We start from the raw sequence: 115,343 nt of genomic DNA on the forward strand, positions 1-115,343 counted from the left end.
AAGATCTGGAAGATGAATTGGGCATCGAACTGTTCGTCCGCAAGGGCAGACGGCTGCTCGGATTGACCGACCCCGGCAAGGAACTGGTGGAGATTGTCGAGCGGATTCTGCTTGACGCAAAAAACGTCAAGCGCTTGGCGGAACAATTCAGCAATAAGGATCAGGGACGTCTGACCATCGCGACCACGCATACACAAGCGCGGTATGCATTACCTTCCGTGGTAACGCGATTCAAGAAGGCATTTCCCAACGTTCATCTCATCCTGCATCAGTCCAGCCCCGGTGAGATTGTATCGATGCTGCTCGATGGCGTCGCCGATATCGGCATCGCCACCGAAGCACTGGAGAGCGTTGTGGAACTGGCGTCTTTTCCCTATTACTCCTGGCATCACGCAGTCATAGTGCCGCCCGGCCATCCGCTGGAATCAGCGCATCCACTCACACTCGAAGCGATCGCCGAATTCCCCGTCATTACCTATCATGAAGGTTTTACCGGGCGGTCAGGAATAGACGAGACCTTCGCGAAGGCGGGGATTGTACTCGATATCGCGATGTCGGCCCTGGACGCCGACGTTATCAAAACCTACGTTGAACTCGGACTGGGGGTGGGTCTCGTAGCCTCGATGGCGTTCAATCCGGTGCGGGATACGCAGCTCCACCTGCTCGACAGTTCGCACCTGTTCCAGAAAAATACCACGAATATTTCTGTCAGGCGCGGCCACTATCTGCGCGGGTATGCCTACCGCTTCATCGAGCTTTGCCTGCCATCGCTGACCGAGGCAGCAATCCGCTCAGGCGTCAAACCCGAGGTGGACGTGGAACTCGACGACTGAGTTCGCTCTTTGGCACGGGACAGGTGCGGCATTTGATCGAGTAGATTAAATATCCGAGCCTGGCGCTACACATCCTCCCCCAGGAATCCACCGCTTTGGTGACTCCAGAGGCGCGCATACAGACCGCTCGACGTGATGAGGCTTTGATGAGTCCCTTCCTCCACACTACGTCCCCTATCGATCACAATCAGACGATCCATCGCCGCAATGGTGGATAGCCGATGTGCGATGGCTATCACGGTCTTGCCTTCCATCAATCGGTACAAGCTGCACTGGATTGCCGACTCCACCTCGGAGTCCAATGCGCTGGTGGCTTCATCCAGTAAAAGTATTGGCGCATCTTTCAGCATCACACGCGCTATTGCAATCCGCTGGCGCTGACCACCCGAGAGCTTTATCCCGCGTTCCCCGACATGCGCATCATAGCCTTTGCGTCCCGCGGGATCGGTCAGACCCGCGATGAAATCATGCGCTTCGGCCCGTTTCGCGGCGGCGATCATATCCGCATCGGTGGCATCCGGCCGGCCATACAAAAGATTGTCCCGCACCGAGCGGTGCATGAGCGATGTGTCCTGGGTGACCATGCCGATATTGGCGCGCAAGCTGAGCTGGGTAACGTGCCTGATGTCCTGTTCGTCGATCAGTATGCCTCCCTGCTCAACGTCATAAAATCGGAGCAGCAGGTTCACAAGCGTGGATTTGCCCGCGCCTGAACGCCCAACCAGCCCGATTTTCTCGCCGCGTCGGATATGCAATGAAAAATGATTGATGACAGGCGTAGTTCCTCCGTAGCTGAAAACCACGTCCTCGAAGCGGATATCGGCTTTGTTAATCTGGAGAGGTTTTGCATCCGGACAGTCGGTCACCAGATGCGCTCGCGACAGCGTATTGATGCCGTCCCGCACCGTACCGACCTGTTCCAGCAACGATGCCATTTCCCACATGACCCAATGCGACATGCCGTTAAGTCTCAGCGTCATGGCACCGACGACCGCAACAGCGCCGACGCCGACCTGACCTTCTGTCCACAGCCATAAAGCGACTCCAACCGCGCTGATGATAAGACTCGCTCCCATGACCTGGTTCACCGTTTCAAAACCGGTGATCAATCGCATTTGCCCATGTACCGTTTTCAGGAACTCCTGCATGGCAGATCTTGCGTAACCCGCTTCCCTGCCGGCGTGGGAGAAGAGCTTGACGGTGGCAATGTTTGTATAGGCATCACTGATGCGCCCTGTCATGAGCGCCCGCGCGTCGGCCTGCAACTGGGAAACCCGGCTCATTCGCGGTACGAAATATCGCAATACAAGAATGTAGAGGACCAGCCACCCCATGAAGGGTATCAGCATCCACATATTGAAATTGCCCACCACGGCAATCAGCGTCAAAAAGTAAATCGTCACATAAACGAGTATGTCTCCCAGAATAAAGCAGACATCACGCAGCGCGAGTGCGGTTTGCATGACTTTGGCCGCTACCCGGCCGGCAAATTCGTCCTGATAAAAATTCATGCTTTGATTAAGCATCAGCCGGTGAAAATTCCAGCGCAGCCGCATCGGGAAATTTCCCCCCAGCACCTGGTGCTTAACGAGATTTTGCAATCCCACCAATACCGGACTGGCCACCAATATCGTTGCAAACAGCAGAAGCGTATACCGCTCCTGCTGCCACAAAAGAGAAGGCGGTATCTGGCCCAGCCAGTCGACGACTTTCCCCAGAATGGCGAACAATAGCGCTTCAAATGCGCCAATACTCGCGGTAAGCAGCGTCATCGCAACAAGATACCGCCGTATACCATCGGTGGCTTCCCAAATGAATGCCAAAAAACCCTTTGGTGGAATCCTGTCGGTGGTATCAGGATAGGGATAAATCACTTTCTCAAAATAATTAAACATTTGAAGCCTTAATCATTAATATGCTGAACGTAATGCCTGATCGCATTGCAAAGCCATCCAAATATAGTAATTCAGATGATTTTGGTGCAATATTCACCTGAGCGTGCTGTTTGATGGCAAGGAGAAGGGTGACGCTGAAGAGTATGGACCGCAAGTATGGGGCCACTTGCTTATCAGCTAAAAAAAAGAACCTGCCGAAAGGGCCGACAATTTGCTCTGTGACTACGCCGTCTTCCGCTCGAATTCTGCGCGAGATATTGGAGCAGCCAGGATATTCTTGCGCAAAAGCATGCAAGATACAAGGAAGAAGATCCAGGGCGACGCGGTCTGGGCAGGGCGACAACTGGAAAACAGCTCATGTATAAAATAATGGGACTATAATGCCAGGCGCCTATGCACACCTCACCTTGGTCAATCTGATCAGGGAACCGGCCAAGCTCGAGAGCCACGGCTTCACCTCCGAGGCAATCGTTTCAGTACTGGATTACTTCCGCTTTTGCGAACTTGGCGCGGTCAGCCCCGACTATCCTTACCTGGATATCGCCCATCCCGATGCCTGTCACTGGGCGGATCGCATGCACTACCAAAAAACCGGCGACATGGTCAAAGCGGGAATCGACCTGATCAGGAAGCTGAATGGTGTATCGCGGCAAAAAACGTTCTCCTGGTTGCTCGGATACACCAGCCATGTGGTAACCGATGTGACCATTCACCCTGTCGTTGAACTGAAGGTAGGTGAATATCAGAAGAACAAGGGGAAGCACAGGATCTGTGAAATGCATCAGGATGCCTATATTTTCCAGCGATTGAACATCGGAGAAGTAGGCTTGGCCGAGCATCTGGATTCGGGAATCTGGGGCTGCTGCGATACGCCCGGCAGCGGAAAGCTCGACCCGGCAATTGTAAGCATCTGGCAGAACATGCTTGAGAGCTGCTATTCCGATCCCTATCAAAGCGACCCTCCCATCATCGATAACTGGCACGGCGCATTCAAGTTCATTGTCGACAAGGCGGAAGAAGGCAATGTGCTCCCCCCCTTTGCCCGCCATGTCGCCGCCAATATCGGCTTGACCTATCCGGCTATTGCCGATCTCGACAAGCAATATTTGGTGGGCTTGGCGACGCCTATGGGTGTGATGAATTATGACCAGATATTCGACCGGGCGATGGAAAATGTACTGGCCGCCTGGTCGCATATTGCCGATGCTGTTTTTAAAAACGATGATGCCTACCAAATGGCGGCGGTTAACTGGAATCTGGACACCGGCAAAGACGATAATGGCGCCTATGTCTACTGGAAAGACAGGAGAGGCATGGCCTGATCATGATCAAAAGCACCGTTACCATTATACTTGTACTTTCTTTCCTGGCAGGTTGCGCGTCCAGCCAGAGGCGTGTTGATAGCGAGGAAATGTATATCAAGGCTTCCGCGCTGACCAAACTGGCGGCAGCGGTGGAATCGACGGTGCGATACAAGGATCCACCACCGGGATTGAGCGAACGCGAATTGCTCGCGCTGGCAACCCGGCACGACCCGATCCTGCTGGAGAATTTCAAGGGCTATAAGGTCAGGGTATTGCGTTACGAACGCCACTCGGTCGTGCTGGTATGCGATGCAACCGGCACGCATGCGTTACTGGAAGATGCGGGATGCAGCGGCCCCATGGACCGCAATCGCTGGATGGGAGAACCGGTGCCATGCGAATTCTCGATCGACACGAAAGCGGTTTGCGGGAAAGATTGACCGCCCTTGCACTTGCCTCTCCCAGGACCGTTACCTGTCTGCTCGCCGAATCGCTGATCCGGCGTCAGCTTTGAAAAGATCAGCCATCCATTTCCCTCTCAGAATAGATGCGCGATATTCAACCTATTTCGGCTAGATAATGCTTTCAATTTTAGCGCTAATTCTCAAGAAGACCATCACGCTCTTCGTGCTGGCGGGACCTGTTTCCATGATCCCGGTTTTTCTCGCCGCCACGGAGGGGCTTGATCTGCACGGCAAAGGCCGCTTTGCCAGGACCATTGGATTGAGCGTCACGGTAGCGTTGCTGGTGGCAACATTTCTCGGCATGCCCATTTTGGGATTACTCGGCGTATCACTCGGGGCGATGCAGGTTGGTGGAGGGGTTATTGTCTTGTTACTGGCAATAGCAATGGTTCTTGGGAAGGAATCAACCTTCAAGGGATCTCCCTCGGTCACTAGTGAACATGGGGTTCGGGAAGCGGCAATCGTTCCCCTGGCGGTGCCGCTGCTGGCCGGGCCGGCGGCATTCAGCTATGTCATGGGAAATAGCGCATGGCAAACCTCCGCAGATCTGGTCCACATCGTGGTGCCTATCTTTATCGTGGGTATCGTGTGCTGGATAACTTTCTATACGGCCTGCCAGGCGGAGAAGAAAATTCGGCAATCCACTCTGGATGTTATACAGCGCGTAGGAGGGCTTATCCTTGCCGCGATAGCCGTGGAGATGATGGCCGCCGGGTTACGTGGACTGTTTCCCATGCTTACTCCGGCCTAGCAGCCTGTCGGACTTGAAGAATCGAAGTACAGAAATGGCTCGGCGAGGACAGATTTTGACGATCTTGAGGCCGATAGTTGTTCTATTGGCCGAAAAAGCGGTGAAATATGGCGGGCCCGATACTTTTAAGTCCTGTTTTTGCAGCTGATTATTTCCTTCACATCCGATAGACTGCTAGTTCATTTTGAATATAGAGAGTGCGAGGCGGAAGTTCATATTTCCAGATAGCAGCGGTTGGACAGTCGAGCTTCTGCTTCAATGCCGCCGTTCATGCCCGGCAGCAACAAGCATGGTTATAAATTGCATACTCAGCGCCAGCGGCTATCACATTTGCAGGTACTATCTGAATTCGCCCACTCAAGATCTGTAATCTCCTAATGCAAAGAGAAATTGAAGAGAAATCCAGGTACGCCGTTGTAGCGGCCGTACAACTACCGGGCGTGAGCGATGACGAGTTTGAGGCGTCGCTGAGCGAGCTGCGCGAACTTGCAAAAACACTGGGGTATGAGGTCGTCCGCACGTTCGTGCAGAAGCGCTCAAGCTTCGACAGAACGGCATACCTGGGCGTCGGCAAACGGCAGGAAATACGCAGCTTCTTGAACAACGACCCCCCCGCGTTCGAGGAAATAGTCGCCAACCCTGATAGCCGGGATATCGATATTATCCTGGTCGACCATGAGATTTCGCCATCGCAGGCGCGCAACCTTGAAAAGGAGGCCGGCTGCGAGGTAATGGACCGCACTATGGTCATTCTCGAAATTTTTCATCGCAACGCCCGCTCTCGTGCTGCGCGCGCCCAGGTGGAGATCGCGCGCCTCGGGTACATGGCACCGCGCCTGCGCGAGGCGGCGAAGCTTGCGGGGCCGCAAGGGCGGCAGCGCAGCGGCGTCGGCGGCCGGGGAGGCGGCGAGTCGCACACTGAATTGGATCGACGCAAGATCCGTGACCGCATCGCCGAACTTCAACAGGAAATCGTCGCGATGGAAGTCGAGCGCAAGACGCAGCGTGCGCGGCGGCAAGAGCGCCAAGGGTTCGCTGGTGTGGCGCTGGTCGGTTATACGAACGCCGGCAAGTCCACCTTGATGCGGGCTCTCACGGGAAGCGAGGTGCTGGTCGCAAATAAACTCTTCGCTACGCTTGATACCACAGTGCGTGCCCTTAACCCGGAGAGTGTGCCACGCGTGCTCGTCAGTGACACGGTCGGTTTCATAAAGAATTTGCCACACGGGCTCGTCGCCTCGTTCAAGTCAACGCTAGACGAAGCGCTTGATGCATCCCTGCTGCTCCATATCATCGATGCAAGCGACCCCGGGGTTGAGCGCCAGCTTGAGGTCACTGATGAGGTGCTTGAGGAGATCGGTGCGGATGTCGTGCCGCGCATCCGCGTCTTCAACAAGATCGACCACGTCGGCGACGCAGCGGCGCAAGCTGAGCGAGAAGCGGCCTTGCGGGCACAGTACCCGAATTGCGTCGTGATGAGTGCACGCCGCCCTGACGAAGTCGCGAAGCTCCGCCAGGCGATCGTCGCGTTTTTCCAGCAGGACTTGGTGGAGGCCGAGCTTTTTCTTCCCTGGTCGGCACAGCAACTGCGCGGGGGAATCTACGCAAGCTGTCAGGTGCTGGAGGAGTACTCGGACAACGAAGGCGCCTTCTTTCGGGTTCGCGGCGAGCCCAACGCCGTGAAGAACCTGCGCGAGCAATTCAGCCAGGTGCGATAAATTCCGAATTGTTTACCGGCTGCCGACCAATCATGATGGAACCGATAGAAAGTAAAGAACGGTAAGCTGTTGGGATGCAATCGCCTGATCATTTTCAAACAGCACGGATAGTCAATATTCGACCGGCAGCAACACCAGATAGGTATAAAATGGCTTAAGCCAGACTTGAAAAACTACGGTCAATGGCGGCAAAAAGTAAAATGATCCAAGTAGGAACCGCTAGTTATCGAGTGGTTGCCTTTGTTACTATGTGAACATCATCAATGCAAGGAGAGCATCATGGCAAAAGGTCAGCAAAAGAAAACCAAAGAAGCAAAGAAACCTAAAAAGAAACCGACACCTGCTATCTGACTCGCTCTTGCGCTGAACAGGTCGAGTAACAGGGAAGGATGAAGGATATCGCCGATTTGCGATGTCTGGTTATCAAGATTAACTGCCAGTACTAGCCCGGCTTTGAAACGAAAAGTGCTTGAATCGCCGCAAGCCTTTATTTCAGACAAATCCTGAGCTTCCCCTCGACTGTCTCCTGCAAGAATTTCCTGACTAAGATAAGTCTGGGGAGGCTCCTGTTTTGGTAGCAATTACAGGAAGTTGAATTGATGGATCTCCAATTGAAGAACAAATCAGCTTTGGTTACCGCTTCATCGGGAGATGGCGGTGACTTTCAAATTAAGAAAAGCAAAGGTGGGTTGAGAATGTCGAAGAAGGTTGAAATCAAATGGTTGAGCGAACCAGAAGAGCACGACTATCAAGCAGCGCTATCGTACCTCTGCCTGCTCTACGACGAACAGACAGCCATCACTCATGCGGATAAATTGAAACGCGCATCGATATCGAAGTTCAAGGCAAAAGATATTTTCAGGGCGTCCAATCTATCATTGCTCGGGGTAAGCAACGCCCATGTCGAAAAAGACCAGCAGAAAATAAAATTGGGGGAGCAGTTATCGCCCCTCCTTCTGACAAGAGATCCGGTTAACGGAAAAGTGATCGTTGCGGATGGATATCATCGATTATGCGCGGTCTACACCTACGACGAAGATGCTGTCATTCCATGCAAGATCGCGTAATACCCTTACCTCAGTTCTGCCGTTGCAACACCGTATCCCGGGCCTCCGGCAACAGCTCCGGATAATCCCGGCTGTAGTGCAGGCCGCGGCTTTCATGGCGCAGCATGGCACTTTGCACGATCAAATCAGCGGTATCCACCAGGTTGCGCAGTTCCAGTAAATCGCTGCTGACACGGAAGTTGGCATAATACTCATTGATTTCCTCATGCAGCAGCTGGATACGATGCTGCGCGCGCTGCAGGCGCTTGGTGGTACGGACAATGCCAACATAGCTCCACATGAAACGGCGCAGTTCATCCCAATTGTGCGAGATGACGATTTCTTCGTCGGCATTGGTGACGCGGCTCTCATCCCACTGCGGCAATTCAACGCCAAGCTGAAAAGGCTGGCCGACGATGTCCTCGGCAGCCGCCTGACCGAATACCAGACATTCAAGCAGCGAATTGCTCGCCAGCCGATTGGCGCCATGCAGGCCGGTATGGGCGGTTTCGCCAATCGCATAAAGATTTTCCAGATCCGTCTTGCCATTCCAGCCGGTAACGATGCCGCCACAGGTATAGTGCGCGGCGGGTACAACGGGGATGGGCTGTCGAGTGATATCGATACCGAATTCCAGGCAGCGGCTATAAATATTGGGAAAGTGCCCTCTGAGGAAATCCGCTGGCTTGTGAGAAATATCAAGATAAACGCAATCGAGCCCGCGTTTCTTCATTTCGAAGTCGATCGCGCGGGCGACGATATCTCTCGGCGCAAGCTCCGCGCGCGAGTCATGCCCCGGCATGAAGCGCGAGCCATCAGGGAGTTTAAGCAAACCGCCCTCACCCCGCACCGCCTCGCTGATGAGAAACGATTTGGCGTGCGGATGATAAAGACAGGTGGGGTGGAACTGGATGAATTCCATATTGGCCACACGGCAGCCCGCGCGCCAGCCCATGGCAATGCCATCGCCGGTGGCGGTGTCGGGATTGGTGGTATAGAGATAAACCTTGCCAGCGCCACCTGTGGCCAGTACGGTGCTATTGGCGCCGATGGTATGGACCTTGCCCGCCGCGCTGTCCAGCACATAGGCACCATGGCAGCTGTTGCTGTTTTTCTTGGCGCGGCCCAGTTTTGCACTGGTAATAAGATCGATCGCGACATTGTGCTCAAGTACCATGATATTGGGATGTGTGCGCACCTTCTCGGTCAGGGTCCGTTGCACGGCCTGACCGGTCGCATCCGCCGCATGAATCACTCTTCGCACACTGTGGCCACCTTCCCGCGTCAGGTGATAGCCTGTTTCGTGACCCTCATCGCGGGTAAATGGCACCCCCTGTTCGATCAGCCACTGAATGGCGCGTGAGCCGTTTTCCACCACGTAACGGGTCACCTCCTCATTGCACAGACCCGCGCCCGCAGTCAACGTATCGCGAATATGGATCTCGGGCGAATCCTCTTCCGATAATACCGCGGCGATTCCCCCCTGGGCCCAGCCACTGGCGCCGTCCAGCAGCGCCCCTTTTGTGATAAGCCCCACCTTCTTGCTTTGCGCCAGATTCAGTGCAAGGGTGAGGCCCGCCAGGCCACTACCAATTATCAGCGTATCAAAATGAAGCCGGGGTGCCTGAGTTTGCATGAATGATCTTCCTGAGAGCGAGAAATCATAACAGACTCATTGCATACGTGGCGCTTTGTTGAACTGCTCGTTTCCATCTCATTGCTCCGCTAAGAGCCATGACCGGCAATATTCTTCCTCCGCTTGAACTTCATCTTTTCCGTAAATCCGCCACATTTAGGATAATAACCACGTTTTCAAGTGAACTAATTTATACAGCCCGTTGTCTCTTGCTACAGAACAGGAACGGCACGCCTTGTGTGTAATTCCCCCATGACCCTTGAACGGGTATACTTGGACAGCTATGTCATAAACGTAGCAATCCAATACCAATCATAATATTCAGGGATCAGGCGGGATGGGTGACCGGGAAATTGACCAGCAACTGGTGGAACGCGCGCAACGTGGCGACAAACAGGCGTTCGATCTGCTGGTGGTCAAATATCAGCGCAAGCTGGCGCGTTTACTGTCGCAATTTATTCGTGATGCGACCGAAGTGGAAGATGTGACCCAGGAAGCCTTTATCAAGGCTTATCGTGCGCTACCGTCATTCCGCGGCGACAGCGCGTTTTATACCTGGTTGTACAGGATTGGCATTAATACCGCAAAGAATTTTCTGGTGGCCCAGGGGCGCCGGGCACCGACCACCAGTAATGGATTTGATGCCGAAGATGCCGAAGGCTTCGAGGAAGCCAGCCAGCTTCGGGAAATGAATACGCCGGAAAGCGAACTTACCAGCAAGCAGATCGCTCAAACGGTTAATCAGACCTTGGAAGAATTACCTGAGGAATTGCGTACGGCAATTACATTGAGAGAAATTGAGGGGCTGAGTTATGAGGAAATCGCGGTTATCATGAACTGCCCCATCGGTACGGTGCGATCACGCATATTTCGTGCTCGCGAAGCGATAGCGGAAAAACTACGGCCCCTATTGGGGACCGGCAAAGATAAGAGGTGGTAGCATGAAGAGTCAGATATCGGCATTGATGGATGGTGAGCTGGATGAGGAAGATGCGGCCAGTATAATCACTCAACTCAAGAAAACAGAGGAATTACGCGATGAATGGGCAGTTTATCATCTGATTGGCGATGCCATGGGGCGGCCAGAGGCGAGATCCGCGCATATCGCACGACGCGTCAGCGCAAGGTTGGCTGTGGAACCGACCGTGCTGGCACCCCGCCCTCAGACGGCAAGGCACAAGTCTAAAGCCTATGCAGTCGCAGCTTCGGTAGCAGCGGTAGCCGCAGTCGGGTGGATAAGCCTGCAGACCGCAGACCGGTCGGCGGAAAATCTGGCGGCCAGCCAACCGGCTCCCGTAACCCTGGCGGCAAATGCGCCGATCTCTCACTCAACTGCTGCCGCTGCGCAAACAATCCCTGTCATTTCGGTTTCTGCGCCCGCTCCCGCCCAAATTAACCATTACCTGTTGGCACATGGTCAATTTTCGCCTAATACGGCGATGCATGGCGTAGCGCCTTATATGCGTACGGTCGCCGAACCGCGCGAAAACTCTGCCAGATGACACGGGTAGCGCTGGCTGCCCTGGTGGTGCTATCTGGCATCATGCAGCCCGTATTCGCCCAACATCCGTCTCGTTCGTCTCCCGAAGCGCTCGAATGGCTGCAAAAGATCGCTGCCGCGCCGCGCCAGCACAACTATATCGGCACTTTTGTCTACTCGTCCGGCAATCATATTGAAACATCCCGCATTATTCACTTGGTGGATGCGGAAGGCGAGCATGAGAAAAGCGAGGTGCTGGACGGCGCTCCGCAGGAAATCGTTCGAAATAACGATGAAATGAGATGCTACATGCCGGAGAGCAAGACTATCGTAACCGAAAAACGCTGGCTGCAGAAAGTTTTTCCCGCCTTGCTGCCCCAGCCGTTGAGCAGTCTCGACGATAGCTATATTGTCAAGCTAGGCGGACAAGAGCGTGTCAGCGATCATGCCTGCCAGATAATCGAACTGGAACCCAGGGACGATAAACGCTATGGCCACAAGTGGTGGGTGGATACTCGTAGCGGCGTGCTGCTGAAAGCCGCGGTGATGGATAAGGACCGGGTGGTGGAGCAATTTGTTTTCACGCAGTTGAAAATCGGCGTCGAAATCGATAAGGAATCGTTGAAGTCAAAATATATGGCGAAAGCCGCCGGATGGCGCACTATCAATCTGGTGTCGTCCACCTTGGGAAGCGGCAAGCTCGGCTGGCAGATCAAGGATCCGCCGCCTGGGTTTAAAAAGGTTATTGAAATGAAACGCAACCTTTCCGGAAAACCGATGCCGGTCGGCCATATCGCGTTATCGGACGGTCTTGCCGCCGTCTCGGTATTCATTGAACCGGTATCCGGCCAAGTAGCTCCGCCGGTTGAAGGGCTTTATCGCAGTCGTGGCGCTATCAATATTTACAGCCGTACCGTTGCGGACCATATTGTGACGGCGGTTGGCGAAGTGCCGCCAGCCACCGTGATGCAAATCGGCGACTCGGTAGTCAGCCACAGAGTGAAATGAGGCTTAAATGAGGCACGGATGCTTTGCATATCCCATATCGGGCCCCGGTTGCGGGGGCATCCGCTAAATTACAGCAATGCATATTGGTTTATTTGCCTAAAGCCGATATAAATCCATTTGGAATTTCCTTCCCAGCAAACTTGCATGATGGTTGTTCGGTATGATAGGTTGACAACGTTCAGTTGATCATCTCTTAACCGTTTCATATTGTTTATGGTGTCTTTATCAAAGGCGGAAAATGATAGCTAAATATATTCTGGTGGCGCTGTTCGGATTTTCTACCATAGTCTCTGCACAAACACAGGTATTGCCTGATTTCACCAGCATGGTCGAAAAAGAAGGAGCCTCCGTGGTGAATATCAGTACCGTCCAAGCCCCCAGCATGGCCGGTAACCGGGCTTATCCAGGCATGCCGAATATTCCGGAGGATGATCCTTTTTTTGAATTCTTTCGCCGCTACATGCCTCCTCATGGCGCTCCCAGAGATTTCGAATCAAAATCACTGGGTTCGGGCTTCATCATTACCTCGGATGGGTACATCCTGACCAACACACACCTCGTGGATACCGCCGAGGAAATTACCGTAAAACTTACCGACAAGCGCGAATTCCGCGCCAAGCTGATCGGTGCCGACCGCAAGACCGATATAGCGCTCCTTAAAATCGATGCCACCGGCTTGCCCAAGGTGACACAGGGCGATCCAAACAAACTCAAGGTAGGCGAATGGGTGGTGGCGATCGGCTCGCCTTTCGGATTTGAAAACAGCGTGACCGCCGGTATTGTCAGCGCTAAAGGGCGGTCGCTGGCGCAAGAGAATTTCGTGCCCTTTATTCAAACTGATGTAGCGATTAATCCCGGTAATTCCGGAGGCCCGCTATTCAACATGAAAGGTGAAGTAGTAGGCATCAATTCACAAATTTACAGCCGTACCGGCGGCTTCATGGGATTGTCGTTCGCCATTCCCATTGACGTGGCCACGGATATTTCCAACCAGTTGATTGCCCACGGGAAAGTGAGCCGCGGCAGAATAGGTGTGCTGATCCAGGAGGTAACCAAGGAACTCGCCGAATCCTTCGGATTGCCCAAACCGCATGGTGCACTGGTTGCATCGGTGCAAAAGGATGGGCCCGCGGATAAAGCGGGCATTGAAGCAAGAGATGTTATTCTGAAATTCGATGGTAAACCTGTAAATGCCTCGGGCGACCTGCCGCGCATCGTGGGTTCCACCAAACCGGGATCAAAGGTGCAGGTACAGGTATGGCGGAATGGCTCCACCAAAGAACTGACGGTCACAGTAGACGAAGTCGCACCGGAGGAAAGAGTTGCGGGCCGCGCCGGTAAACGGGGCAAGCCATCCGACGCAGCCAATCGCATCGGACTGAGTCTGAGCGAACTTACCGCCGAGCAAAAACAACAGTTGGATATAGAAAATGGCCTGCTGGTGGAGGATATGCTGCCAGGTATCGCCAGTCGTGCCGGGGTTCGCCCGGGTGATGTGATCCTCAGCATTAATAACCAGGATGTCAAAACCGTTGAGCAGTTCAATCAGTTGCTCAACAAAATCGAGAAGGGGCGCAACATCGCAATACTGGTAAGGCGCGGTGATACAGCGACTTTCATCACGATGAAACTCAATGGCGATAACAAGTAGCGTGCCTGCTCCCGATCCAGTGGAACTGACCGTGTACGGCCGGGAACATTGCCATCTCTGTCACGACATGATTGCTGCCCTGCAGAAATTGCAGGCGCGGCTTTCTTTCCACCTCAAAGTGGTGGATGTGGACAGCGACGCGGATCTCAAGTCACGTTATGGCGAACGCGTCCCTGTGTTGGTGTCGGGAGGGCAGGAAATTTGTCATTATCATTTTGATCCTGTGGCGCTGGCCCGGATCTTTCCTCAGATCACCGTATAATGGCCCCTGCGAAGGCTGGGTAAATATCCAGGTTAGCAGCTTGTCAAACTTAAGGAATCAAAGCGGGAAAGCGCTGGATGAGGAGAGATTTTGAAGACCAATCCTTGTTCTATCGACTAAAAAAGGCGGAATATAGACCGGCCAGACGCTTCTACAGCCGATTTCCTTTAGGTTCGATCGGTTGCCAGATGCTTATTTTGCCAAAATTCGCTAAAATGCATACTTCTTGATTAAAACAGGGACTGCCGGATATGGGCAGAACTTGCGGTGAATTGGCCATAAGTTTTAAAAAGGGCACAGCATGTGCCCTTTTTTAGTTATCACCGTGCCATCCGGCCAACACCTTCTTTGATTATCCCGCCTCTGATCGATGATCCTAAATCCCGCAGTTGACCGCTCATTTTTTCATTTAATGACTCGTAATGGCTTTTTTCTTCACTGGCTCTTTACTTTTATGGTGAGTTCACTACAGGACGGAGTGTGCGGTTTTTGCGGCACAGGGTTGCGTTGCAAATCCTTGGAATGGAATGATCCTTCCGCGCCGTTGCGCCTTGCCCTGAACCCTAAAAACCGCACATTCCACCCCGTCCAACTGCCGAACTTAGGATGATGCAGCACATTCGTAATTTTTCCATCATTGCCCATATCGACCATGGTAAATCCACCCTGGCGGACCGCATCATCCATTTATGCGGCGGCCTTTCAGATCGAGAAATGGAGGCGCAGGTATTGGATTCCATGGACCTGGAGCGCGAGCGTGGAATTACCATCAAAGCACAGACCGCCGCTCTGGAATATAAGGCGCGCGATGGCAACGTATACTTGCTGAACCTGATCGATACGCCGGGGCATGTGGATTTCTCTTACGAAGTGTCGCGTTCTCTCGCCGCGTGCGAAGGTGCGCTCCTGGTGGTGGATGCGTCACAAGGCGTGGAAGCGCAGACCGTCGCCAATTGCTATACCGCAATCGAGCAGGGTGTGGAAGTGGTGCCGGTGCTGAACAAGATCGATCTGCCCGCTGCCGAACCGGAACGCGTAATCAAGGAAATAGAAGACATCATTGGCATAGACGCTCAACATGCGGTGCATGCCAGCGCCAAAACCGGTGTGGGCGTGGAAGATATCCTGGATGCGGTCATCTCACGCATCCCCCCTCCGAAGGGAGACCCCTCGGCGCCCTTGAAGGCGCTGATTATCGATTCGTGGTTTGATAATTACGTAGGTGTAGTCATGCTGGTGCGGGTACTGGATGGGGTGCTCAGACCGAGGGACAGGATATTGCTCATGGCCAGCAAGGCCGTTCATCTGTGTGAGCAGGTTGGGGTATTCACGCCCAAATCAAAAAACCGGGAATCGCTGAGTGCCGGTGAAGTCGGCTTCATTATTTCCGGTATCAAGGAATTGAAATCCGCGAAAGTGGGCGATACCGTAACATTGGCGGATCGCCCCGCTGCCCAGCCGATGCTCGGTTTCAAGGAAATAAAACCCCAGGTATTCGCCGGACTTTATCCGGTGGAATCCAATCAGTACGATGCTTTGCGCGATGCGCTGGAGAAACTGAAGCTCAACGATTCATCCCTGCAGTATGAACCCGAGACGTCGCAGGCGTTGGGTTTTGGTTTCCGTTGCGGCTTCCTCGGTCTTCTGCATCTTGATATTGTCCAGGAGAGACTGGAACGCGAATACGGGATGGATCTCATCACCACCGCGCCTACGGTGATATATCAGATAGTGATGCGCGACGGAACGATCATGGAAATCGATAATCCATCGCGAATGCCCGATCTCTCCAAAATAGAAGAAATCCGCGAACCGATCATTACCGCCACCATACTTGTTCCACAGGAATACGTGGGATCGGTCATTACGCTATGCATCAGCAAGCGCGGAATACAGAAAAATATGCAATATATGGGCAGACAGGTGATGCTGACCTACGAGATGCCGCTCAATGAAGTTGTCATGGACTTTTTTGACAAGTTAAAATCCACTAGTCGCGGCTATGCCTCGCTGGATTATGAATTCAGGGAGTTTCGCGCCTCCGATCTGGTCAAGCTGGATATCCTCATCAATAGCGAAAAAGTGGATGCACTCTCGCTCATCGTGCATCGCGCCAATAGTCAGTACCGGGGGCGTGAACTCGCGCAGAAAATGCGCGAACTGATTCCGCGGCAAATGTTCGATATCGCGGTACAAGCCGCCATCGGCGCGCACATCATCGCCAGGGAAAGTATCAAGGCATTGCGAAAAAACGTGCTCGCCAAGTGTTACGGCGGGGACATTTCCCGTAAACGCAAGCTGCTGGAAAAACAGAAAGCGGGGAAAAAACGCATGAAGCAGGTGGGCAATGTTGAAATTCCGCAGGAAGCTTTTCTTGCAATTCTGCAGGTGGGCGACAAGTAGCGAATTAGTATGACACTGGGCACCATCTATATAAAGAAGAAGGAATAGGGAATGAATTTTCCTCTCATCATGCTGATACTGCTGGTAATCACCGGGGGTATTTCGTTGCTTGATCGCTTCGCGCTGAGGCGCCACCGTGCGCCGGAATCCCAGGGACCGTGGTGGGTGGAGTATCCTAAAAGTTTTTTCCCGGTTATCCTTATCGTGTTCTTCTTGCGTTCATTCCTGGTGGAACCTTTCAAGATTCCATCGGGCTCGATGATCCCCACGCTGCTGGTGGGAGATTTCATCCTCGTCAACAAATACACCTATGGCATTCGCCTGCCGGTCGCCAACGTTAAGATAATGCCCGTAAACGAACCCCGGCGAGGCGAAGTAATGGTGTTCCGTTACCCGGAGAATCCATCCATGGATTATATTAAACGCATCATCGGCGTGCCGGGGGACACGGTTACTTATCGTGATAAGCAGCTGACTATCAATAATATTCCGGTGAAAATGGCATCGGATGGCGAGTACACATATATAGAATCCGGTTTGAATTACGTTTACAGCCGGCGCTTTCATGAATCGATGGGTGAACAAAGCCACAGCATCCTTATCAACCCGGAAGTTCCCGATATGCATATTGCCGGAGTACGTCCGTTCCCGCACCGCGAAAACTGCTCCTACAATGACAGAGGATTTACCTGCAAGGTACCCGAGGGAAATTATTTCACAATGGGCGACAATCGCGATAGCAGCAGCGATAGCCGGTACTGGGGATTTGTGCCGGAACAAAATATTGTCGGTAAGGCATTCATGATCTGGTGGAACTTCAGTGACCTGACCCGTATCGGATTGTCCATTAAATAGCAGGAACAAAATATCCATTCAATCTTGTCTCATCGTTTCGTCGCTCTTCGGCCTGAATTCGCCAGTTGGAAGGGTCGGCGAACAGCCTGTCCGGCATATCGGACTTTGAGAATCTCCGTCACTCATTAACAGATGGCCAGCAACATACTTTGCCGGAAAATCGGCTATGCCTTTAATCATCCGAAGTTGCTACGTCAGGCACTTACCCATCGCAGCCATAGCCTGCCGCATAATGAGCGTCTTGAATTTCTTGGTGACAGCATACTCAACTGCGCAGTTGCTGGGTTGATATTCAGGCGGTTTCCCGACGTGACCGAGGGTGATTTATCGCGAATACGTGCCAATCTTGTCAATCAGCAGGCATTGGCCGAATTGGCGCAAACGCTCGAGTTGGGCGGATTGATCAGATTCGGTGAGGGGGAGCTCAAAAGCGGCGGAGATCGACGCCCCTCGATACTCGCCGATACGCTGGAAGCGGTTCTGGGAGCAATTTATCTTGATGGAGGTTTTCCGGAAGCCGAGAGAGTTGTCGTCAGTCTTTTCACTCCCCTGCTCCAGGGACTGGATCCGCAGATACTGAGCAAAGACCCCAAGACCCTCTTGCAGGAGTACCTGCAGAGCCGCAGACTGGCCCTCCCGCAATATATTGTTGTCGCCGCCACGGGCGAAGCCCACCAGCAACAATTTCAGGTGGAATGCGTGGTTCCGAAACCGTCCCTTCGCACTGCGGGAACAGGCGCCTCTCGCCGCAGCGCCGAGCAGGAAGCAGCCAGGCAAGCTTATGAACAGCTCCAAACACAAAATTAGGCGATTACGGATGAGGCGAATGATCCCTGCTGTATTTCTTGTGACGACCTCGTCATTTTCCACCGGTTGCTCCCAGCGATGACCACCGATCCTGATTATCGTAGCGGCTATGTCGCCATCGTAGGGCGCCCCAATGTCGGCAAATCCACCTTGCTCAATAATTTGGTTGGCCAGAAGGTCAGCATTACTTCAAAAAAATCGCAAACCACCCGCCATCGCATCCATGGCATTTTCACCGATGCGCAATCCCAGTTCATTTTTGTCGATACTCCCGGTTTCCAGACGCAATATACAAATCGTTTGCACAGCACCATGAACCGGGCGGTTATCCAGAGTATGCGGGATGTGGATGTGGTGATACTGGTGATCGAGGCATTGCGTTTCGATGATCGGGACAAGCTTGTGGTAAAGCTCTTGCCTGCCATGGATCGGCCGGACAAGCCGGTAATTCTTGTTGTCAACAAGGTGGATCGCCTTGCCGATAAATCGCGGTTGCTTCCATTCCTTGAAAAAATGGCAAAGGAATACGCATTCGCGGCGATCATACCGGTGAGCGCGGAGAAAGGAACGCAACTCGCGGATTTGATACGAACAGTCCGGTCGTATTTGCCGCAGAATCCGCCATTGTTCGACGAAGGTGAAGTCACCGACCGTAGTGAGCAGTTTATTGCCGCCGAACTGGTTCGAGAAAAGCTGTTTCGCCTGTTGGGAGAAGAAATCCCCTATTCCACCAGCGTCATCATCGATCAATTCACAATGGAGGGTGAATTACGTAAAATTCATGCCTCCATTATTGTGGACAAGACCAATCAAAAAGCGATCGTTATTGGCAAGGATGGAGAGAAACTCAAGCTGATTGCCACACAGGCGCGCAAGGACATGGAACAGAATTTCGGTGGCAAGGTATATCTCAAGGTTTGGGTAAAAGTGAAAAGCGGCTGGGCCGACGATGCGCGGGCATTGAAAAGCCTGGGATATGAGTAATCCCCCACTGCCACTAAAATAATGATTGCGGATACACAACGGCAAGATGCCCAGCCCGCGTTCGTGCTGCATGCTTATCCCTACCGCGAAACCAGCCTCGTGGTGGAAGCTTTCACTCGCGGCTTCGGCAGAGTGCCACTTGTGGCGAAAGGCGCCAAGCGCCCCGGATCCGCACTCAGGGGATTATTGCGGGCGTTTCAGCCTCTGCTGCTGACCTGGGGAGGCAAATCCGAATTACGCACGCTGCACAAGGCGGAATGGCAAGGCGGCCAGATGCCGTTGCAGGGGACGGCTCTGATCTGTGGTTTCTATCTCAACGAACTGCTTGTGCGGTTATTACATCGTCATGATCCCCATGAACAATTATTTGCCTACTATCAGGAAACGTTGGAGGCATTGAGTACCGAGAAGGATTACATTCCCATCCTGCGGCGCTTCGAGCAACGCATGTTGCAAGAATTGGGCTACGCCTTGACGCTCAATCATGACGTCGCATCCGGCAAGCCCACGACGCCGAATGAAGACTATTGTTATGAAATCGAGCGCGGACCGGTGGCCTGGGATGAGAACAATACCGGCCACGGCTTGCAGTTGCGTGGCAAAACCTTGCTGGACATGGAACAAGGGGATTATTCGAACCTTGTGACCCGGCAACAGAGCAAGGCACTGATGCGCTACATACTCAACCACTATCTCGGCGACCAGCCTTTGCACACTCGGCAATTGCTGATAGATCTCCAGCAATTATGACACTCAATGCCAACCTCGCCGACACCGGGCGCAGTACCACCCCGAACGCAACAGTGCAAAAGACCACGGCGGCGGCGAGGTCCACCATTGTCGTCGTCTATCTCACCCTTCCCAGTATTAGCCCAAGCCCGCAAGTCTGTGCTGGAAGCCTTTTTCAAGGCGCATAACCTACGTTCCGCCACGCTCATTGACGCGCGAATCGAAGCGATCAAAGCGTCAAAGCCGTTGACCCAGGACGTTGCCATTATCACGCCGCATCGTTTACTGGCGGCTGGTGCTGGTCAAGCAGATACGCATTACGTTGCAGGCCATTCATCGTTTTGACCAGGGTCTGCCGGACTATGTACTTTTCAATAATTTGCCCGGTGCCGGTCAAGTTCTGGCGCCACGCCTGCTTGCAGCCTTTGGTGAACAGCGTGAACGCTATGCAACTGCCGATGAATTGCAAATGTATTCGGGTATTGCGCCGGTCCTTGAAAGAAGCAGTCAAAAAAGCTGGGTACATTGGCGGTTGCGGTGTCCAAAGTTTGTACGGCAACGTTTGTTGAATGGGCTGCGCAAACCGTTAATAAATCTTTTTGGGCAGGCGCTTTTTACCAGCAGCAGCGGGGAAAAGGCAGCTCTCATCAAGCTGCCTTGCGCGCACTGGCATTCAAATGGATTCGGATCCTTTTCCGTTGCTGGAAAAATCGCACACCTTATGATGAATTCAAGTACCTGAATGCGCTGAAAAAACGCGGCTCACCGTTACTCGCAATACTCGGCGCAGAGAACCCGGAACCAAAATTGCAAAAGTGTAAAAGGGAGAATCCATGTACATTCACGCCTTGACGGATCAACTCTGTCACCCGCACAGAGGATGGAGGGCGTTATGAGGAGATTGGCGCGGAAGCTAGTAGGCTCAGAAAGTAGATTAAGGTGCGGCCTGCAAACTTTGCGGGTCAACACGCCATGACAGGCAAAAAGCGCACTGCAACGTAGTTGGCGGGGCCTGGAATGAGCGGCAAACGGGGAAGCGGAAGATTTATGAGCTGTCATTTACGATTAATATGAGCACATGACTTACTCGCTTCTGAAGCTTGCTCATGTGTTGGGTGCCATATTAATTGGAGGGGGTCTTATCGCTGTTTGGCTTTCGGATCTACGGTCGCGTCAGCTCCGCGAATTGCCTCAGTTCGCAGAAGCTGTTCGGAATATCGCTGTCTTTTATGACGGCGTCGTTGTGCCCGGCGCGATCCTTCTTCTTGTCTCAGGGACGTGGATGATTATCGAGTTTTTTGATGGATGGAGTTTCGTCAAAATACCGTGGTTGGCTGGAATGGTATTTCTCTTTGCCTTCGAGTTTATTGAGGGAAATACCATAACCAGGCTCTATTTCATGCGGTTACGTCGGCTAACGGGCGATGCGTTGAAAGCAGGCGTTTTCACACCGGCGCTTGAGCAAGCACGGGCGGAGAACTTGCCTACATTCACGCATTTCCTTGATCTCCCACTGCTATTTTTGATCGTAGCTCTCGGCGTCATAAAGCCGGATACATGGGCGCTATTTATCTCTGGATCTGTGATAGCCGTCTTGGCTGCAAGCATTCTTACGCTTTACATTCCGAGGCTCTACCGGAGTATGGAGGAGAGCAAAAGTGAGTGATGAAATCCCTATGGAGGTCAAGATGTGTTCCAGTGCCAGATCCAATCCACCGAGAGCGGTCTCGTGGCCACACCCCTTCCGCAAGATTGCCGTTCCAGGATCTGCGTAACGGAGCTAACGCCGGGGCTATCTCCATCAGGAGTAGCCCCTTGATGGACCAACGCAGGGCGCGAGTGCCCAGGCCGGCTGGTAGTAATGCTTGTCATTCGGTTCGACAATCGCAATCCTGAGCGATGATCGTTTGCGAAGAAGACTTGCTGTGACGTCAATACCCGCCGAACCCCCGCCCACCACGACGACATCGAAGGCGTCGCTCCAAATCGAACATCGGACTATGGGTGCTGCTTTTTGCCGCAATAAACGCTATATAGCGTCTGCATGATTTGAACTACTTCAACACTGACCAAACTATAGATAATGTATTTCCCCTTCCGCTCGGTGGTGACGAGCCCTTCATCCCGCAGCACCGTCAACTGCTGCGAAAGCGTTGGTTGCCGAATACCCAACTGCTCTTCCAATTCACCGACATTTCTGGCGCCTTGAATGAGCTGACATAAAATGAGCAGCCTGTCTTCGTTCGCCAATACCTTCAGCATCGCGCATGCCAGGAATGCGGATGCCCGCATGGCCGGGATACTCAGGAAATCTGATTCCAATTTCACCATTGACCTCTCTCAAACCCAGTCTTGCAATGCCACAACAATTAAAGCCCCATCCAGACCCAAGGAGTTACTTCTTAACATATCCCGCCTCATCATGACTTGGCGGACGGCCTGATACCGTGCTTGCAATATCATTATGCGGGTTCCGCATTCCAAAAAAACCGATAAACCGGTGTCTCTCCAGAATTTCAAAAATTCCCATTCCCAGCAGCATGGCGGCAACAAATACCATGCCTTTGACACTGCCGCTCCCAACGAGAACCAGGGCAGGACCCGGACATATCCCTGCCATGCCCCAGCCCATACCAAATGCGAGACTCCCCAGTACCAGCCTTTTATCGATTACGCGCGAAGTGGGCAGGTTGATGGGAAATCCCAGGTAACTGCGGTCACGCTTGCCGGCCATGGCGAACGCCACCGAACCGACGCCAATGGCCCCCGCCATCACCAGCGCGAGGGAGGGATCCCACGCTCCCGCGACATCGAGAAATGCCAGGACTTTGCCAGGGTTTGCCATTCCTGCAAGAATCAACCCCAACCCAAAAATCAGACCCGATACCCATGCCGTGATGTTGATCATTTTGACGTCCCTCCAGTTCTATATCTGAAAAACGTGCCGAATCACATACACCGTGGCAAAACCCGTTCCCATAAAAACCAGGGTTGCGATCATGGAGCGCGGCGACAAGCGCGATAACCCGCAGACGCCATGTCCACTGGTGCAACCGGAACCGTAACGCGTACCCAGCCCCACCACTAACCCGGCGATTCCCATCACCGCGTAGCTGCCGTCAATGCGGACGGCGGGCAGAGCAGCGAACAATTGCCAAACCAGCGGCGCGACGACGAGGCCTGAAATAAAAGCAACACGCCAACCCATGTCGTCCTTCTGCCCCTTGAGCACCCCCCCCACGATGCCGGAAATCCCCGCGATCCGTCCATTCATGAGTACCAGTAATGCTACCGCCATACCGATGACCGCGCCCCCTCCCAGCGCAGACCATGGCGTGAACTGACTCCAATTGATTAACATTCATGCCTCCTCTTGCGATCCGTTAAAAACCAATCCTTCATGGAATCTATCATTATATTGATACATAATATATCATTATACATACTATTGCCAACATGCAGGACATGGGGATAAGATGCGATTGATCAATCGCAAGTGAGAGAAACATCAGATGGAATCAAATCAAGGTTTTTTTGATCCCCGCGACATGGACAATGAGCTACATCGGGGCACACCCGGCGGCCAGATGCTTTTGCAGCCGATTTCCATTAAGTCTGGCTGACTGCTGGCTGTTGAGCCGTTTTGATCTACCCTATCACCAGCACATCGCAGCCTGCATCCTGTATCACGCGCGTTGTGACACCGCCAGGTAGCATCTCGTCCCGTTCGGAGCGGCCGTGCTTGCCAACGACGATCAGGTCGGGCGCAAGCGATTCTATTTTTCCCCGGATTACGGCATGAGCATGGCCGCGCTCTATAATGCCGGACACCAAACCACTCGACGCCCCCAGTTCCGCTATGAATTGCTGCATCTCTCCGTTCTTCCGGGTTTTAATTTCAGCCTCGTAAATTTGCATCAATTTATCGTCCACGCCAGCGGAATGCAGGCTGGCTTCGAATGGCACCTCAAACGCATGCAAAACAGTAATATGCGCATGTGGAGCAATGTTCATGGCAAACCTTGCCGCCTGCCGGGAAGATTCGGAGAAGTCCACCGCTACCAGTATATTCCTGTACATGACCTCGGGTTCGCGTTTCACAATCAACAGCGGCCGAGTCAGCTTGCGCAGTACTTTATCGACGGTGGAACCGATAAACAGATCACGTACGAAACCGCCACCGTGAGCCCCCAGCACAACCAGGCCGACACCCAGCAATTCAGCGTAATGAACAATCTCGGTATAAGCGCGCCCCACATTCAGTGTCGTTGTAATAACCTGAATCCCGTATTTATCAGAAAGCTTATGTTCGATTTCAGCCAACTGCGTGCGTGACGATTCCATCAATCGCTGCTCTGTATCCAGTGGAGTCGGGTCTAGATGACGCAGCGCTTCCAGCGCAAGATTATCGATGACATGTAGCAAGTGCAGTGATTCGCAGCGCAATTCCCGAGCCAGCAGGGCGGCCCGTGCTTCGGCGCGACTCGCAAACGGGGACATGTCCGTAGCGGCCACTATTCGCTTTATTGGAAACACAGCGAGTCTCCTTCTAGAAAGGTTTCAGGAATCGGATTAACTTACATGAAAATTCCGCATCATGCCCAAATCTTCATGCTCCAGATTATGACAGTGATAAAGAAACAGGCCGGTGTAATCTTCGAACGGCTTGATGATGTCGATTTCCTCGCCCGGCATGACTAATACCGTGTCTTTCCAGCCGTTGTTGATGAAACCTTCCCGGACTGTGGCATAACCGCCGGCATCCTGCTCCTTCAAGGTGCGCGAGATAACCCGGAACTGCTGACCATGCAGATGAATCGGGTGCGGCATGGGCATCATCATGCCCATGCCGCCCATTCTTTCGCCCCCCATCCCTCCCATCCCCATGCCACCCCCCATCGACCCCTGGACATTGGAAATACGAACCTTCTGGATGGTATTGACAGGTATTCTTTCGATATCCATCACATCATCCATCTCGAACGACCGGCCATTCAGTTGGGGCGACATATGGCCCATGCTGGCGGCAATCGGGACAGGCCGGTCTGGATTCGATACATCATGTTCCATCAACTTGCGCATCTTGACGAGACTCTGCGGAAGCCGGGGGGAGTCACTGACTTTCGCGGCGATATGGAAGCGGGCGATCGGAAAGGATTCACCCTGGGCCGGTCCGCCACGCACCATGCCGCCACGGCCCCTGCCTCTCATCCCGCCGCCCATACCACCCATGCCGCCCCCCATGCTCATGCCGCCCATACCACCCATACGTGGCAGGTCATATTCGAGGCTGCGCAGCATCAGATCGCTTCCCGCCTCGCGTCCACTGAAGTCGACCCACAATTCGACGCGTTCGGCCGGTGCAAGCATGATATATGGATAGGTTCCAGGCGATTCCAGCAATCCGCCATCGGTCCCGATGGCGATGAGTGGCGTGCCATCATCCCAGCCAAGCTTGTAAATCCTCGAATTCGATCCATTGAACACGCGCAAACGATAGGCACGGGTCTTCACTGGAATGACGCTGTTTGCCTGTCCGTTGACCAGAATGGTATCCCCCAGGAAACCGCTCATCCTCTCATGCATGCCGAATATGTATTGCAATTGATTACCGGCGGTAAAGCGCCGGTCCTGGATTACGATGGGAATATCGTGCTCGCCATCGGGCAGACCCAGCTTACGTTCCTGCTCGTCGGTAATCGTGATCAACCCGGCTTGGCCGCGATAAACTTGCGTTGCGGTCATTTCGTGAGTGTGGGCATGGTACCAGTTTGTTCCGGCGGGATTCTTCACTTCAAACTCGTACACGTATCGTTCGCCTGGTTCGATCGCATACATGGGATGTCCGTCCATTTTCTGCGGCACATGCATACCGTGCCAATGCATGATCGACGGCTCGGGCAGTTGATTGTAAAAAAATATCCGGACTTTCTGGCCCTGCGCCAGATTCAGCGTCGGCCCCAGGTAGCCCGGCAGGATTTTCAAGGCTGCTTTAGGGCCCTTCAATACTTTGCCATCGTATTTGAAGACGCTTGTATGGGCGCCGGGCAGAATCGGAACCTCGGCTATTCGCGCGAAAAACTCCACTTCCACATCGGATTTGAAGGCGGAGCTCGGCTTGGTATCAAGAATGCGGCCGGCTTCGCCTCGCGCGAAACCGGGCAATGCGGCCGCCACTGTGCCGGCCAGGGCATAGTGCAGGAATTGCCGCCTTTTATAATCGTGATGTGTCATTATTTTCCCTCGCTTTTTTCACGGTAAGTAATCCATGTGTCAAACCCCGCAATAGCGGGCTGTTACTGATGATGCATAGGTTGACGGGAATGTCCCGGAACGGCGTGATGCGCATGATCGCTCAACTGGGCGTCAAACCACCGGTGAATCGCATTAATCAACTTTTGCGAATCGGTGGAGTAATCGATCTGTGCACCGTCCGGAAGCTCTGTGTACTTTATTTGGACTGCTTCAAGCCTCCATTCGCTGTTTTAGAAAAGATGGATGTGGTTTTTTCAAGATCGAATGGCATGACATGCGCGCCACGGTGCGCGACTTCATCAAGCCGCTTCTCGTCCGCCTTTTCCACCGCATGAGCCGGTATTATCGTGAACAAGCGAATAATAACGGTATCGTGAGCAAATTCATTGTTACCCCTTTTCTTCATAAGATCCCCGCTGGGCATCGAATAGACAAACGCCCTTCACGCAAATAAGAGATATATCGACAACAAAATTCCCACCATGGCGACCGATAAAGATAGAAATGACGAGAGCCACGGTATGGGCAGTTTGGGAAGATCCTCGGCCGGGAGCGAAGATATGTAAACCCGATGATTACGCAGGGCGCCAAGGATTACCGCGGAGCCGGTAAGCACAAGAGCTATGCCGAGCACGGCGGAGGGCCAATGAGCAGGGTGTAATTCTGCCGGAGCCGCAACTGAGATCGCCATGAGACTTAAAAACAGACCGAACCTGGCAACCACAAAACCGAGGGCCATTATCGTAAGTCCTGTGCGCACCCATGCCAGAAGCGTGCGCTCTGCGGCAAAGAAAACGCGCGGGTCCGACATTCCTTTCCGCTCTCCCCATTTTTGCAGGTTTACCCTTCACCCTGTGGATGAATGTTTTCACCCTGAATCCCCACCGGACTTCTGAATCCCGGATTCAGCAGGTTATATATATAATAATTATAGTATAGTAGGTTTTTGGTTTCCAACTGAGCCAAAGCTCGCTCCAGCCTGTGTACGAATGTGCTTGGGCCGTGAATACAGGACGCGTCGCATCGCGCGGCCGCTGGAGCAGGATACCGATGTCCTACGGACTGGTTGCCATATCCGACCCTAACCGCCGCACGCGCGGCAATTATTAACAAAAAAATCATGATCGAACTGGGTGTCAATATTGATCACGTCGCCACACTGCGACAGGCGCGAGGCACAACTTATCCGAGCCCTGTAGAAGCGGCGATGGTCGCGGAATCGGCTGGGGCAGATGCAATTACGCTGCACCTGCGCGAAGACCGCCGCCATATCCAGGACGCGGATGTGGAGATTCTACGCAATGTACTTAAAACCCGCATGAATCTGGAGAGCGCGGTGACAGGCGAAATGATAGATTTTGCGCTACGCATCCGTCCTCAGGACGTTTGCCTCGTGCCCGAGCGCCGCGAAGAACTGACCACCGAAGGAGGGCTCGACGTAGTGCGGCATTTTGAACAGGTGAGGCAGGCGTGCGGCAGGCTAACCAACGCGGGCATTCGCGTGTCGCTATTCATTAATGCCGACGCCGCCCAGATCGATGCCGCGGCGCGGACCGGCGCGCCGGCAATCGAGATCCACACAGGCCAATATGCCGATGCGAGAACCGCGAGCGAGCAACAGAGTGAGCTGGAACGAATTCGCGTTGCGGTAAGGGAAGGTATGGGCCGGGGACTGAAAGTCAATGCCGGGCACGGATTACATTATCATAATGTCCAGCCCATCGCGGCGATACCCGGGATATCCGAGCTTAATATCGGCCATGCCATCGTTGCCCATGCCCTGTTTATCGGCCTTGAACAGGCGGTACGGGAAATGAGAAAACTGATGCTGGAAGCGCGTAAATGATTTATGGAATCGGAACCGATCTGGTGGAACCTTCGCGCATTGCGCGCTTGCTCGAAAAATATGGCGAACGCTTTGCCAGGCGATTGCTCACGGATGAGGAATGGCCCGAATATATCAAGAGCGGCCAGCCCGCCATGTTTCTTGCCAAACGCTTCGCCGCCAAGGAAGCCCTTTCCAAGGCAATCGGTACGGGTATGCGCTATCCAGTGAGTTTGAGCCATATCGGGGTAACCCATGACTCTCTGGGTAAGCCGTATTTCGCCTTTCACCCCGCATTGAGCGCGCTGGTCAAAAATGAAGGTATCATCCGCCACCATCTTTCCATCAGCGATGAATTGAACCTGGCATGTGCTTTTGTCATTCTGGAAAAATAATAGGCACTATAAGCCCGCATTTTCCTCGTGATGCTTGCGCTGCTCAATGAATTCTATCGCTTGCATATTCGAGCATATTGCTTGACCCGGAATCCAGTCCGAACTCACAATAGTGTGTCCTGAACGCCACTGGATATCGGCTTCCGCAGGTATGACGTTTGTACAGTTTGATTGCTGCATTAACAGAACTTTGCCTTCATAGGACATCCCATGTCGCTCGGACCCATCATGCTCGACATCGAAGGCGCGCAGCTTACCGCCAGCGACAAGACGAGACTCCTGCACCCGCTGGTGGGCGGGGTAATCCTGTTCACGCGCAATTACGCATCGCTTGAACAGCTCATAGAGCTCACCACCGGGATTCACGCGCTTCGTACCCCGCCGCTCCTTATCGCGGTGGATCATGAGGGTGGCAGAGTGCAGCGTTTTCGTACGGATTTCACGAGGCTGCCACCCATGCGCGAACTGGGCAAAATATGGGATGAACATCCGGGCAGGGCGCGGCATCTGGCGCAGCAGACGGGCTACGTGCTGTCGGCGGAACTGCGCGCCGCAGGGATAGACTTGAGCTTTACCCCAGTGCTGGACACGGATCACGGACAGAGCTGCGTCATCGGTGACCGCGCTTTTCACCACAAACCGCAAGGTATCGCCGAACTGGCTCACAGCCTGATGTCCGGACTGAAGCTGGGCGGCATGGCGGCGGTAGGAAAACATTTTCCGGGGCACGGTTATATTCAGGCGGATTCCCATGTTGAGGTGCCAGTGGACGAGCGCACTTATCCGGAAATCGAAAAAAGCGACCTGGTCCCGTTTCGCAAAATGATTGACTTCGGGCTCGCCGGCATCATGCCGGCGCATGTCATTTACCCCTTGGTCGATACGCGCCCTGCGGGGTTTTCGGAAATATGGTTGAAAAAGATCCTGCGCGGTGAACTGGACTTCGAAGGCTGCATTTTCAGCGATGACTTGAACATGGCAGGCGCGGCGGTCGCGGGTGATATATTGCAACGCGCGGAAAGCGCGCTGCATGCGGGTTGCGACATGATACTGGCATGCAATAACTCGAGAGCGGCGGATACATTGCTGGAGAAATTACAGTGGGACATTCCGGCCATCAGCGTTGTGCGCCTTGCGCGCATGCGCGGACGGCCCCATCCCGATTCGCTCGTAAAACTGCATGAGAACGCCAATTTTGTAAAAGCGGTGGAGAATATCGCCGGGATCGGACTCGGCAGCGGTGAATTGCCGCTGGGCTAACAGCCTTTCGGATGGGGAACTGATGTTGACGATTTTGAGGGCTAATAATTGTTCTATTGACTGAGAAAGCGATGAAATATGGACCGGCCCGATGCTTTAAGTCCGGCTTCTGCAGCCGATCTCCTTTAAGTCCGGCAGGCTGCCAGCGTCAAAAAATATCGGGAACGGTTGAAAAAACAGCAAGCGGACCTATATTGACTACTGAGTGCTGATTCCAGTCATTTCAGCATTGATGCTAACCATTTAATTCACATGGAGGTAATATGGCTATTGCTCGTTACGAACCCTGGAGTTTACTGAATCAATTACACAAAGAACTGGATCGTGTGCGCGAGGGTGGAGGGGGCGAGGGATCGGCTGCCACCGCCGAATGGGCGCCGGCGGTCGATATCAAGGAAGAAGCCGACAAGTTCGTCCTGCTGGCGGATCTTCCGGGGGTAAAACCTGAGGAGATCGATGTTAGCATGGAGGATGGCGTGCTGACGATCAGAGGCGAAAAGAGAACCGAGGCAAAAACCGAGAAAGAAGGTTATAAACGGGTTGAGCGTACCTACGGCTCTTTTTACCGGCGCTTCAGTTTACCGGATACGGCGAATTCAGACGCGATATCGGCAAAAACTAATCATGGTGTCCTGGAAATCGTCATCCCCAAACGTGAAGCCGTCCAGCCAAAGAAAATTAACGTAACTTCGGCCGAATAATGCCCGAGTAAGCGAGCGGAGCCAAACGAGATGCGCGGCTCCGTTTTTCTTGAGCGGACCAAAGAGGTGAACGACCCATACCACCTGCAACGCTTCGTGGATGCCCAGCAGCCCATCTTCAGAAAAGTATGCCGTGAATTAAAGGACGGCAGAAAGCAAAGTCACTGGATGTGGTTTATCTTCCCGCAGATTAGTGGCTTGGGTCAAAGCGAGATGGCGCACAAATTCGCCATTTCTTCTCGGGAAGAAGCCGAGGCATATCTGAAGCACCCCATTCTTGGAAGCCGGTTACTGGAGTGTAGCCGGATCGTCGCTGCTCTTGGCGGACGCTCTATCGAAGATATTTTTGAATACCCGGACACCATGAAGTTTCGGTCATCGATGACCTTATTTGCGCACGTTACGGCTGGCAATAAAGTGTTTAATGACTGCTTGCGCAAATATTTCAAAGGAGAGCCCGACCCTTTTACGCTAGCCCGTATATCTCACCGGATCGAGGAATGATGGCGAGCGGTTTGTGAGTCGATTGGCGTATCCTTCGCCCAGCCAATAGCCGAGCCTATTTGTCAATGCCGTTATGCATGATGCTTACGATAATTTCCGGATGACTCTGGTGCTCAGCACCTCGGCTATGCCGAGGTGCGCTTCCGAACCAGACAGGATTATTCTCGGCTTTGCAACGATGTCGGGAGTTGGACGATGTGAAGTGTGTGGTTTTTGGGGCAGGACAAGACGCAATGACGTGGAATGGTCACTCCATTCAAAGGAGTTGCAACACAGCCGTATGCCGAAAAAAACCGCGCAATCCACCCCGAACTCACTGGCCAAAAAGGTAAAGGTTGAGTTGCACAAAAAAATTTGGAGTACTAAATCAAAATTAAAAAATGAGCGGTCAACTGCTGGATTTAGAATTATTTCCGGATTCAGTATCCATCGCTCCAATTTAGCGGAAGCGATATCCACGACTCACACTCTATCCTCTCTCCCTGTGTTTGACTCTTACGCGGTAAGTGAGCGTGGTCCTGCCATCCGCGGGAACGGATACTTTCCATTCAGCAACATCGGAAGCCACCTTGGTATGAGGCTGCGATTCCGATATCATGGTCCAGTCATCCGGCACCGGCTCCCGCACAGTCACCGTAACCGCCTCCTTCTTGGCATTCTTTAATACGATCTGATAAGCGGTTTCAAATACGACGTTATGGCGCCCTTCCCCGCCCCGCCTCTGGAAATCCGTCTGTTTCTTGTCGGCTGTCACATCGAACGCGTCGCCCAGCTTCAAACGAACCACCTCGTTCCTGGGTGTATGATCAATCTGGTCTTCTCCCACAAACTGGGCATTCCCCTGCGTATCCTTCTTGTAAACGCGGACTATCCCCTTGGGCAGCGGTACACCTAGGCCTTCGCCTTTATTCTGAAATTCGACAAACACGCCCACTTTCAGCTTCTGGCCCATATCGCCGTACTGGCCGAAATAATAATAATTTGCACCCGTCATCAGAAATTCTTTCCTGACCGGCACAGTGGTCGCGGACAGCAGCGCCACCTGCTTGGTTTGGTTTTCCGCCAACGTCGTGGTGCGCTGCAGCATATAAAGATGATACTCAAACAGCGACTCCTGCTTCATTTCCTCGACCTCGGCCGTCTTTGCCGCCATGGCCACCATGTCGCGCGACATGGGGGACGGTTTGCGCACCCGGTTCAGATCCCCGGCCACCAGTTGCAATCTGGCATTCGTATAGGTGGTTCCACTTTGGTTGGTCAAAGTAACCCAGCCATTAAAATCAAGTTGATCGTCGCGTTCATTCAGTTCGGCCACATAGTCGGCGTGCCATGACAACCCGGAAGTCAGGTAGGAAAGTTCAAGATTCTGTTCTCCTGCGATGGCATTAACGAGTGAGATGACCAGGGTCGGTTTATCGCGCAGGTTCTGCGGCACGCCGGAGAATGCCAGACGCCCCGGAATACCGGTTTCGATGCGATCGGCAAATTTGAGCACGGTGCCGCCATGAGTGGCAAGCACTGCAGCCGTTTCTCTGGTTTCCGCACCCGTTGCCGGATGGGTGCGAATGACCGTCACCTCCTTGCCAAGATACTTCTCCAGCAGCTTCTCGGGCGTCAGCAGATCAAAATCGAAATTCTGCTCCTGCAAGCGAAACCCGGCGGGATGAGTCACATTGCGCAACTGCGCCGTTTCGGGACGCATCCGGGCGGAAACCTCCCGCCAGGCCAGTTTATTAAAATCCCGTTCGAGTTTCACCCTGCGCGCATCCTTCACCAGGGCCAGATCATCATTGTAGATCGTAACAGCCACTTCCTTTTGTTCCACGGCGGTGGTCACTTTCTCATCTTTCTGGTCTCCGGGCGCTGCAACGCCCTGAGGATGAAACATTATCAGGCTTGCAGCCATCATGTTGACCGTCAATGTCTTCAGCATTTTTCCTCCAGGCATGGTTGGTTCATTTGTCCCAGATACCCCTGCGCGATGCGGTAATAGACTTTGCGCAGCGGCTTACCTTCCCGGAAGATTGTTCGCTCAAGTATCGGGCCAGGTTGCGCCAGCATAGAACCAATCCCGTGGCCTTGCCGGTTGCGCTCCAGTTCCTTGGGCACCATACCCACCAGAATGATGGGCCGGCTCGTCGGCGGATCAGGCGGATACCAGAAATCATACATGGCAGCCTTGTCGCCGAACAGATTTCGGGAGCGTATATCCATCGGCTCGCCGTTCTCGCTCTTGTTGTAAAAAGTCAGCGAAGTTGCCACCGACCATCGGCTCATGCCCACCACAATGGGCTTCTGGCCGGTCTGGCGTTGAACCGTTGCCACAATCTGCTCGACTTCATGGGTTGCTTCGCGCCAGAAATAGTGTTCGCCAAAACCCACGTAGGGGACGCCGGGAATGCCGAGCACCACATAGTGCAGCGCAAATGCATAGAGGAACAGAAAAACCGCGATGGTAGGCTTCCAGGCCGCACGCACGCGGCTGGCGAGGGTGCTCAACTCCCCTTCCTGCCCCATCATCCACGCCATTGTCGGCAGCAATGCCAGCCACACGGGGCCGGTCCAATGAAATTTGGGCGCACCGAACAGACTCAGGCAAAAAAATACCGCCAGCGGTACGCCGGTGAATACCCTCACAAACAGGCGGCACCTCGCCGTACGGGAATCGAGGCGGTCATCCCCCCCTGGCCCCAGCGCCATGGCCGCAGCCACCAGTCCTACCGGCGTCAGCATCAGCAGCATGTGGAGAAACAGCCAATGCAAGGAGAACTTGTTGCCTATTCCGGTGGCCCGCTCCGACTGGAACAGAATCGAGACCCAATTATGTTCCATGTTCCAGATAATGACTGGCGAGAACATCACCAGGGCAAGCCCGGCGGCGAGGTATGGTTGCGGACAGCGCAGCCAGCGGCGCGAGGCGGGATCAAGGATCACGAATAGCAATGCCGCCGGACCCAGCAGGCCCAACGTATACTTGGACAGTATCCCCAAGCCGAAGGCAATGCCCAGGCCCAGCCAGGCCCGATTGCCATCCGGGCCCAGCAGCATTCGTTCCATATAGTACAATGTAGCGGCCCACGCGGCCATCAGGGGTGCATCCGCTGTCATTAACATGCCCGGAACAAAGCCGAATGGCAATATGGCCAACAGCAGCACCGCGCGCATACCGGTCGTTTTATCGTACAGGTTACGCGCCAACGCATATAAGTAGCCCATGGCGATCAGGCCGCAGATAAAGGCCCCGACCCTGACACCGAATTCGTTATCGCCAGCGATGGCGGTACCCAGCCAGATCAGCCACGCCACCATGGGCGGGTGATCCAGAAAACTCAATTCCATATGTTGGGCGTAATTCCAGTAATACGCCTCATCGGGAATCAGCTGTGTCTCCCCCAGGTAGATCAGGCGCAGCAAGACGGCAAAAACGACAATACCGAACGAAGCTACCCGCCAGCGTACATCTGCCGGGGGAGAATTCTGCCGGACGGGAAGTACATAGAAGGCAGTACCGAGATAGTTTACGGCGGCCGTAAGCGCAACAGCGGGAAAAATGGCCAGCGTGGCGGGCACATGCCAACCATGGACCAGCAATGCCAGGATGCCGCCGCGCATCAGCAAGGCGAATAGCCCCACCATCAGGAAACGGCCAAAACGATGCCACTGCGGATAACCTGCGTGGAGGGGCGGGAATGACCATTTCGAATTGAGCGGGTAAGTCACCGCGGCGGCGGCGAAGAAACTCACGCTATGCGCCAGCGCGAGGCCGACGCCACGGCTCATGAACCACTGGAACAACAGAATGTCGATCACCGCGCCAAACAGCCCCACCGCAGCAAACCGGCCGGTTGTGCCAAAGGAAACCGTGCCCCCGGCTAGCGTCATCAGGCGTTGCAGATAAATCCATTGATGATGAAGCGACACCTTGAAGGTGCCATGTGCGCGATTGTGAAAGCAAACAGGCACTTCCACGACTCGGAGTTTACCCCCGCCGGCCATGAGGAGTTCGAGGAGGATTTTGTTTCCGCGAGCGTGTTCGGCAATAGTGGCGGCCAGCTGCCGGCGGAAGGCAAGGAATCCCGAGGACGCGTCACTCACATCACAGATAGGGCGGGTAAACCAGCCACCCATGCGCGCCAACCATTGATGGTGTAACGGCCATCCCACTGTACTGCCGCCTAATACATAGCGGCTGCCAACAGCCACGTCATGGCTGCCGTCCAGCACTGGGGCAACCAGAGCCGGCAGCCGCTCGGGCGGATGGCTGAGATCGGCATTCATCACGACGATGACATCGCTCTGCGCCAGCGACACACCAGCCAGAATCGAGCCTGTCAGGTCCGGCTTCTCGCGCCGCTCAACCAGTCTCACGTTCAGGTGGCTCTCCCAGGCGCGCACCCGGTCGGGAGTTCCATCACACGAACCGTCATCGACAAAAATGACCTCAAAACTACCCGGCGCCAGGTTCAAGGCAAACAGGCGGGTTAATAACGGATCAATATTATCTGCTTCGTTAAGCGTGGGAACCACCACGGAAAACTGCGCGGTGCTGGTTATAGCTGTATCGGACAGGCTGGATGACGTTGACGAGGGAGGACGTAAAGATAGAAAATGAGTTGTATCCAGCAATTTGGTTAAAATGGATTCAGATAATTGTGACTTCCCGCAAGATCATTTCTTTTAACAACGACACCTATCGAGTGAAGCGTAGCATAATTCATCAATCGGAGTACGGCCGATATGTGAGCCGGATAAGCGACAAAGGTTCGCGCTTGACCGCAACTTATCCAGAACAGTTGCTTCGCATAATTTATCTGAACAGCCTGATGTCCCTGAGCATACATGGGCAAGCGCACAAAAATGGCATCAAGCGGGAATTTTGAATATTTGGAGGTGCCCATATTTTGCTATGGTGTGCTAGTATTAGCACGGATTTAATTTAATCTATTATAGGGAGGTTCCATGAAAAATATGTTGAAACCGGTGCTGGTGATATCCGCGTTATTCTTTTTCTCATCCCAGGCAGCAATGGCCGACAGTTACCCGGAGAAAGTGGGCGATAAACTTGCACACGGCATTGCCAATACAGTCACCGGTATCGGAGAGATTCCCAAAAACATTATCATAGACACCAATCGAAAAGGCCCTGCGTACGGAATCCCGGTTGGCTTCCTGACCGGCATTATACATGGGATCGGGCGCACCTTGACCGGAGCGGTAGATCTGATCACGTTTATTATTCCCACCAAGCCGATAATTTACCCCGACTATATCTGGAAAGATTTCGATAAGGAAACGCATTACCATCCTGACTGGAAATTGCAGTAACGCTATTGGGTGCGGACTTCTTGATTTCATATTAAGGGAGCCCTGTGGCTCCCTTTTTTTGCCTCCGCACCGTATCTTGTAAAGAGCATGGATTACCTATCCACCAGGGATTGGCCGTATTAACCATTCAGCAGACTGGAATCCTGCAGTGCCCACCGCAGCAATGAAACATAATATCCTTGCAAACCATCCCGATGGCCTAACTGATGGGTGGGCGCAACAGATAGTTAACAGTCACTATCCCAACGTAATGGTATCAAGCGTCGCCATTGTTTCTGTTCAGGTCGGCACCACCACGCGAATCCGTCTCTCAGTTAAACATAACGGACCGGAAAAGCTGCCTAGGCAGTGGTTTGTAAAGCTGCCATCACTGGCATGGCGCGCGCGACTGATCACGGCATTACCAAGGCTGTTGCATACCGAGGTACGTTTCTATAATGAGGCAGCCCAAGCAGTTCCCGTTGCCATGCCCGGAATCCTGGCGGCGCAGAGCAGCCTTGGCAGGGGCGCCATATTGGTGCTCACCGACGTTACGGAATCCGGCGGGGTTACCGGTAATCCAGCGGACGCTCTGACTGTGGAACAAGCTTTACTGGTTGTTCAGCAGCTCGCCCGCCTTCATGCCCACTTCTGGAATAAGGCAGATCTCGAGAAAACCTACTATTGGCTGAATGGACCCGTTCGCCGCCTTGAAGACCACCTGGGCACAGCGCTGGCGGTTCCATTGATGAAACGGGGGTTACGTCAAGCGGGTAAGCTTATATCACGGCCTCTCCATGCGTCGGCTATACATTATGCGCAGCATCGCCGCCGAGTGATGCATTATCTTTCGAATACACCCCAGACACTGGTCCATCATGATTGTCATCCCGGCAATTTATTCTGGAGCCGATCCAAACCTGGCCTCCTTGATTGGCAACTCGTCCGTGTTGGCGAGGGGGTCGGTGATGTTGCCTATTTCCTGGCAACCGCGCTTGACCCCAAAGTCAGACGGCTTCATGAAGCAAATCTGTTGTCAATTTATGGGAAGGAACTTCGGGATCACGGAATCGCCGGCATCGACACCGAAAATCTTATGCGGAGATATCGGGCACACCTTACATATCCTTTCGAAGCAATGGTTGTGTCCCTTGCGGTCGGTGGAATGATGGAGTTGGAAAGCAATCATGAGCTCATTCGCAGAACTGCTGCCGCGATCGAGGATCTCGATGCCTTTTCCGCTATTCCGATATGATGTATTCATCCCCGTTCAAGGACGACGTCAAGGACATGCGTCGATTCGAGCTAGTATCCTTGACCGCTCACGCCTGACCCTGGATTATTCATACCGGGGTTACCCATGCCGGGATTGCTGATTCCAGGGGACGAAGATTGACTGCTGAATTTTTCCCTTCCCGCAGCCGCTTCCGCATTGATCTTCTGTGATGCCTCACGATATCGCGCTTGTTGGGCATTTGCAGAGTTTGCGATAGTCGAGGTGTCGGCATTTGCCTCCTTGATCATGCATTCATCGTAAGACTGAACCTGCTTCTGCCACTCGTTCACCGCTGCGATGCTTCGATTAATAGTATCCACGCTGCTGGAATCGACAGCAGGCGCCTCGGATAGCGTACCGCATCCGCCTGGCGACCAGCTCCCGTTGTTTAAAGTACCGGCGTTCGCCCCAAGCGCGACGGCAATAAGGGCAGGAGAGGTCAGAAGGACAATTCGCTTCATGATGTATTTCCTCCATCAAGTTGTTGATTATGGAATAGCAACCCTGGGAACGTATTCCGCATCCGGCATTTTATGCTTGCTCTTTTGATGCCTTGGCAACCAGCAGCCTGTCGAACTTTAAAGAAATCAGTTGCAATCCAGCTGCAAAAGATCTGGCCGATTCATATTTCATCACTTTTCAACCGACAGAACGATTGTTGGCCTTCAAAATCTTCAAAAACCGGTACTCGGCCAGTCACTTTTCACCTTGATTCTTTAAGACGAAGAGACCACACGATTCTTTAAAGCGGTTGAACAGCGTACTACGTCCATGACCAGGTGTCGAGCCATTGATTGGCGATCTTCCAGGATTATATGGTGGACGCGGGTGTTGCGCGTTTTACCGAAAATTGCGCTACACTGTAACAATTCGCAATGGATCACTGCTTAACTCATGATCCCCGCCAGAGGTTGCTTCTGGAACAATAATGACAGATACGCTCAAGAGCAGGCTTGAAATAATTGACGTTGATTGCGAAAGCACAACGAGAATCGAACTCGATAAGCTCTATGACAACGCATATTATGACGGCATTAAATTCCACATTCCATCGCCACAGGCCGCGGAGGCCATTTGGCTCAGGCTTATCGCCAGAAAGGAACAAGAATTTATTCAGGAGCTGACTCCGGCTCTGAAATCGCGAGCCACCATCCTGAGCAAGAATGACGCATCCGCCATTGAGGGGATGGTGAATGAAATATTTGCGGACGACCGCTACCTGGAACGGATGCAGGATTTCTACCGGGAGGTGACGAAAAAAGCAATGGTTTATGAATCTTCTTTCGATATGGATGCCAAACGACTGGAACTTCTCGACTCCACATATCGCATGGGCGCCGCCAACGCGCTTCGCAAAGCGCGGCGCAATGTCCTCGCGGAATTGGAGCCGTACACGCAGCCCGGCGCGCCGGAGGATGCTGGATTTTTATCCCAATGGCGGCACTATTCCAATCTGAGCCCATTGAGATCCATTACCACGGTTGCTCTATTAAGTTTAACCTCGTACCTTATTGCAGCTATCATCACGAGCGAGACATTTCAAAGATTACTGGAACGTTTTGGCTGGTCCGGCGGTACCGGTCTGTAAAACCCGCCGCTAAGCTGACTTTGACGCAGCGGTGGCGCGCACGTTGGCAATGATTGTCGCGGTTTGGCGTTTACCAAAACAAACCCCCGCCACAAGAACGGGGGCATCGGAAGAATGGCAGATAATCAGGTTAGATGCTTTGTTTTGCCACGCCTGTGCGTGGCAATAAAGCCTATCAACCCAAGACCTGCCAATAGCATGGCATAAGTTTCCGGTTCCGGAACGACGCTCACGGTGGGCGTTTGTGTCAGCGTAAAGGTATACGTGTTTCCCGCGCCTGGATCGAACATTTTAAGATTAAATCCCGCATTTATGGCCTCTCCGGCAGCCAATCCTTCGGTGAAATTCAGATCACGCGGACCGGTGGGGTGAAAAGGGTCTGGTTGAGCCACAGAAGGCGAAGCAAGCAGAAAATTACCTAGCATAGATGATTTGAAGCTGGTAAACACCACACCGTTACCCTTTACATCGGCCGGCTCAGTAATACTCAAGTGGAAATCAGTAAATGGCAAGGTCGTATTGTTGGTGATCAATCCAGTCACGTCGTAGGCTCCTCCATTGCCCGTACCGTGCGCTACCGTAAACGTCAGCGTAATCGGGCCGGCACCGGAAAAGACGTTGGAAAAACCCAGCGTGTTGGGATTAGTGGAATTGCTGAGAACAGAAAATGACTCCAGCCCTGGTCCGCTGGCCGTCACACTGGTAATAACACCCGAGGCCGTTGCAGTGGAAACCATTCCCGCTAACGCTAAAGCCGCTATAACAGATTTTGACAAAATATTCATATCTCTCCTAATCGATCATGACTAAACTGCCGGGTAGATAATATTACCCCGTCGGAATACTCGTGAACCAAGTCCCAAAACCAGGAAGAAATCATGGGGCACATGATAAACCAAGCAATTATCATGCCAGAAAAATGAAGCCCTAAAAGCGGTAAAATGTAATAAAAGTGCCATAAGGGTCGCAGCGACAATCTCATTATGGCTCAATGGATATGCCATAGAAATTAATCTTTAATCCAAGTAACTGAATTGTAATTAATATTAACCAGAGCCTAAGTTCAATTGAGGCGCTAGTCTTTTACTTCTGTTTACAAATGGATTTGTCGAAAAATATTACGGTATGAATTCGATGGTGCCGACGCGGTATCGTGTGCATACGCTGAGTTATATCGAGGGTAAGAGCGCAATTACAATTATGGAGGCCATCCAGGAACTTCACGGACGAGAATTTCGGGACCCGTGGTTTATTTATATCGGGTGTTGGACTGGGATGAGGTGATGATTAGAGAGCACATCCGCCACCAGGGGGACGAAGTGGCCGCTATGATGGACTCAGGCTTGACACCGGTTTCTTGACCTCGAGTGACTGGCAAAAATAAGCCCCCGGCTCTACCGGAGGTCATTCAACCCTGCTACATGCCGTCGGTCAGCTGATTTTAAATCAACTGCCTCCCGTAATCCGCATGGTAGCTCACATCCCGTTCAAATCTTCAACTGCAGCGAGCACCATACCCGTTCCAGCGGCGATCAGAAGAACATCCGCCGCAACACGTACGTAACGGTATCCGGGACCGGGATATCCCAGTTGTCCAATCAAGTGCGGGGGCAAATCATAAAAGGTCACGCCCCGCGGCAGCGGATAACCTACTCTCCATTTTTTCGCCTGTCCCGGCGGCATGCAACCGTTGTACTTCTTTGCCAGCCCGGGTGGGCAACGTCCGCTCTGGAACCGGGGCCTGAAATAATCCGAAAGGATAGTGCGTTGACGATCGTCAAAATGACGAATTGCACGTCCGCCCCCACGATACTGATTTCCATCCTGGTAATTTTGATAATTTTTTTCGTGTTTGCGGCCTTTATGCTGACCTCGCTTACCCGCCTTGTGGTTCCCTGCTCCCATGGGCTTTTCAGCGGAAACAGGCATGGGGATGAAAGATAGTGACAGCGCAATGGTGGGAATAAGAAGATTCAGGAAAATTTTAAGCATGATAAGTGATTATGGATTCCGTAATTGGAAACCGTCGTCTCCACCGATTGGTTCTGCAACGGCCGACATAATGCCCTAACGCGCCGCCAAGCCGGACGTTTACATCATCTCTGCAATGGGCAGGAATCAGCCGGAAAAATGAATAGCATGATAACGTTATTTGCGTGGACTGCAATATCATAGAAAACGAGTCTCGTTGCCCGTAGCGATCGGAAATGGAAATGCTACCCCTTCAACCAATTATCCAGCTTCAGGCGCAATTCTTCCAACGGACGATAGCCGCCGGTGAGTACGCGGCAGCCCGTTGCATCCTGCATGATCACCGCAGGGAAGCCGTGCACGCCCCATTGACGCGCTTCTTGAAAATGGCCAAGGGTTTGGCTCCTTGCAATATCGGATTCAAACACTTGCAAAAAGTGGTGCGCGTCCAATCCAGTGTCCGCGGCTAACCGCGTCAGCACAACAGCAGTGGTTACATCCTGCTGTTCAATATAAAAAGCGGATTGCACCGCCTTGAAAAATGGAAAAACCGTGTCGGAATTGATGATGGACGCCGCGACTACACCACGGCTGGCAGGTTCGGTATCGTAGATGAATCCTGACGGCATTGCGCCTTCGAAGCGAAATGGCTGTCCCGTCAGACGATGCACCGCTTGCCAATGGCGCAATATTGCCTCGCGTTGCGTGGAAGGCATGGGCTCTTTCGTGCCCGGCCGCAAGCCCCCAAGCAACAATTCCATTTTCAGACGAACCCCATACTCGCAACGAATTGCCTCGATCACAGGCGAGAAACCCCAGCACCATGAACACATCGGGTCAGCGATATACCACAGGGTTTTTTCATTCATCACGAGCCGCTTTCGTCCATTCGATCAGTTTGACCAGCGGAAGAAAGTATAGCCACACATCCATCGTATGGATATCCACCCGTGGATGCAAATGAGCAGATCAAGACACTGACGGACTAATCCATCCGTCTGCTGAGTGAAATTACGCGGCAGCCCGCGAGGCTTTCTTGCGCTCGTGTTCCTGCAGGAAACGCTTGCGGACACGAATGGTCTTGGGCGTGATCTCCACCAGCTCATCGTCGGCGATGAATTCGATCGCCGACTCCAGCGTGAGCTGAATCGGTGGGGTCAGGGTCACGGCTTCGTCGGTTCCCGAAGCACGTACGTTGGTAAGCTGCTTCCCCTTGATGGGGTTGACAACCAGATCATTATCGCGGCTGTGAATACCGATTACCATGCCTTCATACAGGCGATCGCCGGGACTGACGAACATGCGCCCACGCTCTTGCAATTTCCACAACGCGTAGGCCACAGCCTCGCCCTGCTCGGCGGAAATCAGTACGCCGTTGCGGCGCGCAGCGATTTCCGGCCGCATGGGCGCATATTCATCGAACACGTGACTCATGAGCCCTGTGCCGCGCGTCATGGTCATGAAGTCGGATTGAAAGCCAATCAGTCCGCGCGCGGGAATACGGTAATCGAGCCGCACTCTTCCGCGTTCATCCGACACCATATCCTGCAAATCACCACGGCGCGCGCCCAGCGCCTCCATAACCGCCCCCTGATGGGATTCTTCCACATCCACGGTCAACATCTCGAACGGCTCGCATTTGACACCGTCTATTTCGCGGATCACCACATGGGGGCGCGACACCGCCAGCTCATAGCCTTCGCGCCGCATACTTTCGAGCAGAATAGTCAGGTGCAACTCACCTCGCCCGGAAACCAGAAACGAGTCGGTGTCGCCGGTATCCTCCAGCTTCATCGCAACATTGGTAAGCAGCTCTTTTTCAAGGCGCTCACGCAATTGCCGGCTGGTAACGAATTTGCCTTCCTTTCCGGCAAAAGGTGATGTATTCACTTGAAAATTCATTGTCAGCGTGGGCTCATCCACCATAGACATCGGCAACGCTTCGGGCTGATCGATATCAGCCAAGGTCGTACCGATACCAAGTTCCTCCACCCCATTGATCAAGACAATGTCGCCCGCCAGCGCCTCCTCCAACTGCACGCGTTCGATGCCACGAAAACCCAATACCTGATTGACCCTGGCTTTCTTCGGCGCACTATTTCCCGCCAGTACCATTACGTCCTGGCCAGGCTTGAGCCGGCCGCGGCTGATGCGGCCAATACCGATGCGCCCGACAAAACTGGAATAGTCCAGCGCGCTGATCTGCAGCTGCAGCGGTTCATCGGGATTGCCGACGGGTGCCGGAACGTGCCTGAGTATGGTGTCAAACAGCGGGCGCATATCGGTGTTGGCCTGTTTCAAATCCATCATGGCGTAGCCGTTGAGTGCCGAGGCATAGACCACAGGAAAATCCAGTTGCTCTTCATTCGCTCCCAGCTTGTCGAACAAATCGAAGGTGTGGTTCACCACCCAGTCCGGGCGCGCGCCGGGACGGTCGATCTTGTTGACCACTACGATGGGATGCAATCCGAGTGCCAGCGCTTTTTTGGTGACGAAACGAGTTTGCGGCATGGGACCCTCGACCGCGTCCACCAGCAGCAGCACGCCATCCACCATCGATAGCACGCGCTCCACCTCACCGCCAAAATCGGCATGGCCGGGCGTATCCACGATATTGATATGCACGCCTTCGTAGTCCACCGCACAGTTCTTGGCGAGTATGGTGATGCCGCGCTCGCGCTCAATATCGCTGGAATCCATCACCCGCTCGGCAATGTGCTGGTGCGCGGCGAAAGAACCCGCCTGATGCAATAGCTTATCCACCAATGTGGTCTTGCCGTGATCGACGTGGGCGATGATAGCGATATTGCGAATGGATCTTGACATGCGGAAATCCTTGGTTGGAACGGCAAAAGGGCAGAATTATAACAGGTAGCGGGGAAGTTCGCCCGTATCATGTACGGACCCTTGATGCTCGGTTGGTTCAATGGAAAGCAGCTGAGGGCCAGCTTATCAGAAGATGAACAAGCGGTTCATCCCCGCAAGCCCTGCACCAGCGGCAGGATAATCTTTATACTCGCCTACTGTTTCAATCGGATTACCGAATGGAAATAAACGAAAACCCCCGGATTACCCGGGGGTTTTGTCGCAAAAGCGGGAATTCGGCCAGAAATTTCCTGCTCCCGCCCATTTTTGCGGCTGATTTTCTTTCTGGCTTAACCTTCTCCTACTTGCCTGCAGGCTTGCTTTCGTTTCTGAGCACGGTGGGTCCGGTAAGCGTAATATCCCTGCGGAGCTGCTGCATATCCACAGTATGGCTGTTAACACCCTCAACCTTTTCGAGATCATCCGTCGACTTGAATGAGCCCGCCTTTGAACGATAGTCGATGATCGCCTTGGCTTTGGCGGCGGTGATGCCTTTGAGAGTCTGAAGCTCGGCCTGGGTAGCGGTATTGATGTTGACGGCCGCGTAAGCGCTACCGGTAAACGTTAGCAACGTGACAATGGTAATAAGCGACTTTTTCATGGGTACTCCTCGTGTTAAAAATAAATGGCATACAACGAAAAACTCTTATCGAATAAAAATATCTGGCAGACTCAGAACCTCCATCCGAGACCGACACCGAAGAGCATCGGATCAAGATCCATGGCTTATTTTCACGCCCGCATCATTCCCGGGTTACGCTCAGGGATAAATACAGTTGCATAGCGTGGTTTTTCGAGAGGGTGCCAGGTTCTCCTTCATTTTTGTCCGTGTTCCAGGATCGATATCTTTAGAAACCGATTCCAAGATAACCGCCGGCAGTCACGCCATCGATTTTGATGCCGTCATTTCTGCCACTGGTCAGGTGATAACGGGCATCAACGCCAACATACAAATCTTTCCAGATTCTGTAATCGGCACCGGCACCAAACATGACCCCGGGAATCAATACCGTAATGGACTCGGACGGAGGGCTGATCACATGGATACCCAAGCCCGCGGGGATAATCCAGGGTCTGAATCTGTAGCCCTCCAGAAATTTGATTTTCGGCGCTGCCGTCAGCGTAAATTGGCTGACATTTACGCCAGCTCCTGGAGCGGGAAGCGCGTTGCCTCGTACCTTGGAACCGTACTCCTTGTATTCGAACATCACTTCAGACATGACACTCGTTTTTGGCATCAAACCCCAGGCATCGTTTGTCAGGTTAAAGTCAAAACCCGCTCCGATATACCATGCATCTCTATCTGCCTGCCCTCCGGCGCCGCCAAGACCGCCGCTTTGTATGGATACACCGTTACGGAGCTCATTGCTGTGCGCAAAACCGCCGCGGAAAAACAGCATATGCGATTTGCTGTCCGGACGTTTCCCCACCGATGCCGCAACCTCTTCAATTCTCGTCACCTTCTGCGCTTCCAGGGTTTGCCGTTTCTCCATCGAAGTGGACCTTTCCTCCATTTTCATGAGCTTCTGCGTATCCCGGGCAGATTCGGATTTCAGCTGGTTCAGTTCACTCCGAATAGCTTGCATACTTGCTTCCAATTGTTTGAGGGAGCGTTCCAAAGCTTCGGTTTTTGCATCCTGAGCCGAAGCCTGCGGCGCAACCGTTGCCATGACAATGGCGAGCGAAGCGGCGGCAACACTGACGGACAGCCGCGTCTTGTCAAAGAACCGTTTCATTCAATTTTCCTCCATGGTTTATCGGATTTTATTGGTTACTGATTCAGCCATAGCATTGGCGGAAAGTGGCGGGGAAACTCCAGACAAGACGGCAAATTACGGTTTTTTCATGATGTGTCCGCCACTCGAGTGTTGCCATGCCATGCCATGCCATGCCCTGACCCAGGGCCAAGCGAGTCAATCCCCTCCGGCCTCGATGCGATTGACCGCCACCACCAGCGGCAAGCGAAAGTTCGGACGGGAGAAGTCACGGGATTCGGCTCATGCAAACTGCATTACGGTAAGGCAACTATGGATTCACGAATTAAAGATAATCGGATTCTCATATCCGATAGCGAATGATATGGCGCCTCAGGAAATAAGAACCTGACGGATGTCATCTTCTGTGTACTTTTTTGCGAAAAGAGTGAATACCAGCCAACCTTGCCTGTTTCACGAAGAGACAGGGCCTGGAGTTTGACCGGATCAGTACCCGGGGGAGAACGAGAGTGAGGTGGAACGAGAGGTTAGGACGCCTCTGAATAACGCTCTGAATTCGTCAATAGGCGTGAGACGGTGGCCGATAGCGGATTCCGAAGGACAGGATGCCCTATAGACAATAAGGAAAGGGGCGGCCAAAGCACGAATGGTCGACGCCCTTCGATCGGTGCCAAGATCGCCTGACAAGGCAGAACACTCGTAAAGCACCGTCCCGAGAGGGTCACGGCACGGAGTGCCCATTCAGAGCTCCGTTAATAGCTCCAGGCAATCCGTGCGCTTTTTCTCTTACTTGGCTACTGGTCGAATCAGGGTGGGACCGGTGATCGTAACATCCTTGCGTAGGTCTCGCATATCGATTGTGTCATCCACCTTTATCAAATCGTCCGTCGCCCTGAACGCACCCGCTTTTGTGCGATATTCAATGATCGCCTTGGCTCTGGCGGAAGAGATGCCTGGAAGAGTCTGAAGCTCGGCCTGGGTAGCGGTATTGATATTAACGACTGCGTGAGCAGCACCGGTAAACGCCAACATTGTGACAAGGGTAATAAGCAATTTTTTCACGAACTTTCCTTTAAATTAAAAAACAATGGGTAATATAAAATTCTTCATCACAGGACTATGAAAGACCTCATGGGGGAAAAAACAAACGAAGAAAACCCCTACGCAGAATAGCAGTAATTTGCAACTTTCCCTCCCCTAAATTTCTCTGAACGATACACATTAGCCCTGATGTTTCATAAATTCGCGTGATGATTACGCAGGATTTTGTTTCGTAGAGAGATTCCATGAAAAAGCGGCGTAGTTATTCATACGCCCGACTGAACAAGATTTCCATAAAAAAAACAAAAGACCAGCAAGGACGCGCGTCAATTTATGAGACATTCGAGTTAAGGGTTAGGAATAATCAGACTCATGTTCCCGGAATCACAGCGCATTCCGGCCATGCCAATGAGCATTTGCAACTATCACTTTTGCGGCCTTTCACTGGAAATGGCTGATTCCCAACCGCATAACTTCGGAAATAACGATAGACGAGCGCCGGGAACGGCATGCATCAACCGCACCGGAAAGAAAAACCCTTACCAGGACGTGCATAAAACCAGCGGAGATCATTAATCCGATGAAACCGGAATTTCTCTGTCCTGAGACAGGGGCATGAACTTGTGAGTCAGGCCTTGAGATCGGAACCCACGATGTTCCGCAAATCCCTGGAAGGCCTATGACAGGCGATCTGCTGCAAACGCTCCACATCGTTTAGCTTGATATGCCGGCACTCGCTGCTAACGAGCCCGTCATCCTGAAACCGTGCAAATATGCGGCACACGGTCTCCTCCGCGATTCCCAGGTAATCGCCAATATCACTGCGGGACATGCTCAGGTTAAATTCGGTAGCTGAACAATGGCGCTGCGCGAATTGCTGCGACAGGTTGAGTAAAAAAGCGGCAAGACGCTCATCGGCGTTGTGCTTGCCAAGCAGCAGCAGTAATTCCTGGCTGTGACGGATTTCCGCGCTCATGATCTTGAAAATTTCGTACTGGATGGCAGGATCTTCCCTGGCCAATTCCTCGAAACGATCTACCGAAACTTCGCAGACGGAAGTGACTCCCGTTGCCCGAGCCTCGCAGTTGTGTTGCCGATTTCCGATGGCGTTCAGGCCCAGCAATTCTCCCGCTATGTGAAAACCCATCACTTGAACCTGCCCGTCTTCAGTACTGACACAGGTTTTTACCGACCCGCCGCGAATGACGTAGATATACTCAAGAGATTGCCCCATGCGATATAGAACCTCGCCGCGTTTAAATACCTGCTTCTTTTTGACGACTCGCTCGAGTAACGAAGCATCGCCAGTTTTCAGCCATAAGGACATGCATAATTGATAAGCGCCGCAATTCCTGCAATCGATCGGCACACCTGCGGGTTCTGCGGTGAGGGGTAGCATTTTTAGCGCGCGCTCTGGCATGTCGGAACCTGTTGGCAATAAAATTCACAAACTACGTGGGGAGCTTCAGGTCTCCCAAAACCGCCCCGGGGAAATCCGTGAGTTGATATTTACCGCTTGCCACCATCTCGGCAAGCATTTCCAGCGTCTGATTTTGCAGCAGCTTCACGATCTCCTGCTTGATCGGCCACCATTTCGTATGCATCGGGCAGGCGGTTTTGTCGCTGCAAACCTTGAGTCCCAGCACGCAGCCTTCCGTGAATTCCGGGCCCTCGGTCAGCCTGACAATTTGCATCAGGTTGATTTTATCGCTCTTTTCCCGCAAGCAGAAGCCACCTTGCTTGCCACGAAAAGAATATAGCAGATTACCCCTGCACAATTCCTGCAAAATCTTGGCCAGATAAGTAGGCGGCGAGTTCAGGTGTTCGGCAATCGTACGATTCAATACCGCTACACCGGGCGGCTGCGTGGCCATGTATATCAGGGCCTGAATAGCATACTGGGTTGTACGGGACAGGATCACTGCGAAAGTATCGCGCAAGCATTGTAATTATTAGAGCAAATTCCGGACATAAAATTCCGTCATCCCTCACACGAGCCAATAGACGAAGATAAACAACCCCAGCCAGACCACATCCACAAAGTGCCAGTACCAGGCGACCCCTTCAAAGCCAAAGTGATTCTCGGGCGTGAAGTGGCCTGCCATGACGCGAAACCATATCACCAGCAGCATGATGGAACCCAGCGTCACATGGAAACCGTGAAAACCGGTCAGCATGTAAAACGACGCACCATAGGCGCCGGTCGTCAGCTTGAGGTTGAGATCGGAGTAGGCATGGCCATATTCATACGCCTGCAGGCCGACAAACAGGAATCCCAGCGCAAACGTCAGAAACAAACCCAGCTTCAGCTGTCCGCGCTTGTTCAGCTTGAGTGCCCAGTGCGCCCAGGTAACCGTCACCCCCGACGTCAGCAGTATCAGGGTGTTGATGGCAGGGAGACCCCACGGCCCCATGGGCATGAACTTCTCGCGGATTCCGGGGCCGGCCGTGGGCCAGTCGCCCGTAAAATCTGGCCACAGCACTTTGTGCTCCAGATCGGCAAGCCAGGGAACCGAATAGATCCGCATGTAGTACAGTGCCCCGAAGAAGGCGGCAAAAAACATGACTTCGGAAAAAATGAACCAGGTCATTCCCCAGCGGAAAGACTGGCCTACCTGCGCGCTGAACTTGCCGCTCTCGCTCTCCCGCGCCACCGTGCGGAACCAGACAAAGCACATGTAGAAGAGAATGGCAAAGCCAATCGTGAGCAGCCCATAACCTATGGGTAGCCTGTTGACTGAGAATGCCGCGCCGAAACCCATGAATAACAGCGCTATTGCCCCGGTCATCGGATAGGTTGATGGGGCCGGAACGTAGTAATGACCGTGACCTGCTTCTTGGCTCACTTCTTTCTCCCGCTTAAAATTTAATTAACTGCCAAATCCGATCAAGAACAGCATGCCTGCCACAAATAATGCGCCACCGGCAAGACCAGAGAGAAAGCCAGCAGAAACAATGCCGTTCTGATTGCTGCGTACCTTCTCTCCATCTCCATGTCATCAGGCATATCTACGTTTTCTGACATATCTACGTTTTTTGACATATCGCGCTCCTGTTTCTAGGGCTACTTCACCAACGGGGGTGTCTCGAAACTATGGTAGGGCGCCGGTGATGGCAGCGTCCACTCCAGCGTCTTTGCGCCTTCCCAGGGTTTTTCAGGTGCTTTTTCTCCGCCACGGATGCACTTCAACACGACGTAGAGGAACAGCAATTGAGTGGTGCCGAAGCCGAAGGCACCAATACTGGAAATCATGTTGAAATCGGCGAATTGCAGCGCATAGTCGGGAATACGGCGCGGCATGCCCGCCAGTCCCAGGAAGTGCTGCACAAAGAAGGTGACATTGAAAAAGACCATCGACAGCCAGAAATGCCATTTCCCTAGCGTCTCGTCATACATATGCCCGGTCCACTTCGGCAGCCAGTAGTAAGTCCCGGCAAAGATGGCGAAGAGCGAGCCCGATACCAGCACATAATGGAAGTGCGCGATTACATAGTAGGTATCCTGTACCTGGACATCTATCGGCACGATTGCGCAGACCACGCCGCTGAAACCGCCGATGACAAAAAGGAAAATGAAACCGATCGAGAACAGCATGGGCGTCTCGAAGGTCATGGAACCACGCCACATGGTGGCGGTCCAGTTGAACACTTTTACACCGGTCGGGATGGCGATCAGCATCGTGCCATACATGAAAAACAGCTGCCCGGTTACCGGCATGCCGGCGGTGAACATGTGATGCGCCCAGACGATGCAGGACAGGATGGCGATGGAAGCGGTCGCGTAAACCATCGAGGAGTAGCCGAACAACGGTTTGCGCGCAAATGTCGGGATGATTTCCGAGACAATGCCGAATGAGGGCAAGATCATGATGTAGACTTCCGGGTGCCCGAAGAACCAGAAAATATGCTGGAACATCACCGGGTCGCCCCCCCCCGCCGCGTTAAAGAAGTTGGTGCCGAAATGGCGGTCGGTCAGCAGCATGGTGACCACTCCCGCCAGCACCGGCATCACCAGTACCAGCAGATACGCGGTGATCAGCCAGGTCCAGACGAACAGCGGCATCTTCATCAGCGTCATGCCCGGCGCACGCATATTGAGAATGGTGGTGATGATATTGATCGATCCCATGATGGAAGAAGCGCCAAGGATGTGGACAGCAAAAATCATCATGTCCATGCCCACGCCCATTTGCACCGACAACGGCGGGTAGAATGTCCAGCCGCCCGCTGCCGCCCCGCCTGGCACAAAAAACGAGGTGATCAGCAGCAGGGCCGCCGGAGGCAGCAGCCAGAAGCTCCAGTTGTTCATGCGGGCGAAAGCCATGTCCGGCGCGCCAATCATCATCGGTACCTGCCAGTTGGCAAACCCGACAAACGCCGGCATGATGGCGCCGAACACCATCACCAGGCCATGCATGGTGGTCAACTGATTAAAGAACTCCGGCTGGACGATCTGTATCCCGGGCATAAACAGCTCGGCCCGGATGGTCAGCGCCATCACGCCCCCGGTGAGGAACATGATGAAACTGAACCAGAGATACATCGTGCCGATATCTTTGTGGTTGGTGGTGGTCAGCCAGCGCATCATGCCGCTGGGGTGATGGTCGTGCGCGTGTGCAATGTCGTGATCGTGTACTGCTGCCATAACTTTCTCCTTGATGCTATTTTTTGAAATATTGGTATTGAATAATAATTAGCTGGGGCATCAGGCCACTTGGTGGGTGGCCTGATGCCCCAGCGCAACGTCTGCGATGGAGTAAATCGCAATGTCGTGAGGGTGCCGCCATGGTTTGCTTTCCTGATGCTATTTTCTGAGTTCGTTGATTTCGGATGGCTGCACTACGTCGCCTGTGGTATTGCCCCAGGCATTGCGCTCGTAGGTGACCACCGCCGCGATTTGTACATCCGACAGGTGCTTGAAAGCCGCCATTGCCGTGCCGGTCTTTCCGTTCATTACTATGTTGATATGCTCGCCCTTGGGACCCGTGGCAATCTTCGATCCATCCAGCGCGGCAAACGTCCCCGGAACGCCCTTGCCATTAGCCTGGTGACAGGCAACACAGTTGCCGGCATAGACTTTCTCGCCTTCGGCTTTCAGCTCGTCCAGCGTGAAGGTCTTGTTGACGTCAACCGCCGCCACGGCGGATTTCTTCTTCTTTTCAGCCACCCACTGTGCGTATTTCTCCGGCTCCAGCGCTTCCACCACTATCGGCATGAAGCCGTGTTCCTTGCCGCAGAGTTCGGCGCACTGGCCGCGATAGGTGCCGGGCTTGTCCGCCGTGAACCAGGTGTCGCGTATGAAACCGGGAATGGCATCCTGCTTGACCCCCAGGGCCGGAACCCACCAGGCATGGATCACGTCGTTGGCCGTAAGCAGTATCCGTATCTTCTTGCCTGTCGGCACCACCAGGGGATTATCCACTTCCAGCAGGTAGTTCTCGCCCTTGGTTTCCTTGTTCTCCTGCTGCGCCCGGGGAGTGGACAATGCACTCAGGAAGCTGATGCCCTCCCCTTCGCCCGTAATATAGTCGTACCCCCATTTCCACTGGTAGCCGGTCGTCTTGATGGTGATATCCGGACTGGAGGTGTCTTTCATGGCGATGATGGTCTTGGTGGCCGGATAGGCCATGCCAACCAGGATGAAGAACGGGATGATGGTCCAGATGATCTCGACCGTGGTGCTGTGATGGAAATTCGCAGCTTTGTAACCCGCATCCTTGCGGTGCTTGAGCACCGAATAAAACATGGTGCCAAAAACGCCGATAAAGATCGCCAGGCATATCCATAAGGCCAGCGTATGCTGATCATATATCTGCCGGGCGATGATCGTCTGCGGCTCGGGCAAGTTCAACTGATGAGGATCCGCCGCCGCCATTGCCAGTCCGGAATACATGGCGAACGTCAGAACTCCTGCCAGCGCTGCTGTTACCTTGCTCATATTTTCCTCACTTGATCCGCGTTGTTCATTCAGTCGGATGAACATTGAAGATAATCAGATTTTCTTATCCGGTATCGAATCGTATGACGCGCCACGCGAGGAAACCTTGATAAAAGTCAACTTTTGTTTATTCTTTCCGAGGGAGATTTATTTTGCGGAGAGGGCAAGTTGGGCATGCCGCGATTGACTTGGCTGCTATACTGCCAGAATGACGGCAACACGCCCTGCTCTTGACGGGTGGCGACTGATACGGATAAGTGAATTGAACGCTATTGCTCGCGACTTACCCGTCGAGGAAATACCATGAATTTCGTTATTCCTGGTTTAATCCGGAATCCATGATGGACTTTCAACGAGCCGCTTCGAAGTCGCTGAATACGATGCGGGGCGATTAATCCCCTTCCATTCCCAACAGCTCTGAAATCGTATCGGTCCCGAAAGCGCCGGCCTTCTGTCCCAGCCGCCAGGGGTCCCCGGCACTATCGCGGCATACACCAAACCCCAGGGACGGCGGCAGCGAAGGAAGGGTAAAGCGCAGATCGAGAAACCACACGCACACTCCGCTACCCGTAGATTCAATTCGATCGAGAAAGGGGAACATCGCAAACTGACGGTAACGGGTGAAAATCTCCTGGCTCCAGGCCTCGCGCGCGAGCGCATCTTGAGATTCAATTTCGCCGAATCGTCCGTAGTGCCGCCATGTCGCCATTGAAGGCGGCTGATAACCGGAGGCGATCCTTCCCCATATGGCCGATATTCCGTTTGCGGTATCGGGTGGCTTCAGCACTTGAATATGCCGCAGATTAACCAATGCCTCGTAGTAGTTGTCCCCATGGATGACGATGATCTTCCAGTTGAACGGCGACAGCGGTTGGGGAATGGCGTGAATCCCGGTTCCTGTTCCTTCCAGCCGATGAGCAGCGGCATAAGCTTTCCCCACCTTGATGACCTGGGAATGGAGAACTCCCTGAAACCCGACGTAGCCCCCCAGAACCACAAGGGCAATGATGGCGGGATATCGCCCCTGGCGCCTGAGCATGGCCGCCGCCAGACCCATCACAATAATGGCGGTGAAATACGGGTCGATGATAAATGTGAAAGGAAGAGCGAAGCGGTGATAGGAAAAAGGCGCCAGCACCATGGTGCCGTACGCGGTGAACACATCGCCCGCGATATGGATGGCGATACCCAAGGCCGCGGTGCCGTATATCGCCCGCCAGGAATAGCATTGACGCGAGAACCGGGAAAATAGCCAGGCTAGCACCAGCGCCCATGCGGGAAGCATGATAATTGAGTGGGTGACGCCCCGGTGCAGGTCAAGATACGGAAGTGCACCAAACACGCGTAACACGATATCGCTATCGGGAAATGCGGCCGCCAGAAACCCTGCCGCCATGCGCGTACGCGGTGTCAACTCGCCGGGACGCGATATTGCCGGTGCGGTTGCACGCGCCAGCAACGCGCCACTCAACGCATGGGTCAGGGTATCCATGCCGCTTGAGGAATTACAGGTAGGAAAGGATGGTGAAAAACACCGGACTTGAAGACAGGCTCAAATACCCTGTGGCGATTTCTCGCTCCCGCTCTCCACGGTCCTACTCCGGCTGAATATCATGCGGTCCAGGTTTTCAGCCACGGACAGGCACCCCTCAAGAAAGCGGCTGGTTTTGCTCGAAGCGGGAGAGCTATCATTCATCCAGTGAAAAAATGCCGCCAGGTAAATCGTCGTGAGTCCGGTTTCTTCAAGCGCGCGCCGGATGTAGGTCGCATCCCGGTTAGCCGCTTCACGCATCCATTGTACGGTGCGGCTGACGCGCATCAGTCCGGGTACCTGGATATGGATATGTCCCGGTTCCAGCTTGCCGTAGATCATCTGCCGGGTTGTTTTGCGGTAGGGATGAAGTGCGCCAAGCCATGCCATGATCAAACGGTGCAAACGCTGACGCGGCCGCAGATAGAAAAAATCGGAAGCTTGTGCGGCTTTGAGCATGGCGCTATCGGCACGCTCAAACCAGGCATCAACGATGTCTTCTTTCTCGCGGAAATGCGCGCGTACATCATCCAGGGTAATCCCCAGTATGGCCGCCACGTCGTGCAAACGCACAGCCTCCCATGATTTCTGCTCGCCCAGCCCAACCGCGGCGTCAACAATCTGATCAATCGTTGCCATGTTTCCTCCGATGAATGATTGATTCGGAAGAAGGCAAGTCTTTCAACTTTGCCTTGATACAAAGTGTAAAGGACATCAGTCGCGTTATCAATACCGCTGGCTCGAATGAGCCGGCGTCCATGGACGCGAGGTAGTGTGGGTTGTGGCCAGGAAACGCCTGGAAGAAGCCATATGAAAAATTATTGCTTTCGCTTCCGCTCCAATTCCAGTTTGTTGATGTAGCGCTGGATCATGGACAGTACGCTCTCCTGCGGGTCGATATATACACACCGGGCGCGCTGGCCGTTCCCGTGAGGGATTTGGGAAACATGCTGTACCTGGAGATTGACCTTGGCAGTGCCAATCCCGGATAACGCGACTTGGCAGTCGCGATAGATGGCGCCCGGCTCAAACTTGATTCTGGATTGAGCGTCGATCACCGCCATGCCGCCACAGCTTATATCATGCAAAAGAACTTCAATGGTGGCTGGACTATCCTCCCCGGGCAAGGGTATAACACACTTGATGGGAATGGTCCTCGGAGTGTCAACGCGGTAAAACTCCCTTCTTTGTATACGCAGCAGCGTTTCCGGAATTCGGGTTAGGAAGGCGGGGTGTTCTTCAAACTGGATTTTTTCAATCCCCTCGCAAACGAACTGAATTTTCACATGGTCCGGAAATGCGACGGCATTCAGTTTATTGGCCTTCAGCGCCTGCTGGTTGACGACTTCATCGGCACCGTAATCCAGCACCATTTCACCCTGCTCCGCATCGACATCGATAACTGTTGTCAAAATATGACTGTCGCTGTGACCAAAATTACAGGTCACCAGGGAATTATTCCGCATCATGGACCGCAGGATAGAGAGAATCCCGGCCTCTGCATAAATACGATACTTCTCGTCGTCATCCTGTCCCAGCATGATCCATCCGCTCGTTTAATCGGGCTATATAGCTAACCCGGGCATCAATTATAGTGATGTTACGTATCTGGTTGCGTCCAAAGATCAAAAGAACAGTGAGGACAGATTCCGAGAATTTTTAAGCCTGTGCAAGAACTTTTTGTATAGATCCGCATCTAATTTCCGCGGACGCGAAGAAATTCTGTTCGCAGGTGATATTTTTCATACAGTAACGGAGATGTTTTTGGAGGGTTTGCTGACCGGACCGAGAGAAGTGCAACATTGGTAGATGGTCATCAAGTTGGTCATATTCTTGAGCATCTCGATCCTTAAAGGAGGTAATCATGGAATTGACAATTCTCGTAGTAGGTGTCGCTGCGGTCGCTCTTTGGTTTTTTCTGTCAAAGGATGGACGGCGGGAGTGAAACCGATCCAGCAACCTTGCGCAGGACCCGTGGCAAGGAATATCTTCTGACTACAGCATACAGAAGTCAGAACTGACGACTCAATTAGCCGATGCTCTTGCGACTCTGGCTTGTCCGGCGCATCGGCTTTTCTTTGGGGCATCGGGAGAGCGCGTCAGCGCCTTGAATAGACCTTTGAATGCCTCCCTCAGAGCTCGAAACAGCTTGATCTCAGTATCGCCCCTCAATACCTTGCAGCTATTTCCTCCGATTCGTGGCGGCGTACAGCTTAGGACGCACTTTCGCAAGCTCCCTACTCGGTTCTCCGTCCGGAAACGCGCCATGCTAATAATATAATATCAGGAAGCGGGGGCATGACAAATCAGCCCGACCGTTAGAAAATAACACTCAGTTCATGGCTGGCCCGGATTGCCTCCATAAAGCCAGCAGGCCCTTCATATCTCAGTCAAAGCGCATTGTATAAAGCACATCTATCGCGTTATCGATACCTGCCCTGGTGACAACCGTAAATTTTGGGGTCAGGCTGTAGGTGAGTTTGGTCACGCCCGCCACCGCCGTTAATGCCTGCTCATAGCTGATATAGGCCCGGTTCGAAAGGCGCTTGCTGACAGTGCCGATCTGTCCCGCCAGTACATCTCCCCCCATGGGCCGCGTCTGCCGTATGGATAGGTCATCCACACCGAGCGCCTGGGCGACTTTATCCGTGACGCCGCCGGATTGGCCGCCCAGAATGGCATTGGCCGCCGTCAGTAGCAGCGATGCGTCGGCCTTTCCCTCGGGCGCCCTGCCCAGCGTGATCCACGAAAGTTTTTCCAGGTCCGAAACGGCAGGCGTGGAAACCAGCCGTACCCGCGGGCGGCGCACGCTGCTGGTCACTTCGACGCCGGCTTCCACCGGCAATCCCATACGCATCGCGAGCACGTTCAGCCCGGGATCGTCGATTGCACCCTGAAAACTAACGATACCACGCTCCACCACCAGGCGCTGGCCATACGCTTCAAAATTCGCATTGCGAGCGGTGATCGTACCGGTAGCCCGCAATTGTTCCAGGTTGCCGGTAATGACGGCAGATATATGTGCCTCCGGCATTTCCGGCAATTCGACGCCCGCAATGCCAAATCCAGCGCGCCCGGCAAGTTCGGCCCGGGCTGCCAGATCGAAGGGTTTGATTCCATCTATTTCCCCCGATGCGGTCAATCCGCCCAATTCAAGACCTGCGCGCAGATTGGGCAACCGGTGCCTGCGGCCATCGCTTTCCAATTGCGCCGCCAACTCAGTTGCCTTGAAATCCGGTGTACCGCCTTCCTCATGCGTTAAGAGAAGCGTAGCGATCTCGAGCTCGCGCAAAGACAGTGCAAGAGGTAATTCCAGGCTTGCGGGCGGAGATCTTGGCTCGGCGGAAGGAGGTGCAACAATTTCCACCTCCGTGGCTCTCAGCGCCGTTATATCCAAACCTTCAACGCACGCGGTCCCCAGTTCAATTGCAAAGCGCATGGCACGCGCATTAAACGAACCGGATAATGCACCATCCAATCCTTCAAAAGACAAGGTGCCTGCGCTAAGATGCGATATAGCCGAGCCCAAAGCCCTGAGACCGGATGGGGTGGTTGATATCCAGACGCTGATACCTGACGATAGAATAACAAAGGTCGCGAGCAATAAAGCGGGCCGCCACCGCCCTTTTTTTACGGTAAACTTTTTAGCCCGATTTTCGTTTAGCAGGTTTGGCATACCAGCAGAATGTCAGTGCAACCGGAAGACAAGCCGCCATTTGCGCGGCATGCCGTGAGATTTCTTATGACCGTGGATTCGCAGGCATGAAACGATTCGGTACTATCCTCAGCAACGGCATAAAAGATTTTCACCCGGTCTATTTCGCGATGGTGATGGCTACCGGCATTGTGTCTATCGCTTTTGACGCGATGGCTTTCCCCCACATAGCGAAAATTCTTTTTCTGCTGAATCTGGTCTTTTATTCGATTTTATGCGTCATCGTAGCCGCACGCATGATGTTTTTCCGCTCAAATGTAATGGCGGATCTCAAAGTCCTTCCACAAGCATGGCTTTTCTTAACGTTTGTGGTGGGCACCAATACAATAGGAGCGCAGCTCGTCATATTTCAGCATGCCACCGGTCTGGCGAGTCTATTATGGCTTATCGCACTGATCAGCTGGATCATATGCATCTATTTCATCCTTTCCAATCTCATCCTTATGCGAAAGAGAACCGTGCGGGAAATGGTGAACGGTGCCACGCTGCTGATTATTGTCAGCACGGTATCCGTAGCCATGTTGGGGCTACGCCTGCTGGACGCGACAGCCATACATGACACTTATGCCTACTTTGCCGCATGGACGTTCTGGGCCTCCGGATTTGCTCTATACCTGTTCATCGTTCCATTGATAATTTATCGCCTGTTTTTTAAAACCCTTGAACCCGGAGATTGGGAGGCCCCTTATTGGATCTGCATGGGAGCACCGGCAATCATTACCTTGACGGGCTCGGAGTTTGTCATGCATATGCCCGCTGTCGCGGTGTGGGACGATATTCGGGAGATTACGCTGCGGATAACGATTTTTGCGTGGATCATTGGAACATCATGGATTCCCTATCAACTTTTCATGGATATCCGGCAACTCATCACCGTCAACGTCGCAGGTCCGGCACCTTTATGGATTAAAACCTTTCCATGGTCGAGGCTGGCATTTGGCAGGCAATATTATTTCTATGGTCCTTCCTCATGGAGCAGGGTTTTTCCCATAGGAATGTACACCGCATGCACACTCTCCCTGGCCAAAGCGACTGGCTCCGGATCACTGGGAATCATTCCCCAATATTGGGGCTGGTTTGCGCTGCTGATTTGGTCTCTTACATTGATCGGCACCGTGCGCTCCGTCATAGCGTTGCGATTCTCGTCGCGTTGAGCCTGCTTTGACCATGGGTGAGCGGCGCTCCCTGGTCCATGACGGCGTTTATACCTCATCAGAATGCCACGGCGATCGAAAAGTGCAGCTGCAGTTTCCCATCTCTGTGGCCTCGGGCGAGATCCAGCGCCAGCGGCCCAACCGGGCTACGCCACCGAATTCCGCCGCCATAACCAACGGCCAGATCCAAGCGATGCAGGTTATCGGCGGCGCCCCCGACATCGGTAAACACGGCGGCGCCCCATTCACGCGTAAGCCAGTGATTGTACTCGATGGTGTACCGGTAGCCATCGCCGTGCCGCCCACGATGGCCTGCCCCTCCCGCACGCCCAGGCTTTGAAATGCATAGCCTCGCACAGACTGAATGCCCCCCCGCACGAAACAGATACTCCTGAGGAATACCGAAACGGGAATCGGTGAAGGTATATCCCGCTTCGCCGCGCAAGAACAACACATCGCGTTTACCCACGGGGTGCCAGTACTGGTGCCGGAAGTGGTGCGCAGAAAACTCTGATCGGACAACAATTGCTTGCTGCCGCCACCGATACGCACTTCTATCACACTGCCATCGCGTGGAAACAACGCATCATCCACCGAGCGGTAGCGCAATTGTCCATCCAGTACCAGTGTTTCGTTGGTCTGGTGCAGTCCGCCTTTCGGGTCCCGGTCTTCCCGCCGCCAATTGATCCCGATCCGGGTCTCGGTCTTTCCTGCAATGTTATCGTGGGGGTGAAATAGCTTCAGTAGCGAGGAGTTCGCTTATCTCCTGCCGTGCCCGGCGCAGGAAAGTCGCACGGGCGATATCATCCACCATCGGCTCGAGCGGCAACAGGAAATGCGTCTTTAGCAAATTCCGCAACGATTCCGGAGCGAAAATGATGACTGGTGGCGAATTGTTTCTGGCTTCGAATCGCTGTGTCTCATGTGCCCTGACGGCACCACTCCCGAGCGTAAAAAGAATAAACGCCGGGAGAAGTGCTGAGATGCCTATTCGTACTGGATACGAAGTCGGATATTCAGCAGGAGACATGGCGAAGTGGAGTTCATGCCGTGGGAACATCGGTCCATAATTCCACGGAACGTTTCCCGGACACGGTCAAGCGGAATTTCCGCATAACGGCGCGGCAGTGATGCTAATTGGAATATCCGGGTAAAAATGAATAGGGCAGCCGCGGCTATACGGGCATGACCGGCGAGCGCTTCCACTGGATAATACCTAGCCGCGCCGGTCACCGCAACCCGGCCGAAACGAAAAAGATGGAAAGAAACTTTGCCCGGTGGAGTATTTTACGGAGGAATTATTCTAAACCGCCTCGCTCGATCTTCATCTTTCCGGCGAGTTTGCTACCTGCCCCTGTCGAATTCAGGATTATTCAGAGGTTCGCCAACTCTCGCCCGTCATAATGCCCTGGCCATAGCCTCACCGGAACGGCTCAAGGAAGCGGGCGCGGTATAAGCGGTACCGTTTGAGCTACGATCCGCGCTTCATGCTTCAGCGCGCCGGTGTGGCCGGAGGTTGATCATGCATTCCCGGATCTTCGTAGGCCTCGCGTGGCGGGTTGCCGTCATATATCAAGTGTTTGCGCTGCTGGAGGTAGGCGTCCCGCACAAACAGGTAAGGCTCCACCGCAGCTTCGTCGCGAATCCGCATGGGGCCGGATAACCGCGCCCGCTTGTCGACAACGCCAAGAATGGAAAGCGGCACCGTAACGGGGGCGCCAATCACATAAATTCCGACATAAAAGAGACCATTCGTAAATATGCTGACGGGAATGCCTGATACATCCCGGTTGCTGCTGGGTCCGAGCAAAGGGATAAACAAATAGGTTTTTGCGTCAACGCCCCACACGCCCAGTGTTTGCCCGAAGTCTTCGTCATGTTGCGGTAGACCCATGGGTCCCGCCATATCGAAGAATCCAGCCATGCCGATGGTCGAATTGACCGCAAAACGCAGCGTATCCTGGAATCCCTGACGTACCTTGCCTTGCAAGAAACTGTTCAGGATCACATTCGGATACGCCAGATTGTCATAGAAATTTCCGATAATACGCTGCATGCGGTTGGGCACGTAATCGATATATACATCAGCCACCGGCGCCACAATCTTCCGATCAATCACATCCGTAAAGGTATAGGACTTGCGGTTGATATTCTCATAAGGGTCGATCGGATCTGTATTCATGCTTTTGTCAGGCGGCTGCATGGTGGTACAACCAGCCGATAACATCGTGCATATCAGCATCAAAACAGCTGTTGAATGGTTATATTTCATGATCAGGTAATGAGTATAATTATGATAATGATCTATTTGCGCCTATCACAACAATTGGCGGTTCGTTGATTTCAGCCCCGGGTAGTCGCCGCCTTCAATGAAGCGCGCTGTACTTTCAGGAATCTTGTATTCCGACCGCAACACATAGAGTCGCATACTCCTTCCGGTCCGCCCTGTGTCCGCTCCAACATAGGTGTTGATCGTTATTTCGCCTCCATGCCAAAAATAACTTGAAGACTTGCACGATGGGCGATCACCTAATTTTGGCAAGCCACCCATCGAATCGTTGGGCGCATATCGAGAGTTCACACTCACACTTGATCACCGCTCGCATGGTCTGTGCAGCCGCCAACACGTCCAGCGGAGGCATTATAGTCTATATATTCATTGCATTCTCTTCACGACTGAAGTATGACGTATATTTTTGGATAGCTCGGCTGAATGGTCATGACTGAAGCTTTCATAAACCGCCCTTCATTGAGGGGGCTGAGGGGCATGGTTCTCTGTCTCGGAATATGGCTGCCAGCGACCGTGTTCGCCAGCTCACCATCACTTCGTTGTGAAATCAACCAGAATGGAGAGACTCACATTGCAGATTTTCCGCCCAATGCCAATCCATATACCGTCGAATCAAAAGATATCAACGGAAGATTCCGGCGGAGAAACGAGTTGCGGCTCAAGGCCATGAAGAAACCCCACAGGACCGGAATTTTAGTCTGATCCTGCCCTTTCCAATCAAGTCCATAAGCTAATAGGCATTATCCATTTTTATCCGCGGGACGCAGGTCGCGGCACGGCGTGAATCCAGTTCAACCAGATTCTTCGCTACTTCCGCGGCCGCACTCGAAACCGCGCGTTGCACGCCTTTAACCACGCCCTCGATACCCCCACTCACCACCTCTGAAATTACCGTATAACACACGGCGCCACGGCCATCGGTGGAACGCGTAATCGCCCAGTTAAACCTTGCCGTCACCTTATCACCCACTATGGCATCGAACTGGCTAAGCTCGATCGCAACGCGATAGACAGGCTGATCGGGAGTACGAGCCGCCCCGCGTGTTTCGTTTATCGCCCCGATTTGGCTGGCGATGCCGGCAGCAAACGCGTCACGCAATTCGTTATTGAAGTGCGATGACCAGCGATCCTGCTCAAGAATGAAAAGCTCTGTTTCCTGTCCTGCCTGAGAACGTACCACCAGTTGAGGGCGGGCAAGCCGTTCCGGCACATTGACTGGCATTATCTCGATAAAAATTGGTACGGACGAATGTATTGCATCCTTCGTCACCGATGATCCGGAAGGAACCGACAGCGTATAAAACCGTGTCTCCGGAGCAGATACGCAGCCTGCGACCGCTAATGCGCCCATCATGCCAAACATGTTACGTATCCATGATTTCATTGTTTATCCCTCCGTTTACCCCGAATTACCGATTCGGGATGGAGCTCGAAATAGTCTGTCAATATTCTCAATGAAGCCGCAGCACGCGATAATTCCTGCAGTGTCTGACGCAAATCCTGCTGTAGCGGAGCATCTTCAGATAACGTGCGTTCCGCGGCACTCAACGTTTTGCTTACATCCCTCATCGCCGTGGTGATTTCAGGTGCGACATCATTGTTCAATTTCTCCGCCAGTTGTGCGGTGCTGTTCAGCGTTCCCTTGAGTTCTTTCAACGATTGCTGCAACTCATCACCAATCTGATCAAAAGGTACCTTGCTTAACTTGAACGCTATCTCCGAAACCTGGGTTTCAAGCGCTTCCGCGCTGCTGGGAATGGTGGGCAGTTGCAATAACGGGTGGGGAACGTCCGCGCTGGCTGCTTTCCCGGCGCTTTTTTTTGCCGGGACGAGCTTGGGGAAAAAATCGAATGCGATATAAATCTGCCCGGTGAGCAAATTACCGGTTCTCAATTGCGCACCCAGCCCGCGGTCGATCATGAATTGCAAACGCTGTTGCGGCGTGTACTTTGATTGCCTGTGAGATTCGATAAATTTCCGCCCCAGGCGCTCCGGATAAACTTCCACCAGCACCGGCATGCTGAATTCCTGCCGCTTGGGATCGTATTCAATACCTACTGATTTAACATGTCCCAATGGCAGTCCACGAAAACTGACTTCGGCGCCGGGCACCAGGCCACGCACGGATTGCTTGAAATTAAGCACTATCATGGTTGCCTCGCCATCCTGTTCCCTTACTGCTTCAGCCTGGCTTTCCGCCAGAACATAGGCAGTATTCTCTTTGGCGGGAGGGCCGGGATTTTCATCCGGTGCTTGAAACGAAAGGCCGCCCAGCACAACGGTAGCCAGCGATTGCGTATTGAGTGTGAAGCCGCTGGCATTTATCTGCATGTCAAAGCCGCTGGCATGCCAGAAGCGCGTATTGATCCCGACAAATTTGTCATAAGGGGCATTAATGAATATACGGATGGTAATGCCTTTGCCATCCTCATCCAGATCGAACGCGGTGACCTGTCCTACCTTGATGCGGCGATAATAGACCGGCGAACCGATATCCAGTGAGCCGATATCGGTCGCGCGCAAAACATACTGCTTGCCGGAAGCGTCGCGCGTAATGATGGGCGGCACCTCCAGTCCGGTGAATTTATCCGTTTTCTCGGTTTCAATACCGGCGTCGGCGCCAACGTATGCGCCGAACAGCAGCGTGCCGAGCCCGGACACTCCGGAGGCGGCTACACGCGGACGCACGACCCAGAAGCGGCTGTCGGTTGCAGTAAAACTTTTGGCTTCCCGCTTCAATAACACAGTCACCAGAACCCGGGAACGATCCTCGCTCAGTGTGATGGACTCTACGGTACCGATATCAACTTCCTTATACTTGACCTTCGTCTTGCCCGCTTCCAGTCCCTCGGCGGAGTGAAATGAAATGATGATCTCGGGGCCACGCTGAATCCATGTCTGAACCGCAAGCGAAATACCGATAACCGCGGCCAGGATGGGAATCAGCCAGATCAGCGACGGAATCCAGTCCCGCTGCGGCGCCTTTACTGGCACCGGCATGGCCTCTTCTACCGAGCCATCCGGTTCTCCGGTTTTTATTTCACTCATACACGTTTCCTGGACTCCTGTCCGGCAATATCCCAGGTCAAACGAGGATCAAAGCTGACCGATGCAAACATGGTCAGCACCACCACGGCGGCGAACGAAGCGATGCCCGGTCCGGCATGTATCATGGCGAAGCCTTTGATCTGGACGAGGCCGGCCAGCAGCGTCACGACAAAAACATCCAACATCGACCAACGGCCGGTCAATTCAACAAGGCGATAAAGTTTAGCCCGTTGCAAAAGACGCCAGTTGCTGCGCCGCCGCGCCATGATCAATAAAAGAATCAATACCGCCAGCTTGAACAGCGGCACTAGAAAGCTGGCGACAAAAACAATGACCGCCAGTTCCCATGAGCCCGAAACCCAGAAATAGATGATACCGCTCATGATGGTGTCTTGCTTTTCCCCGAAGAAGGAAGCGGTAGTCATCACGGGCAATATATTTGCGGGAACATACATGATGCAGGCGGCAATCAGAAAAGCCCAGGTCCGGTTCAGGCTGTCGGGCTTGCGTTGGTGCAACCTTGCGCCACAACGCCCGCAATGGTCATCCGCTTTAACGTCTTTCCACAACGTAGCGCAATAATGACATGACACCATGCCCAGGCTCGCCGCCGTCTTTACAGGCGCTTCGTTCACGGATGAGTTGGCCCCCAAGGTATCGCTGGCCGAGCGAACGGCGCTATCCGTCGGCATTCTGTTTCTCTCCTTTTTTTGACGAAGCCATCTGCCAGACATAGCGAGGGTTGAATGAAAATACCGCCGCAAGAAGAATAGTGAGGGCGCCAAATGCCCACAGCGCAGCGCCCGGCAGCACCGTTGCCATGCCTGTCAATTTGACAAACGCGACAATGGTGCCAAGTAGAAATACTTCCACCATTGACCATGGCCTCAAGGTTTGAGCCAGACGCGCCAATAAATTGAATGCAGGGGGATATTCAGTTCTATTTATCGAGACAAGCAAATACACCAGAATCAGGAGCTGCATCAATGGAAACAGAACGGTTGTAACCAGCACCAGAAACGCCACCAGAGGCATTCCTTCGGCGCTCAAGGTAGAAACCGCGCCAATGAGCGTTGTCCGGCTGACAATGCCTTGAAGTTCCATCTCAACAATCGGGAAGATATTGGCTATGATGTACATGATCAAACCGGCGAGCGTTAGCGGCAGGGCACGCTTGCTATAAGAGCTCATGTCGCGTTCCAGCTCGGCGCCACAACGGCTGCAAAGCGCGGCTTCATTGTGACCCAGTGCCTGCCTGCGGTGAATCGCATCACATTCTTCACAGGCGATCAGGCCGGATACTTCCTGCATGGTTTTTAGCCCACGTAAGTCAATTATGTAGCGTTTCCCCGGATTTCATGATTCTATACCTGTTCTTGCGTGTGCCATGCTGAAACAAATCGCTTTCCGAACTGTCATTAACCGAAACACAACAAGGAAAAGCCGATGGACAAGAAGACCCAAATCAATGTCTGGTACTTGATCATCGCTGTACTCGGCGTTTTGCTGGTGCAAAATCTTTATCAGCAATATACAAAGGTTGAGCCAATCCCCTATAGCCGCTTTCATACATTGCTGGAGCAGGACAAGATCGCCGAAATTGCAATCACCGAAAACCACATTTACGGGTCGCTCAAAGAGAAAGGTGCCGACGGGTTAAAGGATTTTGTCACCACAAGGGTGGAACCCGAGCTGGCCGACAAGCTGGATAAGCATAATGTAACTTATACCGGAATAATCCAAAGTACCTGGGGCCGCGATCTGTTGTCCTGGCTGCTGCCGATGGCGGTCTTCATCGGGATCTGGCTATTTATCATCCGCCGCATGAGCCAGGGCGGCATCAGCGGCGGCGGACTGATGTCGATCGGAAAAAGCCGCGCCAAGGTGTTCGTGGAGAAAGAAACCAAAGTGACCTTTGCCGATGTGGCCGGCGTTGACGAGGCGAAGGAAGAACTGATCGAAATCGTCAACTTCCTGAAGGATACCGAAGGATATAGCCGCCTCGGCGGGCGCGCCCCCAAAGGAATCCTGCTGGTTGGTCCGCCCGGTACCGGCAAGACGCTATTGGCCCGCGCCGTTGCGGGCGAAGCGAGCGTTCCGTTCTTTTCGATTTCCGGCTCGGAGTTTGTCGAAATGTTTGTCGGTGTCGGCGCCGCGCGGGTACGCGATCTATTCGAGCAGGCGCGCCAAATGGCCCCGGCAATCATTTTTATCGATGAGCTGGATTCGCTCGGGCGGGCTCGTGGTGCCTATGGGCTCGGTGGACACGACGAAAAGGAACAAACGCTGAATCAGTTGCTGGCCGAACTTGATGGCTTCGATGTAAAAAGCGGGGTTGTATTGCTCGCTGCAACCAACCGGCCGGAGATCCTCGATCCCGCATTGCTGCGTGCGGGGCGATTCGACCGCCAAGTGCTGGTGGACAGGCCGGACAAGGTGGGGCGTGAACAAATTCTGGCCGTGCATCTAAAAAAAGTGAAACTCGATACCGATGTAAAGCCGGAGCAGATCGCAGCACTGACACCGGGCTTTACCGGCGCGGATCTCGCGAATCTGGTCAACGAGGCGGCGCTGCTCGCGACCCGGCGCATCGGCACCTCGGTAACCATGAATGACTTCAATAATGCCATTGAACGTATCGTCGCCGGGCTTGAGAAACGTAACCGCCTGCTTAACCCGGTCGAGCGCCGCGTCGTCGCATTCCATGAATTGGGGCATACCATGGTGGCACTGGCGCTGCCGGGCACCGACGAGGTACACAAGGTTTCAATCATCCCGCGCGGTGTCGGCGCCCTCGGCTATACCATCCAGCGTCCAACGGAAGACCGTTTCCTGATGAGACGTGTGGAACTGGAAAACAAGATGGCCGTGCTGCTGGGCGGACGCGCGGCGGAGCAGGTGGTTTTCAACGAGGTTTCGACAGGCGCATCGGATGATATTGCTCGCGCGACCGATCTCGCGCGCGCCATGGTACTGCGCTATGGGATGAGCGACGCTCTGGGCAATGTTGCCTATGATCGCGACCGCTCGGCCTACCTCCAAACCGGCATGCCCATACCACAGAACCGGGACTATAGTGAGGAAACCGCGAATGCTGTCGATAGCGCTGTGCGTAAGCTCGTGGATCATGCGTTGGAGCGCGCTATTGCCATACTGCGGCTTAATCGCGCTCTGCTTGACCGCACCGCGGATGAGTTGCTAAAGACCGAGACGCTGAACCAGCCTCAGATCGAGGCATTGAAGCGAGAAATTGTCAGCGGCCCCGCCGAACCTTTACCTACGCCGGCCGCATAGCGTTTGTATAAACGCGTATGGATATTCCGATCCGCGCTATGCCGCCGTTTCTATTTAAAAAATAATTTCTAAACAGACCCCGGTTCCTGTATACTCCGCGCTTCGATGAAAAGGCTCTTATGTTTCTTGCCTTTTTTTCGGTTCATCGTTCCTGACCTCTCTTCGATTTTCAAGTCTCCAACGGAAATTGTGCGGTACCGTGGTTAGCGGCGATGTTTTATGTGTGCGCCAGCGGTACTCTGCCCATTAATCTCCGGCAGGCATATTCTGTTCGCGCGCGTTAGGGCGCTTCTATAAATTCAAGGTTACAGGCCAGACAGGGCGCGAAGCGGTGGTAATTCGCCACGCGGATGTCTGTCAAGAAATTTCTGCAGGCTGCATATCAATAATGCAAGCGGCAAAAAATTTTGGGCAATACCAAGCTCATGCCTCAGGGACTTGAAACGTTAGGGGCGCACCATATTTTTTCACTTAATGGGAAAACAACGTGTCTTTTGAAAATCTTAACCTGCATCCGCTTATTCTTAAAGCTGTTATCGACTCCGGCTACACTACACCTACCCCCGTTCAGGCACAGGCCATTCCTGAATTGATCGCGGGTCACGATATCATGGCCTCTGCCCAGACCGGCACCGGCAAAACCGCCGCATTCATGTTGCCGGCACTGCATCGCCTTGCAACGCCTTCCAAAGTACATAGCCGCGGCCCGCGAGTACTCGTGCTAACCCCGACGCGGGAACTTGCGCTTCAGGTATCTGAAGCTGCTGCCAAATATGGCAAGCATCTGCCTCGCGTCAGAGTCGTGAGCATACTTGGCGGAATGCCGTATCCGCTTCAAAACAAGCTGCTTTCGCAACCGGTGGATATTCTTGTCGCAACGCCTGGCCGTTTGATTGATCACATTCAGCGCGGCCGCATCGATTTTTCACGCCTGGAAATGCTGGTACTGGATGAAGCCGATCGCATGCTCGACATGGGCTTCATCGATGACGTGGAGAGAATTGCCGCGGCCACCCCCGCAACCCGCCAAACCTTGCTGTTCTCCGCCACCCTGGATGGGGCGATAGACAAGGTTGCGGCACGTCTGCTGAAATCGCCCAAGCGTATTCAGATCGCAACGCAACAGGCACGGCTCGATAACATCGAACAACGGCTGCATTATGTCGACGACATTTCGCACAAGAACCGGCTGCTGGATCATCTGCTGCGCGACATCACGTTGAAACAAGCGATTGTTTTCACGGCCACCAAGCGCGACGCCGATATGCTGGCGGACAACCTTTCCGCTCAGGGGCATGAAGCCGCCGCATTGCACGGTGACATGAATCAGCGCGATCGTACCCGCACGCTGACCAAGCTCCGTCATGGCGGGCTGCGGGTGCTGGTGGCGACCGACGTCGCTGCACGAGGAATCGACGTGTCCGGCATTACCCATGTGATCAATTTCGATCTACCGAAATTTGCCGAAGACTATGTACATCGCATTGGCCGCACCGGCCGCGCGGGCGCATCGGGAATTGCGGTATCGTTCGCTTCAGGCAAGGATGGCGTCAATCTGAAAAAAATCGAACGCTTTACGGGCCAGCGTATCGATTCTCACGTGATACCCGGGCTGGAGCCGAGATTCAAACCGCGTCCCGCTACTGGCGGCGCCAGGGGCACGCCGAGCGTCGCCCACAAACGCAACCGGACCTGGGCAAATGATAACGGACAGGGCACTAACACTAATAATACCAATGGAAACTGGAATAATAGCCGTAGCCGCTCGTTCAGCGATAATCGGGGAAATACCGCAGGAAATACCCGAAGCCAACCATTTGGAAACAGCGGCGCTCCCAGTCCTTATTTCAGAAGCAAATAAGCATTTCTCTTAATGTAGCGGGCTCGGAAAATCCGAGCCAGTTGCGAAGGATGGGTGAGGCAAAGCGCAACCCATTACAATTGAAACGACGGGTACGGCGCTCGCCTCCATGCAAAACATCATTTTGAAAAATCGGAAAAAGACCCTGGGAAATCTTTGGGCCTCTTTTCTACTCAGGCTGGTTTCGCATGAAATCCGCTGTCTGATAAAACGCCATGCCAAGCTTTCTGCATAGCTCTTCATCCAGTCCGACATCCACCATCGCGCGGCCCATGCACGCCAACCATTGATCGCGTTCCGGAATGCCAATCGCGAAAGGCATATGGCGGGTACGCATGCGGGGCTCGCCATATTTCTCGGTATACAGGGATGGTCCGCCCGTAAAGCCGGATAGAAACATGAATAGCTTCTGCCGGGAATGAGTCAAATCCTGCGGATGAAGCTTGCGGACACCAAAGTAGTCCGGATCTTCATCCATCAGATCGTAAAAACGGTCCACCAGGCGGCGTATAACGGTTTCTCCGCCTATCCGTTCATATGACATTGCTATATGCATCAGACTCTCCTTGATTGTTCATCTCCGGTACTACAACACAATGACCAAGTGACGTAGAAACCGGATCACTCCATACTATGCGGCAATGGCCTGCGTTTTGTCAGCATACGCAATATCCAATAAATAGCCAGTGCGGCAACCACATGCTTCGCCGTATGACCGCTTATCACATGTCCCAGGTCATAAATCTGGCGGTCTCCGATCTCCGCCAATTTGGCAAGACCATACAACGCAAGTGCCATGTACACATCAGTTCCGCGGGTATATCGCGAGGGGAAAAAGATACCGAGCAGAATAACGGCCAGCAATGAATAGAACTGCACAACGATATAAAAGTTCAGATTACCGGCGCCACGCTGCTCGCTCCAGTTCCAGTGCATCACACTTCCGGCCCCCATCGCAATCAATACGGGCAACAGCGGCACCCCCACTCTTGGACCGATGCGCTCATTCAACGTCGCGGCGAGCAGCGCCATCACACCCATCGCTATTGGCAGTCGATCCCAAACCAGCCGGTTATTGTCCGGAGCAAGATGATAGTAGATTGAACCTATGCACGCCATCGTCACACTCGCGAACAGAACAAGATAAGGCCAGCGCTCGGATGGCTCGATAAATACTTTCGAAGCAATTGATCCGTGCACGTTCAGTAGAAACATCAGACCTGCTATCCCGACAAACAGAAAGATAATATTGGAAGCAACGTTAAAAAAATTCGAAATACCGAAATAAGTACGCTGGTCCGCAAACTGATGATATTCCACAGGCTGGGAAATCGGTGGAGCAATTGCGGCGACCAGCAACATACCTGCCGAAAGAATGCCTAGTATCCACAGCCTGCGCCTATTACCCATTTATTTATCATTCACTACTTATCTGTCACTTTAGCGCATGTTTGCAACGGCTTCTTCCACCCGCTCCACCACAATGATCTCCATGCCGGGAAGCATCTGTTTCGGCTTATTCGCCTTTGGAATAATGGCCTGCGTAAACCCCAGCTTGGCTGCTTCTTTCAACCGTTCCTGGCCGCGCTGGACGGGGCGCACTTCCCCCGCCAGCCCGATTTCACCAAACACCACCATTTTTTCGGGCAAGGGTTTGTTCTTGAGCGAGGAAACAATAGCGAGCAACACTGCCAGATCCGCGCCCGGCTCGGTAATCTTCACTCCACCCACCGCATTGACGAACACATCCTGATCAAAACATGCGATCCCGGCATGACGATGCAGTACAGCCAGCAGCATCGCCAACCGGTTTTGTTCCAGCCCGACGCTTAGCCGCCGGGGATTGGGCGCGTGCGCCTCATCCACCAAGGCCTGAATTTCCACCAGTAGCGGGCGTGTGCCTTCCTGGGTCACCATCACGCAGGAACCCGGTACCTGTCCGCCATGGTGAGAAAGAAACAGCGCTGAAGGATTGTTCACTTCGCGCAAGCCTTTTTCGCTCATGGCAAATACGCCCAGCTCGTTCACCGCGCCAAAGCGGTTCTTGAAAGCCCGGATCAGGCGAAAACTGGAATGCGTATCGCCTTCGAAATAGAGCACCGTATCCACCATGTGCTCCAGCACGCGCGGCCCGGCCAGCGCGCCTTCCTTGGTCACATGCCCTACGAGAATAATGCATGTGCCGCTGGCCTTGGCCAGCCGCGTCAATTGCGCGGCGCACTCGCGCACCTGCGCGACCGAACCGGGTGCGGATTGCAGCGCGTCGGAATATACTGTCTGGATCGAGTCGATGACCGCTATGTCGGGTTTGCGTGAAGCAAGCACCGCCTGGATTCTCTCCAGCCGGATTTCCGCCAGCAAATGCACAGACCTTGCATCCAGCGCCAGGCGTTTTGCCCGCAGGGCGACCTGCCGCGCCGATTCCTCGCCGCTCACATACAGCACATTGCGCGCGGCGGACATATGACACAACGCTTGCAGCAGCAGGGTGGATTTTCCGATGCCGGGATCGCCGCCCAGCAATACCACACCCCCATGCACCAGTCCACCGCCCAGCACCCGGTCGAACTCCGCCACCCCGGTGGAATAGCGTGGCTCATCGCCCGCCTCCACTTCGCTCAAATTCTGCACTTCGCCCGTTTCGGATACGGGAGTAAAGCGCGATACGGCTTTCTCGGCGATCGCCTCGACCAGTGTGTTCCATGCTTGGCAATGTGGGCATTGACCCTGCCATTTCGGAGTCTGGCCGCCGCACTCGGTGCAGGAATAAATGGATTTTGGTTTAGCCATTTTCAAGAAAATAAAACGTTATATTCCATATAGCTGTCAATCCCCCAGATAAATACATCATCCGTTTCTGCGGCAACGGCACGATAGTGCACGTCAACTCTGGCGAGCCAGGCTTTTCCAGCCTTTTTGAGCGGCAAGGATGGGTGGGAAGGATTCTGTTATAAAAGTGGGAAGCTCTTGTTTGCAAACTCACGGATCGCTGTAGGCAATTGTTGAGAGCAGCACTGGAAATAGGTGGATGTGAAATGCTTCAAGATATATAAAGCATAGCCGATTGTCCATCCCAGTGTTCAGCCAGTCCTTGCCAAGTTTTAATATGGATGAGTTCTTTTGGATTAAAAGTAATGGAAAATATAATTTCGTTTATGCTATAAACAATCATAAGCATGTCGTTGGCGAGTATGTGGATATATGCTCGCAATCTCTTTTCTAGCTACTTTAAGGCGAATGCGTGGAGAATAGAACTATGATTAATATTCTTAAAATTCTGACCGTGGGCGCAGTTTCCATCGCATTGCTGACAGGGTGCTCGACCACCCACAAAGCTACCCAGTCTGCAAGAACGCCCATCGAACAATTACTCATCAGCGAAGCTGCGATACGGAGTGCCTCACCTACGCCTGAGCGCCCCTTGCCTATTCCCAAGGGCGCGAACGTCATACTTACCACATCGGGATTGAACACGGATCAAGTTATCCTGCAGCAAGTTTTGACAGGCTGGTTGGGGCAACAGGGTTACCTGGTTGTTCAGAAGGACGATAAAAATGCGACACATCGCATTGATGTGATTATAGGATCGTTGGGCACCGAGTTATCCGGAACATTCATCGGCATGCCCCCGATCCAGAGTACACTCATTCCTTTTTCGTTACCGGAATTAGCGTTCTATAAATCTCAATACCAGACCGGGTACGCAAAATTCTATATGAATATTTTTGAAATGCCGTCGGGCAAATTTGTAGGGTCAACCTCTCCTTTTCTAGCCGACGCTTATTATAATGATTATACGATTTTTTTTATATTTGCATTTACCTCGACCGATCTCACCTCGCCGCCAGAACTGGGCTCTCTCTATCGCAAGCCGCTTAATCCGCCACCTTCTCAAAATGAATATGAAACGAAACCCAGGACCGTAAAATAACGGTATGAGACTGCTTCAGTCTAAGTTCGAGTTAAAAATGGGGGCAATTGTACAATCCGGGCCGTGGGGGCTCCCCCACAAGATAAGAATCAAATGATACAAAAATTTTCTAGAAATCATGGGCCTGGAGTGACAAATAAGCAATCAACTATGGGGATCTGGGCTTAAATCAATAAAGCCGGAAGACATGAACAGGCAGCTTAAAGGATGTCACCCTGATCCTGCTTTTCTTCCTGCTTCCCATTCCACCACTACGCCAGGTTCCCCTGCCACCGCCTGAAAACCGCAATCCACGCCGATTCCCGGCACACATGCTAGCTGTTCTCCGATGAAGATCAACGGCAGCACTTCACGTTCCCACGGTGGGAGCGACGCTTCCCGAAGAAGATTCTTGAGGCTGCGGCGCGGACGCTTAAAATCCGGACGCAGCCGTTCGCCTCCCCGGCGCATACGAACAGTAACAGGGCTTTCCATCAGCTTCTGAAGATTGATTCCAGCACCCTTGCAGCGCGTGAATTTGACGGTACCGCCCAGGCCAGCGAGGGTAAGCTGCTTTTCTCCGTTCCATGCCACCTGCCATTCCACGCCCAGAAACGAATCGACATTGCGCACGTGAACCATTCCCCTGAAACAGCGCACCTCCGTATTCCCAAAAATGATATGCAGTTTTGAATCCGCACTTGAGGACCGCAGCTGCCGCAAAATCTCCTCCAGTTTTGCTGTGCTGGGCAGTATGACGCCCTGCTGCGCCAAAGCGTAGCGCAGCAGATTTCTGGCGCGGGGAAAACTCAATTCCCGTAAATCCCCTACTTGAAGTTTTCCGGGGATGATACAGTTGTTGCTATCGGCTTCAGCCAGCTCATCGAGCAAATCCGCTGCTTCCGCCATATGCCGGCTTGCGCGCGAAAATGTCGCGCGATAGGAAGGAAAACGCTTTTCCAGCAGCGGAAAAAATTCATGGCGCAGGAAATTGCGATCGAAAGCAATGTTGTCGTTGCTTTCATCGATGATCCACCGCAATGCATTTCTCGTGGCGTAATCCTCGATTTCGCGCCGTGACACATCGAGTATTGGCCGCAATATCTGTGGCCCATAATCCGACATGCCAGCGCCGGTTCCTGACACTCGTTTCCCGGTTTTCGATGCGTTATGTTTTATTGCGCACGCGGAATTCCTTACTACCGGCATCGCCCCCAGCCCCTTCACACCGGCCCCTCGCAACAATTGCAGCAGCAGCGTTTCCGCCTGATCGTCCAGATGCTGGGCTAATACCACATAATTGGCCTTTTGTTTAGCGAATACCCGATAGCGCACATCGCGGGCAGCCGCCTCCAAGCTGACACCGGATTCCCAATTGACCTTTACCTTGGCGATTTTGAGAGGAATACCTCTGGATCGGCATAAGTCACGGCAGAATTTGCTCCACTTAAGCGCATTAGCACTGATGCCGTGGTTGACGTGGACGGCGGAGAGTGAAAACCGCAAGCTGACCGATAATGGAATGAGCAAATCCAGCAGCACAACCGAATCCACCCCGCCGCTCAACGCGGCAACGAGATGATCGCCACGCCGAATCTGCTCACGCAACACATTCTCGGCCTTGCTGGAGATGCTACTTGACCTTAGCTTCCTTGAACTTGCCATATCCCATCAGCCGCTCAAAGCGTTTCTCCAACAACTGCTCTGTCGTGTAGCCCTGAAAGTGGCGGAGCGATTCCTGCAACGATTTCCTCATGGATTGCATGATGGCGAGGTAATCGCGATGGGCTCCGCCAGGCGGCTCGCTGATAATCTTGTCGATCAGCCCCATGGTTTTGAGCCGATGGGCAGTAATACCCATGATCTCGGCGGCTTCCGGCGCCTTGTCCGCGCTTTTCCACAGGATGGAGGCGCAGCCTTCGGGGGAAATGACAGAATAGGTTGCGTATTGCAGCATCTGCACGACATCGCCCACCGCCACCGCCAGTGCCCCGCCGGAACCGCCCTCGCCGATGATGGTGCAGATCACCGGCACCTTAAGTTCCGCCAGCACATAGAGATTCCTGCCAATGGCTTCCGACTGGCCGCGTTCCTCAGCACCGATGCCAGGGTACGCACCTGGCGTGTCGATAAAGGTAAGCAGCGGCACAGAAAATTTTTCCGCTAGACGCATCAATCTCAGCGCCTTGCGATAGCCCTCGGGCCTCGGCATGCCGAAATTACGATGAATTTTTTCCTTGGTATCACGGCCCTTCTGGTGACCGATGATCATGACCGTCTCACCCATGAATCGTGCCAATCCGCCAATGATGGCCTGATCATCGGCGAAATTCCGGTCACCGTGAAGCTCCTCGAAATCAGTGAACAGATGCTGAATATAGTCGAGCGTGTAGGGGCGTTGCGGATGTCGCGCAACCTGCGAAATTTGCCATGGCGTGAGCTTGGCATAGATACCGTTGGTAAGCGACTGGCTCTTCTTCTGCAGCCGCAGGATTTCTGCCGAAATATCCACCGCTGAATCGTCCTGAGCAAAACGCAGCTCCTCGATTTTTGCTTCAAGCTCGGCGATGGGCTGCTCGAAATCCAGGAAGGTAATTTTCATCCTAAATCCGGCAATTTGACGGGAAAGTCTTGTAAATCATAGCAGCGAGCTTGAAAAATGAATGAAAAATGAGTGGTCAACTGTCGGATTCAGGACAACGGAACATGAGTGTAATTTTGAAACCGCAATGATACAGGATCACGGGCGACCCTAGGAATCTCTGAATATGTCCTCAATGGGGCACAATGCTGGCAACTCGGGAAGTTACGGAGCAACCGGCGGATCATAGTCAGTCCGCTCGTGGAGCGCTCCGGCAGTGAGTTGGAACGATGTTCGGAATTCACTGTAAAAACGTATAAAATAGGCAGTTTTTTTCCATCTTCTTTCAGGAAATACGCTTTGATCACCACCGCCAATATCACCATGCAGTTCGGGGCCAGGCCCCTGTTCGAAAATGTCTCCGTCAAATTCGGCGACGGCAACCGCTACGGCCTGATCGGAGCCAACGGCTCCGGCAAATCCACTTTCATGAAAATCCTCGGCGGCGATCTGGAGCCTACTTCCGGCAATGTCAGCGTTGATGCGGGCGAACGGGTGGGCAAATTGCGCCAGGATCAGTTTGCCTTCGAGAATTGCCCGGTGATTGATACCGTAATGATGGGACATGAGGAGTTGTGGCGCGTAAAGGAGGAGCGCGACGCGATTTATGCCAATCCTGACGCCAGCGAGGACGACTACATGCATGCCGCCGAACTTGAGGCACGCTTCGCCGAACTGGACGGCTATTCCGCCGAAGCGCGGGCAGGAGAATTGCTATTGGGCGTGGATATTCCGCTGACACAGCATGCGGGACTGATGAGCGCCATAGCGCCCGGCTTCAAGCTGCGTGTGCTGCTGGCGCAAGCGCTGTTTGCAAATCCCGAAATTCTGCTGCTGGATGAACCCACCAATAATCTGGACATCAACACCATCCGCTGGCTTGAAGATATCATCAACGCGAGCAGGAGCACTATAGTCATCATTTCACACGATCGCCACTTCCTGAACAGTGTCTGCACTCACATGGCGGATCTGGATTACGGCGAAATCCGTATTTATCCCGGCAATTACGACGACTACATGACTGCGTCCACCCAGGTACGGGAGCGCATGCTGGCTGATAACGCCAAGAAGAAAACCCAGATTGCAGAATTGCAGTCGTTTGTCAGCCGTTTTTCCGCGAATGCCTCCAAGGCGCGCCAGGCCACCAGCCGCGCACGCCAGATCGAGAAAATAAAACTGGAGGACGTAAAACCTTCCAGCCGCCAATATCCCTACATCCGCTTTGAAATGGACGAGCGCGAAAAACTGCATCGCTTGGCGGTATCGGTGCAAAGCATCAGCAAGCATTTCCCCGGCATGGAAAAACCGCTGCTGAAAAAATTCAGCCTCAATGTCGAAGCAGGCGAGAAAATTGCCATCATCGGTCCCAACGGCATCGGCAAAACCACGCTGCTGCGGTGCTTGGCCGGCGATCTGGCGCCCGATGCGGGAGAGGTAAAATGGGCAGAAAAAGCGCGCCCCGGTTATTTTGCCCAGGATCACGCCAGTGATTTTGAGGCGGACATGTCGCTCACCGACTGGATGACACAGTGGCGGCGCGAGCACGACGACGATCAGACCGTGCGCAGCGTTCTCGGCAGGCTGCTGTTCTCCGGCGATGAAGTAAAAAAGCCGGTTAAAGTCATCTCCGGCGGCGAGGAAGGACGCATGCTGTTCGGCAAGCTCATGCTGCAAAGGAACAATGTTCTACTCATGGACGAACCGACCAATCATCTCGATATGGAATCCATCGAATCCCTGAACAGTGCACTAGAGAAATATACGGGAACGCTGATTTTCGTTTCCCATGACCGGGAGTTTGTATCCTCCCTGGCCACCCACATCATTGAAATGAAGCCGGATGGGATCAGCGACTTCAAGGGGAGCTATGAAGACTATCTGTTGGGCCAAGGGGTGGTATGAGCAATTTCTCTAATTTATCCACCTTATCCACCGAGAAAATACCGTAAATTTCGTCATTCCCGGTCTGGCCCGGAATCCAGTCTAAACCGGCAATGACGTGCTTTGAACGCTACTGAATACCGGTTTCCGCCGGTATGACATTCTACTTTCCACCATTCCCGCGAAAGCGGGAACCCATCCGTTCGCTCTGTACCGTTTACTCATCGAATCAACAGCCGACGGCAGCCAGAGCGGCGCGATAGCGCTCCCAGTCAAAACAAGGCCCCGGATCAGTCTTGCGATCCGGCGAAATATCGGAGTGCCCGGCAATACCGGTGATGGGATAAGCCTTTTGCAACGCCAGCGTGAGCGCCACCAGTGCCATATATTGGCTACCGGTAAACGGCTTGATATCACTGCCTTCAAGCTCGATGCCGATTGAGAAATCGTTACAACGGACCCTACCCTGCCAGCAGGATGCTCCGGCATGCCACGCACGTTTTTCGCAGGGAACAAACTGGATGATCTCACCATCCCGGCGGATGAAGAAATGGGTCGACACCCTGAGATCACGTAGTCTCTGGTAGTAAGGATGGGCTTCGAGATTGAGCCTGTTGGTGAATAGCTCGATGACATCGTCACCGCCGAATTCGTCCGGCGGCAGGCTGATGTTATGGATCACCAGCAAATCGATCGCACACCCGGCCGGACGCTCGTCGCAATTGGATGAAGGAATGAAGCGTACGCCGTCCAGGCAGCCCGTTTCGTTAATTTGTAGGGGGGGCTGGCCTTCACACACTGCCGGGGTCCACATTGCCTGAGTTGCTGTAAATTCGGACGAGTTGAATTCTATTGCTGCAAATGCAAACGACGATGCTCGTCGCTACAGAAAAACTTGTCTTCGGAGAGAATGCTTTCGCTTTTCGGCAAATGCACACCACAGTGAGTGCAGCGCACCATATCTTCGCCTTCGATGGACGGAGACTTTTTCTGAACCTCTTCCTGCCGCTTCTTTAATCCGCGCCGATAGCTCCGTATTGCCCAGAAAACAAGCACGGCGATAAGGGCGAAGAACAGTAGTCTACCCAACGCGTCGTCTCCGTTGCCGCATCAAAATTGGTCGGGGTGAGAGGATTCGAACCTCCGACTCCTGCGTCCCGAACGCAGTACTCTACCAGGCTGAGCTACACCCCGAATTATGAATCAGCTACTACTTGTATATTGTTATCAGCACGTACTGTTCTCAACCGCCACATCCCACCAAGCGCGTGGGCGCAATTGTACGCAGGAAGGGGCATCCGGGCAATCCAAAATTATTCCGGAAGCCTCCTGCAGACTTTGAACTTCAGTCGCAAGCCCGATCGCCGGGCCCGGCGCTGAAAGCATCGTGCTAATAATTTCGCGCTACCGCAAAAGTGGTCAGTTGTAACAGACATTCCTTATAATCAGAATCCTGGATTGATGAAATCATTGCGGATGCGGTGTTGGATTCGGCTTGCGCCCGCTGTCGCGTGTAAGCCAGTGCGCCGGTTTGCTGGATAACTTCCAAAACCGGCCCGAAGCCACCCTCCCCGCCCTGTTCGATGGCATTGCGTATGATGGCCGCCTGTTCATCCGATCCTGTTCTCATTGCATAAATCAATGGTAGCGTAGGCTTGCCTTCGGACAGATCGTCACCCAGGTTTTTGCCTGTTTCCTGATAATCGCCGGAATAATCCAGCATGTCATCGGTCAATTGAAACGCTGTACCGAGATGCATGCCATAAACGGCCATCGCTTCTTCTTCCGCCGGCGTGGCATTGCCAAGGATCGCCCCGAGCCGGGTCGCCGCCTCAAACAGCTTGGCGGTCTTGTACCGAATCACCCGCAGGTAGTTCTCCTCATCGACGTTGGGATCGCGGCAATTGAGCAACTGCAGCACCTCGCCTTCGGCGATCGTATTGGTGGCATCGGCCAGCACCCGCATGACGCGCATGTTGTCCACTTCCACCATCATCTGGAACGCGCGGGAGTAGAGAAAATCGCCCACGAGCACGCTGGCGGCATTGCCGAACAAAGCATTGGCGGTGGCTTTGCTGCGCCGCAGCTCCGAGGCATCCACGACATCGTCGTGCAGCAGGGTCGCGGTATGAATAAACTCCACGACCGCCGCAAGATTGAAATGATACCTGCCGGAATAGCTGAATGCGCCCGCGGCAAGAATCACCAGTGCCGGCCGCAGGCGTTTCCCGCCACTGTTGATGATATATTCGCTTACCTGTCGAATGAGTCCCACATCGGAATAGAGTTTGGCGCGGATAACCGCGTCAACCGCATCCATGTCCCGGGCGATAAGATTTCTGATACGTTCAATAGACACAGGGGTTCCCGCAAAAAAGGTGCCATGGTAGAAACGTCACTGCCAACGTGTCAAGCTCGACAATTGGGCCAGCCGCATATTTTGACACAAAACTCATTCGCAACAGGCCTTTGACCTTGGAGGGGCCGGTATGTATAATGCGCGCTTACTTCTTTCGGAGCATCCTGAGAGAGCAACAACTGGAGTCGAACATGTACGCGATCATAAAAACCGGCGGAAAACAATACCGCGTTGAAGCCGGACTAAAACTTAAAATAGAACAGATACCCGCGGAGATTGGCAGTGAGCTGTCGATTGACCAGGTATTGATGATTTCCGATGGCGACAATGTCTCGATGGGCAAACCGCTGCTAAGCGGTGCCTCGGTTAAGGCGACGGTACTGAACCAAGGCAGACATGACAAGGTGCGTATTTTCAAGATGCGGCGGCGGAAGCATTATCAGAAACATCAGGGACATCGGCAGAATTATACTGAAATCCAGATCACCGGCATTTCGGCATAGGGAGAGTTTACCATGGCACATAAAAAAGCAGGTGGCAGTTCCAGAAACGGTCGTGATTCGAATTCCAAACGCTTGGGTGTCAAAAGCTACGGCGGTGAATTGATCCCGGCCGGGAGCATCATTATTCGTCAGCGCGGCACGCAGGTTCATGCGGGTGACAATGTCGGCATGGGCAAGGATCATACCCTGTTCGCCAAGATCACCGGTACGGTAAACTTCAGCACGAAGGGCGCGACGCAACGCAAAACAGTCAGCGTCATACCGATCTAGGCGTCACCCGTTACGCGAAAAAGCCCTGTCAGCCCGGCAGGGCTTTTTCGTTTTGAGCATGCGTATCTGACCGCAAAAATTATCTTATGAAATTCATAGACGAAGCAATAATCCAGGTGGTTGCCGGGAAAGGAGGCGATGGCGCCGCCAGTTTCCGCCGGGAGAAGTTCATTCCCAAGGGTGGCCCCTCGGGGGGCGACGGCGGACATGGCGGCAGTATTTACGCCATCGCCGACCGCAACATCAATACTCTGGTGGATTATCGCTTTGCACGTTTGCATCGTGCCAAAAAGGGAGAGAATGGTCGAGGCTCCGATTGCTACGGCAAGGGTGCCGATGACATCGTATTGCGCATGCCGGTGGGCACGGTTATCACCAATGCCGCCACCGGAGAGGCCGTCGCCGACCTGGAGCGCCATGAGCAAAAGGTGCTATTGGCCAAGGGTGGCGCGGGAGGGCTTGGCAATCTGCATTTCAAGTCCAGCACCAACCGTGCGCCCCGCCAGTTTACCTTCGGTGAACCCGGAGAGGAACTCGAGCTTAAACTGGAGCTTAAGGTACTGGCTGACGTAGGACTCCTGGGCATGCCCAACGCCGGCAAATCAACCCTGATCCGTGCAGTCTCCGCCGCCCGCCCCAAGGTTGCGGATTATCCCTTTACGACGATGCATCCCAACCTGGGCATGGTACGCGTCGATCAAAACCGCAGTTTCGTGATGGCGGATATTCCCGGTCTGATAGAGGGTGCGGCCGAAGGTGCCGGGCTGGGCCACCGCTTTCTCAAGCATCTCACGCGTACCCGCCTGTTGCTCCATATCGTGGACATGGCGCCGCTGGATGAAAACATCGATCCCGTGCGCGAAGCTAAAGCCATCGTCAAGGAGCTGGGGAAATACGATGAATCGCTCTATCAGAAACCACGCTGGCTGGTGCTGAATAAAGTCGATCTGCTACCAGAAAATGAGCGCGAAAAGATCTGCAAAAAATTTATCCGCAGCTTGGGCTGGAAGGGAAAAAGCTTTACCATTTCAGCGCTGTCCGGCGAAGGCTGCAAGGCCCTCACCTACGCCATCATGGAGCATCTGGAACAGGAATCAGGAATCGGAAACGAGGAGCAAATCACGTGACAAGGAAAGGGCTGATTTGCTACGTGATCTAAAGTCCATTGTCCAATTTCGCGTCGCATGATGCAAAACTCATTCTCGAAGCCTATACAGCGCGTCCTATGATGCCTGCTCAGGCAGTGAAATCCGTGTTTCATGGCAGGCCGAACGGGCTGCCCGCTTGCGATCCCGCCTGACCGGCACTCCGCTATTTATAAAGCGCCTGGCAAAGACTATACTACCTGCGCTTCGTTTTGGTTCTTCCACACAGTCCTATTGTCAGCTCAATATTTCATACCTTGAGCGGTCCGAGGAAGTCAAGTATCCAAGACCGCAAGAAATTCACATGCTCCTCGCGCGAAAACCAAACATGCAATCCATCGTAAAACAATCGCGGCGCATCGTTGTTAAGGTCGGCAGCAGCCTCGTCACCAATGAGGGACAGGGACTCGACCATGCCGCACTGGCGCGCTGGGCGGAGCAGATCGCCAGGCTCAAGGAAATGGGCAAGGAAGTCGTGCTGGTTTCTTCCGGCGCGATCGCGGAAGGCATGCAGCGTCTGAACTGGAAGAAACGCCCTCACGCGCTGCATGAGCTGCAGGCTGCCGCCGCCGTCGGACAAATGGGCCTGGTGCAGGCTTATGAATCCTGTTTTCGCGGGCACAACATACAGGCTGCGCAAGTGTTGCTCACGCATGAGGACTTATCGGACCGCAAGCGCTACCTGAACGCTCGTTCGACCCTGATTACCCTGCTAAGCTTGAACGTCATTCCCGTCATCAATGAAAACGATACGGTAGCGACGGATGAAATCCGCTTCGGGGATAACGATACACTTGCCGCACTGGTAACCAACCTGATCGAGGCCGACGTGCTGATAATTCTCACCGACCAGGGTGGATTATTCACCGCCGACCCGCGCAAGGATGCGAAAGCCACGCTGGTAAGGGAGGCCCGTGCCGGAGACCCGGCGATCGAATCAATGGCGGGCGGCGCCGGCAGCGCCATAGGCCGTGGTGGCATGCTGACCAAAGTGATGGCAGCAAAACGTGCGGCGCGCAGTGGTGCCCACACCGTCATCGCGTCGGGACACGAAAACGGCGTCCTGCTTCTTCTCGCTCAGGGAAAAGCCATTGGTACGCAACTGCTGGCGGAAACCATGACATTGGCGGCGCGCAAGCAATGGCTCGCCGATCATTTACAAATGCGCGGAAACGTCATACTGGACGAAGGAGCGGTAAAAGCGCTCACAGGGAGCGGCAAAAGTCTTTTATCGATAGGTGTGACGGGTGTCCTGGGTAATTTCGAGCGTGGCGAGGTGGTTGGTTGTTTTGATCCGGCGGGCAGGGAAATTGCCCGGGGGCTTGTTAACTATAACGCGGCTGAAACCCGGAGAATTCTGCGCCGGGCCAGTAACGAGATCGAAAGCATCCTGGGATACGTGGGCGAACCGGAACTTATTCATAGGGATAATCTGGTTCTGCTATAGTATGAACTAACATCATTCGAAAGGATGCCCATGAAACCGCTTACCAGACTTGACGCCAATTTTTCGGCCAGCCCGCAAATCGACGCGGAAGACCTGCCTGATATTAAGGCGGCGGGATTCAGAAGTGTCATCTGCAACCGGCCGGATAGCGAGGACGGAGGGACTCATGCGGATCATCATCTTCTTGAAGAGGCGGCGAAGAAACTGGGGCTGGAATTCGCCTACCTGCCTATAGTGCCCGGACAAATAAACGCTACCAATATTGCCAGTTTCAAGACGATAGTCGCCAATTTGCCTGCCCCAACCGTTGGCTATTGCCGACTGGGGATTCGTTCAAAAACCCTCTATGAGCGATCACGGTGATACAATTTCCTGATCCGCTTAGTAGTCTAGCCTCATGATATTCCGGCAGTTGTTCGAGCCCCTGTCCAGCACCTTCACATACCTCCTCGGCTGCGAGGAAACCGGGCAAGCCGTGCTGATCGATCCAGTGATTGTGTCCATGGATCGCGATTTGGCTGAGCTCAGCCGCCTCGGACTGAGGTTGGCCTATAGCGTTGATACGCATATTCATGCCGACCATATCACCGCCGCGCTCGAGCTGAAAAAGCAGGTGGGCAGCAAGATAGCCGCACCGGCTTTCGACCGGCTATCCTGTACAGAACTGGGTGTGGAAGAAGGCAAGCTGTTCCAGGTGGGAAGCATTGCCTTGCAGCCGCTGCATACGCCGGGGCATACCGACGGGCACTTCGCCTATCGATGCAATGACAGGGTCTTTACCGGCGACGCCCTCCTGATTGAAGGATGCGGGCGTACCGATTTTCAAAATGGTGATGCGGACGCGTTATATAAAAGCGTGAAGGAAAAACTGTTTTCGTTACCGGATGACTGTCTGGTATACCCGGCCCATGACTATAACGACCGGCGAGTCTCCTCCATTGCACAGGAAAAAAAACGCAACCCCCGGTTGGGAAACAACCGTACCCTGGAAGAATTCAGGGAAATCATGGCAAACCTCGGATTGCCATATCCGACGTTTATGGATTATGCCGTGCCCGGAAACCGGCAGTGTGGCGTCTGCCCCGATGACCTGCCGGAGAACCTGCAAAAATACTGCCGGCATATGACGGCTAGCCCCCAAGGATAGCGCGCGCGTTGTGACATTGATGTGAGCTGCCTGGCAGAGTTACTCAGTAACGCACGGCGCGCGGATGGACCCCTGCTTTCAATGCGTTGATGGCCTCCTCCGCATCTTTCACCATGTGGATTCCGAGGGGGCAGAAGTAATACCGGTAGAGCGCCCGCTGGGCGTAATTCTGGGCAATATTTTCAAGATCAGCCCATTTCGATAGCCTTGCCCGGCCCCAGGTATTATCGCTGCGGCCATAGGCATAGGTCCTTTTCTCCGCAGTCTGGCAGCGTATTCCCTCGTAACTCACATTCATCGCCCCTGACTGCGACTTGACCACAAGGCTATAGCGCACTACGCCATCCTCCCCTACCGCAATGGAGGGGGCATCGACGTAATGAAGGTTGTTGCTGGCCGGACCGGCATCGAATTGCAGCATATTTTCCGGCTTGGGATAACCCGGTAATTGTGTCTGGAGTTCGATCCAGGGTTTTTCATGATCAAACTCATACTCGAATTTATTTTGCTGGGCGTAAGCCGCAATCGGCAGAAAGCATAGCAACGTCAGGAATTTCTTCATCATGTCGTCAAGTCCGCAGTCAAATCATCGATTAAAGCGTCGCGCACCGTTCCTGTTACCAGTTTAGCCGGAACGTCATACGCGAGGTGGTCGATGCCCATGCTCAAAGTGGCATCCTGGCGCAATGCTCCTATCATGTCCTTGCTCAGCTCGAAACGCAAAAAATGCACCGAGGAGGTTTTTTCCGCATTCTCTCGCTCAAGATCCTCATCGGCGATGGCGTAAACCGGTTCATGATCACTCACCCGGACCCATACCCTGTCTTCTATGCCCGTCAATTCCGCCAGTCTGGCGGCGCGCTCGACCGGATCAGGATATTCAATCATCATAGTAGCTTTCCAGTTGCCGCCATCGGGTACCAGAGGAGCATACGCGTTCAGCTCATCCAGTATTCCCTCCTCCTCGAAAATCTTCTCCACCCGCAGCATTTCCTGGATTTGATACCGTATGGTCAGCTCATCCTCGAAAATGAGCGTCACGTTTTCGCCCAAATGAACCTTGCGGTTTTTCTTGTGGGCCATTACCCTGGCGCGGAATTCCTGCCGCGCTTTGGCATAGGCCTCCAGTGTCATCAGGCTGTCACGGGTGATCTGGGGCATGATTGATAGATAATTCCGGATTGGCGTAACAAGAATGATGGTTTTGGGTAAGCATGCCGCCCGGAGTTGGTCCCTTCAGAGGCCATAAGCAATCCGGATCAGCGTCAATGGGTGCTGTTTCTGCGCCCTGTTCTCCCCCATACCCTGCTGAATATGGCGTCCGGCGATGGCACAGTCCGAGCTGATGTAATCGGGGCCCGGTGCGGCCATCTGCTTAAACACCGGCTTGCCGATCTTCATGGAATCGGCAAAATGCTCGCTTTTGACTCCCCATGTACCGTCATGACCGGAGCAACGCTCCACGACGCTCACCTGGGTACCGGGAACCATTTGAAGTACGTCCCTGGTCTTCTGACCGACGTTCTGCACCCGCAAATGGCAGGGAATGTGATAGGAAACATTACCCAGCGGCTGCTTGAAATCGGTCTTCAGCAAACCGTCCCGATTACGCAGCATCAGATACTCGAATGGATCGAACATGGCTGCCGCTACCGCTCGCACGTCCTCATCCAGGGGAAACATGAGCGGCAATTCCTGCTTGTACATCAGTGTGCATGAAGGTACTGCGGTGAGTATCGCATAACCTTCATTCGCCAGTTTCGCCAGATAAGGGATATTCACTTTCTTGAGCTCATTCACCGCATTCAGATCACCCAGCTCCAGCTTGGGCATGCCGCAACAAGCCTCTTTCTCCACCAGGCATGCCGGAATCTCGTTATGGTCGAGTATTTTCAATAAATCATGTCCAATGCCGGGTTCATTGTAATTCACGTAGCAAGTAGCATAAATCGCCACCTTTCCCGATGTTTTGGCACCGTCGCGAACTTCATGGGAGGAATTGACCCGGGCATGCTTCCGGAATTTATGACTGTCGTATTCGGGCAGTATCCGCTCGGCGTGAATATCCAGCATGCTATCCATCAACTTGCGGACGGCAGGCGCCTTGTTAACGGCGTTCACCGTCTGGGCCACTACCGGAATGCTTGCCAGCTTGCCCATGAGATCGGTACTGGAAAGCAATTTGTCGCGGAAACCGGTTTCGCCCTTTTTGTACTTGACCGCTTTGGCTCGCAGCATCAAGTGCGGAAAATCAATATTCCATGGATGGGGAGGCACGTAGGGACACTTTGTCATGAAACACATATCGCAAAGATAACAGCGATCCACCACCTCCCAGAGATTCCGCTTCTCCACTCCATCCAGCTCGCCGGTAACCCCATCATCGATGAGATCGAATAATCGTGGAAAAGCCGTGCACAGATTGACGCAACGGCGGCAGCCATGACAGATGTCGAAGACACGCTCCATCTCCTGAAACAGCTTCGGCTCGTCATAAAAATCCGGATTTACCCAGTCGAGTGGATGCCGCTTTGGAGGTTCCAGACTGCCTTCGCGAGTGATCATGGCAACACGTGGAAAATAGATGAGGAATTAAAGCAGGACAAAATTGCAGAATAAAACAGACCGACCGGATCGAATGCCATCCGGTCTATCCGTTTTATGACTTTTGTTTAATCGGCCAGGTTATCCAGGGCCCTCTGGAAGCGGTTGGCATGCGAGCGCTCGGCCTTGGCCAGGGTCTCGAACCAATCGCCGATTTCATCAAACCCCTCATCCCGCGCGGACTTGGCCATACCCGGATACATGTCGGTGTATTCATGGGTTTCCCCGGCAATGGCCGTTTTAAGATTGTCGCGCGATGCACCAAAAGGCAGTCCTGTGGCCGGATCTCCACAGGTTTCCAGATATTCCAGATGACCATGGGCGTGCCCGGTTTCTCCCTCGGCAGTGGAGCGGAATACCGCCGCCACATCATTCTGACCTTCCACGTCCGCTTTGGCCGCAAAATAGAGATAACGGCGATTGGCCTGAGATTCCCCGGCAAAAGCCGCTTTCAGATTCTCTTCAGTTTTTGATCCTTTAAGTTCCATAACGCTCTCCTCTTATATAACAAATTGACAATCAAATTGATTAAGGATTCCAGCCTGCTCGCGGTGGTATACCGGATGAATTCCAGTGATTCCTGCCCTCCTGACACCAAGTTAACCAAACCGTAGGAGACTATCGGAGGGTTCTGAGCTTGTCAACTGGGCTTACCGGACGTTTATTGGACGAGCATCCAGTGCGTGAACAGTATTTAGGGCAGAGAAAGCAGGTGGGTTCCGTCCTTGGATCGCCCAATCAAACCCCTGCTCAGGTGACCAGATTCTGCGGCTTGCCGGCCACCCAGGCCTCGATATTCTCAATCAGTTGATTAGCCAGGGATTGCATGGCCTCGTCCGATGCCCAGGCAACATGCGGTGTCAGAATGAAGTTGGGGCGGCGCAGGTCGAGTAATGGATTGCCATCCTTTGGCGGCTCGACCGTCAGCACGTCAAAACCCGCTCCGGCGATCAGGCCTTCATCCAGCGCCTGAACCAGCGCGGCCTCATCCACCAGTCCACCGCGCGCGGTATTGATCAGCAGTGCGCTGCGCTTCATCTTGCGCAGTTCATTGATGCCGATAAGATCTCGCGTTGCGGGGGTTAGCGGACAGTGCAGCGAAAGTATATCCGCCTCGGCAAGTACCTGGTCGAGCGGCGTGAGCACCACCTCTTTTTTCTTGCGAGACGAGTGATAGGCAAACAACACATGCATGCCGAAGCCGCGTGCAATGGCAGCGGTGGCCTGCCCGATGGTACCCTCGCCGATAATCCCCATGGTGGAGCCGGACAACTCGGCGATAGGGTGCGTGAACAAGCAGAACTGTTCCGATTTCTGCCAGGCGCCCTGCTCGATCTCCTGCCGGTATGCCAGCAAATTCCGGCGTAACGCCAGCACCAGCGCGAATACGTGCTCCGGGACAGTGTGAATCGCATAATTGCGGATATTCGCCACCGCGATACCGCGGCTGCGGCACGCCGCAATATCGATGCCATCATATCCGGTCGCCGTTACCGCGATCATTTTCAGCCTGGGCAATTCCGCGAGGGTTTCATCGCTCAACGGTACTTTGTTGATGATTGCCACTGTCGCATTCCGCAGACGCGGCACGATCTGATCGTAAGCTGTGTGGGCGTATTCTTCGTAAGTATGCTCGAAACCCGGCTGGCGCACCTGCGCTTTGATCGAATCGCGTTCAAGAAAAACTACGTGGTGGCTCATATTCATCCTCCCTCGTTTGAGTCTGGGGGCTGCAGCGGCAAGGGCCGATACCCCCAAGGATCGGGGATGATGCTACTCCCGATTCATTCTTGCGGAAAACAGGCTGGCCGAGACAATCAGCGCACCGCCCACCCAATTCCTGAGCGTCATGGCCTCATCTGTCAGGAAATACGCCGCAACCGCCGCAACCACCAGTTCAAACAACATAATAACAATAGCCCGATTCGCGGGAACATGCGTCACACCATACTGCACAACCACGCTCAGCACAAACACGATGACCCCCAGTCCCAGCAGTAGCAGATACGAATCCATGGAAACACCGCCCAGAGTGGGCAGGTCGGGCAAAAACATGCTGTAAACGAATCCTGTCAGCGCGACACCTATCCATACCGCCACGGATTTCGATTGGACATTGTGATACTGGTCTTTGCGGCTCAGCACATTCAAGAGCGCAAACATGAAACCGGCTGACAACCCCATCCAGTCACCGTAAGATGAGGGCAGCAAAGAACCACTTTCTGGTTCCCACAACATGATTATCGCGCCGGCTAGCGAAATGACGATAACCAGATACCCATGCAGGCTTAATTTTTCCTTCAGCAAAAGGCGGGAAAACACGATGGTCCAAAGCGGAGCAAGATAAAACAACAACAGCACACGCATGACTTCGCCATGGATCACGCCGAGCACATACGCGAGATTGGTCCAGCCAGCAAATAGCGCGATCCCCAATAACAGATGGGGTTCACCGCCGGCTATATGCGACATCCGCAAATCTTTCCGGAACCATACCAACCCCAGCAACAAGGCAATAAAATAAGTAATCGCCGTTGCGATTGAACCACTTATCTCAGCTTGTTCCAGCACCCGATAGGGATACCAGAGCAGCCCCCAGATTATAGCGCCACCGAGTAGCGCCGTTACCGGCAAAAGGTTTTGTTTGTTTTGATTATTTTGCTTGGTCAGCAAGCCACCAGCCCCTTATAATTCCGCTTCGATCAAGAGATCCATTCTGAAAATGACTGCCTACGGCCGCAGGTTGCCTTCTTTATAAAATTGAATCCCAACCTCAACCGCCTGCAACCCTACCCCTTCCAGAAGCTTCACAAGCTGTTCGAGGGAATCACACCCAACCGGGCGTTCGCGCCCATCAGCCTGCATATCGGCGAGCCCAAACATGCAACGCCTGATTTCATCCGCCAAGCCCTTACGGACAACCTCGCTGGTCTGGCGCATTATCCCACAACGCTTGGAGCCAGATCGCTGCGTGCGAGTATTGCCACTTGGCTAATGCGGCGTTATCGCTTGCCTGTGATAAATCCAGAAACAGAGATCATTCCCGTTAACGGCAGCCGTGAGGCGCTGTTTTCTGTAGCCCAGGCAGTGATCGATTCATCTCTTTCACAAGCAGCAGTGGTGTGTCCAAATCCGTTTTACCAGATATATGAAGGCGCGGCTTTGCTGGCCGGTGCCACACCTTATTTCTTGAACACGCTGCCGGAGAATGGTTTCACGCTCGGCTATGCGCAATTGCCGGATGATATCTGGTCCCACACGCAACTGGCATACGTCTGCTCACCCGGAAATCCCACGGGCAGAGTGATGTCGATGGATGAGTGGCGGCGATTATTTGAGCTTTCCGACCGGCATGGATTCATCATCGCTGCGGACGAGTGCTACTCCGAAATCTATTTCCATGAAACTGCGCCCCCGCTCGGCGCCCTGGAAGCTGCCCATCGCCTCGGCCGTAGCGGCTTTCCACGGCTGCTGGTATTCAGCAGTCTGTCGAAAAGATCCAATGTGCCGGGTATGCGTTCAGGTTTTGTAGCGGGAGATGCGGCGGTGCTGGAAAAATTTTTGCTCTATCGCACTTACCATGGCAGCGCGATGAATCCCGCGGTACAGGCAGCGAGTGAGGCAGCCTGGAGTGACGAACTTCATGTTATTGAGAACCGCCGCTTGTATCAGGAGAAATTCACGACGGTCACCGAGTTGCTAGCTGGTAACATGCAAATATCCATACCGGACGCGGCATTTTACCTTTGGGTAAAAACACCCGTTGGCGATGTCGAGTTCACCCGGAAGCTATATCAAGATTATAATGTAACGGTATTACCGGGCAGTTATCTGGCACGGTATGCGCATGGGATTAACCCTGGCGAAAATTTCGTGCGCATTGCCCTGGTTGCACCGCTGACTGAATGTATCGAAGCAGCCAGCCGCATAAAAATGCTGATGTCTTGTATATAACGTGCGCCGAAGAATTGAATCGTCAAAAATATTTCGGATATCTTAGGAAAAATAAAGGAAACCCATGGATCAGCTCCAAAGCACCATAGAAGAAGCGTTTGAACGCCGTGCGGAGATTACACCGCGCAATGTCGAGGCCAAACTCAAGGAATCCGTTGCGCAGGTGGTGGAAATGCTCGACAGCGGCAAGCTGCGGGTCGCGGAAAAAATCAACGGTGAATGGACTACGCATCAATGGATCAAGAAGGCGGTGCTGCTTTCCTTTCGCATAGAAGACAATAGCTTTATCAAGGGTGGTTTCTCCAACTATTTCGATAAGGTGCCGTCCAAATTCGCGGACTACAGCTCCAAGGATTTCCGCAACGGCGGTTTTCGCGTGGTGCCTCCCGCCGCCGTACGCAAAGGATCGTTTATCGCCGGCAATGTCGTGCTGATGCCGTCTTATGTCAATATCGGCGCTTACGTGGATGAAGGCACCATGGTCGATACCTGGGCCACGGTAGGCTCCTGTGCCCAGATCGGCAAGAATGTGCACTTGTCCGGCGGCGTGGGCATAGGCGGAGTGCTTGAGCCAGTGCAAGCCAATCCGACCATCATCGAGGATAACTGCTTCATCGGCGCGCGTTCCGAAGTCGTCGAGGGCGTCATCGTGGGAGAGAATTCGGTCATTTCGATGGGCGTATATATTGGCCAGAGCACCAAGATATATAACCGGGAGACAGGTGAAACGAGCTATGGCCGCATCCCGCCGGGATCGGTGGTGGTATCCGGCAATCTGCCCTCCGTGGATGGCAAGTACAGCCTTTACTGCGCGGTCATTGTCAAGCAGGTGGATGCCAAAACCCGCGCAAAGACGGGCATCAATGAGCTGTTGCGCGGGATTTAATCATTATTCGATTTCCAGGAAAATATCCCATGCAAAATGACACGCTGGCTCTTGCACAAGCCCTGATCGCCTGCCGCTCGCTGACACCGTTCGACGAAGGATGCCAGGAAATTCTGATTAATCGCCTGGAAAAAATCGGCTTCGGTATCGAGAGAATACGCTGCGGCGAAGTGGATAATTTGTGGGCACGGCGCGGGACAAACGCGCCGCTGCTGTGTTTTGCCGGTCACACCGATGTAGTGCCAACCGGCCCCATCAACAAATGGGACAGCGACCCATTCAAACCGGAAATCCGCGATGATAGGCTGTACGGCCGGGGTGCGGCCGACATGAAAGGATCGCTGGCGGCGTTTGTTACCGCGATTGAAGCGTTTGTCGCCAGGCACCCCGATCATGGCGGCTCGATTGCGCTGCTCATCACGTCGGACGAAGAGGGCGTCGCCATAGACGGTACCGTCAGAGTGGTTGAAGCACTCAAGGCGCGCAATGAACTGATCGATTATTGCATCGTCGGCGAACCCACATGTGTCGACCACCTGGGCGATACCATCAAGAACGGAAGGCGCGGCTCCTTATCCGGCATATTGACCGTAAAGGGTATTCAAGGCCATATCGCTTATCCGCATCTGGCAAAGAATCCCATCCACCTCGCCGCACCCGCCATCGCCGAGCTGACGCAAACCCGGTGGGATGAAGGCAACGAATACTTTCCGCCCACCACGTGGCAGATTTCCAATATCAATGGCGGCACCGGCGCCACCAACGTGATTCCTGGCGAAGTTACGATGCTGTTCAATTTTCGTTTCTCCACCGCCAGTACGGTTGAATCACTAAAAGCCAGAGTGCACGAAATCCTCAACCGGCAGGATTTCGATTACGACCTGAAATGGGAGTTTTCCGGCAAGCCCTATCTCACACCTAGGGGCAACCTGGTGGATGCCATCAGCAATGCGATCCGAACCGTTGTGGGAATAGAGCCTGAGCTTTCCACTTCGGGGGGCACCTCCGATGGGCGTTTCATCGCCGATATCTGCCCGCAAGTGGTGGAGATGGGACCGCGCAATGCCACCATTCATAAGCTCAATGAATATGTGGAAGTCAAGGATCTGGAACAGCTGCCGGAAATTTACCGGCTGACGCTGGAGCTTTTATTGCTGAGATAATAGGGAGTCTTTCTGAATAAATCCTCCGTGGAGCTCTCAGTCGACAACTCAGTTGGCCAATCGGTTGTCAAACTCGTGAACCTATTCAAAGGCTCCTGTTTACTGGCGAACAGGTCCATGAATTTCGTCATTCCGAGCTTGACCCGGAATCCAATCCCAACCAACAATGGTGTGACTTGCACGCCATGGATACCGGCTTCCGCTGGCATGATGTTTGTACTATTTGCCCACCAGATCAGTAACCAGGCACCTGAATCGCAGCTATCTGAAAGTTAAGGTGTCCATGTATATCGAAGCCAAGACCCAGCTTCAGACGCTACGCGATCTGCTGCGATTCGCGGTAAGCCGCTTTAACGAGGCTAGTCTCTATTTCGGCCATGGATCAGCTTCGGCGTACGACGAGGCGGCCTATCTCATTCTCCACACCCTCCATCTTCCACTCGACCGGCTGGAACCGTTTCTTGATGCGTGCCTCACCACAACGGAACTGGAGCAGGTATTGCACATAATCCAGCGCCGCGCAATAGAAAAAATTCCCGCCGCTTACCTCACCCATGAAGCCTGGCTGGGAGATTTCAGTTTTTATGTGGATGAGCGCGTGATCGTACCGCGCTCCTTCATTGCCGAACTGCTGCGAGAGCAACTGGCGCCATGGATAGAAAACCCCGATGAAATCCATTCAGCGCTAGATCTCTGTACCGGATCGGGATGCCTTGCGGTGTTGCTGGCACACGCTTTTGGAGATGCCGCCATAGACGCCACGGACATTTCACCTGAAGCGCTGCAAGTCGCGCAGAAGAATGTAACGGATTACAACCTGGAACATAGGATCAATCTTATGCAATCCGACTTATTCGCGGGACTGGAAGGACGCCGCTACGATCTCATTATCAGCAATCCGCCTTATGTCAGCGCTGAATCGATGGCGGCACTCCCCGGGGAGTATCGTCACGAGCCGCGTAATGCCCTGGCGAGCGGCGAAGACGGGCTGGAGGCAACCCGCGCAATACTGCGCGAGGCTGCTGACTATTTAACTGATCAGGGCGTGCTGATTGTCGAAATTGGCCATAACCGCGATGCCCTGGAACAGGAATTCCGCCAGACTCCCTTCACCTGGCTGGAAACCAGCACCGGCGATGAGTTTGTGTTCATGCTGAAACGCGATCAGCTTCCCCACTGATTACTCTGGGTTAGCGCTATAAAGCGAACGTTACAAGCGTCATGTCGGAAGCCGGCATACGGCGGCAGGCAAGGCACCCCATTGCTGGGTGGGACTGGATTCCGGGTCAAACCCGGAATGACGAAGATTCGTGGTAATCTTCTTGCCGAATCAAGTGACCAGCGCCAATAAACGCCTTGTCTCGGTCTCATCCAACTCCATCCATTTTCCGCGTTTCAGGCGCGGCGGCAGGTTGATGGGACCAAAGCGCACCCGCATCAGGCGGCTCACCGTCATTCCCACCGTTTCAAACATGCGGCGCACTTCGCGATTCCTGCCTTCCTTCAATATTACCCGGTACCAGTGGTTGGACCCCTCGCCACCCTGGTCCGACAAGTGATCGAACTTCGCCAGGCCATCTTCCAGTTCAATGCCTGTAGTCAGCAATTCCGTCACTTCCGGAGTCAGGCGCCCCATGATCCGTACCGCATATTCACGCTCGACTTCGAACCGGGGATGCATCAGTCGGTTGGCCAATTCTCCGTCGGTGGTGAAAATCAGTAACCCGCTGGTATTGTAGTCAAGCCTGCCGATGGATATCCATTTAGAAGATCGCAATTGCGGCAACTTGTCGAATACGGAAGTCCTGCCCCCGGGATCATCATGGCTGACGATCTCACCCTCCGGTTTATGGTAAAGCACAACCCTGGGAAGGCGGTCATCGGATTTGAAGTGTATGGTGCGCTTGCCCACCCGTATGGTGTCATCAGGCCCGGCCCGATCACCGATTACCGCCACTTTTCCATTAATGGTCGCCCCGCCGGCGGCAATCAGCTCCTCCATCTCACGCCTCGACCCAAGTCCTGCCTGTGCCAGCAACTTTTGGAGTTTGTGCGTAACCGGCGCGGATACTGATGGGGGCGCGGAGCTGGCGTCAGCGCCGGTGGATACGGAACCCTTTTTCTTTATCGGCCTGATCGGCCTCGCTTTCATCTATCGCTCACCTTTAAAACCATGCAGGATTTCTCCCTTTTTCAGAAGAATGAAAATAAGCGCGCACTCACGCCCTGCCGTCAAATCTCCCTGCGCTCGATCACCGCCTGCGCCAGTGTACCGCTATCCACGTGCTCCAGCTCACCACCCACGGGCAACCCGCGCGCGATCCGGGTAACCTTCACTTCCTTGCTGCGTAGAAGCTCGCCGACATAATGGGCGGTCGCCTCGCCTTCCACGGTAAAATTGGTAGCGAGTACGATTTCGCGTACCAGCCCGTCCTGGACCCGCTTCAGCAACCGGTCAAGATGAATCTCCCTGGGGCCAATGCCATCCAAAGGTGAGAGCCTGCCCATCAGCACGAAATACATGCCCTTGTAACAGTGCGCCTGTTCCATCATCAGCAGGTCGGCCGGCATTTCCACCACGCATAGCAATGTCGCATCGCGCCGCTCGGAACGGCACAACTCGCACACGATTTCTTCAGTGAAGTTGTTGCATTTCTCGCAGTGCCTGATATGTTCCAGTGCATAGGCAAGCGACTTGGCAAGCCGCTCTGCGCCGGCATGATCCCGCTGCAGGAGATGATAAGCCATGCGTTGCGCCGACCTGGGTCCCACTCCGGGCAGGCAGCGCAACGATTCGATCAGGTCTTCGAGACTGGTTGGCGTTTTCATTGTAAATAAAGCCCGAGAAGGAGCATTGCACGAAGCGGCACACGCATTCCAATATCCGGTCCATTAGATCCCATCTTCGACAAATTAAAACGGCAATTTCATCCCGGGCGGTAGCGCCATTCCGGAAGTCAAGCCAGCCATTTTTTCCTGCGTGGTGACTTCCACCCGCCGCACCGCATCGTTTACCGCGGCGGCGATCAGGTCTTCGAGCATGTCCTTATCGTCACCAATCAGGCTGTCGTCGATAGCCACGCGCTTGACATCATAGCGACAAGTCATCACCACCTTGACCATGCCGGCGCCGGACTGGCCTTCGACTTCGATCGAGGCCAATTTCTCCTGCATATTTTTCATGTTCTCCTGCATTTGCTGAGCCTGCTTCATAAAATTGCCCAAGCCACCTTTCATCATTTTCCACCTCCACTATTGAATGGGTTTGATCGAGGAAACGATCAGTTCCGCGTCGAAATTCTCCACCAGCTCTCGTACGAACGGGTCTGTTTCGATGGCCGTGATAGCCTGCGACTGCTTCTGCTGTTTTTCCTGGTTTTCCAGCTCCGCGGGATTCATGCCCGTCACGATCCCGACAGAGAACTTTAATCGGACCGGCTTACCGAGATACTCGCTCAGCGCGGCGCTCATTTTCTCCTGATGTCTTTTTTCCAGCAGGTGCTTGTGCTTTTCCGGTACGCAAAATTCGATTTCGTTCGGGGAAGCCTTCTTCACCTCACAATATTGAGCCAGCATCTTTGGCATTCCGTTCAACTTGAGCTGGTTTGCCATCGTTGTCCAGTCGCTGCCAAATATACTCACGGTGGGTGCAGGTCCAACCGTTGCTGTTTCGGCTGATTTCGCTTCTTTTACCGTTTCTGCTATGTTGAATGCTTCTGTCGTTTTTCTTGTTTCTGTCGTTTCCGCGGTTCCGGGTATTTCCACAAGCCTTGGGATTGAAGGCGAAGGCCGCTTTATCTCTTTATCATGCTTCGGTCCTGTAGCCCTGGGCATGTCCTCCGGCATGAACGCCAGCAACCGCATCAGCGTCATGGTGAAACCCGCATACTCATCCGGCGCCTGGGACAGATCGGAGCGGCCATGTATGACAATCTGATAAAACAGCTGAATATCTTCCGGTGTGAACGTCTTCGCCAACGCGAAAATTTCCTCGCGCTCGGGGGTCTCCTCAGCAATAGCCGACGGTACGACTTGCGCCAGCGCAAGACGATGCAGTAACGTTGCCAGATCCTGCAAAGCCGCATTGAACGACAAGCTACGGGTTTCCATCGCGTCAGCCACCGCAAGCATCCGGGCACCATCATTTTGCGACACGGCATCCAGCAAGTCATAAAGATAACCCTGATCGATGGCCCCCAGCATGTCCCGCACCCCGGCTTCTTCGATCGTCCCCTTACCGAAGGCAATCGCCTGATCCAGAATACTCAAGGCATCGCGCATGCTGCCCTGCGCCGCCCGCGCCAGCAGCTGTAATGATGTGGCGTCGCAGCTTATCTTTTCCTGTTCAAGCACATGCTTGAGGTGGGCGACAATCAGCGGTAACGGGATCTGCTTCAGGTTGAATTGCAGGCAGCGAGACAAAACGGTAACGGGAATCTTTTGCGGATCGGTCGTGGCAAGAACAAATTTGACATGTTCTGGTGGCTCTTCCAGCGTTTTCAGCATGGCATTGAAAGCCGATTTGGAGAGCATGTGGACTTCATCGATGATGTAAATCTTGTAACGGGCGCTGGTGGGAGCATAAAGGGCGTTTTCCAGCAGCTCACGCATCTTGTCCACCTGTGTATTGGAGGCGGCATCCATCTCGATCAAGTCGACAAAGCGTCCGCTATCAATTTCCGTGCAGGTGGAACAAATGCCGCAAGGTGTGGGCGTAATCCCGGTCTGGCAATTGAGCGCCTTGGCCAGAATACGTGCGATAGTGGTTTTGCCGATGCCGCGCGTGCCGGTAAACAGGTAGGCATGGTGCAGTCTTTTTTGCTCAAGTGCGTTGGTAAGCGCCCTGACCACGTGCTCCTGTCCAGTCAGCTCGGAAAAACTCCTGGGACGCCATTTGCGGGCAAGGACTTGAGTTGGCACGATAGCGGAAAAGTGATAACCGAGAGGAGATAGAAAAGATTATTGTAGACTGGCCGGAAACTCGCATTCGTTCCGCAGACGACCCAAGGATAGGCCGGAACCGGCATTGCAAACGCCGGTTCCGGCCTGCTGCCTATCCAAATAAAAAGGGTGGCGAGCCTGACCCCCGGCACTTGCAGAAAATAGCTGTGGCTGCTTCCTTCCGGACCTGACCAGGTTCACTACTATGCAATGCGGGGAGGCCCGCCATAAAAAGTGAAAATAGTTTCAACCAGCAACTCGCAATAGAGTTACTATTTATAATAATCAATTAATTATACTTGATAAAATCCAGGCTTGCGGCAGGGAATTACGCTGCCCATCAATTGTGTCATTGTGCACGGAGTCGACGCCTGCGTCTACTGCCATACCCGCAAGAATAGATGATTAGGGCTGAGTCCCGATTTTTCGGGCAAGCGCCAGCAATTCCCTTCCATTTTCAAGTCCATCAAGGAAACGTTCGGGAATTCCCTCAAGCCCTACCTGTGCGCCAACCAGGGCGCCAGTCAGCATCGCACGCGACATGTTCTGCCCCCCCCCCGTTTACGGCATGCAGCACCGCGGATTCGAAGTCATCCGCAAAACGCGCCGCAAGATAGTATGCGGCGGGAAGTTGATGATAGATGGCACACGGCATACCGTAAACGATGGATACTTTGCAGGCCGGTTCAATTCGGATATCCGGATCAATCGCCGCGAGGGCAACATAATGCGGTGTTAACAGCGCGTCGGGAGAGGAAAAGCGCCCGGCTCGTGGCGGATCGGGCTCGCCGGGACGGGGTGGAGCAAGATTGCTTTTTGTCACGGAATGAAATGGCAACTCGCCATTTTGAACAAGCTGCATGAGCTTGTCCGAAATCACCGGCGTCAGTTTCTCTCCGGCAATCAAGCGGGACAGAATTACGTTGTAGGCCGTCGTCATGGCGACGATGGCCTCATCGCCTTGCGTAAGAAGGCAATTGGCGGAAACCGTCTCGGCAACTTTTCGCGGGTGGTTCGCATAATGCGCAGCAAGCACAATGGCGCGTTCAGCCGCTTCCGTGGTATCCGCATGCCCTCCGGTTTCACGCCATGTCTTTCCTTGCTCCACGCGCCTGCGATATGCCTCCCGTATCGATTGGCTGGTATATCCGCCTGGGCCGTATACCGGCGTGCCATTCAGCAAGGGAAACAATTCTTCATCGAGCCTGCGGGTAAAGTCCTCCTCACGATACTCCCCATGCTCCGCCACTGACCTGAGGAGCATGACGAAGATCAAGCCTGTCTGGGAAAGTTGTCCGGCAGTCATACCGCCGTGGTAACGATCCAGTTTCGGAGTCGTATAACCGTTCACCCAGGGACCATAATCCTTGCGCATCTCGGCAAGGTCATAATACCAGTGGCATCCCAAACCGAGGGCATCACCGACCAGCGCACCCATGATGGCACCGGAAACTCGGTCCATTTTTATCCCTTCAATAACGTTAAACCAAGCAAAAATTCGTCTAATAATCTATCGAGAAGATTATTGCGATTCAATAAGCTGTTGAACAGGGATGAATCATATCACAAGCTCAGATATGCAGTGGTTTGCCTCTAATTCTACGACTCAGGGCATAAATAAAGGTGGAAGAACAAAATTTTTGATGTTTTTTTGCGATTTCTGACCAACAGTGTCTATCACCAGATCTCCATATTCTGCACCGTCATTCGTTTATGTAATTCTGGGTGCGCCCTCATAAGCCCACTGGAGGGAGGCAACGAAACGGGGAGATCGGGAATTTGTGTCGCTTCACATGGATTTCGCCGATTTATCGGGCGATCATCACGGCGTCAGCGCAAATAACAGTAAGACTCAGCCCGCACGCCTGCTGGCCGTCTTTGTCGTCGATACCGACGAAAAAAACCTCGTCACGAACGACAAATAATAAAAGAACGGATTCCATGCATCCAGCCTAAAGAATAAGGCTAGATTGCGGGAGGGAATAAAGGGGTCAAACTGAAAGCTAAGGTCGGATGCCCTATATGACCGGGTTAGGCTGCCGATCATAACCTCTCTCTGCATACGCTAGTCCACGAGATTTTATGGACCCTATTTTACTGAAAAAAACTGAACTAACCCCTTGTTCTATTAGTGAGCCGTGAGTGGTTCGAATGCTCGATCTACGGATTAAGAGTCCATAACACCGCATTATTCAAATAAGAAATGCCTGCATGGCGCCTACACGAAAAGCAAAAACAAATGACTTGCAAGAAATATTCTTGCAAGTCATTTGTTTTTATGGTTGCGGGGGCAGGATTTGAACCTACGACCTTCGGGTTATGAGCCCGACGAGCTGCCAGACTGCTCCACCCCGCGGCAGAAGGAGAGCTATTATAGCAAGCTGAATTTATCAAGGTCAAATCTTATTCCTGTCGACTAGGATCAGGAAATTATTCTCATACTCCCTTGTGCCTTGGCGGAATCCTTGCGCAGGCCAGCACTGCCATACTTCCGCAGAGGATCAGTGTTCGCTTCTAAATGAAATCATTTTCTATTTCTTATGCGAGTTAGCGCACAGAGTGTCTTACCGAATAACGGCAACATTACAATTTAGCGTCGTCATTCAAATGCTGTTCATTCAGTGGCATTATATAAATGATTAGCAAACCTGACATTCTTAACGCCAGCATCCTGATTGTTGATGATAAGGATGTCAATGTCCAGCTGCTTGAACAGATGCTGAGCGATGCCGGCTATACCCATACCACCTCGACCATGGACCCCTACGAGGTTTGTGCGCTCTATCGCCAGAATCGCTATGATCTGATCCTGCTCGACCTGCAAATGCCCGGCATGGATGGCTTCCAGGTGCTCGAAGGCTTGAAGGCAATAGAACCCGAGGGCTACCTTCCGGTACTCGTAATTACCGCCCAGCCAGGACATAAGCTGCAGGCGCTGCAGGCGGGCGCCAAAGACTTTGTCAGCAAGCCGTTTGATCTGGTCGAAGTCCAGACACGCATCCACAATATGCTGGAAGTACGCTTGTTGTATAAGGAACTCGAGAATTACAACAAGCAGCTGGAACAGACCGTGGCCGAACGAACCGCGGAATTGCGCGAGAGCGAGGCGCGCTTTCGCCGCCTGACAGAACTGGCCTCCGACTGGTATTGGGAGCAGGATGAGAACGGGCGTTTCACCAAGGTGTATGGTCCGGCCCTCGAAATGCTTGGCATTACCGTCGATGCCTTACTGGGTGATGAATATAAAGGAAGCAACAAGGAGGCCCGCTGGGATGAGGCTGACTATGCGGTATTCAAGGCAAATATCGCGGCACGGCGCCCCTTCCTTGATTTTGTCTATAGCCGTGTCAGATCCGATGGCTCGCGACAATATCTGATGGTCAGCGGCGAACCGGTGTTCGATTCATCCGGCCGCTTCACCGGCTATCGTGGAATCGGCAAGGATGTCACTGAAAGCATGCGTCCGGTTAATCCGGTACAGCAGTTCAGTATAGTTACATAATAGTTACTACGTATCCAATTAAAATCAACAAAAGCAGACAGCCCATGATTGCAGATACGGCATCTAATGGATTACTTCTTCAGCCCGGGGTTGTGATCCTTGGAGGCATTTTGAACCAATGTAGCTCCACCTTCATGAGTCCGCTACAGGATTAGGATGATCAGCGAGACCGACATTCGCGCCGCCAAAATCCTGATAGTCGATGATCAGGAATCAAATACCCAGTTGCTGGAAAGCGTGCTGACCACTGCAAACTATACTTCCGTGACTTCGGTGACGGACCCCCATAAAGTCTATGAGATACATCGTCAGAATCACTACGATCTGATTCTGCTCGACTTGGAAATGCCGGGTATGAATGGCTTTCAGGTGCTTGAAGCATTAAAGGAAATTGAAACGGATGGATATCTCTCTGTGCTGGTGGTAACCGCCCATCCGAGCTACAAGCTGCGCGCGCTTCAATCCGGCGCCAAGGATTTTATCAGTAAGCCATTTGATGTAGCCGAAGTGCTTGCACGTGTTCACAATCTGTTAGAAGTGCGTCTGCTGCATCAAAGAGCGCGTCATTATGCCAAAACTCAGGAGTTCATGGCATTGCATGACCCGCTGACCGGCCTTGCCAACAGGCGGCTTCTGGTCGAACGAGTTTCCCATGCCATCATTCACGCAAAAAGAAACAATGGCATCATGGCGGTGGTGTATCTGGATTTGGATGGATTCAAGGAGATCAATAATAATCTGGGTCACGATGGCGGCGATCTGCTTTTGAAGTTAGTTGCGGCACGCCTCGTAGCTACCGTGCGACAGGAAGATACGGTAGCACGCCTTGGGGGTGATGAATTTGTGATCGCCATGCCGTATATCACTACCGGCGATGGCGTGGCGCTTGCGGCAGAAAAAATAATCAGAGCATTGTCTCAACCCTATAGCGTTCAAGGCAATAACGTTAGCGTGACCGCCAGTGCGGGTATCGGGCTTTACCCTCACAATGGGGAAGATGTGAAGACCCTTCTAAAAAATGCGGATATCGCTTTGCTGGATGCCAAACACGCAAGCAAAAACACGTATCGCATTTCGGAGCGTACCAATTAATTTTTTTAATTTCATTTTGCATGATACCCACGCAAGTGCAATGAATGGCCAATTAATTGCTTTCCGCCGCTATCTTCAGCGTACGTTCTCCGATAGACCTACCAAAGTGCCATTGTTTCTTATAACAAAGGAGATATGATGTAAGTGCCGGTTCAGTCAGATAGAATAATAACCTCATGGAGCCAATGGGGTAGCTAAGGGGTAGCTGAGCCAGAATTAAAAAATATGGATTAATTAATAACAAAATGGACAGAAATAAATGATTAGCAAACCTGACATTCTTAACGCCAGCATCCTGATTGTTGATGATAAGGATGTCAATGTCCGGCTGCTTGAACAGATGCTGAGCGATGCCGGCTATACCCATACCACCTCGACCATGGACCCCTACGAGGTTTGTGCGCTCTATCGCCAGAATCGCTATGATCTGATCCTGCTCGACCTGCAAATGCCCGGCATGGATGGCTTCCAGGTGCTCGAAGGCTTGAAGGCAATAGAACCCGAGGGCTACCTTCCGGTACTCGTAATTACCGCCCAGCCAGGACATAAGCTGCAGGCGCTGCAGGCGGGCGCCAAAGACTTTGTCAGCAAGCCGTTTGATCTGGTCGAAGTCCAGACACGCATCCACAATATGCTGGAAGTACGCTTGTTGTATAAGGAACTCGAGAATTACAACAAGCAGCTGGAACAGACCGTGGCCGAACGAACCGCGGAATTGCGCGAGAGCGAGGCGCGCTTTCGCCGCCTGACAGAACTGGCCTCCGACTGGTATTGGGAGCAGGATGAGAACGGGCGTTTCACCAAGGTGTATGGTCCGGCCCTCGAAATGCTTGGCATTACCGTCGATGCCTTACTGGGTGATGAATATAAAGGAAGCAACAAGGAGGCCCGCTGGGATGAGGCTGACTATGCGGTATTCAAGGCAAATATCGCGGCACGGCGCCCCTTCCTTGATTTTGTCTATAGCCGTGTCAGATCCGATGGCTCACGACAATATCTGATGGTCAGCGGCGAACCGATGTTCGATTCATCCGGCCGCTTCACCGGCTATCGTGGAATCGGCAAGGATGTCACTGAAAGCATGCATGACAAGCAAAATTCTTAGACTCATTCCATACAATCTATAAGCCTTCTCGGTGCTATTTCACCCTGAACCGTAACCTCTCCCACGCCGAGAAAGCGCTTTTCCTGATCGTACAACCGAATTTTTGTTCCTTCCGGCGAATCGCCCATGAAACAGGCTTTCACCACTTGCCCCTGCCGCAACGATGTCACGCCCGCGCCATCCAGCGTAGCAGCGGGGAAATTATGTAAAAGGCTGTCTATCGAGTGCAGACAGGCGTCGCGTTGCGCCAGCGGCATTGCTTCAAGCGCATCCAGCGTATAGGCCTGCGACAGACCAAATCCGCCTATAACGCTGCGGCGCAAAACCGTAAGATAGGCCCCTCCGCATCCCAACGCCTTGCCAATGTCTTCGGCCAGAGTACGGACGTAAGTACCTGTGCTGCACTTGACCACGATATCCATTTTCGTGTCCGCCAATACCTTCAACTGCAAATCATAAATGACGACTTCACGCGCTTGCCGCTCGATCTCCACACCGGCTCTCGCATAGGCATACAAGGGCTTACCCCGGTGCTTCAAGGCACTGTACATCGGCGGCACCTGCATAATCGGGCCGACAAAGCTTCGTAATATAGTCTCGGCCTGCAACAGCGTCGGTTTCATATCTCGAGATAGCGCATCGCATGCTGAAATTTCACCCTCTGCATCGCCGGTCGTACTGATATAGCCTAATTCCAACGTGGCTTCATACGTCTTGTCCGCACCCAGCAGCGCCGACGAAAACTTAGTAGCCTCACCGAAGCAGATCGGCAACAATCCCGTGGCCAGGGGATCGAGCGTACCGGTATGACCAGCCTTGGCTGCCGTAAAAATACGTTTGGCGATTTGCAGCGCCTGATTGGAGGAGATGCGGGAAGGTTTATCAAGCAGCAGAACGCCGCTGATTTTACGTTTGATGCGCTTGAATTGCCCAGCCTTCGGGTTTAATGGCTGTGGGTTCAATATGCGATATAGGCGCCGAGGAATGCCGTCATGCGCGAATTATGGTCTATCCGTCTCTTTTTTCGGACCTTCCTGAGCCACCGCCTCATCTATAAGATGGGACAATTGCATTCCACGTTCGATCGACTCATCATAGATAAAATGGAGTTGCGGTATTACCCGCAGCTTCAATCGATGCGACAGATGGCTGCGCAGAAATCCCGCTGCGTGTTCCAGCCCATTACTGGTGAGAAACTTATCATTTTCGCTGCGCAGCGTGGTATAGAAAACCTTGGCATGAGCATAATCGTGACTTACCTCTACGCCCGTCAAGGTAATCATGCCTATACGCGGATCCTTGAGTTCGTTACGAATCAGGTCGGCCAGCTCACGCTGAATCTGGTCCGCAATGCGCAGTGTGCGGGAATAATCCTTAGGCATGGAATACCCACCCGAGCGAGCGCAGTCCTTGCATTACAGGCTGCGCGCGACTTCGACAATTTCGTAGGTTTCCACCTGGTCGCCTATCTGGATATCGTTAAAGTTTTTAATCGACAGGCCACATTCGAAGCCCGCTCTCACTTCTTTCACATCGTCCTTGAAACGCTTCAGGGAATCCAGTTCACCAGTATGAATGACCTCGCCATTGCGTAGCAGCCGCACTAGCGAACCTCTCTTGATGATGCCGTCCAGCACATAACAACCCGCCACAGCGCCCACTTTGGAAATGCGGAACACCTCGCGGATTTCAACCAGACCCGTGATGTTTTCCTTGCGATCGGGCGCCATCATGCCTGACAGTGCTGCCTTGATTTCGTCCACCGCCTCGTAAATGATACTGTAGTACCGTACATCCACACCAGTGGAGCTGATAAGCTTGCGCGCGACCGTATCCGCGCGGCTGTTGAAGCCAATGACAACAGCCTTCGAAGCCAGCGCCAGATTGATATCGGATTCAGTAATCGCTCCTACGGCACTGTGAATGATGTTTACCCTGACCTCATCGGTCGAAAGTTTCTGCAGGGCGTGAGTCAATGCCTCATAGGAACCCTGCACGTCGGCCTTGATGATGAGCGCGAGAACTTTAACCTCGCCTTTCTGATCGAATACGTTCTCCAGTTTGGCAGCCTGCTGTCTGGCAAGCTTTACATCGCGAAACTTGCCTTGGCGGAACAATGCTATTTCCCGCGCTTTGCGCTCGTCGGTCAATGCCACAACCACCTCCCCGGCCACGGGGACTTCGGACAATCCCTGAATCTCCACCGGGATAGAAGGCCCAGCCTGCTCCACCGGCTTGCCGTTTTCGTCAAGCATCGCCCGCACCCGGCCAAATACCGCACCCGCCAACAGTATATCGCCGCGCTTCAAAGTTCCGGATTGCACCAATATCGTCGCCACCGGGCCGCGCCCTTTATCCAGACGCGATTCGATGACAATCCCTCTGGCAGGCGCATCCTTTGCCGCATGGAGCTCCAGCACTTCAGCCTGCAGCAACACGCTTTCTAGGAGCGCGTCGATACCCTGGCCGGTCTTGGCTGAAAGCTCGACGAACATGGTGTCGCCACCCCAGTCTTCCGGAACCACTTCCTGCGTCACCAGTTCCTGCCTGATGCGCTCGGGATTGGCTTCCGGTTTATCTATCTTGGTTATGGCCACCACGATTGGCACCTTGGCTGCCTTGGCGTGATGAATTGCCTCGATTGTCTGGGGCATCACGCCGTCATCCGCCGCCACGACCAATACAACGAGATCGGTGACCTTGGCGCCGCGCGCGCGCATGGCCGTAAAAGCCTCATGACCGGGCGTATCGAGAAAAGTGACCATGCCTCTTTCGGTTTCCACGTGATAGGCACCGATATGCTGAGTGATGCCGCCTGCTTCCCCGCTTGCCACGCGAGTACGGCGGATATAATCCAACAGCGAAGTCTTGCCATGATCGACATGCCCCATTACCGTGACCACCGGCGCACGCGGCTCTGTTTTGAGTTCGGTGGCGGGTAACTCGGTATCCGCCAGAAACGCTTCCGGGCTGTCCAGTGCCGCATACTTGGCAATGTGACCCAGTTCTTCCACGACGATCATGGCGGTTTCCTGATCCAGCATCTGATTGATGGTAACCATATTTCCCATTTTCATCAGAGTCTTGATGACCTCAGCGGCCTTGATTGACATTTTTTGAGCCAGAGCCCCGACGGAAATTGTCTCGGGTACCATCACCTCATGCACAACGGGCTCTGTCGGCGCGGAAAAACTATGGGCAGCCGCCTCTTCGGTGGAAGTTTTACTGTGCTTATCCCTTCGCGTGCGCCACCCCTTGCCGCCGGATAAATCACCGCGTGTCTTGAGTCCGCGCTTCTCAACTCTCTCGTCTTTCCAGACGACTTGCTTGGTCTGTTTCTTTTTCTTTTCAGCCTTGGCTGCCTTGTCTTCAGGCTTGACCACCGGTTTATGCAGGGTACCTTCTGTTGGCGCCTGCTGCGGAGCCTTTCCTTCAGCCGGGACCCCGGATGGAGCGGCGGCGGCCGGAGTGGCTGCGGGAGTCTCCGCAGGGGCGGCCGCAGGTGCCGCAACTGGCTCAGGTTCCTTTGTATCAGTCACCGCAGCCTTCTGGCGTTGTTTCTTTTCTCTGAGCTCAGCAGTCTGTCGTGCGATCAATTCGGCTTGTTTTCTTGCTTCCTCCTGACGCAGCGCCTGTTGTGCGGCATCGATCACCGGCATGGAAACCGGTGTGGGTGCGGGTAGAACGGATAATGGGACAGGCTCCGCCGGCTTGCCCCCCGCTGTCGCCCTGTCGCTCAAATCACCTTTCACAACTACGCGCTTCTTGCGAACTTCCACTTGAATGCTACGCGCTTTGCCGGTGCTATCCGATTTCTTGATTTCGGAAGTCTGCCGGCGAGGCAGGCTAATCTTGCCTTTCTCCTCCCTAGCACCATGAATTTTGCGCAGATAGTCGAGAAGCTGGCTTTTATCCTGCTCGCTCAGACTATCCGCGGTCATATGCTTGCTGACGCCAGCAGCCTGAAGCTGCTCCAGCAGCACGGCTGGAAGCACGCCCAGTTCGCTAGCGAATTGTTCTACACTCATTTGAGACATTGATAACCTTTAATAACGCTATACTTTATCCGGCGAAGCGGCGAACCATGGCGCGCGCGCCGCCATGATCAACTGCTTGGCACGTTCGGCATCCATCTCGACCATCTCCACCAGGTCATCCACGGCCAGATCGGCGAGATCTTCCTGTGTATTCACGCCTTTAGCCGCCAGTTTACGCGCGGTCTGACTGTCCATGCCCGCCAGTGAAAGCAGATCTTCCGCTATATGCTCGACTTTTTCCTCGCTGACGATAGCCTCGGTCAAAAGAGCATTACGGGCCCGAGTACGAAGCTCATTGACGGTTTGCTCGTCAAATGACTCGATTTCCAGCATTTCGCTGATCGGCACGTAGGCCACTTCTTCGAGAGTGGTGAAACCTTCCTGCACCAGGATATCCGCCACCTCCTCATCCACATCAAGCTTTTCCATGAAAAGTCGGCGAATAACGGAAAATTCCTCTTCATTTTTCGCCTGTGACTCCTCCATCGTCATGATGTTGAGCTCCCATCCGGTCAACTCGGATGCCAGCCGGACATTCTGGCCGCCGCGGCCAATAGCCTGGGCGAGATTGTCCTCATCCACCACGATGTCCATACTATGTTTTTCCTCATCCACCAGGATGCTACTGATTTCCGCCGGTGCCAGCGCGTTGATCACGAACGTGGCCGGATCCTCCGACCACAGAATGATATCCACCCGCTCCCCTGCCAGCTCGCCGGTAACAGCCTGCACTCTGGAACCGCGCATACCGACACAGGTACCGATCGGATCAACGCGTTGATCATTGGACTTTACCGCAATCTTGGCGCGCGAGCCCGGGTCTCTCGCCGCGACTTTTATCTCCAGCAGTCCTTCCTCAATCTCGGGCACTTCCAGTTCGAACAGCTTTATCAGAAATTCGGGTGCAATCCTTGATAACACCAACTGCGGCCCCCGGGCCGTACGATCAATCTTGTACAAATAAGCGCGCACACGATCACCAACCCGCAAGTTTTCCTTAGGAATCATCTGGTCGCGTGGCAATGCCGCCTCAACCCTGCCGGATTCGATGATTGCATTGCCGCGTTCCATGCGCTTGATGGTACCGGTAACCATGTACTCTTTACGCTCGAGAAAATCATTCAGAATCTGCTCGCGCTCGGCATCGCGTATTTTCTGAAATATGACCTGCTTGGCCGCCTGGGCACCGATACGCCCAAATTCCACGGGCTCCAGCACTTCCTCAACGAACTCTTCCAGCTTGATCTCCGGATCGCGCTGCAACGCCTCATTCAGCGCAATCTGACGTGCCGGATCCTCGACGCTCCCGTCGGCCGCCACCTGCCAGCGGCGCCACGACTGGTAATCGCCTGTCTGTTGGTCTATCGATACACGCACATCGGCATCTTCCTGAAAACGCTTTTTTGTAGCAGACGCCAACGCCAATTCGAGTGCGGCAAAAACGATGTCCTTTTCGACATTTTTTTCGCGCGCCAGCGCATCTACCAGCAGTAAAACCTCGCGGCTCATGTTACCTCCAGCCAAATTCTCGGGAAAATCACAATTTTGGTATCAGACGGGCTTTTTCAAGATTATTCAACTCAAGATCCAGCATTTTCCCATCTACTTCCAGTTTTAATACACCGTCGTTCACTTCACGCAGAATCCCGACAAAATTCCTTTGACCCTGTAACGCCACACGCAGCTTTAATTTGGCCGACTCTCCCGCAAAACGGATAAAATCGGCCGCTTTCTTCAGCGGCCTGTCCAACCCGGGTGATGATATCTCCAGCCGGTCGTAGTCAATATTTTCAACTGCAAGCAACCGGCTCAAATGATTACTGACGGCAACACAGTCATCCACACCCACACCGTCGGACTTGTCGATAAACACCCGTATCAGCTTACCGCGCGCCGACCGTTCGACGTCGACCAGCTCATAACCCAGCCCCGTCAAAGTTGATTCGAGCAATTCATGCAGATCCATCAGCCTCTATAGTCCCCGCACAAACAAAAAATGGGCTGAAAGAGCCCATAAATATTTTTTCATTTTAGCAAAAATTTAGAATTAATGAAATAGACGCTCGTCAATTACATACCTGATCTGGGGGCAAACTTCATTAAATCAATATGAGTGATACAATTTCACTAAATATAGCCTCTACCGTATACCTCTTTTCCAGAAAAAAACTTACCGGAGCATCTCTCATGGCTACGATTAAATCCATCTTGCATGAAACCCGTGTATTCCCGCCGGACGCGGCATTTGTGAACCAGGCTAACCTGCCAGGCATGGAGACTTACCGTGCGCTTTGCGACGAAGCAGAGAAAGACCTTGAAGCCTTCTGGGGCAGGTTGGCGCGTGAGCATATCACGTGGCATAAGCCCTTCAGCAGGGTTCTGGATGAAAGCAATCATCCTTTCTTCAAATGGTTCGATGACGGTGAATTGAATGTGTCCTTCAACTGCCTCGACCTCCACCTTGCCTCTCAGCCGGATAAAGTCGCCATTATATTTGAAGCGGATGACGGCAAGATTACATTGTCCACGTACCGCGATCTTCACGGCCGTGTGTGCCGGCTTGCCAATGGACTCAAGTCACTGGGTATCGGCAAAGGCGATCGTGTCATTATCTACATGCCCATGAGCATTGAAGCCGTGGCGGCAATGCAAGCCTGCGCCCGCATTGGCGCGACACATTCGGTGGTCTTTGGCGGCTTCTCCGCCAAGAGCCTGCACGAACGGATTATCGATGCGGGTGCAGTGGCCGTCATTACCGCCGACGAACAACACCGTGGCGGCAAGATCAACCATCTGAAAACCGCGGTGGATGACGCGATAGCGCTGGGTGGAACCGATTCGGTGAAATCCGTAGTGGTTTACAAACGCGGCAGCGGAGATGTGCAATGGCACGTTGCGCGCGACGTCTGGTGGCACGACCTCATCAGCGGCAAGAGCGAGGTCTGCGAGCCCGAATGGATTGAGGCCGAGCATCCGCTATTCACTCTCTACACCTCTGGCTCCACCGGCAAGCCCAAGGGCGTACAGCATTCTTCCGCAGGCTATCTGCTGGGTGCAATCCTCAGCATGAAATGGGTTTTCGACTATAAACCTACCGATGTTTTCTGGTGTACCGCCGATGTGGGTTGGGTCACCGGGCACAGCTATGTTACATACGGTCCATTGGCGGTAGGCGCGACCCAGGTCGTGTTCGAAGGCGTTCCCACGTACCCCGACGCGGGTCGCTTCTGGAAAATAATCCAGGACCATAAAGTGACCACCTTTTATACTGCACCCACCGCCATTCGCTCATTGATAAAAAATGGGCCGGACTTACCGGGGAAATACGACCTTTCCTCGTTGCGTCTGCTCGGTTCGGTCGGTGAGCCGATCAATCCCGAGGCATGGATGTGGTACTACACTGTCGTCGGACAGTCCCGCTGCCCGGTAGTGGATACGTGGTGGCAAACCGAAACAGGCAGCCACATGATTGCCCCGGTGCCCGGCGCGGTGCCTCTCAAACCCGGTTCCTGCACGTTGCCGCTACCCGGCATCCTGGCGGCCATTGTGGATGAAGCAGGGCATGATATCGAGAACGGCAAGGGGGGTTTTCTTGTCATTAAACGGCCATTTCCGTCTCAGGCACGGACCTTGTGGGGGGATCCGGAACGCTTCCGGAACACCTACTTTCCCAAAGAACTGGGCGGCAGATACTATCTGGCCGGCGATTCCGCCAATCGCGATCTGGACGGCTATTTCTGGATCATGGGGCGCATTGACGATGTGCTGAATGTCTCTGGCCATCGTTTGGGCACAATGGAAATCGAATCCGCGCTGGTGGCCAGTCCTCTGGTCGCGGAAGCGGCGGTGGTGGGCAAACCTGACGAAATCAGGGGTGAAGCCATCGTGGCATTTGTGGTGCTGAAAGGCACACGTCCCCAAGGAGAGACCGCGCATGACACTGCTATTGAACTGCGCAACTGGGTATCCCAGGAAATCGGGCCCATCGCACGGCCCGAGGAAATCCGCTTCGGCGACAATCTGCCGAAAACCCGTTCCGGCAAAATCATGCGCCGCCTGCTGCGTACCCTAGCGAACGGAGAGGAGATAACCCAGGACGTTTCCACGCTGGAAAACCCGGCAATACTTGAGCAATTGAAACATCCGATAGCGTAATTTGCGCATCACACTTCATTTCCTATGAATAACAATTTGTCTTATGGGGCGGAGGCGCTTAGCACACCCTCCGTCTCGCCCCGCATCACTGATTACGGCAATGGCGTCAGCGCTATCGATGCGGACTATCTCCGTCCCGGACTCGCCGCGATTCACCTGGTCGTCGAAGATGGCAGAGCGGCGCTGGTGGATACGGGAACCTCATCTTCCGTTGCCAGCGTGATGGAAGCCTTACGAAAAAAAAATCTCGCTCCTGAGGATGTGGCCTATGTGTTCGTTACCCACATACATCTCGACCATGCCGGCGGCGCGGGAGAATTCATGCGCTGTTTTCCCCATGCAAAACTGGTGGTACACCCGCGCGGTGCCCGGCATATGGCCGATCCCGCCCGGCTCGTTGCGAGTGCGATGACGGTTTACGGTGAAGCGGAATTCAAACGCATGTATGGAGTCATCCGCCCGGTGGATGCAAACCGCATCATCGAGGCGCCGGATGGCTTCACCCTGGATTTCAACGGGAGACCATTACTGTTCCTGGATACGCCAGGCCATGCGCGCCATCACTACTGCATCTTCGATAAAAAAAACCAGTCATTTTTTACCGGCGACACATTTGGCCTTTCCTACCGCGAATTTGACGTGAATGGGATGGAATTCGTGTTTCCCACCACCACGCCGGTACAGTTCGACCCCGTGGCAGCCCATGCCTCGCTGGATCGCATCATGAGTTACGATCCAGCCCACGCCTTCCTGACCCACTTCGGCCGCATCGGCCACTTGCCGCGCCACGCCGGGGAGATGCACGATCTGATCGACGCCCATGTGACGATTGCCAGGAAGCTGCGCAACGTCCCCGACAGGCATGCGGCGCTGGTGGAAGAACTTGGAACGCTATTGCTACAGCGGATTACCGCGCATGGCTGCAAACTGCCGCAGGAAGAAATTCGTGACCTGTTGAGCCTGGATGTCCGGCTTAACGCCCAAGGACTGGAGCACTGGCTGGATTATACGGGGGGCAACTAACTAGTGGTGTGCTTCGCAATTGATTGAACCTAAAAACGCGTCTTTCCGCGTCATGCGTCGTTACAAATCATCGCGATAGATTCAACTATCGCTGAGGTTTGCGCCTAGCCTGACACAAAACTCCATCACTTTTATTAGTCCGATCAATTTACTGCAACGCCCCTATCCGCTTCCTTCAATATCCCAACAATCGGGCTTTCCGTAAATCGCGATTTCTTCCTGAGAACCTCTCCAAGCAAAATCCTGCCAGAGAATTCTACTTCTTGCTTGTCTCTCAACAGGGGGAGCTTACGAATTTATTCAACTAAATTGCCGGATACTACTGACAATACCTGTAAGAACTTACAGTATCCAGCACGCGGTTTTTATGGTCTTATCTATTTGCAATGGGACTTATCCGTGGGAATCATGCACGCGCATCCAATCCAGGAGCTACTTCCAAAGCAAGGTTAACCGGGAAGGCTGAGTCAGGAGTAAAGCAGGCACTCTCACGCATCAATCCGCGCTGTTATCTTGCTATAAAGATTATAAAAAATGAGAAAGCACAATAGCCGGGCTTATCCTGATTTCAAGAAACTGTTCGAGTCGGCACCCGATCTATATCTTGTCTTGTCTCCTGATCTCAAAATTGTTGCCGCCAGCGACGCCTACTTGCATGCGACCATGATCAAACGCGAGGAGGTGCTGGGCCATCCCATGCTGGAGATATTTCCGGATAACCCCGGCGAGCCGAACGCAACTGGCAGTAAAAACCTCAGAACCTCGCTGGAACGCGTGGTGTCGAGCAAAGTCGTCGACGCCATGGCGCTGCAGAAGTACGACGTGCAACGCCCCGGGGGCGATGGCGACTTTGAGGAACGATACTGGAGCCCCATGAATTCTCCGGTTATCGGGTCTGATGGAGAATTGCAGTATATTATTCACCGCGCTGAAGACGTCACCAATTATGCTCGGCTTAAGCAGCGTGGCGACAAGCAAAACGAGATGACCGAGGCTTTGCGTTCGCAGGCTCAAAAAATGGAACTGGAGATATTTCAGCGGGCGCAGCAGATTCAGGACACAAACCGTAAGCTGGAAGACACCAACCGGGCACTTTCGCGAGCGCGAGAGGAAGCCGATTCCGCCAACCGCGCAAAAAGTACGTTTCTCGCCACCATGAGCCACGAGATCAGAACCCCCATGAACGGCGTTCTCGGCATGCTCGAACTTCTTTCGCTCACCAAGCTCGATGCCGAGCAGTACACCATGCTTGAAGTTGTGCGCGAATCGGGCAAAACGCTGCAAAGAATTATTGATGACATTCTGGATTTCTCCAAGATTGAAGCCGGCAAGCTCGAAGTCGTACCGGAAGTTGTATCGATTGCGGAGGTCATTAACAGCGTGATCAATCTTTACCGTGGAAATGCGAGCAGCAAGGGCTTGTTGCTCAAAATAGCCATTGACCCGAAAATCAGCCCTGCCGTGTTGGTGGACGGATTGCGTCTGCGCCAGATCCTTAGCAACCTTGTCAGCAATGGAATCAAGTTTACTTCTGACGGCGGCATAGACATTTCCGCAAATCTTGTCAGGCGATCCGGGCGTCATATTGTGGTCCGCTTCGAAGTGAGAGACACCGGTATCGGCATTCCGTCGGCAATGCAGGATCAGCTTTTTCATCCTTTCAGTCAGGCTGAAAGCATGACCGTTCATAAATTCGGAGGCACGGGCCTTGGTCTTACTATTTCCCGGCGGCTTGCAGAGATGATGGGGGGTTCCATTGAAATGGAGAGTGAACCGGGCAAAGGCACCACGATAATTCTCACGTTGTCACTTCCCATCGCGGATCCGAAAGATCTTTCTCATTTTAACCGGGATGACGGGAAAAAATGGAAAAGCAAAAAAAAACGCACAATACTTGGACGCCGTATAGCACCCACCGTCAAGCAATCCGAAGCTGAAAAGACGCTGGTACTGGTGGTGGATGACCATCCTACCAACCGCAAGCTTCTGATGCGGCAGGTCAATATATTGGGCTACGCCTGCGAGATTGCAGAAAATGGCTTGCAGGCATGGGACAAGTTGCAGCACGCACGATTTGCGTTGGTATTGACCGATTGCAACATGCCCGATATGGATGGCTATGAATTGACGCGAAAAATTCGCGAAATGGAAAGCCGCAATTGCGCTAAACCTATTCCGATCATCGCCTGCACGGCCAATGCTCTGGGAGGCGAAGCAG

112 protein-coding genes, 2 tRNA genes, 1 other RNA gene and 1 pseudogene (2 of these 116 cut by a window edge) are annotated in these 115,343 nt (G+C 53.4%); 48 read left to right on the forward strand and 68 right to left on the reverse strand.

The window, feature by feature from the left end; all coding sequences use genetic code 11:
• On the forward strand, positions 1 to 833 hold the 3' portion of the coding sequence (locus tag EBAPG3_RS11480; protein ID WP_004177436.1) for a CysB family HTH-type transcriptional regulator. The gene continues 112 nt to the left of window position 1, outside the view; the window shows 833 of its 945 coding nt (coding positions 113-945); the start codon falls outside the window, past its left edge; the stop codon is at positions 831 to 833.
• Between the two features lie 65 nt (positions 834 to 898).
• On the opposite strand, the gene EBAPG3_RS11485 is transcribed toward EBAPG3_RS11480, so the two are convergent.
• A complete protein-coding gene (locus EBAPG3_RS11485; protein ID WP_004177437.1) occupies positions 899 to 2,728 on the reverse strand; it encodes an ABC transporter ATP-binding protein in 1,830 nt (609 codons plus the stop codon).
• Positions 2,729 to 3,108: 380 nt separating this feature from the next.
• Between EBAPG3_RS11485 and EBAPG3_RS11495 the strand changes: the two genes are divergently transcribed.
• The 4 genes from EBAPG3_RS11495 (at position 3,109) to hflX (ending at position 6,965) form a co-directional block, all read left to right on the forward strand.
• Positions 3,109 to 4,050, forward strand: a complete 942-nt coding sequence (locus EBAPG3_RS11495; protein ID WP_004177438.1) for a zinc dependent phospholipase C family protein — start codon at positions 3,109 to 3,111, stop codon at positions 4,048 to 4,050.
• A 2-nt stretch (positions 4,051 to 4,052) separates the two neighbouring features.
• Positions 4,053 to 4,472 carry a hypothetical protein gene (locus EBAPG3_RS11500; RefSeq protein WP_004177439.1) on the forward strand — a complete coding sequence of 140 codons (420 nt, stop codon included), beginning with the start codon at positions 4,053 to 4,055 and terminating at the stop codon, positions 4,470 to 4,472.
• A gap of 139 nt (positions 4,473 to 4,611) precedes the next feature.
• Positions 4,612 to 5,247: a MarC family protein gene (locus EBAPG3_RS11505; RefSeq protein ID WP_004177443.1), complete on the forward strand. Its 636-nt coding sequence runs from the start codon at positions 4,612 to 4,614 to the stop codon at positions 5,245 to 5,247.
• A gap of 377 nt (positions 5,248 to 5,624) precedes the next feature.
• Positions 5,625 to 6,965 carry a GTPase HflX gene (hflX, locus tag EBAPG3_RS11510; RefSeq protein WP_004177444.1) on the forward strand — a complete coding sequence of 447 codons (1,341 nt, stop codon included), beginning with the start codon at positions 5,625 to 5,627 and terminating at the stop codon, positions 6,963 to 6,965.
• Positions 6,966 to 7,255: 290 nt separating this feature from the next.
• On the opposite strand, the gene EBAPG3_RS11515 is transcribed toward hflX, so the two are convergent.
• Complete coding sequence (locus EBAPG3_RS11515; RefSeq protein ID WP_004177446.1) at positions 7,256 to 7,465, reverse strand: hypothetical protein; 210 nt, start codon at positions 7,463 to 7,465, stop codon at positions 7,256 to 7,258.
• Positions 7,466 to 7,564: 99 nt separating this feature from the next.
• On the opposite strand from EBAPG3_RS11515, the gene EBAPG3_RS11520 reads away from it, so the two are divergent.
• Positions 7,565 to 8,032: a hypothetical protein gene (locus EBAPG3_RS11520; protein WP_004177447.1), complete on the forward strand. Its 468-nt coding sequence runs from the start codon at positions 7,565 to 7,567 to the stop codon at positions 8,030 to 8,032.
• A 10-nt stretch (positions 8,033 to 8,042) separates the two neighbouring features.
• Here EBAPG3_RS11520 and nadB read toward each other — a convergent pair whose 3' ends face one another.
• Positions 8,043 to 9,647, reverse strand: a complete 1,605-nt coding sequence (nadB, locus tag EBAPG3_RS11525; protein ID WP_004177449.1) for an L-aspartate oxidase — start codon at positions 9,645 to 9,647, stop codon at positions 8,043 to 8,045.
• A gap of 337 nt (positions 9,648 to 9,984) precedes the next feature.
• On the opposite strand from nadB, the gene rpoE reads away from it, so the two are divergent.
• The 12 genes from rpoE (at position 9,985) to EBAPG3_RS11585 (ending at position 21,492) form a co-directional block, all read left to right on the forward strand.
• Positions 9,985 to 10,587, forward strand: coding sequence for an RNA polymerase sigma factor RpoE (gene rpoE, locus EBAPG3_RS11530; protein ID WP_004177450.1), 603 nt, complete (start codon positions 9,985 to 9,987; stop codon positions 10,585 to 10,587).
• Position 10,588: 1 nt separating this feature from the next.
• Positions 10,589 to 11,149: a sigma-E factor negative regulatory protein gene (locus tag EBAPG3_RS11535; RefSeq protein WP_004177452.1), complete on the forward strand. Its 561-nt coding sequence runs from the start codon at positions 10,589 to 10,591 to the stop codon at positions 11,147 to 11,149.
• A complete protein-coding gene (locus tag EBAPG3_RS11540) occupies positions 11,146 to 12,135 on the forward strand; it encodes a MucB/RseB C-terminal domain-containing protein (RefSeq protein WP_004177453.1) in 990 nt (329 codons plus the stop codon). The genes EBAPG3_RS11535 and EBAPG3_RS11540 overlap by 4 nt, the downstream gene beginning before the upstream one ends.
• A 238-nt stretch (positions 12,136 to 12,373) precedes the next feature.
• Positions 12,374 to 13,786 carry a DegQ family serine endoprotease gene (locus tag EBAPG3_RS11545; protein ID WP_004177454.1) on the forward strand — a complete coding sequence of 471 codons (1,413 nt, stop codon included), beginning with the start codon at positions 12,374 to 12,376 and terminating at the stop codon, positions 13,784 to 13,786.
• A complete protein-coding gene (locus tag EBAPG3_RS11550; protein WP_151898942.1) occupies positions 13,770 to 14,048 on the forward strand; it encodes a glutaredoxin family protein in 279 nt (92 codons plus the stop codon). Before EBAPG3_RS11545 ends, EBAPG3_RS11550 begins: the two co-directional genes overlap by 17 nt.
• A gap of 606 nt (positions 14,049 to 14,654) precedes the next feature.
• Positions 14,655 to 16,451 (forward strand): translation elongation factor 4, encoded by a 1,797-nt coding sequence (gene lepA / locus EBAPG3_RS11555; protein ID WP_004177457.1) that lies wholly within the window; start codon positions 14,655 to 14,657, stop codon positions 16,449 to 16,451.
• 51 nt (positions 16,452 to 16,502) lie between these two features.
• Positions 16,503 to 17,306: a signal peptidase I gene (gene lepB / locus EBAPG3_RS11560; RefSeq protein WP_004177459.1), complete on the forward strand. Its 804-nt coding sequence runs from the start codon at positions 16,503 to 16,505 to the stop codon at positions 17,304 to 17,306.
• A gap of 132 nt (positions 17,307 to 17,438) precedes the next feature.
• A complete protein-coding gene (rnc, locus tag EBAPG3_RS11565) occupies positions 17,439 to 18,113 on the forward strand; it encodes a ribonuclease III (RefSeq protein ID WP_004177462.1) in 675 nt (224 codons plus the stop codon).
• A 78-nt stretch (positions 18,114 to 18,191) separates the two neighbouring features.
• Positions 18,192 to 19,097 carry a GTPase Era gene (gene era, locus EBAPG3_RS11570; RefSeq protein ID WP_004177468.1) on the forward strand — a complete coding sequence of 302 codons (906 nt, stop codon included), beginning with the start codon at positions 18,192 to 18,194 and terminating at the stop codon, positions 19,095 to 19,097.
• A 21-nt stretch (positions 19,098 to 19,118) separates the two neighbouring features.
• Positions 19,119 to 19,847, forward strand: coding sequence for a DNA repair protein RecO (recO, locus tag EBAPG3_RS11575; protein WP_004177469.1), 729 nt, complete (start codon positions 19,119 to 19,121; stop codon positions 19,845 to 19,847).
• Between the two features lie 274 nt (positions 19,848 to 20,121).
• Entirely contained in the window at positions 20,122 to 20,568 is a 447-nt protein-coding gene (locus tag EBAPG3_RS11580) for a transposase (RefSeq protein ID WP_161493800.1), read from the forward strand.
• Between the two features lie 336 nt (positions 20,569 to 20,904).
• Positions 20,905 to 21,492 carry a DUF2269 domain-containing protein gene (locus tag EBAPG3_RS11585; protein WP_004177471.1) on the forward strand — a complete coding sequence of 196 codons (588 nt, stop codon included), beginning with the start codon at positions 20,905 to 20,907 and terminating at the stop codon, positions 21,490 to 21,492.
• A gap of 135 nt (positions 21,493 to 21,627) precedes the next feature.
• On the opposite strand, the gene EBAPG3_RS11590 is transcribed toward EBAPG3_RS11585, so the two are convergent.
• The 8 genes from EBAPG3_RS11590 to EBAPG3_RS11625 form a co-directional block, all read right to left on the reverse strand.
• Entirely contained in the window at positions 21,628 to 21,786 is a 159-nt protein-coding gene (locus tag EBAPG3_RS11590) for a hypothetical protein (protein WP_418304121.1), read from the reverse strand.
• A gap of 38 nt (positions 21,787 to 21,824) precedes the next feature.
• Entirely contained in the window at positions 21,825 to 22,157 is a 333-nt protein-coding gene (locus EBAPG3_RS11595; protein ID WP_004177472.1) for an ArsR/SmtB family transcription factor, read from the reverse strand.
• A gap of 64 nt (positions 22,158 to 22,221) precedes the next feature.
• On the reverse strand, positions 22,222 to 22,734 hold the full coding sequence (locus EBAPG3_RS11600) for a YeeE/YedE family protein (protein ID WP_004177473.1): 513 nt from the start codon (positions 22,732 to 22,734) through the stop codon (positions 22,222 to 22,224).
• 18 nt (positions 22,735 to 22,752) lie between these two features.
• The gene (locus tag EBAPG3_RS11605; RefSeq protein WP_040852092.1) at positions 22,753 to 23,187 is read right to left on the reverse strand and encodes a YeeE/YedE family protein; all 435 of its coding nucleotides are present in this window, start codon (positions 23,185 to 23,187) and stop codon (positions 22,753 to 22,755) included.
• A gap of 287 nt (positions 23,188 to 23,474) precedes the next feature.
• Positions 23,475 to 24,362, reverse strand: coding sequence for a universal stress protein (locus EBAPG3_RS11610; protein WP_004177475.1), 888 nt, complete (start codon positions 24,360 to 24,362; stop codon positions 23,475 to 23,477).
• 36 nt (positions 24,363 to 24,398) lie between these two features.
• Positions 24,399 to 26,060, reverse strand: a complete 1,662-nt coding sequence (locus EBAPG3_RS11615) for a multicopper oxidase family protein (protein WP_040852094.1) — start codon at positions 26,058 to 26,060, stop codon at positions 24,399 to 24,401.
• Positions 26,061 to 26,277: 217 nt separating this feature from the next.
• Complete coding sequence (locus EBAPG3_RS15455) at positions 26,278 to 26,487, reverse strand: hypothetical protein (protein ID WP_227869207.1); 210 nt, start codon at positions 26,485 to 26,487, stop codon at positions 26,278 to 26,280.
• A 36-nt stretch (positions 26,488 to 26,523) separates the two neighbouring features.
• Positions 26,524 to 26,892 (reverse strand): YidH family protein, encoded by a 369-nt coding sequence (locus tag EBAPG3_RS11625; RefSeq protein ID WP_040852097.1) that lies wholly within the window; start codon positions 26,890 to 26,892, stop codon positions 26,524 to 26,526.
• Between the two features lie 309 nt (positions 26,893 to 27,201).
• Here EBAPG3_RS11625 and pdxJ point away from each other — a divergent pair, with 309 nt between their 5' ends.
• From pdxJ to EBAPG3_RS11655, 5 genes are all read left to right on the forward strand, one after another.
• Entirely contained in the window at positions 27,202 to 27,927 is a 726-nt protein-coding gene (gene pdxJ, locus EBAPG3_RS11630) for a pyridoxine 5'-phosphate synthase (protein WP_040852102.1), read from the forward strand.
• Positions 27,924 to 28,301: a holo-ACP synthase gene (gene acpS, locus EBAPG3_RS11635; RefSeq protein ID WP_004177483.1), complete on the forward strand. Its 378-nt coding sequence runs from the start codon at positions 27,924 to 27,926 to the stop codon at positions 28,299 to 28,301. Before pdxJ ends, acpS begins: the two co-directional genes overlap by 4 nt.
• Before the next feature lie 210 nt (positions 28,302 to 28,511).
• Complete coding sequence (gene nagZ / locus EBAPG3_RS11645; protein ID WP_004177486.1) at positions 28,512 to 29,561, forward strand: beta-N-acetylhexosaminidase; 1,050 nt, start codon at positions 28,512 to 28,514, stop codon at positions 29,559 to 29,561.
• Between the two features lie 263 nt (positions 29,562 to 29,824).
• Positions 29,825 to 30,262: an Hsp20/alpha crystallin family protein gene (locus EBAPG3_RS11650; RefSeq protein ID WP_004177488.1), complete on the forward strand. Its 438-nt coding sequence runs from the start codon at positions 29,825 to 29,827 to the stop codon at positions 30,260 to 30,262.
• A 30-nt stretch (positions 30,263 to 30,292) separates the two neighbouring features.
• Positions 30,293 to 30,766 carry a DUF1810 domain-containing protein gene (locus EBAPG3_RS11655; RefSeq protein WP_004177489.1) on the forward strand — a complete coding sequence of 158 codons (474 nt, stop codon included), beginning with the start codon at positions 30,293 to 30,295 and terminating at the stop codon, positions 30,764 to 30,766.
• Between the two features lie 469 nt (positions 30,767 to 31,235).
• On the opposite strand, the gene EBAPG3_RS11660 is transcribed toward EBAPG3_RS11655, so the two are convergent.
• Together EBAPG3_RS11660 and EBAPG3_RS11665 are read right to left on the reverse strand one after the other, a co-directional pair.
• The gene (locus EBAPG3_RS11660; RefSeq protein WP_040852106.1) at positions 31,236 to 32,699 is read right to left on the reverse strand and encodes a DUF4139 domain-containing protein; all 1,464 of its coding nucleotides are present in this window, start codon (positions 32,697 to 32,699) and stop codon (positions 31,236 to 31,238) included.
• Positions 32,693 to 35,296 carry a glycosyltransferase family 39 protein gene (locus EBAPG3_RS11665; RefSeq protein WP_004177491.1) on the reverse strand — a complete coding sequence of 868 codons (2,604 nt, stop codon included), beginning with the start codon at positions 35,294 to 35,296 and terminating at the stop codon, positions 32,693 to 32,695. Before EBAPG3_RS11665 ends, EBAPG3_RS11660 begins: the two co-directional genes overlap by 7 nt.
• Before the next feature lie 429 nt (positions 35,297 to 35,725).
• Here EBAPG3_RS11665 and EBAPG3_RS11675 point away from each other — a divergent pair, with 429 nt between their 5' ends.
• Together EBAPG3_RS11675 and EBAPG3_RS11680 are read left to right on the forward strand one after the other, a co-directional pair.
• Positions 35,726 to 36,091: an exosortase system-associated protein, TIGR04073 family gene (locus EBAPG3_RS11675; RefSeq protein WP_004177494.1), complete on the forward strand. Its 366-nt coding sequence runs from the start codon at positions 35,726 to 35,728 to the stop codon at positions 36,089 to 36,091.
• A 163-nt stretch (positions 36,092 to 36,254) separates the two neighbouring features.
• Positions 36,255 to 37,325 carry a phosphotransferase gene (locus EBAPG3_RS11680; protein WP_040852110.1) on the forward strand — a complete coding sequence of 357 codons (1,071 nt, stop codon included), beginning with the start codon at positions 36,255 to 36,257 and terminating at the stop codon, positions 37,323 to 37,325.
• A 50-nt stretch (positions 37,326 to 37,375) separates the two neighbouring features.
• Here the strand turns inward: EBAPG3_RS11680 and EBAPG3_RS11685 are convergent, their stop codons facing one another.
• A complete protein-coding gene (locus tag EBAPG3_RS11685) occupies positions 37,376 to 37,807 on the reverse strand; it encodes a hypothetical protein (protein ID WP_004177497.1) in 432 nt (143 codons plus the stop codon).
• A gap of 467 nt (positions 37,808 to 38,274) precedes the next feature.
• Here EBAPG3_RS11685 and EBAPG3_RS11690 point away from each other — a divergent pair, with 467 nt between their 5' ends.
• A complete protein-coding gene (locus tag EBAPG3_RS11690) occupies positions 38,275 to 38,934 on the forward strand; it encodes a hypothetical protein (protein ID WP_004177498.1) in 660 nt (219 codons plus the stop codon).
• A gap of 125 nt (positions 38,935 to 39,059) precedes the next feature.
• On the opposite strand, the gene EBAPG3_RS11695 is transcribed toward EBAPG3_RS11690, so the two are convergent.
• The 18 genes from EBAPG3_RS11695 to EBAPG3_RS11775 all read right to left on the reverse strand — a co-directional run bounded on the left by EBAPG3_RS11695 (position 39,060) and on the right by EBAPG3_RS11775 (position 57,434).
• On the reverse strand, positions 39,060 to 39,719 hold the full coding sequence (locus tag EBAPG3_RS11695; protein WP_040852112.1) for a PEP-CTERM sorting domain-containing protein: 660 nt from the start codon (positions 39,717 to 39,719) through the stop codon (positions 39,060 to 39,062).
• A 691-nt stretch (positions 39,720 to 40,410) separates the two neighbouring features.
• Complete coding sequence (locus EBAPG3_RS11700) at positions 40,411 to 40,926, reverse strand: hypothetical protein (protein ID WP_004177506.1); 516 nt, start codon at positions 40,924 to 40,926, stop codon at positions 40,411 to 40,413.
• 224 nt (positions 40,927 to 41,150) lie between these two features.
• Complete coding sequence (locus EBAPG3_RS11705; protein ID WP_004177507.1) at positions 41,151 to 41,774, reverse strand: DsbA family protein; 624 nt, start codon at positions 41,772 to 41,774, stop codon at positions 41,151 to 41,153.
• Positions 41,775 to 41,916: 142 nt separating this feature from the next.
• Positions 41,917 to 43,731 (reverse strand): translational GTPase TypA, encoded by a 1,815-nt coding sequence (gene typA, locus EBAPG3_RS11710; RefSeq protein WP_004177510.1) that lies wholly within the window; start codon positions 43,729 to 43,731, stop codon positions 41,917 to 41,919.
• A gap of 340 nt (positions 43,732 to 44,071) precedes the next feature.
• Positions 44,072 to 44,371 carry a ComEA family DNA-binding protein gene (locus EBAPG3_RS11715; protein ID WP_004177514.1) on the reverse strand — a complete coding sequence of 100 codons (300 nt, stop codon included), beginning with the start codon at positions 44,369 to 44,371 and terminating at the stop codon, positions 44,072 to 44,074.
• A 247-nt stretch (positions 44,372 to 44,618) separates the two neighbouring features.
• Entirely contained in the window at positions 44,619 to 45,506 is an 888-nt protein-coding gene (locus EBAPG3_RS11720) for a hypothetical protein (RefSeq protein ID WP_004177516.1), read from the reverse strand.
• A gap of 43 nt (positions 45,507 to 45,549) precedes the next feature.
• Positions 45,550 to 45,687: a hypothetical protein gene (locus EBAPG3_RS15230; RefSeq protein WP_161493801.1), complete on the reverse strand. Its 138-nt coding sequence runs from the start codon at positions 45,685 to 45,687 to the stop codon at positions 45,550 to 45,552.
• A gap of 584 nt (positions 45,688 to 46,271) precedes the next feature.
• A complete protein-coding gene (locus EBAPG3_RS11725; RefSeq protein ID WP_004177520.1) occupies positions 46,272 to 46,547 on the reverse strand; it encodes a ComEA family DNA-binding protein in 276 nt (91 codons plus the stop codon).
• A gap of 607 nt (positions 46,548 to 47,154) precedes the next feature.
• The gene (locus EBAPG3_RS11735; protein ID WP_004177524.1) at positions 47,155 to 47,946 is read right to left on the reverse strand and encodes a transcriptional regulator FNR; all 792 of its coding nucleotides are present in this window, start codon (positions 47,944 to 47,946) and stop codon (positions 47,155 to 47,157) included.
• Positions 47,947 to 47,977: 31 nt separating this feature from the next.
• Positions 47,978 to 48,448, reverse strand: a complete 471-nt coding sequence (locus EBAPG3_RS11740) for an RrF2 family transcriptional regulator (protein ID WP_040852137.1) — start codon at positions 48,446 to 48,448, stop codon at positions 47,978 to 47,980.
• A gap of 66 nt (positions 48,449 to 48,514) precedes the next feature.
• Positions 48,515 to 49,372, reverse strand: a complete 858-nt coding sequence (locus EBAPG3_RS11745) for a cytochrome c oxidase subunit 3 (RefSeq protein ID WP_085922029.1) — start codon at positions 49,370 to 49,372, stop codon at positions 48,515 to 48,517.
• Between the two features lie 41 nt (positions 49,373 to 49,413).
• Complete coding sequence (locus EBAPG3_RS15235) at positions 49,414 to 49,569, reverse strand: hypothetical protein (RefSeq protein WP_004176721.1); 156 nt, start codon at positions 49,567 to 49,569, stop codon at positions 49,414 to 49,416.
• Between the two features lie 21 nt (positions 49,570 to 49,590).
• A complete protein-coding gene (ctaD, locus tag EBAPG3_RS11750; RefSeq protein ID WP_004176722.1) occupies positions 49,591 to 51,171 on the reverse strand; it encodes a cytochrome c oxidase subunit I in 1,581 nt (526 codons plus the stop codon).
• 159 nt (positions 51,172 to 51,330) lie between these two features.
• Positions 51,331 to 52,464, reverse strand: coding sequence for a cytochrome c oxidase subunit II (gene coxB, locus EBAPG3_RS11755; protein ID WP_085922096.1), 1,134 nt, complete (start codon positions 52,462 to 52,464; stop codon positions 51,331 to 51,333).
• A gap of 391 nt (positions 52,465 to 52,855) precedes the next feature.
• Positions 52,856 to 53,956 carry a metal-dependent hydrolase gene (locus EBAPG3_RS11760; RefSeq protein WP_085922030.1) on the reverse strand — a complete coding sequence of 367 codons (1,101 nt, stop codon included), beginning with the start codon at positions 53,954 to 53,956 and terminating at the stop codon, positions 52,856 to 52,858.
• Positions 53,957 to 54,016: 60 nt separating this feature from the next.
• Positions 54,017 to 54,634 (reverse strand): TetR/AcrR family transcriptional regulator, encoded by a 618-nt coding sequence (locus EBAPG3_RS11765; RefSeq protein WP_085922031.1) that lies wholly within the window; start codon positions 54,632 to 54,634, stop codon positions 54,017 to 54,019.
• 179 nt (positions 54,635 to 54,813) lie between these two features.
• Positions 54,814 to 55,536, reverse strand: a complete 723-nt coding sequence (locus EBAPG3_RS11770) for a flagellar brake protein (protein ID WP_085922032.1) — start codon at positions 55,534 to 55,536, stop codon at positions 54,814 to 54,816.
• 845 nt (positions 55,537 to 56,381) lie between these two features.
• Positions 56,382 to 57,434, reverse strand: a complete 1,053-nt coding sequence (locus EBAPG3_RS11775; RefSeq protein WP_227869208.1) for a translocation/assembly module TamB domain-containing protein — start codon at positions 57,432 to 57,434, stop codon at positions 56,382 to 56,384.
• A gap of 323 nt (positions 57,435 to 57,757) precedes the next feature.
• Between EBAPG3_RS11775 and EBAPG3_RS11780 the strand changes: the two genes are divergently transcribed.
• Complete coding sequence (locus tag EBAPG3_RS11780; protein WP_004177921.1) at positions 57,758 to 58,864, forward strand: tellurite resistance/C4-dicarboxylate transporter family protein; 1,107 nt, start codon at positions 57,758 to 57,760, stop codon at positions 58,862 to 58,864.
• Positions 58,865 to 58,922: 58 nt separating this feature from the next.
• Here the strand turns inward: EBAPG3_RS11780 and EBAPG3_RS15460 are convergent, their stop codons facing one another.
• The 8 genes and pseudogenes from EBAPG3_RS15460 to EBAPG3_RS11820 all read right to left on the reverse strand — a co-directional run bounded on the left by EBAPG3_RS15460 (position 58,923) and on the right by EBAPG3_RS11820 (position 65,513).
• Positions 58,923 to 59,318 carry a BamA/TamA family outer membrane protein gene (locus tag EBAPG3_RS15460; protein ID WP_418304122.1) on the reverse strand — a complete coding sequence of 132 codons (396 nt, stop codon included), beginning with the start codon at positions 59,316 to 59,318 and terminating at the stop codon, positions 58,923 to 58,925.
• Positions 59,201 to 59,458: pseudogene (locus tag EBAPG3_RS15660) on the reverse strand (hypothetical protein); the annotation flags it as partial. The gene EBAPG3_RS15460 and the pseudogene EBAPG3_RS15660, both read right to left, overlap by 118 nt.
• 124 nt (positions 59,459 to 59,582) lie before the next feature.
• Complete coding sequence (locus EBAPG3_RS11790; RefSeq protein ID WP_151898943.1) at positions 59,583 to 59,894, reverse strand: hypothetical protein; 312 nt, start codon at positions 59,892 to 59,894, stop codon at positions 59,583 to 59,585.
• Positions 59,895 to 60,356: 462 nt separating this feature from the next.
• Positions 60,357 to 61,046, reverse strand: a complete 690-nt coding sequence (locus EBAPG3_RS11795) for an MlaA family lipoprotein (RefSeq protein WP_227869209.1) — start codon at positions 61,044 to 61,046, stop codon at positions 60,357 to 60,359.
• An 838-nt stretch (positions 61,047 to 61,884) separates the two neighbouring features.
• A complete protein-coding gene (locus EBAPG3_RS11805) occupies positions 61,885 to 62,538 on the reverse strand; it encodes a PqiC family protein (protein ID WP_040852279.1) in 654 nt (217 codons plus the stop codon).
• Positions 62,535 to 64,202: a PqiB family protein gene (locus tag EBAPG3_RS11810; RefSeq protein ID WP_004177914.1), complete on the reverse strand. Its 1,668-nt coding sequence runs from the start codon at positions 64,200 to 64,202 to the stop codon at positions 62,535 to 62,537. Before EBAPG3_RS11810 ends, EBAPG3_RS11805 begins: the two co-directional genes overlap by 4 nt.
• Entirely contained in the window at positions 64,199 to 64,894 is a 696-nt protein-coding gene (locus EBAPG3_RS11815; protein WP_004177913.1) for a paraquat-inducible protein A, read from the reverse strand. The genes EBAPG3_RS11810 and EBAPG3_RS11815 overlap by 4 nt, the downstream gene beginning before the upstream one ends.
• Complete coding sequence (locus EBAPG3_RS11820; protein ID WP_004177912.1) at positions 64,881 to 65,513, reverse strand: paraquat-inducible protein A; 633 nt, start codon at positions 65,511 to 65,513, stop codon at positions 64,881 to 64,883. Before EBAPG3_RS11820 ends, EBAPG3_RS11815 begins: the two co-directional genes overlap by 14 nt.
• A 135-nt stretch (positions 65,514 to 65,648) precedes the next feature.
• Between EBAPG3_RS11820 and ftsH the strand changes: the two genes are divergently transcribed.
• A complete protein-coding gene (gene ftsH, locus EBAPG3_RS11825) occupies positions 65,649 to 67,496 on the forward strand; it encodes an ATP-dependent zinc metalloprotease FtsH (RefSeq protein ID WP_004177911.1) in 1,848 nt (615 codons plus the stop codon).
• A gap of 487 nt (positions 67,497 to 67,983) precedes the next feature.
• Positions 67,984 to 69,357, forward strand: coding sequence for a DEAD/DEAH box helicase (locus EBAPG3_RS11830; RefSeq protein WP_004177910.1), 1,374 nt, complete (start codon positions 67,984 to 67,986; stop codon positions 69,355 to 69,357).
• A gap of 169 nt (positions 69,358 to 69,526) precedes the next feature.
• Here EBAPG3_RS11830 and EBAPG3_RS11835 read toward each other — a convergent pair whose 3' ends face one another.
• From EBAPG3_RS11835 to radA, 3 genes are all read right to left on the reverse strand, one after another.
• On the reverse strand, positions 69,527 to 69,913 hold the full coding sequence (locus EBAPG3_RS11835) for a group II truncated hemoglobin (protein WP_004177909.1): 387 nt from the start codon (positions 69,911 to 69,913) through the stop codon (positions 69,527 to 69,529).
• 65 nt (positions 69,914 to 69,978) lie between these two features.
• Positions 69,979 to 70,767, reverse strand: a complete 789-nt coding sequence (locus EBAPG3_RS11840; RefSeq protein ID WP_040852276.1) for an alkaline phytoceramidase — start codon at positions 70,765 to 70,767, stop codon at positions 69,979 to 69,981.
• Between the two features lie 30 nt (positions 70,768 to 70,797).
• Entirely contained in the window at positions 70,798 to 72,147 is a 1,350-nt protein-coding gene (gene radA, locus EBAPG3_RS11845; protein ID WP_004177907.1) for a DNA repair protein RadA, read from the reverse strand.
• A 466-nt stretch (positions 72,148 to 72,613) separates the two neighbouring features.
• Between radA and EBAPG3_RS11850 the strand changes: the two genes are divergently transcribed.
• Positions 72,614 to 73,288: a hypothetical protein gene (locus EBAPG3_RS11850; protein WP_004177904.1), complete on the forward strand. Its 675-nt coding sequence runs from the start codon at positions 72,614 to 72,616 to the stop codon at positions 73,286 to 73,288.
• Positions 73,289 to 73,498: 210 nt separating this feature from the next.
• On the opposite strand, the gene tilS is transcribed toward EBAPG3_RS11850, so the two are convergent.
• Both tilS and EBAPG3_RS11860 read right to left on the reverse strand, forming a co-directional pair.
• Positions 73,499 to 74,932: a tRNA lysidine(34) synthetase TilS gene (gene tilS, locus EBAPG3_RS11855; RefSeq protein WP_040852273.1), complete on the reverse strand. Its 1,434-nt coding sequence runs from the start codon at positions 74,930 to 74,932 to the stop codon at positions 73,499 to 73,501.
• Positions 74,901 to 75,869 (reverse strand): acetyl-CoA carboxylase carboxyltransferase subunit alpha, encoded by a 969-nt coding sequence (locus EBAPG3_RS11860; RefSeq protein ID WP_004177902.1) that lies wholly within the window; start codon positions 75,867 to 75,869, stop codon positions 74,901 to 74,903. The genes tilS and EBAPG3_RS11860 overlap by 32 nt, the downstream gene beginning before the upstream one ends.
• A 339-nt stretch (positions 75,870 to 76,208) precedes the next feature.
• Between EBAPG3_RS11860 and EBAPG3_RS11865 the strand changes: the two genes are divergently transcribed.
• The gene (locus EBAPG3_RS11865; protein ID WP_004177901.1) at positions 76,209 to 77,813 is read left to right on the forward strand and encodes an ABC-F family ATPase; all 1,605 of its coding nucleotides are present in this window, start codon (positions 76,209 to 76,211) and stop codon (positions 77,811 to 77,813) included.
• A 208-nt stretch (positions 77,814 to 78,021) separates the two neighbouring features.
• On the opposite strand, the gene ampD is transcribed toward EBAPG3_RS11865, so the two are convergent.
• The 4 genes from ampD to ispB form a co-directional block, all read right to left on the reverse strand.
• Complete coding sequence (gene ampD / locus EBAPG3_RS11870; RefSeq protein WP_051049005.1) at positions 78,022 to 78,606, reverse strand: 1,6-anhydro-N-acetylmuramyl-L-alanine amidase AmpD; 585 nt, start codon at positions 78,604 to 78,606, stop codon at positions 78,022 to 78,024.
• A 35-nt stretch (positions 78,607 to 78,641) separates the two neighbouring features.
• A complete protein-coding gene (locus EBAPG3_RS11875; RefSeq protein ID WP_004177899.1) occupies positions 78,642 to 78,881 on the reverse strand; it encodes a PP0621 family protein in 240 nt (79 codons plus the stop codon).
• A 28-nt stretch (positions 78,882 to 78,909) separates the two neighbouring features.
• A tRNA-Pro gene (locus EBAPG3_RS11880) sits at positions 78,910 to 78,986 on the reverse strand.
• 196 nt (positions 78,987 to 79,182) lie between these two features.
• On the reverse strand, positions 79,183 to 80,151 hold the full coding sequence (gene ispB, locus EBAPG3_RS11885) for an octaprenyl diphosphate synthase (protein ID WP_004177898.1): 969 nt from the start codon (positions 80,149 to 80,151) through the stop codon (positions 79,183 to 79,185).
• A 191-nt stretch (positions 80,152 to 80,342) separates the two neighbouring features.
• Between ispB and rplU the strand changes: the two genes are divergently transcribed.
• The 6 genes from rplU (at position 80,343) to EBAPG3_RS11915 (ending at position 84,663) form a co-directional block, all read left to right on the forward strand.
• On the forward strand, positions 80,343 to 80,654 hold the full coding sequence (gene rplU, locus EBAPG3_RS11890; RefSeq protein WP_004177897.1) for a 50S ribosomal protein L21: 312 nt from the start codon (positions 80,343 to 80,345) through the stop codon (positions 80,652 to 80,654).
• 12 nt (positions 80,655 to 80,666) lie between these two features.
• A complete protein-coding gene (gene rpmA / locus EBAPG3_RS11895; protein WP_004177896.1) occupies positions 80,667 to 80,924 on the forward strand; it encodes a 50S ribosomal protein L27 in 258 nt (85 codons plus the stop codon).
• Positions 80,925 to 81,010: 86 nt separating this feature from the next.
• Entirely contained in the window at positions 81,011 to 82,051 is a 1,041-nt protein-coding gene (gene cgtA, locus EBAPG3_RS11900; RefSeq protein WP_004177895.1) for an Obg family GTPase CgtA, read from the forward strand.
• A gap of 346 nt (positions 82,052 to 82,397) precedes the next feature.
• On the forward strand, positions 82,398 to 83,516 hold the full coding sequence (proB, locus tag EBAPG3_RS11905; protein ID WP_004177893.1) for a glutamate 5-kinase: 1,119 nt from the start codon (positions 82,398 to 82,400) through the stop codon (positions 83,514 to 83,516).
• 30 nt (positions 83,517 to 83,546) lie between these two features.
• Positions 83,547 to 83,879: a protein tyrosine phosphatase family protein gene (locus EBAPG3_RS11910; protein WP_004177892.1), complete on the forward strand. Its 333-nt coding sequence runs from the start codon at positions 83,547 to 83,549 to the stop codon at positions 83,877 to 83,879.
• 34 nt (positions 83,880 to 83,913) lie between these two features.
• A complete protein-coding gene (locus tag EBAPG3_RS11915; protein WP_004177891.1) occupies positions 83,914 to 84,663 on the forward strand; it encodes an MBL fold metallo-hydrolase in 750 nt (249 codons plus the stop codon).
• 43 nt (positions 84,664 to 84,706) lie between these two features.
• On the opposite strand, the gene EBAPG3_RS11920 is transcribed toward EBAPG3_RS11915, so the two are convergent.
• The 6 genes from EBAPG3_RS11920 to EBAPG3_RS11945 form a co-directional block, all read right to left on the reverse strand.
• Positions 84,707 to 85,228: a CNP1-like family protein gene (locus EBAPG3_RS11920; protein ID WP_004177890.1), complete on the reverse strand. Its 522-nt coding sequence runs from the start codon at positions 85,226 to 85,228 to the stop codon at positions 84,707 to 84,709.
• Positions 85,225 to 85,824 carry a DUF3501 family protein gene (locus tag EBAPG3_RS11925; RefSeq protein ID WP_004177889.1) on the reverse strand — a complete coding sequence of 200 codons (600 nt, stop codon included), beginning with the start codon at positions 85,822 to 85,824 and terminating at the stop codon, positions 85,225 to 85,227. The genes EBAPG3_RS11920 and EBAPG3_RS11925 overlap by 4 nt, the downstream gene beginning before the upstream one ends.
• 75 nt (positions 85,825 to 85,899) lie before the next feature.
• Positions 85,900 to 87,228, reverse strand: coding sequence for a heterodisulfide reductase-related iron-sulfur binding cluster (locus EBAPG3_RS11930; protein WP_004177888.1), 1,329 nt, complete (start codon positions 87,226 to 87,228; stop codon positions 85,900 to 85,902).
• A 107-nt stretch (positions 87,229 to 87,335) separates the two neighbouring features.
• Positions 87,336 to 87,755 (reverse strand): rubrerythrin family protein, encoded by a 420-nt coding sequence (locus EBAPG3_RS11935; RefSeq protein WP_004177887.1) that lies wholly within the window; start codon positions 87,753 to 87,755, stop codon positions 87,336 to 87,338.
• A gap of 262 nt (positions 87,756 to 88,017) precedes the next feature.
• On the reverse strand, positions 88,018 to 88,968 hold the full coding sequence (locus EBAPG3_RS11940) for a D-2-hydroxyacid dehydrogenase (RefSeq protein WP_004177886.1): 951 nt from the start codon (positions 88,966 to 88,968) through the stop codon (positions 88,018 to 88,020).
• A 72-nt stretch (positions 88,969 to 89,040) separates the two neighbouring features.
• Positions 89,041 to 89,940 carry a DMT family transporter gene (locus EBAPG3_RS11945; protein ID WP_004177885.1) on the reverse strand — a complete coding sequence of 300 codons (900 nt, stop codon included), beginning with the start codon at positions 89,938 to 89,940 and terminating at the stop codon, positions 89,041 to 89,043.
• An 87-nt stretch (positions 89,941 to 90,027) separates the two neighbouring features.
• Here EBAPG3_RS11945 and dapC point away from each other — a divergent pair, with 87 nt between their 5' ends.
• From dapC to prmB, 4 genes are all read left to right on the forward strand, one after another.
• Entirely contained in the window at positions 90,028 to 91,221 is a 1,194-nt protein-coding gene (gene dapC / locus EBAPG3_RS11950; RefSeq protein ID WP_004177884.1) for a succinyldiaminopimelate transaminase, read from the forward strand.
• 64 nt (positions 91,222 to 91,285) lie between these two features.
• Entirely contained in the window at positions 91,286 to 92,107 is an 822-nt protein-coding gene (dapD, locus tag EBAPG3_RS11955) for a 2,3,4,5-tetrahydropyridine-2,6-dicarboxylate N-succinyltransferase (RefSeq protein WP_004177883.1), read from the forward strand.
• Between the two features lie 29 nt (positions 92,108 to 92,136).
• Positions 92,137 to 93,270, forward strand: coding sequence for a succinyl-diaminopimelate desuccinylase (gene dapE / locus EBAPG3_RS11960; RefSeq protein ID WP_004177882.1), 1,134 nt, complete (start codon positions 92,137 to 92,139; stop codon positions 93,268 to 93,270).
• Positions 93,271 to 93,553: 283 nt separating this feature from the next.
• Positions 93,554 to 94,450, forward strand: a complete 897-nt coding sequence (gene prmB, locus EBAPG3_RS11965; RefSeq protein ID WP_040852288.1) for a 50S ribosomal protein L3 N(5)-glutamine methyltransferase — start codon at positions 93,554 to 93,556, stop codon at positions 94,448 to 94,450.
• A 150-nt stretch (positions 94,451 to 94,600) separates the two neighbouring features.
• On the opposite strand, the gene rluB is transcribed toward prmB, so the two are convergent.
• The 7 genes from rluB to EBAPG3_RS11995 all read right to left on the reverse strand — a co-directional run bounded on the left by rluB (position 94,601) and on the right by EBAPG3_RS11995 (position 99,673).
• Positions 94,601 to 95,422: a 23S rRNA pseudouridine(2605) synthase RluB gene (rluB, locus tag EBAPG3_RS11970; protein WP_040852268.1), complete on the reverse strand. Its 822-nt coding sequence runs from the start codon at positions 95,420 to 95,422 to the stop codon at positions 94,601 to 94,603.
• 80 nt (positions 95,423 to 95,502) lie between these two features.
• On the reverse strand, positions 95,503 to 96,099 hold the full coding sequence (gene recR / locus EBAPG3_RS11975; RefSeq protein ID WP_004177878.1) for a recombination mediator RecR: 597 nt from the start codon (positions 96,097 to 96,099) through the stop codon (positions 95,503 to 95,505).
• 84 nt (positions 96,100 to 96,183) lie between these two features.
• The gene (locus EBAPG3_RS11980; protein WP_004177877.1) at positions 96,184 to 96,507 is read right to left on the reverse strand and encodes a YbaB/EbfC family nucleoid-associated protein; all 324 of its coding nucleotides are present in this window, start codon (positions 96,505 to 96,507) and stop codon (positions 96,184 to 96,186) included.
• Between the two features lie 15 nt (positions 96,508 to 96,522).
• On the reverse strand, positions 96,523 to 98,190 hold the full coding sequence (gene dnaX, locus EBAPG3_RS11985; protein ID WP_040852262.1) for a DNA polymerase III subunit gamma/tau: 1,668 nt from the start codon (positions 98,188 to 98,190) through the stop codon (positions 96,523 to 96,525).
• A gap of 149 nt (positions 98,191 to 98,339) precedes the next feature.
• An RNA gene (ffs, locus tag EBAPG3_RS11990) (signal recognition particle sRNA small type) lies at positions 98,340 to 98,438 on the reverse strand.
• A 178-nt stretch (positions 98,439 to 98,616) separates the two neighbouring features.
• The gene (locus tag EBAPG3_RS15515; protein ID WP_004177875.1) at positions 98,617 to 98,754 is read right to left on the reverse strand and encodes a hypothetical protein; all 138 of its coding nucleotides are present in this window, start codon (positions 98,752 to 98,754) and stop codon (positions 98,617 to 98,619) included.
• Entirely contained in the window at positions 98,702 to 99,673 is a 972-nt protein-coding gene (locus EBAPG3_RS11995) for an ADP-ribosylglycohydrolase family protein (RefSeq protein ID WP_237089672.1), read from the reverse strand. The genes EBAPG3_RS15515 and EBAPG3_RS11995 overlap by 53 nt, the downstream gene beginning before the upstream one ends.
• 319 nt (positions 99,674 to 99,992) lie before the next feature.
• On the opposite strand from EBAPG3_RS11995, the gene EBAPG3_RS12000 reads away from it, so the two are divergent.
• The gene (locus tag EBAPG3_RS12000) at positions 99,993 to 100,136 is read left to right on the forward strand and encodes a cupin domain-containing protein (protein ID WP_004175287.1); all 144 of its coding nucleotides are present in this window, start codon (positions 99,993 to 99,995) and stop codon (positions 100,134 to 100,136) included.
• Between the two features lie 354 nt (positions 100,137 to 100,490).
• Here EBAPG3_RS12000 and EBAPG3_RS12005 read toward each other — a convergent pair.
• Positions 100,491 to 100,567 (reverse strand) — tRNA-Met (locus EBAPG3_RS12005).
• A gap of 279 nt (positions 100,568 to 100,846) precedes the next feature.
• Here EBAPG3_RS12005 and EBAPG3_RS12010 point away from each other — a divergent pair.
• The 3 genes from EBAPG3_RS12010 (at position 100,847) to EBAPG3_RS12020 (ending at position 103,910) form a co-directional block, all read left to right on the forward strand.
• The gene (locus EBAPG3_RS12010) at positions 100,847 to 101,713 is read left to right on the forward strand and encodes a response regulator (RefSeq protein WP_085922035.1); all 867 of its coding nucleotides are present in this window, start codon (positions 100,847 to 100,849) and stop codon (positions 101,711 to 101,713) included.
• A gap of 156 nt (positions 101,714 to 101,869) precedes the next feature.
• Positions 101,870 to 102,805 (forward strand): GGDEF domain-containing response regulator, encoded by a 936-nt coding sequence (locus EBAPG3_RS12015; RefSeq protein WP_004176122.1) that lies wholly within the window; start codon positions 101,870 to 101,872, stop codon positions 102,803 to 102,805.
• 259 nt (positions 102,806 to 103,064) lie between these two features.
• Positions 103,065 to 103,910, forward strand: a complete 846-nt coding sequence (locus EBAPG3_RS12020; protein ID WP_085922036.1) for a response regulator — start codon at positions 103,065 to 103,067, stop codon at positions 103,908 to 103,910.
• Between the two features lie 2 nt (positions 103,911 to 103,912).
• On the opposite strand, the gene truB is transcribed toward EBAPG3_RS12020, so the two are convergent.
• The 5 genes from truB to rimP are packed head-to-tail and all read right to left on the reverse strand — an operon-like array spanning position 103,913 to position 109,913.
• On the reverse strand, positions 103,913 to 104,872 hold the full coding sequence (truB, locus tag EBAPG3_RS12025; protein WP_004179322.1) for a tRNA pseudouridine(55) synthase TruB: 960 nt from the start codon (positions 104,870 to 104,872) through the stop codon (positions 103,913 to 103,915).
• Positions 104,873 to 104,911: 39 nt separating this feature from the next.
• Positions 104,912 to 105,292 carry a 30S ribosome-binding factor RbfA gene (gene rbfA / locus EBAPG3_RS12030; RefSeq protein WP_004179320.1) on the reverse strand — a complete coding sequence of 127 codons (381 nt, stop codon included), beginning with the start codon at positions 105,290 to 105,292 and terminating at the stop codon, positions 104,912 to 104,914.
• 33 nt (positions 105,293 to 105,325) lie between these two features.
• Positions 105,326 to 107,947, reverse strand: a complete 2,622-nt coding sequence (gene infB / locus EBAPG3_RS12035; protein WP_004179319.1) for a translation initiation factor IF-2 — start codon at positions 107,945 to 107,947, stop codon at positions 105,326 to 105,328.
• 18 nt (positions 107,948 to 107,965) lie between these two features.
• On the reverse strand, positions 107,966 to 109,456 hold the full coding sequence (gene nusA / locus EBAPG3_RS12040) for a transcription termination factor NusA (RefSeq protein WP_004179318.1): 1,491 nt from the start codon (positions 109,454 to 109,456) through the stop codon (positions 107,966 to 107,968).
• A 28-nt stretch (positions 109,457 to 109,484) separates the two neighbouring features.
• A complete protein-coding gene (gene rimP / locus EBAPG3_RS12045; RefSeq protein WP_004179317.1) occupies positions 109,485 to 109,913 on the reverse strand; it encodes a ribosome maturation factor RimP in 429 nt (142 codons plus the stop codon).
• Positions 109,914 to 110,134: 221 nt separating this feature from the next.
• Between rimP and acs the strand changes: the two genes are divergently transcribed.
• From acs to EBAPG3_RS12060, 3 genes are all read left to right on the forward strand, one after another.
• Complete coding sequence (gene acs / locus EBAPG3_RS12050; RefSeq protein ID WP_004179315.1) at positions 110,135 to 112,102, forward strand: acetate--CoA ligase; 1,968 nt, start codon at positions 110,135 to 110,137, stop codon at positions 112,100 to 112,102.
• Between the two features lie 24 nt (positions 112,103 to 112,126).
• Positions 112,127 to 113,125 carry an MBL fold metallo-hydrolase gene (locus EBAPG3_RS12055; RefSeq protein ID WP_004179314.1) on the forward strand — a complete coding sequence of 333 codons (999 nt, stop codon included), beginning with the start codon at positions 112,127 to 112,129 and terminating at the stop codon, positions 113,123 to 113,125.
• Positions 113,126 to 113,659: 534 nt separating this feature from the next.
• On the forward strand, positions 113,660 to 115,343 hold the 5' portion of the coding sequence (locus EBAPG3_RS12060; RefSeq protein ID WP_004179312.1) for an ATP-binding protein. The gene runs 557 nt beyond the window's last position; the window shows 1,684 of its 2,241 coding nt (coding positions 1-1,684); it begins with the start codon at positions 113,660 to 113,662; its stop codon lies off the right edge, out of view.

This window comes from Nitrosospira lacus (assembly GCF_000355765.4).
Lineage (GTDB): Bacteria > Pseudomonadota > Gammaproteobacteria > Burkholderiales > Nitrosomonadaceae > Nitrosospira > Nitrosospira lacus.

Excerpts from the sequence above, each read along its gene's own strand:
- EBAPG3_RS11485 (WP_004177437.1), bottom strand. The coding sequence starts at position 2,728 with ATGTTTAATTATTTTGAGAAAGTGATTTATCCCTATCCTGATACCACC.
- EBAPG3_RS11495 (WP_004177438.1), top strand. The coding sequence starts at position 3,109 with ATGCCAGGCGCCTATGCACACCTCACCTTGGTCAATCTGATCAGGGAA.
- EBAPG3_RS11500 (WP_004177439.1), top strand. The coding sequence starts at position 4,053 with ATGATCAAAAGCACCGTTACCATTATACTTGTACTTTCTTTCCTGGCA.
- EBAPG3_RS11505 (WP_004177443.1), top strand. The coding sequence starts at position 4,612 with ATGCTTTCAATTTTAGCGCTAATTCTCAAGAAGACCATCACGCTCTTC.
- hflX (WP_004177444.1), top strand. The coding sequence starts at position 5,625 with ATGCAAAGAGAAATTGAAGAGAAATCCAGGTACGCCGTTGTAGCGGCC.
- EBAPG3_RS11520 (WP_004177447.1), top strand. The coding sequence starts at position 7,565 with ATGGATCTCCAATTGAAGAACAAATCAGCTTTGGTTACCGCTTCATCG.
- nadB (WP_004177449.1), bottom strand. The coding sequence starts at position 9,647 with ATGCAAACTCAGGCACCCCGGCTTCATTTTGATACGCTGATAATTGGT.
- rpoE (WP_004177450.1), top strand. The coding sequence starts at position 9,985 with ATGGGTGACCGGGAAATTGACCAGCAACTGGTGGAACGCGCGCAACGT.
- EBAPG3_RS11535 (WP_004177452.1), top strand. The coding sequence starts at position 10,589 with ATGAAGAGTCAGATATCGGCATTGATGGATGGTGAGCTGGATGAGGAA.
- EBAPG3_RS11540 (WP_004177453.1), top strand. The coding sequence starts at position 11,146 with ATGACACGGGTAGCGCTGGCTGCCCTGGTGGTGCTATCTGGCATCATG.
- EBAPG3_RS11545 (WP_004177454.1), top strand. The coding sequence starts at position 12,374 with ATGATAGCTAAATATATTCTGGTGGCGCTGTTCGGATTTTCTACCATA.
- EBAPG3_RS11550 (WP_151898942.1), top strand. The coding sequence starts at position 13,770 with ATGGCGATAACAAGTAGCGTGCCTGCTCCCGATCCAGTGGAACTGACC.
- lepA (WP_004177457.1), top strand. The coding sequence starts at position 14,655 with ATGATGCAGCACATTCGTAATTTTTCCATCATTGCCCATATCGACCAT.
- lepB (WP_004177459.1), top strand. The coding sequence starts at position 16,503 with ATGAATTTTCCTCTCATCATGCTGATACTGCTGGTAATCACCGGGGGT.
- rnc (WP_004177462.1), top strand. The coding sequence starts at position 17,439 with ATGGCCAGCAACATACTTTGCCGGAAAATCGGCTATGCCTTTAATCAT.
- era (WP_004177468.1), top strand. The coding sequence starts at position 18,192 with ATGACCACCGATCCTGATTATCGTAGCGGCTATGTCGCCATCGTAGGG.
- recO (WP_004177469.1), top strand. The coding sequence starts at position 19,119 with ATGATTGCGGATACACAACGGCAAGATGCCCAGCCCGCGTTCGTGCTG.
- EBAPG3_RS11585 (WP_004177471.1), top strand. The coding sequence starts at position 20,905 with ATGACTTACTCGCTTCTGAAGCTTGCTCATGTGTTGGGTGCCATATTA.
- EBAPG3_RS11595 (WP_004177472.1), bottom strand. The coding sequence starts at position 22,157 with ATGGTGAAATTGGAATCAGATTTCCTGAGTATCCCGGCCATGCGGGCA.
- EBAPG3_RS11600 (WP_004177473.1), bottom strand. The coding sequence starts at position 22,734 with ATGATCAACATCACGGCATGGGTATCGGGTCTGATTTTTGGGTTGGGG.
- EBAPG3_RS11605 (WP_040852092.1), bottom strand. The coding sequence starts at position 23,187 with ATGTTAATCAATTGGAGTCAGTTCACGCCATGGTCTGCGCTGGGAGGG.
- EBAPG3_RS11615 (WP_040852094.1), bottom strand. The coding sequence starts at position 26,060 with ATGACACATCACGATTATAAAAGGCGGCAATTCCTGCACTATGCCCTG.
- EBAPG3_RS15455 (WP_227869207.1), bottom strand. The coding sequence starts at position 26,487 with ATGAAGAAAAGGGGTAACAATGAATTTGCTCACGATACCGTTATTATT.
- EBAPG3_RS11625 (WP_040852097.1), bottom strand. The coding sequence starts at position 26,892 with ATGTCGGACCCGCGCGTTTTCTTTGCCGCAGAGCGCACGCTTCTGGCA.
- pdxJ (WP_040852102.1), top strand. The coding sequence starts at position 27,202 with ATGATCGAACTGGGTGTCAATATTGATCACGTCGCCACACTGCGACAG.
- acpS (WP_004177483.1), top strand. The coding sequence starts at position 27,924 with ATGATTTATGGAATCGGAACCGATCTGGTGGAACCTTCGCGCATTGCG.
- nagZ (WP_004177486.1), top strand. The coding sequence starts at position 28,512 with ATGTCGCTCGGACCCATCATGCTCGACATCGAAGGCGCGCAGCTTACC.
- EBAPG3_RS11650 (WP_004177488.1), top strand. The coding sequence starts at position 29,825 with ATGGCTATTGCTCGTTACGAACCCTGGAGTTTACTGAATCAATTACAC.
- EBAPG3_RS11655 (WP_004177489.1), top strand. The coding sequence starts at position 30,293 with ATGCGCGGCTCCGTTTTTCTTGAGCGGACCAAAGAGGTGAACGACCCA.
- EBAPG3_RS11660 (WP_040852106.1), bottom strand. The coding sequence starts at position 32,699 with ATGCTGAAGACATTGACGGTCAACATGATGGCTGCAAGCCTGATAATG.
- EBAPG3_RS11675 (WP_004177494.1), top strand. The coding sequence starts at position 35,726 with ATGAAAAATATGTTGAAACCGGTGCTGGTGATATCCGCGTTATTCTTT.
- EBAPG3_RS11680 (WP_040852110.1), top strand. The coding sequence starts at position 36,255 with ATGAAACATAATATCCTTGCAAACCATCCCGATGGCCTAACTGATGGG.
- EBAPG3_RS11685 (WP_004177497.1), bottom strand. The coding sequence starts at position 37,807 with ATGAAGCGAATTGTCCTTCTGACCTCTCCTGCCCTTATTGCCGTCGCG.
- EBAPG3_RS11690 (WP_004177498.1), top strand. The coding sequence starts at position 38,275 with ATGACAGATACGCTCAAGAGCAGGCTTGAAATAATTGACGTTGATTGC.
- EBAPG3_RS11695 (WP_040852112.1), bottom strand. The coding sequence starts at position 39,719 with ATGAATATTTTGTCAAAATCTGTTATAGCGGCTTTAGCGTTAGCGGGA.
- EBAPG3_RS11700 (WP_004177506.1), bottom strand. The coding sequence starts at position 40,926 with ATGCTTAAAATTTTCCTGAATCTTCTTATTCCCACCATTGCGCTGTCA.
- EBAPG3_RS11705 (WP_004177507.1), bottom strand. The coding sequence starts at position 41,774 with ATGAATGAAAAAACCCTGTGGTATATCGCTGACCCGATGTGTTCATGG.
- typA (WP_004177510.1), bottom strand. The coding sequence starts at position 43,731 with ATGTCAAGATCCATTCGCAATATCGCTATCATCGCCCACGTCGATCAC.
- EBAPG3_RS11715 (WP_004177514.1), bottom strand. The coding sequence starts at position 44,371 with ATGAAAAAGTCGCTTATTACCATTGTCACGTTGCTAACGTTTACCGGT.
- EBAPG3_RS11720 (WP_004177516.1), bottom strand. The coding sequence starts at position 45,506 with ATGAAACGGTTCTTTGACAAGACGCGGCTGTCCGTCAGTGTTGCCGCC.
- EBAPG3_RS11735 (WP_004177524.1), bottom strand. The coding sequence starts at position 47,946 with ATGCCAGAGCGCGCGCTAAAAATGCTACCCCTCACCGCAGAACCCGCA.
- EBAPG3_RS15235 (WP_004176721.1), bottom strand. The coding sequence starts at position 49,569 with ATGTCAAAAAACGTAGATATGTCAGAAAACGTAGATATGCCTGATGAC.
- ctaD (WP_004176722.1), bottom strand. The coding sequence starts at position 51,171 with ATGGCAGCAGTACACGATCACGACATTGCACACGCGCACGACCATCAC.
- coxB (WP_085922096.1), bottom strand. The coding sequence starts at position 52,464 with ATGAGCAAGGTAACAGCAGCGCTGGCAGGAGTTCTGACGTTCGCCATG.
- EBAPG3_RS11760 (WP_085922030.1), bottom strand. The coding sequence starts at position 53,956 with ATGGATACCCTGACCCATGCGTTGAGTGGCGCGTTGCTGGCGCGTGCA.
- EBAPG3_RS11765 (WP_085922031.1), bottom strand. The coding sequence starts at position 54,634 with ATGGCAACGATTGATCAGATTGTTGACGCCGCGGTTGGGCTGGGCGAG.
- EBAPG3_RS11770 (WP_085922032.1), bottom strand. The coding sequence starts at position 55,536 with ATGCTGGGACAGGATGACGACGAGAAGTATCGTATTTATGCAGAGGCC.
- EBAPG3_RS11775 (WP_227869208.1), bottom strand. The coding sequence starts at position 57,434 with ATGCGCTTTGCAATTGAACTGGGGACCGCGTGCGTTGAAGGTTTGGAT.
- EBAPG3_RS11780 (WP_004177921.1), top strand. The coding sequence starts at position 57,758 with ATGAAACGATTCGGTACTATCCTCAGCAACGGCATAAAAGATTTTCAC.
- EBAPG3_RS11790 (WP_151898943.1), bottom strand. The coding sequence starts at position 59,894 with ATGTCTCCTGCTGAATATCCGACTTCGTATCCAGTACGAATAGGCATC.
- EBAPG3_RS11795 (WP_227869209.1), bottom strand. The coding sequence starts at position 61,046 with ATGAATACAGATCCGATCGACCCTTATGAGAATATCAACCGCAAGTCC.
- EBAPG3_RS11805 (WP_040852279.1), bottom strand. The coding sequence starts at position 62,538 with ATGAAATCATGGATACGTAACATGTTTGGCATGATGGGCGCATTAGCG.
- EBAPG3_RS11810 (WP_004177914.1), bottom strand. The coding sequence starts at position 64,202 with ATGAGTGAAATAAAAACCGGAGAACCGGATGGCTCGGTAGAAGAGGCC.
- EBAPG3_RS11815 (WP_004177913.1), bottom strand. The coding sequence starts at position 64,894 with ATGCCGACGGATAGCGCCGTTCGCTCGGCCAGCGATACCTTGGGGGCC.
- EBAPG3_RS11820 (WP_004177912.1), bottom strand. The coding sequence starts at position 65,513 with ATGCAGGAAGTATCCGGCCTGATCGCCTGTGAAGAATGTGATGCGATT.
- ftsH (WP_004177911.1), top strand. The coding sequence starts at position 65,649 with ATGGACAAGAAGACCCAAATCAATGTCTGGTACTTGATCATCGCTGTA.
- EBAPG3_RS11835 (WP_004177909.1), bottom strand. The coding sequence starts at position 69,913 with ATGCATATAGCAATGTCATATGAACGGATAGGCGGAGAAACCGTTATA.
- EBAPG3_RS11840 (WP_040852276.1), bottom strand. The coding sequence starts at position 70,767 with ATGGGTAATAGGCGCAGGCTGTGGATACTAGGCATTCTTTCGGCAGGT.
- radA (WP_004177907.1), bottom strand. The coding sequence starts at position 72,147 with ATGGCTAAACCAAAATCCATTTATTCCTGCACCGAGTGCGGCGGCCAG.
- EBAPG3_RS11850 (WP_004177904.1), top strand. The coding sequence starts at position 72,614 with ATGATTAATATTCTTAAAATTCTGACCGTGGGCGCAGTTTCCATCGCA.
- tilS (WP_040852273.1), bottom strand. The coding sequence starts at position 74,932 with ATGGCAAGTTCAAGGAAGCTAAGGTCAAGTAGCATCTCCAGCAAGGCC.
- EBAPG3_RS11860 (WP_004177902.1), bottom strand. The coding sequence starts at position 75,869 with ATGAAAATTACCTTCCTGGATTTCGAGCAGCCCATCGCCGAGCTTGAA.
- ampD (WP_051049005.1), bottom strand. The coding sequence starts at position 78,606 with ATGTGGACCCCGGCAGTGTGTGAAGGCCAGCCCCCCCTACAAATTAAC.
- rplU (WP_004177897.1), top strand. The coding sequence starts at position 80,343 with ATGTACGCGATCATAAAAACCGGCGGAAAACAATACCGCGTTGAAGCC.
- rpmA (WP_004177896.1), top strand. The coding sequence starts at position 80,667 with ATGGCACATAAAAAAGCAGGTGGCAGTTCCAGAAACGGTCGTGATTCG.
- cgtA (WP_004177895.1), top strand. The coding sequence starts at position 81,011 with ATGAAATTCATAGACGAAGCAATAATCCAGGTGGTTGCCGGGAAAGGA.
- proB (WP_004177893.1), top strand. The coding sequence starts at position 82,398 with ATGCAATCCATCGTAAAACAATCGCGGCGCATCGTTGTTAAGGTCGGC.
- EBAPG3_RS11910 (WP_004177892.1), top strand. The coding sequence starts at position 83,547 with ATGAAACCGCTTACCAGACTTGACGCCAATTTTTCGGCCAGCCCGCAA.
- EBAPG3_RS11915 (WP_004177891.1), top strand. The coding sequence starts at position 83,914 with ATGATATTCCGGCAGTTGTTCGAGCCCCTGTCCAGCACCTTCACATAC.
- EBAPG3_RS11920 (WP_004177890.1), bottom strand. The coding sequence starts at position 85,228 with ATGATGAAGAAATTCCTGACGTTGCTATGCTTTCTGCCGATTGCGGCT.
- EBAPG3_RS11925 (WP_004177889.1), bottom strand. The coding sequence starts at position 85,824 with ATGCCCCAGATCACCCGTGACAGCCTGATGACACTGGAGGCCTATGCC.
- EBAPG3_RS11930 (WP_004177888.1), bottom strand. The coding sequence starts at position 87,228 with ATGATCACTCGCGAAGGCAGTCTGGAACCTCCAAAGCGGCATCCACTC.
- EBAPG3_RS11935 (WP_004177887.1), bottom strand. The coding sequence starts at position 87,755 with ATGGAACTTAAAGGATCAAAAACTGAAGAGAATCTGAAAGCGGCTTTT.
- EBAPG3_RS11940 (WP_004177886.1), bottom strand. The coding sequence starts at position 88,968 with ATGAGCCACCACGTAGTTTTTCTTGAACGCGATTCGATCAAAGCGCAG.
- dapD (WP_004177883.1), top strand. The coding sequence starts at position 91,286 with ATGGATCAGCTCCAAAGCACCATAGAAGAAGCGTTTGAACGCCGTGCG.
- dapE (WP_004177882.1), top strand. The coding sequence starts at position 92,137 with ATGCAAAATGACACGCTGGCTCTTGCACAAGCCCTGATCGCCTGCCGC.
- prmB (WP_040852288.1), top strand. The coding sequence starts at position 93,554 with ATGTATATCGAAGCCAAGACCCAGCTTCAGACGCTACGCGATCTGCTG.
- rluB (WP_040852268.1), bottom strand. The coding sequence starts at position 95,422 with ATGAAAGCGAGGCCGATCAGGCCGATAAAGAAAAAGGGTTCCGTATCC.
- recR (WP_004177878.1), bottom strand. The coding sequence starts at position 96,099 with ATGAAAACGCCAACCAGTCTCGAAGACCTGATCGAATCGTTGCGCTGC.
- EBAPG3_RS11980 (WP_004177877.1), bottom strand. The coding sequence starts at position 96,507 with ATGAAAGGTGGCTTGGGCAATTTTATGAAGCAGGCTCAGCAAATGCAG.
- EBAPG3_RS15515 (WP_004177875.1), bottom strand. The coding sequence starts at position 98,754 with ATGTCGCGTGCGATGCTGACTGGCGCCCTGGTTGGCGCACAGGTAGGG.
- EBAPG3_RS11995 (WP_237089672.1), bottom strand. The coding sequence starts at position 99,673 with ATGGACCGAGTTTCCGGTGCCATCATGGGTGCGCTGGTCGGTGATGCC.
- EBAPG3_RS12010 (WP_085922035.1), top strand. The coding sequence starts at position 100,847 with ATGATTAGCAAACCTGACATTCTTAACGCCAGCATCCTGATTGTTGAT.
- EBAPG3_RS12015 (WP_004176122.1), top strand. The coding sequence starts at position 101,870 with ATGATCAGCGAGACCGACATTCGCGCCGCCAAAATCCTGATAGTCGAT.
- EBAPG3_RS12020 (WP_085922036.1), top strand. The coding sequence starts at position 103,065 with ATGATTAGCAAACCTGACATTCTTAACGCCAGCATCCTGATTGTTGAT.
- rbfA (WP_004179320.1), bottom strand. The coding sequence starts at position 105,292 with ATGCCTAAGGATTATTCCCGCACACTGCGCATTGCGGACCAGATTCAG.
- infB (WP_004179319.1), bottom strand. The coding sequence starts at position 107,947 with ATGTCTCAAATGAGTGTAGAACAATTCGCTAGCGAACTGGGCGTGCTT.
- nusA (WP_004179318.1), bottom strand. The coding sequence starts at position 109,456 with ATGAGCCGCGAGGTTTTACTGCTGGTAGATGCGCTGGCGCGCGAAAAA.
- rimP (WP_004179317.1), bottom strand. The coding sequence starts at position 109,913 with ATGGATCTGCATGAATTGCTCGAATCAACTTTGACGGGGCTGGGTTAT.
- acs (WP_004179315.1), top strand. The coding sequence starts at position 110,135 with ATGGCTACGATTAAATCCATCTTGCATGAAACCCGTGTATTCCCGCCG.
- EBAPG3_RS12055 (WP_004179314.1), top strand. The coding sequence starts at position 112,127 with ATGAATAACAATTTGTCTTATGGGGCGGAGGCGCTTAGCACACCCTCC.